This is a genomic window from Desulforhopalus sp. (assembly GCA_030247675.1).
Lineage (GTDB): Bacteria > Desulfobacterota > Desulfobulbia > Desulfobulbales > Desulfocapsaceae > Desulforhopalus_A.
The window spans coordinates 288,358-402,505 of the sequence record JAOTRX010000005.1; the positions used below are offsets into that span (position 1 = coordinate 288,358).

Here is a 114,148-nt window from a genome sequence, read left to right on the forward strand (position 1 = left end):
ATCCTGTCCTCAAAAACATCGGACAACATCTGCAGTCTTCTTGTCCGGCCGATGTCCCAAAAATCATCGGTTGGCCAGGCCACCACAATGAGAGACTTGTCTATCGAAGTGTTGACATCAACCAAAAGCTTCTTCCCAACCGGAAAGCGAACCTCTGCCGTATCGGGAATGCGTGGGCCTTGCAGGGAAACCCCGCCAAAATACTTACTGAGGCAGCGTACGACTTCAGCGGAGTCAAAATCTCCAACGACGGAAAGCTCCAAATCCCTTGGCTGAGTAAAGCTTTTGGCCCACTCTGCCAAATCCGCATACTGTATGCTGGCGACAGCATTCCACGGAGGAAGACCAAAGTGCTGATTACCGGCGGCCAAAAAAGGCTGCACATCAAGAGCCATAGCTCCATCGATTTCCTGACTGAGTTTTTGATACATCTGTTCCACTTTTTTCCGGACGTTGCCGAACTGATTCTCCCGAAAGCCATGATCATACAGAAGGGTATGAAGCATCTGCACCAAGAGTTCAAAATCTTTAAACAAAGAATTGCCAGACCAAGAAAAGGCAGTCTCCCCGATGTGAAATTTCAAACTTACTGAACTGCCTGCTATTATCGTGTCAAGCGCTGATTGAGAGAGGCGTCCCGAACCAGAAACATTTATGATATCCTCAGCAAGCATTGCCATTCCCGATGAGGGTTCACTTTGTTCACCATTTCCATAGCTAGCCAAGATCTGAACACTGTTTTTCTGAAAATCAGTCTTTTTGAGATTGATGATCAAACCATTGGCTAGAACAAGTTTTTGTACGCCTATTTCTTTGAAATGGCTAGTTTTGGGTTCTTGTTCCGGGAAAGCCGCAAGAGGGAGATAGGGAAAGGTGTCGTTGTTTCTCGCCACCGGGCCGACGATTTGTTCCTGAACTGATTTCCTGTATTGATCCGCAACTACCTTCGCCCCATCTTCTGGAAGTTCTACATCGCCAGTCACCGATACCAGCCTGCTATCGTGATTCCATACCTTGCGGAATTGCCTATTGACCTGGTCGACAGTGATCTGTTCGACGATTGGACCGTACAAAGCTTTTTCCTGTTGAGGAGACTGATATACCCGATTGCTCCCCAAATGCCGGAGTAGCTTTTGGGCCAGCATCCGCGAGTCTTCCGTTTTGGCGGTGAGGACATTGGAATCCAACTCAGCAAGTATCTCCTTTCTGCTCCGCAGCACTTCCTGCTCGGTAAAACCATACTCAATTGCCTGCCGAAGTGTTTTATCAAGTAAACCAAGACTTTCCTGCCATTTCCCGGCATCCGTTTGTGCCGATATTGCTCCGTAACCGATCCTATCAATGATATCGTCGGCATTAAAGGTGGCACGAGAAAAGGGTGGTTTCTTTTCTTCCTGTACCTGCTGCAACCGATAGCCCATAATCATCGTCCCCATCAATTGAATAAGCTCCTCCTTCTCCAACTCCAGCGAGTCATTCCTCGGCTGCAGGTCCCAGAATGACTCGATAGACACATTGGTTTTACCGAGCTCAGGTTCGTGGTGATAGAAACCCTCAATACCCTTATGTGCTAAGCTCCCGAATTCAGGATAACCAGGCCTTTTTCCAGCGGAGCTTAGTTGCGAAAAATGTATCTCAATAAGCTTCTCGGCGACCTTAGGTTGCATATCCCCGACGACGATAAGTATCATGTTTTCAGGATGATACCATGTGTCATAAAAGGATTTCAGAATAGCACGATTGGCACCCTGCAGACTGCTTTCCGTGCCAATCACCATCCGTTTGGCAATTTTTGTCCCGCGAAATGCGTATTCCATGCTGGCAACCTGCGTTCTATACGCAGCAGAATCGCGGGCGCGCTTCTCGGCGAGGATTACTCCTCGTTCCTGGTCGATTTGGTCCTCCTCAAGCTTGGCCCGCCGGGCATAATCGGCCATTACCGAAAAACCGGTATTGAGTTCCTTTTCCGAGCCGTTTGGCAGCAGGATGTTATAGACAGTTTGATCAAAGGTTGTATGGGCATTGGCATCGCTCCCAAAATTCATCCCAATGGATTGAAAATATTCAACGAGACTTCCTGCCGGAAAATTTTCCGTCCCTTTAAACATCATGTGTTCGAGAAAATGTGCGAGTCCACGTTGATCATCGTTTTCGTGCAGTGAACCAGCTTGAATATAAAGGTCAATAGCTACGCGATTTTTCGGTTCTTGATTTTTTAATAAAATGTATCGAAAACCGTTGGCCAGTGTCCCGTAATGTAATTCCGGATCAGGGGCAAGATCACTAACCGTCCATGGCCAGTTGGAAAGTGAGTCTGAGGTACCGCCGTAAAGGCTTGAGGCAAAACTTGTAAGTACCAGAAAAACGCTCGAAATGAGCCATAACCGCATGAAAAACTTCTTTACCAAAAATCTCTTCATTTGTTCTATTTCCCTAGTATTTTCTGAATATTTTGCACTGTACGCCAGAAAGACTTCATCAAAAAACAAACCGCCAAATACCGATAGGCCACCAATCCCGCCCCTAGCCTGGGGTAATTATAATGCTCAATCGTCACCGCGTAACTCCAGGCAACATACATTCATTGCTTATGGGAAATAAATCTTATATCCTAGTAGATTTGTCAGTCGATTATTTCCTGTTCCCTTCCCGAAAAACACCTTTTTTTCATAACAGGAGTGGTGTAGAAGTAGGGCCTCTTCTTACCATTTCGCGATATTCTTGCCATTTATTCTAACTCTTTATGAAATTAAAACATAAACTCGAATACATACTCCTCCGGTCAGTTGTCTTTTTTATCAACCTTCTCCCCGTTCCGATAATCCTGTTCCTGTGCACAACTATCGGATATCTCGCCTGGGTGATCTTCCCCTTCCGTATCAAGGTTGCCTATAAAAACCTTTCCACGGTATTTCCGGAACTGGACCATGACGGCAAGCTGCGACTGTTGCGAAAAGTATATCTACAATTTACCAGAACCTTTGGTCTGGTCTTCATTCTACACCGCAAGAGTCTTACCAAACTGGTGACTCATGCTCGAATATCCGGGAGAGACCAGATTGATGCCGCACTACGGCAAGGCAAAGGCGTAATTCTGACCACCATTCATGCCAGCTGGTTTGAGGCCTACTTTGCCTGGTTCAATATCGCCGGGTTGCCGACTAGTCTAATCTACCAAAAACAGAGCAACCCTCTTTCCGATGAATATTTTGTACGCCAGCGATGCCGCTATGGAACAAGCCTGGTCCATCTCAGCAGCTATGACGGGATGAAGGCCTATGAGAAGGCCCTGACCGATAATAGATTGCTCATCGTCAGTCTTGATCAAAGCTATACCAGTCGCGGAACCAGGGTGGAATTCTTCAACCGGCCATTGGCATGCGCCAAAGGGGCCGGTATCCTCCGTCTGCGTAGCGGCGCTCCGGTCTTCACCAGTGTCTATTACATGAAAGACGGCGAGCTGCATATCGATTTCGCTGAAGTTCAGCTGCCATATTATGACGCCATCAACGAGGAAAACATCCAAGACATCTCGTCTCGTTGCCTCAAACTTTATGAACCATTTATCAGGCAGTATCCGGAACAGTGGTTTAGCCTCTTCCATCGCCTCTGGACTAAAAAGGATTATCCACCGGTAAAGCGTTCGTTCAGGCAAATATTCTTTTAGCGAATAGCAGGTTAAAAAATTGGTAATAAAAACCAGTATGGAACCGCCCAATAATTACCCGGCTTCGTTAAAGCCACCCAAATATTCCTTTAATATTCGAGGCCTCTAGTGTATTACTAGAGACGTTCTCCACAAAACAAGAAACCACCCCGGCAGTCGAAAGCTTCTTCAGTTTCCAACTGCCTTTTTCATTTTTAACGGCGTCCCATCCACTCATGACAAACAAAGAAATTATCAAGCGATTATATCTGGTTATAAAACCATATCGATACAAACTCCTCACGGCAATGCTGGCGATGATTTTCGTGGCCGGTTTTACCGGGTTGCAAGCCTACCTGGTAAAAGACCTGCTCGACAAGATCTTCATGGAAAAAGACATCTTCTTCCTGAAGCTTTTGCCACTGGTCGTCGTCCTCATTTTCTTTTTGAAAGGCGTGGCCTATTACATCTACACCATGCTTCTGGAGCGGGTCGGCCAATCGGTGATTCGTGACTTTCGCCTGCAGATCTTCAACCACATTCACAAGCAGTCGCTGTCCTTCTTTAACAAGATGCCGACCGGAACACTGATGTCCCGCATTGTTTCCGACGTCACCCTGCTGCAACAGGCTGTATCCAATGCCCTGGTCGGCTCGGTGCGTGACTTTTTTCAGGTTATTATCCTTCTTGGCGTGGTCTTTTTCATGAACTGGCGTCTAGCGATGATTTCCTTCGTCGTCTTGCCGGTCGCAGCGTATCCGATCATTAGATTCGGAAGACTGTTCAGGAGATTGAGCACCTCAACCCAAGAGGAAGTGGCCAATGTTTCAAATATCCTTCATGAAACCATCACCGGCAATCGCATTGTCAAGGCCTTTTCCAAGGAAGAATACGAGGGCAATCGATTCCTGCAACAGGTGAGTAAACTCTTTTTTCTCACCATGAAAGACGCAAAGTATCGCTGCATGCAGCATCCGCTCATGGAGTTTATCGGCGGGGCGGCGATTGCCGTTATCATCTGGTTTGGAGGAAACGAAGTAATTAATGGTGGCGCCACTCCTGGCACCTTCTTTGCCTTTCTTACGGCCTTGATTGCTGCCTACGAGCCGGTGAAGGGAGTTACCCGGATCAACTCTGCTATTCAGCAGGGACTTGCTGCTGCAACCCGGGTCTTTGCTATTCTCGACATTGAACCTGAAATTCAAGATAAAAAAGATGCCTTTCCCCTTCCACCTTTTACCTCTTTGATCGAATTCAAGAACCTTACCTACCGCTATGATGAAGAATCGCCGGTGCTTACCGATATCAACCTCTCCGTTCCGGCGGGTGAGGCCTTGGCAATAGTCGGTCCCAGCGGTGGCGGGAAAACCACCTTCACCAATCTCATTCCTCGTTTTCTTGATTTAAAGGAAGGGAGCATAATTATAGACGGCAACGATATCCGCGATGTCACGGTTGCCTCGCTTCGAGGTCAAATTGCCATGGTGACGCAGCAGACAATTCTTTTCAACGATACTGTGCGAAACAACATTGCCTACGGGGACCTGCAGGCATCAGAACAGGAGATCCGGCAGGCAGCTCAAGCCGCTTATGCCCTGGATTTCATTGAGGCCCTGCCCCTGGGATTCGATACCATCATCGGCGAGGGAGGAGCCAGGCTTTCCGGCGGTGAACGTCAGCGTGTATCCATAGCCAGGGCCATTTTGAAAAATGCGCCAATTCTTATCCTTGACGAAGCGACATCGGCTCTTGACACCGAATCGGAGCGAGAAGTCCAAAAAGCCTTAGAAAACCTCATGAAGGATCGAACAACTTTTGTTATAGCTCACCGTCTCTCGACTATTAAAAACGCCTCACGAATAATCGTTATAAAAGATGGGCGGATCGTTGAGCAGGGCACCCACGATACACTTATCGCCCTGAAAGGTGAGTACGAACTGCTTTACAATATGCAATACAAATAAATGCCAGTGGCAAAGGAATAATCTCGACGTACTTCCAGTCGATAACTCAGCAACCCAAGTACAGATGACGGCATAATGAGAAAACTCGGCCAGTTTCGCAATATGACCAAGACAGCGGGGGTTTTCTGCATCGTTCTCTGCTGCTTTTTCATCCCCTTCTCTACTTCTTTGATGGGGGCAACCGCGTCGCTTGCCGTGGTATTTTGGCTATTATCCGGCGATGTTCTTACCCTTCCCCGGCTATTGCAACAGAACGTGTCGGCATTCTTGGCAATTGCCCTGTTTTTGCTGCTTGCAATCGGTGTTTCGTACTCTGCCGCTCCCCTAAGTGACGCCCTGGCATTTCTGAAGAAATATCGAGAGTTGGTGTATTTTGCCATGGTTGTTTCCCTGTTCCTGGCAAATGATGGTGCAGCAAAACTGGCGGAAGACAGCTTTGTCGCAGGATGTATCGTTCTTTTATTTGTCTCCTACGGAATCTTTTTTTCGATTATCCCTTCTGAGCGCTTTGGCCATTCGATCGTCTATCATATTACCCACAGCTTTTTCATGGCCATTCTGGCCTTCTGGTGCCTGCAAAGGGCCTTCGACTCCAAACAGTACATTTATTTCTGGCTAGGGATTTTCGTAGCGACGTCAATCAACCTTTTTTATATCGCACCCGGCCGTACCGGCATGCTGGTGTATCTTGCATTGGTAGTTCTCTCGGTATTTCAACGTCTTTCCTTGAGGAAATCAGTACTGGCAATATTTTTGGTCTTTTTGGCGATCGGCATCGCTTTTTCCACATCAAGTAATTTTTCCAACCGCGTAACCGAGGCCATTAAAGAGGTCAAGGAATACCATGCCTCGTGGTCGCGGACATCTCTTGGAATGCGCTTGGACTGGGTTCGTAATGGCTTAGAGCTCATCGAGCAAAAGCCTGCCTTTGGGCACGGCACGGGATCGTTCCGGATAGTTCAAGACAAGATGTTGAAGAAAAAACGCGACCATTCCCTGCCAACCGACAACCCGCATAACGAATACATTCTTATTGCCGTTCAGACAGGTATTGTTGGCCTGTTTTTGTTCGTGACCCTTCTTGCTTCACAGTTTATTTCAACTTTCAAGCTCCAACCACAGAGAAGGTATTTATTGCAGGGGGTGATCGTCGCTGTGGCAGTAGGCTGTTTGATGAATTCGTTTCTTTTCGACTCCCATCCCGGCCATTTTTATGCAATAATATCTGCCATTCTTGCTGTTCCGGCGGTAAAACCCACCTCCTTGCAATTTAGACGGTAGCTGAGTCTTCTTCGCCCACAGGCAGAGTCACCCGCACTTCGGTGTACTCACTTTCGACACTGGCGATCTTGATCGTACCACCATGTTCCTCAACTATCTTGGCCGACAAAGCAAGGCCCAAACCGGTGCCGGTACTCTTGGTCGTGAAATAGGGGTCGAATACCCGCTGCAGATTATCCGGGACTATTCCTATGCCATTGTCGCGAATAATGACGACTATCATTCCACTTTCTAATTGGGCTTTGACCGTCAGACTTCCGCCATCAGGCATCGCCTGTATGGCATTGAGCAGGAGATTCAACAGCACCTGTTTGAGTTTGTCCGGATCGACACAGGCTTCCGGTAAATCTTCGGCAATTCCGACTGTAATCGATATATTATAGGACTCGGCATCGACCTGCACCAGGGAAACGGTTTTTTCGATAATATCGCCTATTCGCGTCTGTTCCTTTTTAAGCTGGCCCGGCCTGGCATAATCGAGTAATTCTCCGATGCTGCGATTCAATCTCTCCACCTCTTTCACGAGAATCTCGGCATTTTCTCCACTACAACCGGTGGCTGATACTTGCGATTGCAACAGCATCGCCAGGCCTTTGATCGAACTTAAGGGGTTTCTCAGCTCATGGGCAACTCCAGCCGCCATCTTCCCCAGGGCCGCCAAACGTTCACTTCGCTGCAATTCCTTTTCAAGGAGCTTTACTCCGGTGAGATCCCTGATAAGCAAGACCTCCCCTGCCAAACCACCATCAGCATCCCGAACAACAATCGATGCCAGACTTAAGGTCATCGGCTTTTTCGGATCACTGTCTAATAAAATTTCTTTTTGTCTTTCTCCCTGTTCGCCGCTAACATCACCGGCAAACATCCTTGCCAAACCGGCAGGAAGGCAAATCTCCGGATTTTTACCCTTAATCCGACCGACATCCAGGCCAAGGATTTCGCCTGCCGCGCCGTTGCAGACCCGGATCACCCCCTGGCTGTCCGTGGCAATAAGACCGACCGGCAGAGAAGATACCAAAATGTCGGTAAATGCCCGCATTTCCCCGAGACTCTGTTGCGATCCTCTCAGTCCTCTGAGGGTGATAAAGGAAAGTGTCCCACCCAAACCAACAAGCAAGGTCACTATGGAGAGGATGATTATCTGCAACAACTGTCGCCTGAGAGACGAATTGAATTGCTCAAAATCGAGTTCAACCACATACAGCAGCTCTTTGTCAGCCATCCGCTGCATCTCTTCCTGCATGGCGGTAAAATGGGGGTTGTTGGCAAATCTTCGCATCATCTGCCCACGCCCCGGCCCTCGCTCAAAAAGATCGGCAAAGCGTCCCGGTACATTCGGTGGAATATGCCAGGCAACGATCTGAAATCGCTGGTTCGTTGTCCCCTGCCGGATATCTTCAAAAAAACGTGACACAAACGGCGTCGGCCCACCGTGCTTCAACGACTTGGCCAACTCCAAGGTTTCTTGATCTACTGCGCCATCGCCGGCATTCACTCCGGCACCGGAGAATACCTTCCCCTCCCGATCAATGAGCAATACCGTTTCTACGCCGGGTTGTTCAACCGCCTGTTCCATTGCCGCCTTTATCTGATCCTGCCAGCGAATTGGGGTGTCCGCCGATCGCAGGCTGTCCCTGATCGACTCCCGGGCGGCGCTATTGATAAAACGCATCAGAGTAAGCCCTTTCTGTACCAGAGCCTCACCCATCAACTCCTTTTCCCGCCGGTAATTACTCACCGTGAAGAGGATTAATAACAGCAGCAGCAAGCTGCAGGCAATCGCCAGCATCCAAGGCGAAAAGCTCAGCAGCAGGTTTCTGCTTTTGCTACTTGCGGCCCGAGATATCAGCATTTGCAATTTTTTCCAAAATTACCTTGGAGATCATATAGGTGGGAACAATCCCTTCATCGCCCATTGGTCCCGACGCCAGCGTCTGGCCGCTCAGCAGGGGATTATCCGAGGCATAGTAGGCATATCGTGTTTTCATTGTCGACGGAATATGGCCCTGGATAATAGCCCCGCTTATCGCCCGCTGATAATGACCTCCCTCCATTTCCAGGCCAACAGCGCGCCAGGCGGAAGAATGAAAACGTTCGAGCACATCGCGGTTTTGCAGCGACGTTCCGAGAACGGTTACCATCGGCCCGACATGCACGGCTACGGTACTATCAAAATCGGCGGCGGTGAGATCATTTTCAACCATATAGTTGTCGGCGGTCCCCTCCATGACATGGGCCGTGGCAAGCATGATGTCGCCTTTCTTACCCGGCAGCACCCCGGCCTTGCCCATGATCGAGATGGACTTGATGTTAAGCGATTTAACCACCCCGCCAAAGCTCTCAGGATTCAGTAATTCATCCATGATATCAAATGCCTGTGTCCCAAATGCATAATCAATGACGAGAAGAACCGGCTCGTTTTCTTTGAGAAAATAGTAATCAATTTTAAGAGCGGGATGGATATGATGCTGATCGAGTTGCGAAAGGTCCATAATATTTATATCGATTGTTGAACCGGACTCATCGCCCTTAAAGGTAAAACCATGGAGAGCCGCGTACTCCTCGACCTCGGTTTCCCTGTCCCGAACAGCCCGTATCATTGCATAGACATCATCCGGTACAACCTCACCTGCCATAATAAGTGCCCCGGGACCATAGAGAAGATTGCGCATGGAATGCATATTGGCGCTCACCACGTGGATCGGCCGGTCTTGAAGGTTCAGGGAGGCAAGCGTGCGTTTCAACGAGCCAGCCCAAAGAGCCGCGTGCGTCTGGTGATCGATCATCTCATGCAGGGATGGGGTAAAGTAGACGACCAGCTCATTTTTCTTAGCGCTTTGCTCTTCCATGACCCTTTTGCCTATGCCATAGATTATTGCAAAAAGACCGCTATTGGCATCGTGTTCTCTACGGGCTTGCTCCAGGTATTCGTATGTCTCCCGGGTTTCTTTGTAGGTCCTGCCGAGTATGATCGAAAGATTCCATATCGCCTGTTCCAGTTCCTCGCCAATCAGAGAATCCTCAATGGCGACGATGCGCTCAAGTTCTGTCCACTCGGCACTCACTCCCACGGCTCTATTGCATACCTGCCGGTAAATCTTCCACGCCTCAATATTAAGGAAGGTAATATGGGTCAGGATATCATATATCTCGCTTTTTCCAGTTGTTATGACAAAACAATATTCTTTTTCCGAGACCGCGTAGGAAACCCTCCTTCTTTTCAAAGGAATGATCTTGGCAAAGGATGTATCTTGGAAGTCCTCTTGGGCGGTCAAGGTTATTCTTGTACACTTTTCGATACCTTTGGGCATTCGATCAAAGACATATTCCAAACCCTGCAATTCGACGACACGGGTATCGGTCATCGATCCATATATTTCCGGACTGAGCTGTTTTAGAGCCTCCGCGAGTTTTTCACCAATTCTCCCGGACGGGTTGTACGATCCCTGCAGTGTTAAGGAGTCGGCAAGGATCTTAAAGGTTCGTATAGCGATTCGGGCTTTTTGGGATTTGGAAAGCTCCTGCATATCTTCTCCTGTAACTATTCTGCATTGTATTATATTTATTAACGAGAGCGCAGTTCAAGGCAAGAAAGACGAAAGCTCTACAGCCGCATGTGTCCAATGGCCAGGCAGCAATATCGTCTACAGGAAATGATAGCCAACAGCGGGAAAAAACGCGAATAATTTCCTGTGCTACGCTGGTTATTGGGTGACAGTTGCCAGGAAAACAGCAGAGATAGCCAGAAGAAAGACCTGAGGCAACCTCTTTCAGGGCTCTATGAAGCGGAGCAGGGCATCATACAATTCTAAACGTCCCTGGCCGGTTTTTGCGGAAAACAAAATGCGATCCTGCGCCTTGACACCATGCCCGGCGTCAAGCAGCTTGGCATTTTTTTCTCGTACACTGCCGGAAATCTTATCGATCTTGGTATACACCGGCAAACATGGAATGGATTTTTCACGCAACCATTGAACAAGTTGGGTGTCCTGCTCCTTCGGCTCATGACGAATATCCATGATGACAACGACACACTTTAATGACTCCCGGACTTCCAGGTAGGAGGTGATCAGCGACTGCCAGCTGTTTTGCATTATTTTCGGAACTTTAGCAAAACCATAGCCCGGCAAATCCACCAAAAGAAACCTATCTTCAACGCGAAAGTAGTTCAGCCCTTGCGTCTTGCCTGGTCTGGCACTGACCTTCACCAATTTTTTCCTGCCGATGAGGGTATTGATCAGACTCGATTTGCCAACATTCGACCTGCCGGCAAAGGCAATCTCCGGAAGTTCCGGAGGGGGCAGCTGGTTAAGGCGATGGGCACTCAGGAGAAACTCAACATTCAGAAACTGCATTTAGTATCTCCCTTAAGTACATTTATACGACCAAAACGGTGACATAGGCTCATCACCGTTTTTATGACCATTTCCCGATTTCGTTCCTATATTACCTTATTCAGGGAATACTCAATAATACCTTCAGCGCCCAGTTTCTTGAGTTTCGGGATCAGATCTCGCACAATATCTTCGGAAACCACCGTCTCCACGGAGAACCAATCCTGGTTATAGAGACTGGCAACCGTTGGGGCATTGATACTGGGAAGAATGGCCACTATCTCACCGATCTTTGCACTGGAAACATTCATCTTAAGACCAACGATTCGATCGGCTCGCAGGGCCCCTTGCAAAAGTAAGGCAATATTTTCGATCTTTTCACGTTTCCAGGGGTCGTTCCAGGCATCTTTATTGGCAATGAACTGGGTGTTTGACTGCATCAGTTCATGGATAATCCGTAAACCGTGGGCACGGATAGTGCTTTCCGTCTCGGTAACCTCAACGATGGCGTCGGCCAATCCCGATACCACCTTTGCCTCGGTCGCCCCCCAGGAAAACTCGATATCGACATCAATATTCCTTTCTTGAAAGAAGCGTTTGGTGACATTCACCAGCTCAGTAGATATCTTTTTGCCCTGCAAATCTTCAATCGTCTTGATATCGGAATCTCCGGCAACGGCAATTACCCAGCGGGTTGGTCGCCGGCTGACCTTGGAGTAAACCAGATCGCACACCAAGACCGTATCGGAATTATTCTCCATTGTCCAATCTTTGCCGGTAATTCCGGCGTCGAGCATGCCCCCTTCTACATAACGGGACATCTCCTGGGGTCGGCAAATCGAGCAATCCAGTTCCGGATCATCGATCTTCGGAAAGTAATTTCTGGCAGCCGGTTTAATCAGCCACCCGGCCTTTTCAAACAATTCAATAGTCGCCACTTCGAGACTACCTTTGGGTAGGCCAAGTTTCAGTGAGTTCATTACCAATTTTCTCCGTGTTCGTGATATCAGTTTAACGGCAACGCCAGCCTTTGCCGGGACGAGGCCCTCATCGTCCTCTCCGACAACAGATTTGCCCCTAAGCAGCTTAACGCTTTAAATTCTCGATTATTTTCCGTAAACAGCAGCAGGATCAAAGATTCTCCCCCCTACCTCAACCAAGGTGTCACCGTTGACCCGCCGATAAAAACACGATCTGTGGCCGGTGTGGCAGGCTGCATGACCTAACTGTTCCACCTGAAAAATCACCGTGTCATTATCGCAATCGACAAGAATATCATGGATAATCTGGACATGGCCGGAGGTCTCACCCTTCAACCAGAGCTTGTTGCGCGAACGGCTCCAGTAGTGTGCCTTGCCGGTTTTCAGGGTCATTTCCCATGAAGCGGAATTGATATACGCCACCATAAGCACTTCAAGGGTTTTATAATCCTGTACTATAGCCGGAAGCAATCCCTCGGCCGATTTATTAAAATCAAGTGTTATCATTGTATTGAGTCTTAAACAATTAAACCTTTCGTTGCCTCTTCCACCATTCCAAGCAAATTCGATGAGCTGCTGGAAAATCCCATTTCAACTTTCACCCTTATCCAATTTTTTTTAACGGTTTATCGCCAGGAAAGGAGGACTAAACTAGACAGCTCTGATTGCTTTGTCAAGTCGCTACCGCTGTTTTCTTGCTTTTCTCGTTCTGTACTTGCATTAAACAGATCATTTCCTATAGTATGTGTCGCATTTTTAGAGACCAATGGATGCTTGTATTTCACCCAAACACTCTTCTTACGACGCTCCAGGAGTAACAATATGCCCCAACCTAAGTCCAACGACACCGTAGTACTGGCCTTTACCGGAACCCTTGACAATGGAGAGGTCTTCATTACTTCTGAAAAGGATAAACCCTCTCGGGTAACACTTGGTAATTCCGACCTTCCACCCACTTTGGAAGCGGGAATTATGGAAATGCAGATAGGCGAGACCCGCAAGATCCGTATCCCACCCGAGGAAGGTTATGGCCAAAGACTCAAAGAGCTCTTACAGACCGTTGACAATCAAAAGATTGTTGATACCCTAAATCCCAAGCCGGGAATGATAATCTTCCTCAAAGTCAACAAAGACGGAACGGAACAAAAGGTGCCGGCAACGGTTATTGAGGTCAAAGGCTCACAGATAACTGTTGATTATAATCATCCACTTGCCGGACACCACTTGACCTACGTGGTCACCCTTCTCGAAATTGCCGAAAACCAACCAACCAACGCCTAGAGGCGTACTGATAACCACCCGTTCTACCTTACTGCTCATCTAAATTCAGGTCACGGGTGGCTTATTCCTTCCTGATCACCTCAGCAATCATTTAAAATTGACTGCCTTTTGTAGAATATGAATTGAATAAATGCCGAAAAATGGGGCGGTAAATCCTCGGAGATATTTACTCACCGCCCCAAAATAATTGACAATTTGTCGGCATCAATACCGGTATTTGTTTACTCACCTCCATTTCCAGTCACTTCTCCACACCTAAGTGAAGACTTGTCTGTATACCGCCAATTTTTTTTTAAATACTCCTGTACATACCTTTTCCCGTATGTATAACCTTAGATAGTTACAATCGGCTATTCAATCAAATGCGGGGAGTATTGTATGGACATCGAAGACGACGAGATTTTGCAGGGATTTATCGAGGAATCACTCGAACATTTAGCTGACATCGAAAATGATTTATTAGCGATTGAAGAGGGCGGGGCAAATATCGACGAAGACCTTGTTAACAAAGTCTTCCGGGCAGCTCACTCGATCAAGGGTGGGGCTGGGTTCATGGGCCTTACGACCATCCAGGAACTCTCACACGCTGCAGAAAATGTTTTGGGCATGATCAGGAGTAAAAAACTGATTCCGACGCCGGAGATCATCAACGTGCTGCTGATTGCTTCGGATCAACTGCAAAGCATGATCGAAGACGTGCATAACAGCAACGACGTTGATATCTCTTCGCACCTTTTGCCCCTTAACGCTATCGCCGACGGTTCTTTCTCCCAGGCGACCCAAGCGCCACCTGCAAAGACTGGAAAAATAAAGGCCAAAGCAGCGGCTGAGAAGGTTGAACCACCTCCGGAAGCTGATGTTGAGGCGCCAACCGAGAAAACAAAACCGCCTGCAGCAGCAAAACCAAAACCGGAATCGAAACCAGAAGCCAAAACTAAACCAAAACCTGAACCCGTGCCGGAGTCAGAGCCTGAGCTGGAACTTGAGCCGGAGCCTGAAATGGATTCTGAGATTGCTTCCTTTTCTGAAGATGATACATACGTAGAAGACGATGCCGCTTCATTTGGTGACACCCCTTCAACAGGCCAAGTTGCAAACCCAAATGCCTCTCCTGGCGACAGAAGTAAAGCATCGGGACCGCCGGCAAAGACCGAGACGACGCTCAGAGTCCATGTAAGCCTCCTTGATTCCCTGATGAATCTCGCGGGAGAGCTGGTACTCAGCCGCAATCAATTGTTGCAGACCATTGGCTCTGACGATCTGCGTAATGCTGAGGCCGTAGGCCAGCGCATTGACCTGATCACCTCCGAATTACAGGAGGCGATCATGTTGACCCGCATGCAGCCTATCGGTAATGTTTTTAGTAAATTCCCGCGGGTTGTCAGAGATCTCTCGAAAAAACTGAACAAGACCATTGATCTGGAAATTGTCGGCAAGGATGTTGAGCTCGACAAAACAATTATTGAGGCAATTAACGATCCGCTGACCCATCTTGTCCGCAACTCGGTCGACCACGGCATTGAAAAACCCGCAGACCGGAAAATGCTCGGCAAATCCGAGGTTGGTCTGGTTATTCTTAAGGCGTATCACGAAGCCGGCCAGGTGGTCATAGAGATAAGCGACGACGGTAAAGGTCTCGACGGAGAGGCCTTGGCGGCAAGCGCCGTCAGCAAGGGTTTGTTGACAGTCGAACAGGCGCAGGCCATGTCCGACAAGGAAAAGATCAATCTTATCTTCCTGCCGGGATTCTCGACAGCAAAGGAGGTTACCGATGTATCCGGCCGGGGCGTCGGCATGGATGTCGTCAAAACCAATCTCGATCAACTTGGTGGAAATGTTGACATTATCTCCGAAAAGGGTGTCGGCACAACTATCTCCATCAAACTGCCATTGACCCTGGCAATCATTCCCTGCCAAATCATTGAGACCGGTGGCGAACGATACGCCATACCCCAAGTGAATCTCGAGGAGCTGCTCCGTATCCCTGCCAATCAGGTGCAAAACCGCGTCGAACGCGTCGGTGACGCCGAGGTCGTTCGTTTACGCGGTACCCTGCTGCCGCTCATTCGTTTAGCTGATGTCATTGGGATTGAACGCACCTATTACGACAGAATCACCGACGAAGTCCTACCCGACAGGCGCGAGGCGACCGCCGATAGGCGTGGTAAGGAATCACCCCTCTTCAGAAGCGCCAACGATCAGGACAGAAAGTCTTCACAAAAAGGTGAGATAGCAAACCGGTCAGTGCTCGACCGCCGCAACTCTGTGTCCAGCGCTTTGAATATTGTCGTAGTATCAACTGGTTCCATGAAATACGGGCTAATCGTTGACCGGCTTCAAGATTCGGAAGAGATTGTTATCAAGCCGCTTGGCCGGCATCTGCAGCAATGCAAAGGGTACGCCGGAGCGACCATCATGGGGGATGGCCGTATCGCCCTTATTCTTGACGTCAGTAACCTTGCCAGGATGGCCCGTCTCACCTCGATCGATGGTTCCGACCGAGCGGCCGAGGTTGCCAAGGCAGCTGAAGACGCGATGCGGGCGAAAAAAGACCGACAATCTCTTCTTATTTTCAAGAGTTCCGAGACGGAGCATTTCGCCGTACCTCTCAATCAGGTTGAACGCATCGAAAAGATCAAGCGTTCCGATGTTGAAGATCTCGGTGGTAAAAGGGTAATGAAATATCGTGGGGGCAGTCTGAGCCTAATTTGCGTCGATGACCTTGCCATGGTTAATCCCTTGGCCGACAGCGAAAATCTCTTGGTAATCGTCTTTAATATTGCCAAGCGAGCCGTCGGCTTACTGGCCATTGGACCAATAGATGCCATTGAAATCAACGCCGATATCGACGACACAACCCTAAGCCAGCCCGGAATAATGGGATCGATCATCATCGATCAGCATACCACCATGCTGGTCAATGTCTTTGAAATGGCCCAAACCCTTTTCCCGCAATGGTTTGAAGAACGGGAAAAAGCGATGATAGAGATAGCCCAGGAAGACACTACCCCACCAACCATTCTCATTGCTGAGGATTCGAAATTCTTTCGCAATCAGGTGAAGGGATATATGACCGAGGTCGGTTACAACGTCATTGAGGCCGAGGACGGTGTTGAGGCCTGGGATAAACTTCACGAGCATGGTGACGAAATCGCCATGTTGATAACCGATATTGAAATGCCGAATATGAACGGCTTTGATCTTACGCAAAAAATCCGTCATGACGACAAATATTCGAAATTGCCGATAATTGCCCTGACCACCCTGGCCTCGGCTGAGGACATGGCAAAAGGCCAGGCCGTTGGCGTCAATGAATACCACATCAAACTCGATAAGGAACGACTGATGGTTTCGGTGCACGACTATATGAAGAGACGTTTTTAATAGTGTAGAGCGCCACTTCATTTAAGAGTGACTTTCGTAAAAGGACTGTCTCCTCTGTGGGATTCTAAAAAGGAATTAAAGTTACGCAACCGATCGACTCGCAACAACAACATGGTAGAAATATGTCAGAAAATAAAATAACAGACAACCGTAGAATCGTGGAACTTGCCACCTTTTATGTCGGTGATGCATTGTGCGGCATGGATATTCTGAAGGTGCAGGAAATCAATAAGCTTATGCAAATGACCAAGGTGCCCCAGGCCCCCGATTACGTAGTCGGCATACTGAACCTCAGGGGGCAGATCGTCACTATTATCGATCTTGGGTTAAAACTTGGTCTCGGCTCCACCGATCTCTCCCAGGATCCAAGAAATATCATTGTCAACTCCGCGGGCGCCCATGTGGGGCTGCTGGTGAGGAAGATCAGTGATGTGGTCTCAGCCGACATGGAAAGAAGAGAGGCAGCTCCTGCGAACATGCGAGGCATCCAAGGCGAGTTTTTCACTGGAGTTTACAAAACAGATAACAACCTCATTGGCATTTTGAATGTCGATAAAGTGTTAAGCCTCGAGGATTAATAGGTCGCATGCTTGGTACAAAAAATCTTCGTGTCCTTGTTGTTGATGATACTATAGTTTACCGCAAGGCTGTATCTGATATAATTAGTGAAATTCCGGGTGTCGAACTTGCCGGGGTAGCCCATAACGGAAAGATCGCCCTATCAAAGATTCAAACCCTGAAACCGGATATCCTGACTCTCGATATTGAGATGCCGGAGATGAACGGGATTGAGGTGCTGGCAGCATTACAAAAGAGCTATCCCGGCATTGGTGCAATCATGCTCTCGACCTTGACGGCCGAGGGCAGCGATATGACCATGCGAGCGCTGGAGCTGGGCGCCTTCGATTTTATTCTCAAGCCGCAGAGTAAGAACCAGATTGAGGGCAAGAAAGAAATCAAGGCGGCCCTCGAACCCATCCTCAAGGCCTTTGCCAAATCAAGATGTGCGGCATCGCTGATCAGCAACAAAGGGAAGATTCCCGCTAGCCCAGCATTGACGCGCGGGACCGTTACCAGCCAGCCTGCTGGGGGAATGAAGGTTTTTAAACCCCTTACGGCTAAACCTGCTCCAAGCAGCATTCGACGAGGGAAATCAGAGATTGTCGCCATAGGTATTTCCACAGGTGGACCGAACGCCCTCAGTCAGATGCTTCCCAAGCTCCCCGGAGACCTCGGGGTGCCGGTGCTTATTGTACAGCACATGCCTCCGGTATTTACCAAATCCTTGGCTGCAAGCCTCGATAAGAAATGTGCATTAACCGTCAAGGAAGCCACAAATGGTGAAAACATTCTTCCCAATGTTGTGTATATTGCCCCAGGCGGCAAACAGATGAAGCTTGTTGCCGGCACCGATGGCATGAATCGCCGAATAAAAATCACCGATGACCCCCCGGAAAACTCGTGCAGACCATCTGTTGACTATCTCTTTCGGTCAGTTGCCGATTATTATGTCGGTCGCGCCACCGCAGTAATCATGACCGGGATGGGTTCGGACGGAACTCAGGGCCTCGGGGTATTAAAAAGCAAATCGGCTTTTATTATCGGCCAGGATGAAGCCTCCTGCATCGTTTATGGCATGCCCAAGGCCCCGGCTGATCTTGGCTATCTTGATGTTGTTTCCCCTCTTAGCAAAATTGCTGATGAAATTGTCCGGAGTGTGAAATAGCCATGATCCATTCGTTTTTCTTAATCGATTTCTGAGTTGCGATGATAAAGATCAACCCCGCAGAACTGAAGCTCGTCGCCCAATATATTCAGGAGATTTCCGGGATATTTTTGGACCAGAGCAAATCGTATCTGTTTGAAACTCGATTAAGCTCCGTTGCCGAAGCGAATGGCTGCAAATCATACCAGGAACTGCAGGCTAAGGCGAAGAAAGACCCAACAAAGGCTATTGAGAAGGCAATAATCGATGCCATCACCACCAACGAGACCCTGTTTTTTCGTGATAAAGGCCCATTTGAATTGATGCAGCATAAAATTCTCCCGGAAATTATCGATAAACGATCGTCAAAATCATCGTTAAAAACGCAGGTGCGAATTTGGAGTGCAGCGGCATCAACGGGACAGGAGTTGTACTCCATCGCCATAGTTATCAAAGAGCTGATCAAAGACGCCCCGGGATATGCCTTCACCCTTCTCGGCACGGACATTTCCGATGCAGCAATCGCCCAGGCGAGTTATGGCAAATATAACCGGTTCGAAATTGAACGCGGATTGGATAAAAGATACCTGCAAAAGTTTTTTACTCTTTTCGGCGACTCCTGGAAGATTAAAGACGAAATCAGAGCGATGGTAAACTTTAGAAAACTCAACCTGATGCATTCTTTCACCGCTCTCGGAAAATTTGACATCATTTTTTGCCGAAACGTCGCAATCTACTTCACCCTCGAAGATCGCAAGAAACTTTTCAATAAGCTCGCCGACAGTCTTGCCGATGATGGATACCTTGTAATAGGGTCTACGGAGTCTCTTTCAGGTGTCTGCCCCAGGTTTATACCAAAGCGGCACTTGCGATCAATTTTTTACCAAAAGCAATAAAGAGGCCTTCCCATGAAAAATCTCTCCATTCTGGTTGTCGATGATGATCCCGTTATCAGACGCTTACTCCAGCAACGGTTAAAGAAAGAACGGTACGTGGTGCAAGTGGCCAAAGACGGCTATGAAGCTGAAAAACTCCTCCGCAAGCAGTCCTTTGATGTGGTTCTCACCGACCTTATGATGCCCGGCGGCATCGGTGGCATAGAAGTTCTTGAGATAGCAAAAGAAACGAACAGTCAAACCGAGGTACTGCTAATCACCGCACACTCCTCAATAGACACCGCAGTTGCTGCGATGAAGAAAGGTGCCGCAGATTATCTGGAAAAGCCGATAAACTTTGACGAGTTGTTTCTGCGCCTGGACAAGATTGCCAATATGCAAACCATCCTGCGCGGCGCCCAAGACCTGCAGATCGCTATTAACACGACGGAAAGTGCCGCCTCGCAAACGATTCAAAATTTGGAAATGCAGGCAGCAAAAATGCGCCAAGCCCTTGACGAGATTGAGAACGTCCTGCGCAACGACCACCTTGCCGAAGACAGTAGAATCGCCAAAGCACTCGATATTCTTTCAAATGCCTAAACTGCTCCGGCACACTTTAGCGGCAATACGTCCTGCAGCTGGTAAAAGAGTTATTTGCCCGCGGCCTCAATCGCCTCCGCAAGACCCACAGCAGAGGATCTCTTCGCATCATCAAACATTGTCCCAGCCACTTTTGCACCGGTAAAATCAGCACCGGTCAAATCGGCTTTATATAAATCGGCATTCTTAAGATTTGCTTCACGCAGATCTGCTTTCACAAGCTGAGCGCCTTTCAGATTCGCTTCTTTCAGATTGGCTTTCCCGAGATTACAGCCGCTCAGGTTGGATTTTTCCAGATCTGCTCCAGCAAGATCCTTTCCGGAGAGATCAAGACCGGAGAGATCGCAAGCAAAACACCTATTCTTATCGAGCAGTTTCGCCAAATTGTCGTCCTTAATTTTATCCGGGGAAACCTCTTTGCTCGTCTCGCGGGCCCCACCTTTCACTGCAGATTTGTCGCTGGCGGCCTTGGTTTCAGACACCTTAGTTGATTTGGGCGGGTTGACAGCTGCCCCTTGCGACTTATCCTTCACCGCTTTGTCATCGACAGTTTTCGCCGCTACAGGTTTGACATCCGCTTTTCTACTGCTATTGTCATCAGATTTCTTTGGGGACGCCGCGACCGTCGGTTCCGCAGCAGCATTTTTTTTTGCTTCCGATTTGCCTGGCAGTTCCTGGGGAGCAGGTACAGTTGCTGCAGTTTTGTCGGCTTTGTCGGGGGGAACATCCACAACCGCCTTCTGGAAAAATGCCGCTTTCTTGGCCTCTGGAGCTTGGGCAAGAGCCCCGGAGCCCTGCTGCACAGTCCCTTTTGGTGCAGCATCGGGTTTTGTAACTGCTATGTTAGTTTCTTTAATTTCCTGAACTGCTGCGATTTTTGAGCTTGCTTTCTCGCTCCCGCTATCCTGAACAATTTTTGCCTCCCTTTTCACCGGGCTTTGTTTTGGTTTTTCAGGATCGGCAATATAAATCTTCTTATCCGCTCCGCCGTCAATTCCTTTTTCACCAGATTTGGCAGAGATAAACTTGCCGTCAAATTTTGCCCCCTGATGATAGGCATTATCGAGAGACGTTCCCCGGAGGTCAGCTCCGCGCAAATCGGCATCACTCAAATCTGTGCCGCCAAGGGTGGCTCCGCGGAGGTTGGCATTTTGTAAATTTGCGCCAGCGAGATTGGTCAAAGAGAGCTTCGCGGTTGAGAGATCCGATCCCTCTAGGTCGACACCGGACAGGTCAAGCCGATTCATAGTCAGTCCTGAAAGATCACACCCCTTGCAGCTTCTGGTTTTAATAAGTTTTTCTAAATTTTCCTTGGCCCCTGAAGTTTCAGCAGCAACCGCTGTTCCGCCTGTCGACAAAACAAGCGGTAAGGTACATGCCATAATCAAAGTATATACTTGCCAATATCTTTTCATAGAGAATCTCTTTCCCATGTAGTTTCATTAAGATTTGCTGCCAAACCCGCTAAGCCACGCACACAATGGGCTTATAGAACTGCGGACTTTACAATATTTCATGATAAACCGCCAATGTTTGCAGCCATACCAGAAAATCTGTTTACACAATTATTGATTGGTTCCAACCATATTTAAGCTCAATAGCGCCTATCTGCCCTTTTCCATATCCACGGTGCCACCGGCGAGGTATCCTGCCATAGCCCCCATCTGTCATACCGAGCCCTTTCTTCCATCTCCATCCACTTCCGACAGAAGTCTTTATGGCAGTAGCGAGGTGACACCCATGCAAATCCGGCTTTGACAAGATCTCTATTCAGAACCTGTTTACCCTTTTCAACCACGGCGACCGTCCTCTTATAGGAATCAATATATTCGGGGAAAACTGTCACTCTATCGCCATTAACCCAATTCTTGACAAACTGTTTCGCAGCATCGGCAAAGGGTTGATTGTGTTCTGGGGCATCAAGCCCATACAATCGAACTTCGATGGTTATACCTTTTGCTGCAATAAGTAAGGAATCGCCGTCAATGACTTTTTTTACCGTCCCCAAAAAGGATTCTCCTGTGTCAGCAAAAGAAGGGCAACACAAGAATACTGCTGTTATTACAGTAATTATTCTAAAAAACATTGGGCCATTCCTAAAAAATGGTAAAATTGCGGACAAATCAGATCAAAAAGAATAGTCAGTTTCCACATCAGGCAAAAGTTTGCGTGATCTATCTATCACTGAACGCCCTACCAATCAGAAAACACTATTGTTTTATGTCCTTTTATTATGATATGCTTGGTTTCTAAGAACTTTGGAATGTTGTTTCGGCAGTTTTTGAACACTATAGAAGATTTTTGCGAGATGATAAAATACCGGATATCAACAAACGCCCCGGCTGCCGGTTGGCATTAACTCTCTACCCATCATTCTACTGCTATGCCCCTAAAAGCTATGCGGAAAAGTGAAGAGGAAACCAGGAGCTTCCTTGAAAACCTGCCTATCTTCACGAGTTTTAATGTTGATGAGCTATCAGTTCTAGCCAGGCACATGAGCTATATTCAATTGCAGCGAGGTGAGCATCTTTTTGTTGAAGGCGACCAGGGATCATTCATGGGATTTGTTGTCAACGGCATCCTCGAAGTTCAAAAACGCAGTGAAACTGGGGAGAACATCACCCTAGCACGATTAACCAAAGGAAGCTCCATTGGCGAAATGGCACTCATCGACAAATCACCCAGGTCAGCAACGGTTATAGCCAAGCAGGCTGCGACAATGGTGACTCTTACCGACCGCGGTTTTGACCTTCTTGCCGATAAATATCCAGCTCTTGGCATCAAAGTAATACGGAAAATCGCCAGACTTTTAAGCCTTAACATGAGAAGAACCTCCAGCAAACTCGCGGACCTCATGCAATCGTCTCTATAAATGGACGATTATTTCCTTACCAATTATTTTCATCATAAGGGTCCAGAGAATGATCTGCGAAAGGCACATCTCCCCATTGTGGGGTGTCAGATAACTCTCTACCCGATAGCTGCTGGCTGAAGACATCACATGGCTGTAATACCAAAAATACTCATCGCCGACAGAGATATCGATGGACTGACGGCCTGTTTGGAAAAACTCCAATTCTCATCCCCCTGCACCCTTTCACACGTCTTCTCAGAAGACGATCTACAGGCGTCTCTTGCTGATTCTCCAATTGAAATATTGATTCTAGACCTCAGCTTCCCTGTACATTCAGACGGAATTTCTCTTGTCACCACGCTGCGTACCCAATTTCCCAAAATGGCAATTTTGCCTATAATTCCAGCAGGTCAACCTCATCTGATTAAGCAATTGCTGGCGCTGGACCTGTTTTTTTATATCCACAAACCTATTGATCCGGTTGAGACACGTATAGCCCTGAAACGTGTCTATGAAACCCTGACCTTTTCGGAAGAACAAAAAATCGTTATTGACGCCTCAAATAGCAGCAATTTTCATGGAATGATCGGGGCAACCGATATCATGCAACAACTTTTTGATATGATAACCCGAGTTGCTGATGATGATGTGTCTACCGTCCTGATCCGCGGCGAATCAGGTACTGGGAAGGAAATGGTTGCCAAGGCAATTCATGCCGAAAGCAGGCGCCGGAACAAAAATTTTGTGCCTGTTAATTGCGCGGCCATCCCCGACGATCTCCTGGAAAGCGAACTCTTCGGCTACACCAAAGGCGCCTTTACTGGGGCGGCAGCGAACAAGATCGGCAGGATCCAATACGCAGACCAAGGGACACTCTTTCTCGATGAGATTGGCGATATGAAGGCTTCCCTTCAAGCAAAATTGCTGCGCGTCATCCAGGAAAAAGAGTTCGAACCGGTCGGCGCATTGAAATCAATCCCGGTAAACACCAGAATCCTCGCTGCAACCCATTGTGACCTGGAGAAGTTGGTCAATGAAGGAAAGTTCCGAGAAGATTTATATTATCGTATCAGCGTCATCCCCCTCAACATTCCGGCACTGAAGGAGAGAGCCGCCGACATTCCTCTTATTATTGATGCCTTTGTGGAAAAATATGCCCGGCAACGCGGTCGCGAGCCATTTCACTTTTCGCCGGAGGCGATGGCGGCAATAACCTATTATGAATGGCGAGGCAATGTCAGAGAGTTAGAGAACCTCATCCAACACATGAGCATACTCTATTCCGGGAAAATTGTTCAGCGCCGCGATCTCCCGGAAAAATTTCACAAAGTGATTATTCCCGCCGAAAAGAAAGTCGAAGCAAAGAAACCCGTATCGTTAAAAAAACAGGAGCAACCTGATGATATACCCGCTCCCGCCCATTCTCTTTCTCTGCAAAACGGCCCGATAGATTTTAATGAATTGATCAACGATTTCGAGACGCAGTTGATCATCCAGGCGATGAAACTCACGGAAGGAAACAAGAAAGAGGCCGCCCGTCTCCTTAGTTTAAAGCGAACGACACTCCTGGAAAAAATCAAGAAGAAAGATATCGAAGGCTTGTGGGAAAAAAGCTGAATTGAGCAGCTTGCCTGCTCATGCGGAACTTATGTGCTTTGCAGCGAAGACAATAGGATTCACTCTGAACTGTCCGGTGGCATCAGGCTGCTTTCTGTAAAAGATTATTTGCCACATTTTCTGCGATATCGTCCTTGGAGGCTGGAGTCAGCAAGATATCCCGAACACCGTATTTGACTGCCTTGATGACCTTGGTCCTCGTCCAGCCCGGCCCTGCAGCGATCAACGGCAACGAACAGGAAGAGCTGATTTTTATCGCAGCGCCAAAGGCCTGTTCATTAACGTCCTTCATGACCAGATATATCGCCTTAAGCTCGCCCGGTATGTAATTATGCACATTGTCCTTAAATGACAAGGTTTTCACGACGAAGTCCATTCCCCCGAGAATTGCCGAAATCTTCGCCGATTCCACATCGTCATCACCAATCAACAGTATGTCCGGGATAGCGCTTCTGTTCTCAGTTCGGCTGAATTCCTGAGCTGCGGGCGTTTGTGCATCCTCTTCAATTTGCGCCTCTTCCACTTCCAACAAACCAGTCAACCCAAGCAGGCTTAAGGGAAATAGAATCTGCACCTTGCCAAGAACATTCTCTCCGAGCGAAAGCTCTGAACTGCTCAGATAAAAATAACCATTGGGAAAAGGGTCGTCCGAATCAATCTCCACCTTCATCGGGGACACTTGTTGAAGGTCGGTTTTTACAAAGCGAATATTTTTCGTGTACTGCTCTTCGAAAACCGAGGTGTACACACCAGCGATGATATTAGCGATCTCACCATATGCATCCTTTGTATCCTCACCGAATACTTCACTGCTAACAACTGATTCAAGTTCCTGGGCGGGAAGCATGATCAGCACCCCCCCGACGCGAATAGCATCACGGAGATTAATTGTTAGATAGCTCTTCCCCTCCAGCTCACCAACCACGTCCATGTGGGCGATCACCTGTTTCCCGGATACCTCTTCAAGGAAGAAATTCTCCTTGGCAACCACCTTGTTTTCTTGATTATTGAGGTGGACGTCCGTGCCAAGAAGAGCGCTCACCTCATCAACCATCTTATCTCGACAAGCGGCAAGAAGCTTATCAACCAATTTTTTATGCTTTTCAGCATTGGTTTTCGCCAGGGAAATGACACCCTCAGGCTTTCTTGGTGGTAGGTTGTCTTTGCTGTTTGAACTCTCTTTCGATCCCGTATTTTGGATGGCATTATCGGGCTGGACAGAGGTAACCGGGGCCTCGGCAGCGACGGGAGGCACCTCATCCTCGACAATTATTTCCAGTTGAAGGAGATGAGCCGGGAAAAGCATATGTACCTCGCCCAGCTGTTTGCCGGAGACGAGGAGCTGCATGCTCTGGCAATAATACTCTTGATTCGGGATCGGCTCTTCCGAGTCGACGGCCACCTTATTTGGCGAGACCTGGTCGAAAGCCTTTCTGATAAAACGAAGTTTTTTCGGGTACTGCTCTTCAAATACCGCGGTGTATACACCCGACACTATATTTGCGACTTCACCAAAGGCATCCCGAGCATCATCATTGAACTCTTCCTCATTAACAACGGTAATAAGTTCTGACGGAGGAAGCATAATAAGCACTCCGCCAAGATGAATCGCATCTTTAAGCCCTACAGTAAAATAGCTGGCTCCCTGTAGATCGCCAACCATCTCCATGTTTGTCACTACTTGTTTGCCAACGACTTTCTCAGAGAAGAATTCTTCCTTGCTTATGAGTTTGGTATCCAACTCATCGAGCGTAACGTCAACGCCGAGAAGTGTACTTACCTCTCCTGAGAGTCTCTTCTCGCATTCCGCAAGAATACGATCGACTTTTTTCTTGTGTTGCTCTCTATCGAACTTCGGTTTTGGCGGTGATTTTATTTCCGGAGCAGCACTGCTTTGTCCAGCCGAAGTGTCAATTGGCTTTCCAACACTTGGGCTAACCGGTGCTGCGGCCTCCGCTTTCTCTTTTTCAACCGGCGGTGCCTTAGGCTGAGGCGGAGCTGTCACCTCAACTTCAAGACCAAAGGGTTTTGCCGGAAAAAGAATAACCAGGTCTCCCATCTGCCGTCCTTCGAGGAGCATGGAACTCGACATCAGGTACAGGGTCTCATCGGCCACAGGGCTGTCTGATTCAATAATCACTTTCGCCGGTGCAAGAGTCTGTTGCTCCTTACGGATAAGGCGACAGGCCTTAGGGTACATTTCCTCTAAAACCTTGGTGATCGAACCGGCTATGATGTTGGCGATTTCACCGTAGGAATCTTCGACTTCCTCTCTATATTCTTCCCTCCCAATAACTTCTTGTAATTCAGAATCCGGCAGCATGATGAGCGTGCCACCCAGACGAATCGCATCTTTGATGCCAATAAGCAAACACCCTTTGCCATTAATTTCGCCGGATATTTCAATATGGGCGCAAATCTGCTTGCCCATTAGACGGGAAAAGGCCTCCGCCTTTGTCACAAGCTCCTTGTTACCGCTAACGATTGAGAAATCGGCACCCAACAGGGTTCCGACCTCGTCCTGAATCCTTGCCTCGGCAGCATCGAGGATCTTATCAAACCGTTTTTGTTGTTCCATACGGGAAACTGAATGGGGAGAATTTGAAATAATTACCGGATGCTATTCCGAAAGTATTTCTCTGTATCGGCAGGCATTCCTGCTAACTTAACAGGTAAATGATTATTTTTTACCTTAAAGGCATAAGTTTCGTCTGAGCAGGTAAGCTGCTCAACTCAGCTTTAGCTATTGAGTTCAGAAAGAACTACATCTTCTCTCTTAATAGGGGAAAATTCGAAAGACAATCACGAAGCGAGAGCCTTAAAGCACCTTGCAGTGACTTAGTTGGGCATATACATCAGTTCTATCCAAAATATCTCACCTGCCATCTTCAGTGGAACAATTATTCTCTCAGCCCTGGCGGCCCCGCAGACATTGACATTAATTGATTCACCAACTATTGACGTAGGGATGGCCAGCTCAATATTCAAGGATACTTTACTGTACGCAACCTTAAGATTACCGGCGACCATGTTAGCGATCTCCCCTATGGCATCTTTGACATCGTCATCCAACTCCGTTACTTCCATACCTAGAAAACCGCTAGTTATGCTTTTGGCTACCACGTCCGGAAAATGAATCGCCAACACCCCGCGAATATCCCCTCCTAGGCCGATCATTGAGGTAATATTGGATTGAAAGACTTGCCTTTGGTTGAATAAAAAGCTTTCATTCTCCAGATCGACCATCAGCATGGTCGAAAATACATCCTGAGCGCTGTTCACTATTTCTTGACCAACATCAAACTGATCTGCCATCGCGCATTCCCCGGCATCGAAGGAAAAAGGCAGCCCACGAACAATTGAGCTGCCTTCTTCCTATTTATTTAATATAGTTACACTATTTTTCCAGCTGGAGTTCTATTGTGAACTGACCTGTTTCACACGTTAACGGAATGACGATAGTCTCCGCATCCTTATTGGTTTGATAGTCATAATGCTTACCGGAAATGGTGGTTGGAAGCGACAGATTGATATCCCTGCCATTCTCGGAGAGTATTGACTTAACATTACCACCTAGCATGTTCGCCAATTCTCCGACTGCATCTTCGACATCGGAATTAATCTCCTCAACATCCATTCCAAGAAAACTGCTGGTAATAGCAATCGCTACCTTATGTGGAATGTGGATGGCCAATACCCCTTTATGGGTCCCCGCCAAGCCGATCACCCCGGATATACTGTCAATTAAAGGATGAAGCTTGGTATTAGTCTCCATATCCGCTGAAATTTCCATCATCAGCATGGAGGAAAAAATCTCTTTAGCAGCTTCAATGATTCTGTCGCGCAATGTACCTACCTCCTCACAATTATCCTAAGATCCCCAGCTCGCAAGAAGAGATATCCTGAAGGTATGACCTGGTTATTAAGTATCTTTGTTATCAAGCTGAAGGGACAATTCTCCGTAGTCAAACCACACCTGTTTACAAAAGTGGCCCAAGAACTTCATTTACCTTGTCCGGCGTAAAAGGTTTCTTGATAGATCCAAGGGCGCCAAGTGCCTTTGCTTCACCGATGATATCATCACCAGTTTCGGTAGAAATCATCAGAACCGGGATATCCTTCATTCCTGGACGGTTGGCCTTTTCCTTAAGAAAAGAAATCCCATCCATGTTGGGCATGTTAATATCGCTGAGGACGATGTCGACTTTTTTGCTTTCCAGGACCTCTAAAGCTTCCAAGCCATCTGCTGCTTCATATATATTATCAAATTCGATCCCCGCCTGGCGGAGGGATCGGCCGATGATTTTTCTCATTGTGCTTGAATCGTCTACCAGCAGTACGTTCTTTCCCATTATTTTCTCCTGTAATAATTGCCAGCGTTCTCTTTCAGCTACACCAGAAATACCGTGAAGCAACGCCTTTCTTTTTATGCGACAACCACCTCATTGCAGATTTTCCTTAGTCTTTCCAAACTAGTGATTGGCTAATCATATCAAGAAGCAAACGAAAAAATCAAACTAACTCATGAAAAAAGAAGGCAGAAACAAAAAAATTCACAAACCTCCGGTAGCCTTAACCAGCACCAGCACAGAGTCATTATTTTGTCACAACTGCCCACACATGACCTTCACTTTACCTCTATTCAGCGTAAAAACTACTCTGCTAAACCGCCAACCACCCACAGACAATCAACTGGTATATATATTGCAATAACACCTTCATGAAACGCCTATTCCTCTCGATACTGCTGGTCGCCAGTGCTTTTCAGCTTGAGGTGCATGCATCCCAGCTCACCAAGATAATACGTTCAGATTCCAAGGATTTGGTTCAACTCTACTTTTCTTTCGACAAACTCCCCGAATTCAAGGCAACCAGTGATAATCGGCGGGTCGATTTGGTTTTTGCCAATACAATACTGTCCCCAGCACCTACTCTTTTCCCTCCAGACGAAGAAATAGTCAAAATTTTGCCACGCCCCGATAAAAATGATTTGATTGTCTCTCTCTTTTTCAGGTACAAACCGCAACACTTCAGTTTGAAAAAAAGCGCTGATGATAAAATCGTTCTCGTTATCCTTCTTGGTAATGAGTACAGCAAAACATATAAGGAACTGTCCGAAAGGCTGAAGGGAATCAGCGAAGTTGAAAAGATTTCCACCGATTTCTCCAATCCGGTGATTCAATCACCATACAAAAAGGACTGGATGTCATTCTTCTCCAACTACGAATCGCCGGTAACAATTGACGTCCCACTAAAATTTACCCCGCCACCCTTTCCTATTATTCGGTTTCTACCCCCGGGAAAAAAAGCAAATCTTAAAGTCCTTCCCGACGATGCTATGCAATTATTTGAAAAAGGTTCGTCGGGACGTCTGGACGAAAAAATTCTCGAACTCCTCCAGCAAACACAAGATAATGAAACCAAAAAACTTTTGGCCCTTTCTTTGGGCGAAACACTGCTCCATAAGGGTGATTTCGATGGAGCATATCGACAACTGTATGTTCTCAAGGAGCAATACAAAGAAGAATTGCTAGGTACCTACGCCAACTTTCTACTCATACACCTGCGGGCAAAATATCAGGATGCCAATATTGCCGAATATGAATATCAAAATCTTGAGACGACGCTTGGCAAAAACAGCCCACTGGCGCCCTACCTGTATCTCGGCCAGATCGAAGCGGCCTTAGCTTCGAAGAAGCTTAACCATCTGAATACACTTCTGCAGCGCGACGATATCGCCTTGCCGGATATTATCCAGGAGCTCGTACAGATACGCCGAGCAGATTACTGGAATGCAACAAAACAACCGATTAAGGCGTTTGCGTCTTACCAACTGCTCAACACCTCGAAAATCCTCCCCACTCTGCCATATTCCTTGAGCGGTTACTGCGGCTCTTTCTACGAACAAAAAATGTATCAAGATGCAGTGCAGTGCTACGACCAGCTCAGTTCGGTAGTTCCCGACAAATCACTTGTCGGGATTATTTCTTACAGAAAGAATATGGCAAAAATGAAGCTTGAAGAAAGATTCAACCTCATTAATGAATTTTCACTGATTGAAAGTTCCTATTCCGGGACCGAGGCTGGGTTTCGCGCAGGGATGAAAAAAGCTGACCTGCAGTATCTCCAAAACAAAGGTTTTGCCAAACAAGCTCTAGAGAAATACAAAACGATATCTGAAGATTCTCCTCTACGCATCATCCGCGAAGAGGCCTTTTTCAAGATGGCACTCGTCCATTCACAACTTGGCGATAGCGCGCAAAGCATCGAACTGCTCCAGCAGTTTCTCCGCGAATTCTTGGCAGGTGATGTCAGAATTTCGGCGCAAGCCTTGCTCATTGAGCTTCTCCCCGGAGAGATTAAGAGGCATGTCGATCGCAAGGAGTACATAAAAGCGCTCGTCTTGGCTAAAAAGAACAAGGACCTTTTTCAAAAAAGCTGGATAAACAGTAAGTTCCTGATTGACATCGCCGAGGCGTATCACAATGTAGGTCTTTTTGATGAGGCACAAAAACTCTACCTTTACCTGATCGAGATCATGCCTCTTGATCAACGAGAATGGTTATATCTCCCGATGATTAAAGCAACTTTCAATCAAGGCAGTTACAGCTTGGTGGAAGACTATTCGTCACAATACTTTTTTAACTACCCCAAAGGTGAGCATTACCGTGAAATTTTATTATTCCGCTTGCAATCCCTGATCGCTGATGAGCGGTTAGAAGAAGCCCTTCGTCTCCTACCTTCCCCACTACCGGATGACAAAGAACTCTATGATATTGCGGCTATTCTCTACTTTCGAACTGATGATTTCGAGAAAAGCCTAGATATCTTGAAAAAACTTGCCGCAAACCAAACACCACTTCCTCAAAAACAACAATTTATGCTCGCCGAGAGCCTTTTTCAGCAGGGCGCATTAGAGGATGCCGAGGCGGCATATCTACATGTTACCGAAGAAAATACCTTTTATGAACAGTCACTTTTCCGCCTTGCCAGCCTGGAACGAAAAAAAGGAAATGAACAAAAGGCCCTAAGCCTCTTCAAGAAAATTGCCGAAACAGGGAAAAACGCTCATTGGAAAAAATATGCGGAACGGGAATTGCAGTTTGATACTCTGTCGAGAAGGCAGAAAAACAACCGGTAGCAATCACCGCTGCGTGACTACTAATACTTGAAGGAGAAGCAATGGATCCATTAAAGCCATTTGATTCAAATATGCAGCTTCTCAGTAAGGTGCTCGATCTACGCGCTCAAAAAGCTCAGGTAATATCCTCGAATATCGCTAATGCTGAAACTCCTGGATACTCTGCGCAGCGCTTTAATTTCGAAGAAGATCTGGCAATGGCCCTGCGTGGGGGCGGCGTAAAGCTCACCACCTCGCACAGCGCCCATATTCCGCTCGGCCCCTCCAATTTCCACTCGGTCACCGGTAAGATCGTAACCATAGAGGATAAAACCGGAATCGGCGATAAAAACAGTGTCAGTGTCAATCAGGAAATGACGGATTTGTCTGAGAACGAACTGCTCTATGAAACTGCCGCTCAGTTACTGAAAAAGAAAATCACTCAACTGAATATGGTACTTACCGGACAATAAAGCTGAGTTGAGCAGCTTGTCTGCTCAAACGAAAACCTGTCCTTGCGGTATAAAAACAGCATTGCTTGCAAGCTTTAATAAAGAGGAGTCTTTATGGATATTCTCAACACTTTTAAAATCAGCAGTTCCGCCATGCGGGCTCAAAGCCAAAGACTTGACACAATCAGTTCGAATCTGGCTAATGTTGAGACCACTTCAACTCCTGAGGGAGGCCCATACAAAAAGAAATCCGTATATTTCCAAAGCACCCCTCTCAATTTTCAAGAGCAACTAGATGGCCACCTTCGCAACTCCGTACAGGGTGTTAAGGTCACTAAAATAATCGAAGACAAGTCCGAACCAAGAAAGGTTTACAATCCTTCTCATCCCGATGCGAATACCGAGGGATATGTGGCGATGCCCAACGTCAACGTCATGGAAGAGATGGTCGATATGATGTCTGCAACCAGATCATACCAAGCCAATGCCACTGCCATCAAAAGCGCCAAAAGAATGGCCCTTAAAGCCCTGGAAATAGGGAGATAGAAGCGATGAATACGATACATACCACCACTGGAATAGCGCCACACTTAACAAAACCGGGAAATGACAGCGCCGTTGGCCAAGCAGCAGATGGTTTTGGTGACATATTAAAAAATCTCATCAACAAAGTCGACGAGACCCAGGCGGCCGGAGACCTGGCAACCAAGAGCCTGCAAAGCGGTGATGCCAAGCATCTGCACGAGGTAATGATTGCCGTGGAAGAGGCTGATATCTCTTTGCGGATGCTGGTACAAATGCGCAATAAGGCGCTAACAGCCTATGAAGAAATTATGCGCATGCAGATATAATTGTGCTTAATTTTACACAATCAACACCTACGATAACTCCCCTCTTGAGGGAAGATGACCCTAAAAGGATACAATAATGGCAGTAGAAACAAAAAGTATCCAGGTTCCGGAAACAGCAGGCGTGCCTTCGCCGGAAATTGTCAAACCTGAGCGAAAAAACCTTACCACTCTCATTCAGGAGTGGCCGCTGTCCAGGAAAATTGCCACCGGTGCAGTCCTGCTTATCGCTCTTGCCCTCTCTGTTGTCCTCATTCTTCAGGCAAGAACAGCAGACCAGCAACTTCTCTATGCCAATCTCTCAATGAATGATGCCGGTACGGTAGTCAATTGGCTGAAAAACCAAAAAATCGAATACAGCCTGAGAAATGATGGCAAGGACATCTGGGTTTCCGCAAATCAACTCTACCAGACCCGTCTTGAGTTAGCGGCAAATGGCCTGCCCAGCGGTGGCGGCATCGGTTTCGAGGTCTTTGACAAGCAGAGCTTTGCCCTGTCCGATTACGTACAAAAGGTAAACTATACCAGGGCCCTGCAGGGTGAATTGGCGAGAACGATTTCCTCTCTTGCCCCTGTTGAATCGACCCGTGTCCATCTTGCCCTGCCGGAAAAACGCCTGCTCAAAAGTCAGCAAAAAAATGCCACCGCATCGGTAATCGTGACACTCCGGCAAGGGAAAACCCTTGACAAACAGCAGGTTCAGGGAATTATCCATCTGGTTGCCGGCTCGGTAAGTGACCTGGAGCCTGATAATGTCAAGGTAATCGATGCCAATGGAGTCGTCCTTGAGGGACAAAAACAGAAAACCGAGGACAATCTGGTTTCCCTCGACACCCTAGCCTTCCAGCGCGAGGTAGAGCACAACCTGGAGATGCGTGCCCAGGACCTCTTGGACAAAACTATGGGCAGAGATAAGGCAATGGTTCGAGTATCTGCAGCCCTCGATTTCTCCAAAGTGGAAAAGACCCAGGAGCTTTTTGACGCCGACGACCCGGTAATCAGAAGCGAGCAAGTCAACCAAGAATCCACCGGCGTTGACAATAGCGGAGGCGTTCCTGGCGTCCAATCAAATCTGCAGGGCAATGAGTTTCAACAAAGCGCTTCAGCGCCACCTTCTACTAAAAATTCCCGGACCACCAATTTTGAGATAAGCAAAACCATTAGCAAGACTGTCGTTCCCGTTGGAACCATCAAAAAACTCTCCGTTTCCGTGCTCGTAGCCGACAAGGTTCAGCAAAATGAAGGCGGTGGCAGTACCACGACAACCCCAAGAAGCCCTGAGGAAATGAAATCCATTGAAAATATGGTTGGATCGGCAATCGGTCTGGTAGCTGACCGTGGCGACATGATTAATGTTTTATCCATGCCCTTTATTGATCCTGTAAAACCTCAACATGAAGGAGAACAGGTTTCGGCTAATCTATTGTATCAGTATCTTCCCCTTGCTAAATATCTCTTGATAGCATTGGGGATGCTGATCCTCTATTTTCTCCTGATACGACCTGTTGTTAAAACCATGAAAGGTGAAGTAAAACAGCATTATAAAACAGTTGAACAACTTGAACTGGAACAACAGCAAAAGACTGAAGAAGAACCTCTTGAACCACCTCTCCCGGTGGATGAAGCAATTACCGCGTTGCGCCGGGAAGTAAACCACAACCAGGTTCCAACTGCCTTTATTCTTAAAAATTGGATCCAGGAAGGTTGATAGGCTATGGGCATCGAAACGCTTACCGGGCTTAATCGGGTTGCAGTCTTCCTTATTTGTCTTGGTGCCGAAGCAACCTCCAAGATTTTTGAGGAATTGTCCGACGATGAAATCCGCCAGGTGACCAGGACTATGGCCTCTATAGAGCACATTCCGGTCGATGTGAAAGAGAAAGTTTTTGCTGCCTTCCGTGACTCTCAGAAGCGTTACGCCGGACTCTTTGTCAAAGGTGAAGACTTCGCCAAGAAAGCCATTGCCGCAACCCCCGGCGAACAGCGAGCAAATTTCCTTCTTGATCAGTTTGTTTCCGGCACTGAGACAAAATCTCTTGAGACCATTGCCCTGATGGCACCACGCATGGTCGCAGGCCTTCTTGAACACGAACATCCGCAAACAATCGCCTTGGTACTCTCTACCCAGCACATCGAACACGCGGCGGAAATACTGACCAACTTGCCGGAAACGATGCGGGCCGACGTTGTCTACCGCATTTCCAAAATTGAAAAGGTCTCACCTGAGGTAATCACCAGGATAGAGGACGCCCTGCACCGGGAGATAGGTCTGGTCTCCGGAAAAACTCACAAGAAGGTCGGTGGCTTAGAGGCTGTGGTTGGTATTCTCAACCATATGAAAAACAATCTGGAAACCGAGATCCTCGATGAGATGGAACAAAGCGATCCGGAGATGGCAGAGGAAATCAGGAAGAAGATGTTTACCTTCGAACATCTCATTGCCCTTGATGGCCGGTCACTGCAGATGATTCTGCGTGAGGTCAATAACGACGCCCTGACTCTTGCCCTTAAAACCGCCTCAGAACAGATGCGGGAGAAGATTTACGCCAACATGTCCTCCCGTGCCGCCGACATGATTAAAGACGACCTTGAGGCCATGGGACCGGTCCGGCTTTCCGAGGTCGAACTCATGCAGCAGTCAATAGTCAAAATCGCCATGAAGCTTGAAGAAGAAGGCAAACTGGTCCTAGGAGGCGGAGGCGGCGATGAGCTTGTCTAGGTATTTTAAAAATGCTCCTGATTTTCAAGCTGAAAAAATTGTTAAACAGGGTGAGAGTATTACCCCTTCCGGTTGGTCCCCAGACCCACGAAAAAGTGCCAGGCCCTTCCAGTACCAAGAGACCCAGACTCGACCTCTCGCCCAACCCGAAAAACAGTTCAAATTGAATGATATTCCGGAGCCCCCAGCCGAGAAAGTTGCCCCGGAGATCGACACATCGCTTCCTCCCGCCGCTGAACCACAAATCGATCTTAGTCAATATATCCCCCTGACCGTAGCTGAGGGAAAAATTACCGAGGCATATCGGAATGGCGCAAAAGCAGTGTGGGATAAAGCTGAGCAGGATTACGGTGCCGCAACACGATCCCTGCTCAACACCTGCCAGCAACTGGATACACTGCGTGCCACGATAATGAAGAATAGCAGCCAGGAATTGCTTGATCTTTCCATGGCCATAGCCGAAAAAATTTTACGCATTTCGTTGCGCGAACAGGACCAATCCCTGATTGCTACCATCGAAGAAGCCTTAAGGCGAGCAGTGAAGTCGGATGAGTTCACCATCCATGTTCACCCGGATGATTATGATACGATTGTTGCTAAATCGCCCGAGCTCGTCGCCGGTTTGAGCGGACTGAACAACATCGTGGTCAGAAAAGACAACTCGATAGAACGAGGTGGGGCGCGAATTGAATCTGACAATTGCACCATCGATGCAACGATCTCCAGCCAACTGGAACAGATCCGAGAGGAAGTAAAAAGGCACAGTTAGCTCCAACAAAGCACTGCAATAATCATGGAACTGAACGCCCAACACATCAGAGATCTCAACCTCATAAAGGTTTGGGGTAAGGTGACAAGAATCGTTGGCCTGGTCATCGAAGGCTATTGCCCCCATGCGAGCATCGGCTCCCTTTGTGAAATCACCCAGATGGACGAAAGGGGGGGGATTTATGCAGAGATAGTCGGCTTTAAAGATAATAAAGCGCTCCTCATGCCCCTTGGCGAAATTCGTGGCCTTGGCCCAGGCAGTCTTATTCGTATTGTCCGGGACAGCGCCACTATAGGCGTCGGCAATAGCCTTCTCGGCCGGGTTGTCGATGCCATGGAGGTTCCTCAGGACGGCCTCCCCAAACCTGTCGTTACCGAAGAAAAGGCCCTCTACTCTCTTCCTCCCAGTGCCATGGAAAGACAGAATATCACCGATTCTCTCGACCTTGGCATTCGTGCCATCAACGGCCTTATTACCTGCGGGATGGGTCAAAGAATGGGCATTATGGCCGGCTCCGGTATTGGTAAGAGTGTCCTCCTCGGTATGATGTCGAAATTTGCCAAGGCCGATGTCAACGTAATAGCCCTAATTGGCGAGCGTGGCAGGGAGGTCCGTGAATTCATCGAGCGAGACCTGGGAAAGGAAGGCCTGGCCAGGTCGGTTATCGTTGTCGTCACTTCCGACCAATCACCGCTGCTTCGAATGCGCGGCGCCTTTGTGGCCACGGCAATTGCCGAATACTTCTGCAATCAGGGCAAAAATGTCTTGCTGATGATGGATTCGGTGACCCGTTTTGCTATGGCCATGCGCGAAATAGGCTTAGCCATTGGTGAACCGCCAACAACCAAGGGCTACACGCCTTCGGTCTTCGCCACCCTGCCAAAACTCCTTGAAAGGGCTGGAAGATTCCGCGATAAAGGCTCAATAACAGGCCTTTATACCGTCCTTGTTGATGGTGATGACATGACCGAACCAGTCGCCGACTCGGTACGATCCATCCTCGATGGCCACATCGTCTTGTCCCGCGCCATTGCCGCAAGAAACCATTTCCCGGCCATTGATATCCTCAATTCCGCCAGCCGGGTTATGCGCGATATAGTCTCGCCCCGACATCAGGAACTTGCCGGCAGGGCCCGTGAGGTCCTTGCCCGCTACGCCGAAGCTGAGGACCTTATTAATATCGGTGCCTACGTTAAAGGCTCAAATGCAAAAATTGATTACGCCGTCAGCAAGATCGATGCGATAAACACCTTCCTACGGCAAAACTTCACCGAAACCGACACGTTACAACACTCGGTTGAGCAACTGGGTATGGTCCTCAGCGAACGCAAAGACGAAGAACCGGCTAAGAAAAATCGCCGGCAATCCGATAAAGCTTAGAGTGTCATAAAAAACAGCATCCCGTCCGAGTTACCACGCAAGCCGTTAAGGGATATACCAGTCGATGAAGCCATTCTCCCTGAATAATGTCCTTGCCTATCGAAAACGCCTGGAAGACATTGCCCAAAATCGGTTTTTCGAGGCGAGAAAGGTGCACCAGCTAATTGAGCAAAAGCTTGCCGAGGAAAACTGCATTCTTACAGAGCTCGCTGGCCGGAGCGAACATCTGCAGTCCGAAGGAGTAAATATTACCGAGTTGATCCGCTACGAGGAAAGAATCCTCCAGGTCAAGGCAAATATTCAGGCTATTGCCAAAAATCTTGCAGAAAAGGCCGAGATCCTCAAGCGGGAGCACCAAAATCTCATCAACCGGGCCAGGGAAAGACAAATCATGGAGCGATTGAAAGAGCGCCAGGACAAGGCCTGGGCGGCGCATCTCGACAAGAAGGAAACCGCCATGCTCGACGAGATTGCAATACTCCGTCACGAATCCGAGCAAAATTAATCCCATCCAATGAATCGGCAAAAACCTATGAAAACCGTTACCAGCATCCTTTTGTTATTTGTTTCTCTCATTCTCCCCTTGCCAGCTGGCGGCGCCGAGAATCCAGAAAATTCTGAGAAAGACAATTACAGCTCGGTCGAAGAGCGCCGGATCGACAACACTATTTCTCAAGAACGGGCCAATATCCGGAAAGAACGCGAAGATATGGACTTGCACAAAAAGGAGCTAAAGACCCTTGAGGAGGGTGTCGATAAGAAACTTGCCGACATAGATGGTAAGCTGGCAGAAATGAAAGAACTGCAAAAGAAAATAGAAGCCCTGCTTACTGCAAAATCTGCTGAAGAAAAGAAACGCATTGAGAATCTGGCCGGCATTTACGAAAAAATGACACCAGCAAAGGCAGCACTTGCCGTATCCGGTTTGGACCAGAAGTTAGCCGCTGACCTCCTTGCCGGCATGAAGCCGAAGGCAGCCGCCAAGATCATGGATCAGGTCGCCAAACAAAAGGCCTCCGAGCTGAGTACAACCTTTTCAACCTTGCAAATTGAGTGACACTATGCCCGATATAGCTATTATCCAAACGCCAAGCCCGCAGGTTCCTCAATCCGCCTCTTCACCTGCCGGCCGAGAAACTGACAGTTTTTCACCCCATCTCGACAAGGCCATATCAAACCGGCAAGATCAACCAAGGAATCAGGACAAGTCATCCCAGTCGGCAAACAGGCCTGATCCACCAAAAGACAATAGAAACAATGAAATAAACAACTCGACCGCACTCAATCCTTCTTCTGAAGAACCAGTTTTAGAAAACTCCGGCACCGACGTAAAAGAGGAGACTGGCTTCAATCAGGAGCTTGACCTAGCCGCTCTGGGAGATTCCCTCAACACCCTTGCCAACCCGGCCGCAAGCCAACAGGGCTCTGGCAATTCACCACTTTTTCTTTTTATCGTTAATGCCCTGCAGGCAGACAATCGATCAAAAAATGACCAGCAGATAGGCTCCACCCCGGTTTCCCTGATCAAATCGCCAACTACAGAGGGTGATACTCAAACAGCCACTCTCCTGACCTCTCTGACCGAGCAGTTGGGCGAGGCCGACGCCGAACCCTTGCCGCTGCCTCAGGCTCCGAAATCCCAGGGTGTCAAGCCGGAACGAGATGCGATTCTCACACAATTACAGAAGATTATCGAAAGCAATGACGAATATGGCAAATTATCGATCACCATCAATGGCAGCACCTTGAAGGTTATGCCCGGAGCAGGTGGCTATCAATTGCCCGTATCAACAGTCAATGCCCCCGATGAAGCCCAAACCTTGACGGCTGCTGCAACCACTAGCTTTTCTGAGGTTGAGCCTGAAAGCAATTCAATCATTTTACCGAACAACACCGAAGTGCCAGCCGCCGATAAGGCCAATCAGAATCTCAACTCGGTTCGGCACACTATCCGGCAACAATATTATGAAGGAAAAATGATTCTCCAAGAAGGACAAGAGAAGGAAGCAGCTCCAGAAGACAACCGGCAAAGTAATACGCCCATGGCCAATACCGCTGTAACTGGGGAAAGCGGTATTGCGCCCGCGGTTTCAACGGATCAATCCAGCACCTTCGCCCAGCCTTTGGCCTCTATACAGGAAGGACAAAAACTCCCTGCCGCCGAGACGACAAGGCCGGTGACTTTGCCATCTGGAACCCTTGTTCATCAAGAAGAAGTTATCCGCCAGATCGCCGAACGGTTTCAAATTTCGAGACGGGATCTTGATACCCGCGTCAACATACAGTTGCATCCGGCAGAGCTCGGTGAATTAAAAATCGATCTCACTGTAAAAGATGGCACAATTAGCGCAAATGTTATCGCAAACAGCCACTATACCCAGGAAATTATCGAAAGGAATATGGCCAGGCTAAGAACTGTTCTGGAAAACCAGGGGTTTATTATTGATGATATCACGGTTACGGCAAAGTCCGAATCCGCCGATGATTTCAATCTCTTCGACCAGCAGCTCTTCAGCCGCAATGACTACACCCCGCCTGCCGCAAAAAATACTGGAAATGCCGAAGCCCTCTTTAGTCTTGATGTCGCCGGTATGTATCAACAGCCGGCAGAGATAAGCGGCGTCAATGTAAAAATCTAACCGGCCCTCAATACAGGAAACCTGGCGAAGACATCGCAAAAAACAAACGTCTCAAGAGGATATCCAATGAGCAATTATATAGAATCCATAAACCAAGCAGCAACCGCCTCCGCAGGGGCAACTACTGCTAAAAACAAAGACGACGCGGTAATGGGCAAGCAGGATTTTCTTACCTTGCTTGTCGCACAGCTGCAAAATCAGGATCCATTAAATCCCGACGACCCGACGGAATTCACGGCTCAATTGGCCCAGTTCAGCTCTCTTGAACAGCTTTTCACTCTCAACGAGAGCATGAACAACATGGTGACCTCAAATGCCAATTCCGACCGTCTCTCGACCCTCAGCACTATTGGTAAGGATGTTTCCTATACGGCAAGCAGCTTTGATTTTACCGGGGATCCCATCGAACTTGGCTACAAACTTGATGGCCCGGCATCGGCTGTAACCTTGTCCCTGCAACTCAACGGTGTCACGGTCGCATCTCTTAAGGGTACCGAACTGACTGCGGGCAATCACTATTTAACCTGGGACGGTTTAACAAAAAGCGGTGTGAAGGCACCGGTCGGCAACTACAAGATCGTCCTTGAGGCAAAGGCAGCGGCCGATGGGACGGTTGAAGCAACTCCGCTTATTAAATCGGAAGTGACAGGGGTTGATCTCGGTGGGGAGTCTGGTGGCACTCTTATAACCAAAGCCGGTGAGGTCTCCTTCAATGGCATCATCGGCGTCTATGACCCGAATAAGACTACAACTACATCGGCAACAGCCGCCACAACTGCCTCAGAAACTGCTGAAGAAGTCAACAAAACCCTAAACACTGTGGCAGAAATTACCGATACAGCAAAAGACATATTGTGATTGCAAAAGAATCTTTTCAGCCAAGCATCAAAGTTACCGGACAACCTGACTCTTACCTGAAGAAAGGAGAAAAATATGGGAATTTCAAGTGCACTATACAGCGGAGTCAGCGGTCTCAACACCAACTCCCAGGCGATGAGTGTTATCGGCAACAATCTAGCTAACACCAATACCGTCGGTTTCAAAGGATCGCGAACGGTTTTTGCCGACCTCCTGTCTTCCTCGATCAATGGCTCGGGCGGTGTCTCTCAGGTAGGCCGAGGTGTCGGTATGTCGAAAGTCGATCAGGTCTTCAGTCAGGGGACCTTTGAGTCGACCGAGTCCAACCTGGATGTCGCCATTGAGGGCGAGGGCTTCTTTATTCTTAAGGAACCAGGCGACGAATCTGCCTACTACTCACGCGCCGGTGCCTTTCGCTTCGACGAGGATGGTTTTCTGATCAACCCGGAAGGTTTCAGAGTCCAAGGCAAACAATTCGATGTCAACGGCGAGTTGCTTCCTGGCGATGCCTCGGATATCCAGGTTGCCAGTACTGGACTTATCGAAGGAAATGCCACTTCCAGCCTCGTCCTGACAACGAACCTCGATTCCTCAGAACCAATAATTACCGCTGCTTTTGATTACACAGACGATAATACCTTCACCTATTCATCCTCAGCCCAGGTCTTTGACTCACTTGGCAACCCGCATTTATTGACAACCTATTTCATCAAAACCGCCAGCAATACCTGGGGAGTACGGTGGAGTGCCGAAACCGATGCAGTGCCACCGGTAGTTTTGCAGGGAGCACTTCCCAATCTGACCTTTACCTCCGACGGTGTCCTGACTAACTCCGTTCTCGTTCCACCCACCGATACTGTGGCAACCATTCCCGCAGCCAGCTTGGCTTGGAACAACGGCACGACCAATACCGCTATCGACATTACCTTTGAAACCACTCAGTTCAATAGCGAATCCGTCGTTATCTCCCAAAACCAGAACGGCTTTGGAGCCGGTAACCTGACCGGAGTCGAAATAGATCCGGATGGCATAGTCATCGCCTCATACTCCAACGGTCAACAAACCAAAATTGCCCAACTGGTTTTAGGAAAGTTCGTCAACCCCAATGGGCTTAGATTGGTCGGCAGCAACCTTTACAGCGAGACTACCTCTTCCGGTCCCGCCAGAACCGGCCTGCCGGGACCGGAGCTGGGCAAGGTGTTCACCAACTCTCTCGAACAGTCAAACGTTGATATGGGTGCGGAATTTGTACGAATGATCACCGCTCAGCGTGGTTTCCAGGCCAACTCCAAGATCATTACAACCGTTGACGAGTTACTTGGTGAGTTGATAAACCTTAAACGCTAAAGGTCATATTTTTGACATAGGGATTATCAACAGGACCCACCCATAACCTGTGCCACCCTCCTCTGATGCTCGACATATAGGGGACACTGCTTCGCTGCAAGTGTCCCCTATCTGCATTTCCTGACGTTGTTTAGGAATTCAGGTTCCCTTCCCGGTATTTTGTAATCTCTGTCTCTGCCAACTCCAAACGCCATGGAATAGTTCTTGCTTGCTTGAGTTTTGAAAAGATACAGCCTATTATAAACTGAACAAACCAATACGTTACAACCCTAGCACTGTTAAAGCTGAGTTAAGCAGTCTGCCTGTTTAAACGAAACCTGCCCTTGCGGTAAAGCTTTAGGTTCTGAAAGGGTGCTGATCATCTCCTTCTGAGTTGGAGTAGCTAGATGGCGGAAAAAAAGGAAGCTGCACCTGTCGAAAGCGGCAGCAAAAAGAAGCTCTTAATAATGATCGGCGCCGGGGTTCTGGTTCTTTTGATCGGAATCGGCGTGGCAACCTTCTTCCTATTGAAAAAAGCCCCTGAGCCAAAAGAGGTAAAAGATCCGGCAAAACAGGTGCAAGTACCTGACCTCAACCAGGCAACGGACATAGGCCCTCAGGTGAATATTGATGAATTCATTGTCAATATCATCAGCGGCGATACCGCCCATTACGTCAAGATCGCCTTGACGGTTGAATTGACCAATGAAGAGGTAAAAGGCGAGGTAGAAAAGAGGATGCCGCAGATGCGCGACGCGATTCTTCTGCTGATTGGCAATAAGACCTTCGAGGAGCTGCAAGACCTTCAAGGTAAAAAGCAGTTGAAGGCGGAAATCACCAGCAAGATCAATTCATTTTTAAAAGCCGGCAAGGTAAAAGCAGTATATTTCACCAACTTCGTCGTGCAATAGGTTTGCGGAAAACGCATGGAACAGATTCTCAGTAAAACCGAAATCTCAGACCTTCTCAGGGCTATCCACGATGGCAGGGTGTCTCTTGATCTTGAGGAAAAACATGAGCCTCAATTTCTCGAATGCACCCCAGCGAATCTCTTCCAGCTCACCAAACCCGACAGCGAACTCTTTCGAATCCCCAATTTTGATATCATCCTTGACGCTTTCTGCAGGTCATACTCAACCTCAATCAGCAATCAGCTGCAACGCTCCTTTACCATTACCAGAACCTCTCTGCAGAGCTTTGAGTTCCAAAAGTTCATGGCAGACAAAACCAATCCTGGCGCCATTGGCATCCTCGACCTCAATCCACTGAAGTATGGCGCGATGATCATTCTCGACCCGGTATTATCCTTTTCAGTGCTGGAGATAATGCTCGGTGCTTCCGCCGATCTGCAGTCGCTGCACCTCGATCGCAAACTGACCGCGCTCGAGTTGACCATTTTGAAAGCCATCCTCTCCGATGCCTGCATTGATCTCAACAAGGCGTTCTCGCAACTGCTGGAGATGGATTCCGCCCTGATCAAGCTTGAAAATAACGCCCGTTTAGTGTCAATCGTCGAGCCTGAGGCCGAGGTTATTGTCGGCACCTTCATGGTAAAAGTCGGTGACCATTCTGGAGAGATTCATCTTATTTTCCCCTTTGCCACCCTTGAGCCTCTTCGAGATTCTTTGCGGGAACTCCTCAATATACCGACCATTACCAAGAGTTCATGGCAACAGGTACTGGAGGATGAGGTGCAGGAAGTGCCGGCGACGGTCACCGCTCTGTCCGGCAACCTCACCCTCAGCATCAACCAGTTATTACGCCTCCAGGCGGGGGATATCCTGGACATACCATATGATCCCAATGCTCCGCTGAAGGTTCTTGTCGAAGATAAGATCAAATTTCTAGCTATTCCCGGAACGCATAATGGCAAGAAAGCCATCAGTCTCACCGGCCTTTACCAATGATAAAGGAACAATGACATGGTTACACCAGGCAATACTCGTCCGGCCCCGGAAGAAATCAAAGAACTCCTGCAAAGCGATGCCACCGGTGGCTCAAGATCGGCACCGGCCGTCGACCCAAAAGGTAATCGAGGACTGGATTTCCTCTACGATATTCCTCTGCAGATATCTGTTGAGGTCGGCAGAAGCAAGATCCTCCTCAAGGACCTTCTGAAAATGAGTGAGGGGTATGTTATTGAACTCGACAAACTCGCTGGTGAACCCCTTGATCTCTACGTCAATTCTCGACTCATAGCGCGTGGTGAAGCGGTCATGGTCGGGGATAAATTCGGTATTCGTCTTACCGATGTCGTGAGCACCTCCGACCGTATAGAAAATCTCGGTTAAGTGGAACTCGCCATGACCCTTGCCGGAAAATCCCGCACCTTTCCTGTACTGTCGATCCTTTTCTTCTTTTGCCAGACACCGGAAATAGCGCATCCCGCTTCGACAGCTCCGGTAATTGAAATGGAAAGCTATTTGAGGATGATCTGGGGTCTTCTGGTCGTCTTAGGCATTATTCTGGCCCTGTATGGCCTCCTGCGCAAACGCTTTTCCCTCCTTGCCGGCAATCCTGGAAAAAGTATCCAAATTCTTGAGATCAAACCCCTTATGGGGAAAAAATCGCTGTGCCTGGTCACAGTAAAGGGTAATGAATACCTGATTGGAATCAGCAATGACCGGATTGATCACATCGCCACCCTTCCCGGTACAACCGGTCCATCGTTTGAGGCAACGCTCAGGGCCACGGAGGCGGAGCAACGGCTATGAAACGGCCGGCCTCGTTCTGCATGGCGTGCATCGTCGTTCTCACGGCGGTCGTTGGTATCGTCCTCCTGGCTGAAAATTGCCGGGCCGTCGGCCTGCCGACCGTGACCTTTGGCGTCGAAGACGCCCAAAACCCCAAGCAAGTCTCCTCTGCCCTGCAGGTTCTCCTCCTATTGACCGTTCTTTCGATGGCTCCGGCAATCCTGTTGATGACCACCTGTTTTACCAGAATCGTCATCGTTTTGGGTTTTGTCCGCCAGGCGATGGGCACGCAAAACATGCCTCCCACCCAGGTAATTCTTGGCTTGTCCCTCTTCCTTTCGTTTTTTGTCATGTCTCCGACTCTCAATAAAATCAATGAGGAAGCCCTGCAACCATACATGAAGGAAGAACTCAGCCAGGCGGACGCACTGGAAAAGGGATTGGCCCCCCTGCGCGAATTTATGTTCAGCCAAGTCCGAGAGGAAGAATTAACCCTGCTCACCGAGATCACCATGAAGAATGAGCCGGTTCAGCATGAGGATATTCCGACCATGACCCTTATTCCGGCTTTCATGTTGTCCGAGCTCAAACGTGCCTTCCAAATGGGTTTTATGATTTATATTCCTTTTCTGGTCATCGATATGATCGTCTCGTCAGTCCTGATGTCGATGGGTATGATGATGCTTCCGCCGATCATTATCTCCATGCCGTTTAAGCTCCTCCTCTTTGTCCTTGTCGACGGCTGGAGCCTTGTGGTCGGGTCGTTGATCAAGAGCTTTGGCTAGTTGCACAACCACCCTTTTTTGCAACCGGAGACCTTCCATGACTCCCGAAATTGCCATCGATATCTGTCGCAAGGCGATTCAGACCATCCTCCTTGGTTCAGCGCCTATGCTGATCATCGGCATGATCATTGGCTTGCTGGTTTCCATTTTCCAGGCAGCTACCCAAATCAACGAGCAAACCCTTACCTTTGTCCCTAAAATTATCGCCGTCTTTGTAACCATGCTGATTTTTGGACCATGGCTCATCAAACTTCTCACTGTTTTCACGGCGGGTCTGTTTGAAACCATGGTCACCCTTTGACAGCCACCGTGGAATTTCCCCTCCTTCCAATTGATCAGCTGCAAACCTTTCTCATAGTCACCAGCAGAATTGCCGGCTTTGTTTCGGCCATTCCGGTCTTTGTATCCGCCCAGACTCCGGGACGGGTTAAAACCTCCCTGGTCATGGTCATCTCCCTTATGCTGTACCCGGTCATGGCCGGAGCCGTGCCCCGGATGGATTTCAGCCCTGTTCCTTTCTTCTTGCTTATCCTTTCCGAGGTTCTCCTCGGCCTGCTTCTCGGCCTTGTCGCCAGATTGATATTTACCGCCGTCGAATTTGGAGCGACGGTGATCGGTTACCAGATGGGTTTCGCCGCCGCCGAAATTTTTGATCCCCAAAGCGAACGGCAGGTGGCGCTCGTATCGCAATTCCAGAATGTCTTTGCCATCATGATTTTTCTGGCAATAAACGGCCATCACATCTTTCTGCGTGCCGTGGTCTTATCCTACGACCTGCTCCCGCCAGGTCAGTTCGATGTATCCGGCGAGGCCGTCCCCTTCCTCATGCAGCTGGCTTCCCACATGTTCATCATCGGCGTACAATTCAGCGCCCCGGTACTTGCGGTGCTCCTTCTGTCCGGCCTGATTCTCGGCATCCTTGCCAGGGTATTTCCCCAGCTCAACGTCTTTCTCCTCTCCTTCCCCATCAACATCGGCGCCGGTCTCGTTGTCATCGCTTTGACACTCGATCTGGCTGCAAATCTTATCAGACGGGAATTTGACACTCTTCCCGAACGGATTTTCACCTTATTGAATTATCTCAGCTTGTAACACGCATTTTCCCTTTTGAAATTTCGGATCAGTATTTGCAGTTATTTGTTCTCAAAAGTGAATTGTGTCCCCCTGCAAACAAGATCATCAAACAAGGACCTTCGATAAATAATGGCAGAAGACAGCCCCAGTGGCGGCGAACGGACGGAAGAACCCTCATCGAAACGGCGAGAGGATTTCCGGAAGAAGGGCCAGGTTGCTCAAAGCAAAGAGGTGCAAACTGCGGCCCTGCTGTCGATTACCTTGCTATTTTGGCTGATGTATCTGCCGATTTTCTGGAAATCTTTTATAGAACTTATCTTCTCCATCTGGCAGGCAAGCGGTGAATACCAACTCACCGCCACCTCTACTATTTCCCTTGCGACCTTTCTTTTGCAGAAAATTGGTCTTCTCCTCGCCCCCCTGTTTCTTGTGGTGGTCCTTGTTTCATTTCTTTCCAGTTTCGCGCAATTCGGCTGGCTTCTCACCAGCAATCCGCTTATTCCGGATTTTTCAAAGCTCGATCCCATAGGGGGCATGGCCCGGTTCTTTTCAAAGAGATCAATGATCGAACTCCTCAAATCATTATTGAAGGTGTGCCTCATTGGTTGGGTTGCCTATTCAACTATTCTTGACCATTTCAATGAGGCCCTCATTCTCATCGACACCGACATAGGAACCACTTTACGCTATCTCGCCAAAATTTCAGCTCTTGTCATGGGCAAGATCTGCGCCATCCTCATCCTCCTGGCATTTCTCGATTTTATGTTCATCAAATGGGAGATGGAGGAGAAAATGAAGATGACCAAACAAGAACTCAAGGAAGAGTTTAAGCAGAGTGAGGGTGACCCACACATTAAGTCGCAAATACGCGCCATCCAACAGGAAATGGCACGTAAACGCATGATGGCCGAGGTTCCCAAAGCCGATGTCGTTGTCACTAACCCTACCCATCTGGCGGTGGCTATTCGCTATAATGCCAAGGAGATGGATGCCCCGGTAGTGGTGGCGAAGGGAGCCGACTTACTGGCCATGAAAATCCGCGAGATCGCCACAGACAGCAAGGTCCCTATATTTGAAAACCCACCCGTGGCTCGATTATTGCATAAATTGGATCTGGGAGAGCATATCCCCGAGCATCTCTTTAAAGTCATTGCTGAGATTCTCGCCCATGTGTATTCACTGAAAGGCAAAGGACCCTGATGGAACTGGCTACCATTCAAAATTCCATTACCAATTTTGACTACAAGCAAATGCTTGGGCGCAGCGATATTATCGCTGCCCTTGGCCTTGTCGCCATCCTCATGATGATGATCATTCCCCTGCCGGCGATCATCCTCGACCTGTTCCTGACACTGAGTATTACCATTGCCCTGCTCATTCTCATCCTCAGTCTGTATACCGTCAAAGCCACAGAATTCTCGATCTTTCCGTCGATTCTGCTGGTTACCACCCTGTTCAGATTATCTCTGAACGTGGCGTCAACCCGTCTCATTCTCATGCATGGTGACGAGGGGCCGGGAGCCGCCGGAACAGTAATCCAGGCCTTCGGTCAATTCGTTGTCGGCGGCAACTATGTTGTTGGTGTGGTCATCTTTGTCATTCTGGTTCTCATCAACTTCATGGTTATCACCAAGGGCGCCGGCCGTGTTGCCGAGGTTGCCGCCCGTTTCACCCTCGACGCCATGCCCGGCAAACAGATGGCCATCGACGCCGATCTCAACGCCGGATTGATTAACGAGGATGAGGCACGCCGGCGCCGGGAAGAAATCGCCAAGGAAGCCAATTTCCACGGCGCCATGGACGGTGCCTCGAAGTTTGTTAAGGGCGATGCCATTGCCGGTATCATCATTACCATGATCAATATCGGCGCCGGCTTTATCATCGGAGTTGTACAAAAGGATATGGCGATGGCCGACGCCGCCGCCAATTACACCATTTTGACGGTAGGCGATGGCCTGGTGGGGCAGATCCCGGCCCTGATCATCTCAACTGCCGCTGGTCTTCTGGTGACCAGGGCCACCGGTGAAAAGGATTTCGGCACCGACCTCAAGAAACAGTTTTCCACCAGTCCGGTAGCCCTCTGGGTGGTGTCGGCGATCCTTCTAGCCTTTGCCATCATTCCCGGCATGCCCTTTGTGCCCTTTCTCCTCCTTGCCATATCCATGGCGGCACTTGCCTTCCAACTCGATAAGAGACTAAAGGTCGAAGAGGAGAAGGTTGTTGAAAAACCTGCCCAGGCACCGGTGCGCCGCGAGGAAAATTACGAAGAGATGCTTCATGTCGATCTGCTGCAGCTTGAGGTCGGCTATGGCCTTATCCCCTTTGTTGACTCAGCCCAGGATGGTGAACTTCTCAACCGCATTCAATCCATCCGCAAGCAGTTTGCCATGAATAACGGTTTCATCGTGCCGCCGGTACATATCAGAGACAATCTGCAGTTAAATCCCAATCAGTACACCTTCTCCCTCAAGGGTGTACGAGTCGCCACGGCCGAAATGCTGCCCGGCCATTTCATGGCCATGGACCCCGGCATGGTCACCGAGACCATCAAGGGCATTGCCACCACCGAACCGGCCTTTGGTCTGCCGGCCATCTGGATTTCCTCGGAGAAGAAGGACCGGGCGCAAATTGCTGGCTATACTGTCGTTGATTGCACAACGGTTATGGCCACCCATATCAGCGAAATCATCAAGCAGCATGCCCATGAACTGATTGGCAGACAGGAGGTTCAGGGTCTTCTCGACAACCTGGCCAAGGCCTATCCGAAGCTCGTTGAAGATCTCATTCCAACCGTCCTGTCACTTGGGACAATCATGCGCGTCCTGCAAAATCTGCTGAAAGAAGGCGTGTCGATCCGCGACCTACGGACAATTCTCGAAACCATGGCCGACTGGGCAGCGGCGACGCAAGATACCGATGTCCTGACTGAATATGTCCGTCACGCCCTGGCGAGGACGATCAGCAGTGATCTGGCGGTAAACGGCGTCATTCCGGTTATCACCTTGTCGCGGCCGGCTGAAGATGCCATTCGCAATTCGGTGCAACATAAAGAGACCGGCGGCTATCTCGCCATTGACCCGATTATCGCTCAGCGCATTCTCGACTCCATCGGCAAGGCCATCACCATGTTTGAAGGCGGCAGCCGACCGGTATTATTATCAGCTCCGCAGATTCGGCCCTATGTGCGAAGCCTGACTGAGCGCTACTACCCGGCGCTGACGATCATCTCTCACAACGAAGTCACTCCAAACCTCAAAGTCAGATCTCTTGGCACGGTGACACTCGATGCAAGTTAGAGTCTTTGAAGCAGTAGACATGGCATCTGCGCTGAAAATGGTCAAACAGGAGCTGGGCCCCGAGGCCCTGATACTCTCGACAAGGACCATCCGCAACGGCAAGCTTGGCCTAATGGGCAAACCCATGCTTGAGATCACCGCAGCCATCGACTCTGATTTCCCCAAAGAAACAGCCGGAGCAAAAGCCCACCAAACCTCCAGGCAACGAGAATCGACGAATGGCCAAAAGATACATACCAACCGCTTCCGCCATGTAGTCGATGACCCGGTTTCTGAATTTCTCCATCAGAAAGCCGCTGCCCCGGCGCCATTCGTCGCTCCTGACCGTAAGCAAGAAAGCACTTATGCCCCCCCGGAGGATACCCGGCAATCAGATCTGCAAAACGAAGTCAATGAGCTGAAGGACTTGGTAAAAAACCTGGCCGGCAAGATCTCGCAAATTGCCGATAAAGAAGAATCGGCGACCACCGGCCGGCAATTAAAGGTTAGAGAGAGCGACTTCGCCAATCGCTTCAACGCAACTACCGTGCATGGCGACCATGTCCTTTCTCTGCTTGTCGAACGAGGAATAAACGTCGAAACATCAAGGACTATTGCGGGATTTCTCAGGGAAAGCCTTACCGAACAGGAACTGAGCAGCCCGGAACGGGTCCAGGCGGCAATCAAGGGCACCATCGAAGATCTTATTCAGGTCAGCCCTCCGCCCTTCTCCACCAGGAACGTTCAACAGCGTATTGCCCTGGTTGGCCCGACCGGAGTCGGCAAGACCACAACCCTTGCCAAGATCGCCGCATCGTATCTGAGCAGATACTCCAATTCCATCGCTCTTATCACCATCGACACCTACCGTATCGCTGCGGTTGAGCAACTGAAGGTCTACGGAGAGATTATGCATCTGCCGGTCGATGTGGTCATAACCGCGGAACAATTGGAGAAAGCCATTGCCAGGCATAGCGACAAGGAACTCATCCTCATCGATACCGCCGGCCGCAGCCCTCGCGATAGCTACTGCATCGATGAGCTGGCCTCCTTTCTCAAGCCTGAGCTGAACATTGACAAGCATCTGGTACTGTCAGCCACCACCCGGGAGTATGAGCTTCTTGATGCTATTGCTCGTTTCCAAGGCCTCGGTGTCACCCATACAATTTTTACCAAGATTGATGAGTGCGCCAATCTTGGAATATTGCTTAATGTTCAGATACAAAATGCCAATCCCCTGTCGTTTTTCGCCAACGGCCAACGGGTTCCGGAAGACCTGCTTGTGGCGAGTCCACAGATTGCCGCAGAACTGATCATGTCTCCAAAGGAAGGATCAATGCATGACTAATATCTCCCGCCCGGCGGCCGATCAGGCCAAGACCCTCCGGGATCTCAACACCACTCGCCCCGGCCAGGTACAGCAAAAAGACGATCAGCCCACCAGCGTCTACGCAATCACCAGCGGCAAGGGTGGCGTCGGCAAAACCGCCTTGGTCGCCAACCTGGCCTACGTCCTCGCCTCGATGGGCAAGCGGGTGCTTATCCTCGATGCCGATCTCGGTCTGGCTAATATCGATGTTGTCTTCGGTATCTCGCCAACCTTTAATCTCAACCATTTCTTTACCGGCGAACAGGATCTGCAAACGATCATGGTCGAGGGACCGATGGGAATCAAGATCCTTCCTGCCGGCTCGGGTATCCAAAATTTTACCAACCTCAATTCGCAACAGAAGATGCGCCTTCTCGACGGTCTCGATGCCATGCAGAACCACTTTGATTTTGTTCTGATCGATACCGAGGCGGGTATTTCTGAAAATGTTACTTATTTTAATACTGCGGCCCAGGAGATACTGGTCATCACCACACCCGATCCGACGGCAATTACAGATGCCTACGCCTTGATGAAACTGCTGTCGACGCAGTATCATGAGAAGAACTTTAATTTGGTGGTCAACCAGATAGAGACTGAAGAGGACGCCCTTGATGTCTACCGGAAATTGACCATGGTTGCCAATAGATATCTTGATATTTCAATAGATTATTTGGGTTCAATCCCGGCCGACAGGCAGATGGTCGAGTCAATTCGCAAACAAAAGGTTATCAGCGAACTCTATCCGGGATCAAAAATCACCCAGGCATTTCGCCAGCTGGCCGGTCGCATCTGTTCCGAGCCAACCCAGGCCTCGCCAAAGGGTAATCTCCAGTTCTTCTGGAAAAAGTTGCTGCATATGGGGGGATAGGAGAGGCCCATGCTCTACAATCATACTCCTCAAATCGAAAACCGCACCCAGCTCATCCACGATCACCTATATCTGGTTGATATAATTTCCCGGAGGATGGTGACCCAGGTTCCTTCCTTTATGAACCGGGATGACATCAAAAGTGCCGGAATGCTTGGACTTCTTGATGCAGCAAACAAGTTCGACGCCAGCAAGAATATCCTTTTCAAGACCTTTGCGGAATACCGGATCCGTGGCGCAATCCTCGATGAAATGCGCAAACTCGACTGGTTTTCCAGATCACTTCGCGACAAGCAGAACAAGATCGGCAAAACCGTCAGCGACCTGGAACTGAAGCTGGGCCGTGATCCGGAAGACCACGAAATTGCCAAAGCCATGGATCTTTCCCTGGAAGAGTACCGCTCGGTTCTCGTCGAGGTCAGCCATCTTGGTTGCGTCAGTCTCCATGAAACCCTTGATCATTCTGAAGAAGGCCAATCCTTTCTCGATAACCTCACCGACGAACGGCCTGGCTCCTTGCCCGGGGCAAGGATTGAGGACCAGCAACTGACCACCGCTATTGCCCAGGTTCTTGGTCAGCTCTCAGAAAAGGAACGATTGGTAATTTCTCTTTATTACTACGAAGAGCTTACCCAAAAAGAAATTGCCGAGGCCATGGAGCTTTCCGAAGGCCGGGTAAGCCAATTGCACAGCCAGGCCCTGATCAAGTTGAAATCCAAATTGGATACTCGGCTATAGTTCCATTTCCAAATCAAGATCCCCGCATCTTTCCCCAACCCAGGAGGCATCACTGTGGAATTGAACTTTTTTTTCTATCTTTTCGTGGTCGCCATGGTGTTGTTTTTGGGCGCAGTACTCAAGGCCTTTGCCCTGAAAAAAGAAAATACCCTTCTGGCCGAACAACTCACCGAAACGTCAATTTCCCTCGAACGAACCCGGCAAAACTTCCTGCGTCTCCAGGAAAGCCATGAGAAAATCGGTAACTTCCAGAACAGCATGGGCGAGGCTGAGCTGACGACAAAACTGCAAAAACCGCGTCTTGCCCATATCCATACCCCGGAGATGTCTCGCAACACCCCGGAACGATATAGCTATATCCACTCACTTGCCGAAAAAGGCCTGTCCGTTGAAGAAATTGCCCAGGTACTGACAATCTCTACCCATGAGGCCAATCAGGTAATGACTTTGGCAAAAATTGCCCAAGGAAATTAAAAGGATAAAGTTGCCTCCGAAGGGTTAAGTTTTGCCCGCCGGAAACCGATAAGAAGTGCAACAACAAGAGATTCATCCCCCCTTTTAGGGTGTCAGGAGAAGAATATGGTATCCGGAAAATACAGCGCCCTATCCGGGGCGATAGCAAGAGAACAGGCGATCAGCAATATCAGCAACAATCTTGCGAACATCAGTACCAGCGGCTATCGCCGGTCGCAGGTCAGTTTTGAAGCCATACTCCGCGGCGAAAAGCAGACACAAGAAGCACGAGGGATCAATTACAGCCGGGTCCGCCAAAATTTCAGCGATTTTTCCAGCGGCCCGATTCGACAAACCGATGACCCCCTCAACTTTGCCATACACGGCGATGGTTTTTTCAAGGTTCAGGGCGCAAACGGCCCGCTATATACCAGACGCGGTGATTTCATGATTAATGCCCAAGGCCTGCTCATGACCAGTAACGGCCTGCCAGTGCTTGATGAGGCCAATGGCCAAATCACCATCCCTGATACCGATACCAGCCGGATAGCCGTTGGGGATGACGGCACGATCTTTACCCTCGGCCCACAGGGGGCACGTTCGGAGGTCGGCAAAGTTGCAATCGCCGAGATTGCCGACAAAAAACAACTGAAACGTGAATCCGATACCGCCTTTTCCCTGGCCCAGGGCGGCACTGAACAACCAAGCACGACCGCCCGGTTGATCCAGGGTAGCCTTGAACAGTCAAACATCAACATGTCCTCGGAATTGACCCAGATGATTGATAGTTACCGTGCCTTTGAGACCTACCATAAGGTACTGAAAAGTTACTCGGCAATCAGCGAGACGCAAGATGACCTCGGCACCCTCGGCTAAGCCTGAGACGACAGACATTTAACCTGCAAAAGGAACTCCAATGATCCGTTCACTTTGGACCGGCACGACCGGCATGCACAGTCAGCAACTCAATATCGACGTTATCTCCAACAACCTCGCCAACGTCAGCACTAACGGCTTTAAAAAGAGCAGAGCCGATTTCCAGGACCTTCTTTACCAGACGATGAAGGTACCCGGCAGCCAAAGTTCCGCCGATACTGAATCGCCAACCGGCATTCTGGTAGGTCTTGGCGTCAGGCCTGCAGCCGTGTCGAAGGTATTCTCCCAGGGAGATCTTATCCAGACCTTAAACGAGCTCGACGTGGCCATCGAAGGTGAAGGTTTTATCCAGGTTAGCATGCCGAACGGCAACACCGGTTATACCCGCTGCGGCGCCCTGAAGCGCGACAGCAACGGCCGGCTGACCACCTCCGATGGCTATCCGATTCTCCCAGCGATAACACTTCCCGATGGTTCTCGGCAGATTACCATCAGTGACAGCGGCATCGTCAGCGCCATAATCGGCGCCGATACGGTCTCAACAGAAATCGGTACCATCGAGCTGGCAAGTTTTACCAATAACAGCGGCCTATCCGCCATCGGCAAGAACCTTTTTGCCGAAACCGCCGCCTCCGGAACCCCGCAAACCGGGGTTCCCGGCAGCGACGGCTACGGCACATTGCTGCAAACCTACCTGGAGGGTTCCAACGTTAATATCGTCGAGGAACTGGCCAGTATGATCACCACCCAGAGGGCTTATGAAATCAACTCAAAGACCATTCAAACCTCTGATGAGATGATGCAAACAACCAACAACCTGATCTAATGATGATCCGATTTCTGCTCATAATGGTGCTCTTTTTCTCTTCGGCACGTGTTGCTCCGGCGCTTGAGATCACCTTCAACAAAAGGGCCCAAGTCACCGATTCGGTTATCCGACTAGGTGATGTGGCGACCTTTGACGAGCAGACTTCTCTGACGGAGGCCTTAGCCACCCAGCCGATCGGCCAGGCGCCACCACCAGGAGAATCCCTCTTTCTTCGCGCCCAAAATATCAAACAGGGTTTTGCCTCAAATCATTCTCTGCCAGGCGACACCTCCTGGGGGGGATCGGGAACTATCAGTGTCAGCCGAGAAGGTGTCATTATTTCGCCCGATCGGATTAAGGAAATTATTGCCGAGTTTATTGAGGCCAATAAGAAAAACCTGCCAAAGGCTGAAATCCAGTTTATCGCCCAATCCCTGCCCCTGCCCTTTACCATCCCCAAGGGCAACCTTGACTATGAGGTCATACCGTCCAACCCTGCGATTTTAGGCAGTTCCAGTATGGCGATTATCTTTAAGGTCGACGACAAGGTAGTGAGAAACATGTCAGTCCGGGGCAAAATCGAGGCTCTCGCCGAAGTCGTTACCGCCTCGGAACCACTGAAAAAGGGCCTCATCCTCCGTCCGCAACACCTGAAAATGGCCACCATGAACATAGGTGAAAATGCCAATACTGCACTTTCCCCGGATGAAGTTGTCGGCATGCAGCTCGTAAGACCATTAGCTGCCGGCAGCCCGATAGCCACCTCCATGATTGAGGCCCTGCCGATTATTAAACGCGGCCAAAAGGTCAGGATTATTGTGACATCCGGGGCGCTGCACCTTACGGCAACCGGCTTTGCCCACAATGACGGCAAACTTGACGAGATGATTAAGGTGCAAAATCTCAACTCCAATAAAACCATTTATGGCCGCGTTGCAGCGCCAGGCACGGTGGAGGTCATTTTGTGATATGAAAAATCTTCTTTTATCCCTGGCAGCGCTCTTGTTTCTTAGCTCCTGCGCCCTACCGGAAAAACCTCCGATGGCGATTCGTGAACCGCTTGAGGAGATCGAGCCGCCGGTAGTCGAAAGCAACGAGCCCGGATCATTGTGGCGGGAGAGCAACCATTCGATGTTTGCCGACCGCAAAGGCCGGGATGTCGGCGATATCGTCACGGTAATCATCTCCGAAAAGGCCAGCGCCTCCAAGGAAGCAACCACCTCGACAAAACGCACCAGCAATATGTCGGCCTCTATTCCCAATTTCTTCGGTTTGGAGAATGACAAGATTTGGGCCAAAAGCCACAACCCTATTGATATCCAGAATCTGGTGAATGCCGATTTTGCCAACGGTTTTGACGGCAACGGCACCACCACCCGCAAAGAGGATCTGAGTGCCTTTCTCACCACCCAGGTGGTCGGTCGCTACCCCAACGGCCAACTGAAGATCCGCGGCGGCAAGGAGGTTATGGTCAACAACGAGGTGCAGATCATCTATCTGACCGGCATTGTCAGACCGGTGGACATCACCTCCGACAATACCGTCAACTCCACGAAGATTCTCAATGCCCGGATCAGCTATACCGGCAAAGGCGCAATCAGCGACAAACAGGAACCCGGCTGGGCAATGCGCATGCTTGATTATGTCTGGCCGTTCTGATGGATCGGTTGCAGGAATAACGATTAGAAATCAAATGATATCTCGGTGTACGGCATGAAAACTCTCCTTGCCCTGATCATGACATTTTTCCTCTGTGCCCCTCCCCTTGCTGACGCAGCCAGGGTGAAGGATCTGGCGCAGCTGCACGGCGTTCGCAACAACCAGCTCCTAGGCTACGGCCTGATCACCGGCCTGAACGGCACCGGCGATGACATGAAGAAGTCGGTCTTCACCCTCCAGGCCGTATACAATATGATGACCAGACACGGCATCACCATCAACCCCGACAGCATGAACGACATCAAGGTCAAAAACGTTGCCGCGGTCATGGTTACCGCCACCCTGCCGCCCTTTGCCAAATCCGGGTCGACTATCGATATCCAGGTCTCGTCAATGGGTGACTCAAAAAGCCTTGCCGGCGGCACCCTGCTCATGACCCCGCTGGTCGGGCCGGACGGCAACGTCTACGCTGTCGCCCAGGGCTCACTGTCGACCGGCTCCTTTGCCTTTGGCGGCAAGGCGGCGCAGGTGCAAAAAAACCATCCAACCGTCGGCAGCATCTCCGGCGGGGCAATCATCGAGCGTTCTTTGACCAGTGATCTCGGTGCCGGCGGCCGGCTGGAATATCAGCTGCGCAATGCCGACTTTACCACTACCGCCAACATGGCAGAAACAATCAATAAAAGTTTTGGCCCGGGCACCGCCTTCGCCGATCCTTCCGGCACTGTAAAAGTGGCGATTCCTGAGCAATTCAAAGAAGATGTCGTGACTTTTGTAGCGGCGGTCGAGGTACTTGAGGTCGAGACCGATGCCCCGGCACGGGTGGTAGTCAATGAGCGGACCGGAACCATCGTCATGGGCCGGGACGTTCGATTGTCGACTGTTGCCGTATCCCATGGCAACCTGAGCCTTATTATCCGTGATGACGCCACTGTTTCCCAGCCCAATCCCTTAGCTGAAGGACAAACCGTCATCACCCCGAAAACCAAGGCAACGGTTGTTGAAGAAGATGGACAGCTTGTGCTTCTCGACATGAAAAAGGGTGTGTCGATCGGCGAAATTGCCAATGCCCTCAACGCCATCGGCGCGACCCCCAGGGACCTCATTGCCATCTTCCAGGCGATCAAGGCCTCCGGCTCCCTGCACGGCGAGCTGATTATCCTTTAATCTTACTACAGGAAAACCATGGATTTTCAAATCGATCCCCGCATCACAGCTAGCCGTTCAAGCCAACCGGTCACAGACCGCAAGGCAAAGGATCTGGCTTCCTTAAAAAAATCGAGCCAGGAGTTCGAGGCTATGCTCCTTATGGAGATGCAAAAGGCTATGCGCAAATCGGTAATGGATGGCGGGCTCTTTGAAAAGGACACCGCGTCGGAAATTTTCCGGGATATGCTCGACAGCGAAACGGCGAAGGCCGCCAGCCAGAGCAAAAGTCTTGGCATCGCTGAGGCAATGTACAAACAAATGGCCGCCGTTATCGAAAAGAAAAAACAGCCTTGACCAGATAACGCCATCGACCTCCCACCGCCTTTCCAACCCATCGGTGGATTCCTTTTTACCTCCCCTTCCCAGGGAAAAGCCACCTTCACGAAATTCATCCTTAAAAAGCAAGAATGAATTTCTAAGGTACTAACCCCTTCTTTACTGGGATAAGTACCTTCACGAAATTCATCCTTAAAAAGCAAGAATGAATTTCTAAGGTACTAAACTTTTCCAGGGCGAGCGCCGATAATAAAAACAAAGAAAGACCGTATCCCGACAGGATACAGACTTAAACACAGTGCACGGAAGCACGGCTCACTTCGCAGGGAGGCAATAAAATGATAGATACCAGCAACATAAGCGCATACCAGCCGGCGATCAACACCCCCAGTCGTCAAGCAGGAAATATAGCCACATACCAGCAGAGCGGTCAGCTCAGGCAACAGGAGAGCTTTAATCTGACGACGGATACGGTCACTCTCTCCTATAGTACGGAATCAGTGTTGACATATGACAGCTCGATGACCCTGCAAGGCAATCAGGCCGACGGGTTCGATCTGTTGCGCGGCCTGGTAATCAATATCTTGAAGGATCAGGGAATCGACGCCAAATTCGTTGCCGACGATGCCGAAATCGATCTCAACACCCTAACTTCGGAAGAAGCCCAAGAGTTGGTTGCGGATGACGGGTATTTTGGAGTAGAAAAAACCTCACAACGTATTTTTGATCTGGCGGTCGGCATAGCCGGCGGTGATCCCGCAAGGCTCGACGCCATTCGGGCGGGGGTGGAGCAAGGATTCCAGGAAGCGTATGATGCCTTTGGCGGCTGGCTTCCCGATATATCGTATGACACCTACGATGCAGTTATGAAAAAACTGGATGACTGGGCAGGAGTTGAATCCAGTCAACAAGCGTAAACACAGGTGACGTCATGAGCGTAGAATTTTTTGGAGTCGGCGGTCCGGGACAAATCGGCAGTCTGAAAAAGTCGCAGAATATTAAAGGCGACAAGAAGATTGAAGGTGGGGGAGAAGACAAAGTACAGTTTTCCTCAGTACTTCAGGATGTTCATCGGGCACAGTCGGCAACGGCCAGTGGCGATGTGGAGCGGGCTGCACGAGTGAAAGAGTTGCAAGCTCAGATCAAGGATGGCTCATACCAGCCGGATCTGCAAAAAGTCTCCGCCTCATTGTTACAATTCTTAGTTGAGAATAGATAACATGGAAACCAAGACCACACACGACTATCTCGTCCGCCTCCGCGACGTCATTCTTCAGGAAAGAGAGTGCGCCAAGGCTCTTGACATGCAGGGGATGATTGAGGCCATGCAAGCGAAGGAAGATATCGTCAAGGTGCTGGCCCACGTCAAGGTTATCGACGAGCAGGACAAACCAATCGCCGCCCAGATCCGCTCAGAAAATCGCCGCAACGCCTTTCTCTTTAAATCGACTCTCGGATGGATCAGACAAACAATGGAGTTTTTTGGCCAGAAAACCGTGACCTCAACCTATTCTGCCCACGGCTACTCGGTTGCGTCCCAGGTCAATGGCCGCCTCCTCTCAGGGAGGATCTGAAATGGCAGGTCTACTTAATGCACTCAACGCCGGCAAAACCTCTCTTGAAGTCAATCAGAAATCGATAGAGATTACCGGCAACAATATCTCCAATGTCAATACCGAAGGGTACTCACGGCAAAAGGCCGAGTTTCAGACCTATCCGGCGATGAACTTCGGAAATTTCTTTATCGGCCAGGGAGTGAAAATTTCCAACGTCAGCCGCGATCATGATGTATTCATCGACAAGCAGATCGAACGAAAGGCAAACGACTTTGGATACCAAGACGCATTAACCAGGCCTCTTTCAGAACTTGAACGCGTTTTCAACGTCACTGAAGACAATATCTCCACCGATATCGATGTTTTTTTTGATTCTCTGCAGGAATTGTCAGCCGACCCGAGCGACCTCGTGCAAAGAAACAATGTCATTCTCCAAGGGGAAGTGCTGTCAACCAGTTTCAATAACGCCATTAATGACCTCAACGCCATCACCGGGAATATCAATGATACGCTCCTTTCCAAACTTGATGAGGTAAATTCCCAAATACGGGAAATTGCCGACCTTAATGAACGCATTTTCACTATTGAGATTTCCGGTCAATCAGCAAATAGCCCGAGAGACCAGCGGGATGCGGTTGCCAAGGAATTAGCGAAAACCCTTGGTGCACAAACCACCGAGGATGCGAATGGCATGTTAGCAGTGACCCTTCCCGGCGGCTTACCGCTGGTGCAAGGCATTCTGCCGATGTCCATCTCCGGCGAGGTGATAGGATCGGATCTTACCCTTCAACTCCACGCAGGCGGGGTTACCAGGGATCTCAATGCCCGGAACCTAGGAGGAGCTTTTCAAGGACTAATGAGCGTCCGCGACACCTTAATCCCGGAACTGGCCGGAGAACTGGATAAGCTTGCCTATGAACTGAGCGTACAGGTAAACCTGCAGCATCAGGCCGGCGGAGCACTCGATTCAAGTACCGGGAATCTGTTATTTAACATGCCGCCCAATTACGTCGCATCTCCTCCCGGCCCGGCACCGACCGCGGCAGAATACGCCGGCGCTGCACGACACATCGCTGTCGTTATAACCGATCCGGCAAAGATCGCCGCAGGAGCTGCCCCCGATCCGGGCCCACCACCAGGCATAGTGGCCCCTGGCGACAACAGGAATGCCCTCATTCTTTCCAACATCGGTGATAATTACTTGATCAATGGCGTCGACAGTTTCACTTCACTTTACGGCAAAATTACCGCAAAAGTTGGTGTTGAAAGCAATCAAAATCAATTATCCCTGAAGGGCGCCGAAGACGCCATGAATCAACTGGAGAATTTCCGAGATGGCTTAGTCGGCGTATCCCTTGAGGAAGAGATGATCAGTCTCATTCAATACCAGAGAGGCTTTGAATCATCCGCCAAGTTTCTCTCTACAGTCGATGAGATGATGTCGACGATTATAGAGTTACGAAGATAGTCTTGTTTAAGGATGGTGTATTATGAAAGTTACCGAAAATTCGACCTACCGGTTGATGCAGACCAACCTCGACCGAATCACCAATGACCTTGCGGAACTCCGTAATCAAGGCGCAACCGGCCTCATCCTTAATAAGCCTTCGGATGATCCCGGTGCTATTCGGCCGGTGCTCACCACCAGATCACAATTAATGCAAAACGACCGGTATCTCGAAACCATGGGACAGGCCGGCGATAAGATGGCGGCTGCCGACGGTCAACTTGCCCAGGTTGAAAACGTCATGGTCCGGGCTAAAGAAATTACCATCAATGCCATCAATGGTGCGCTGAGCACAACCGATCTCGCAACCCTTGCCGATGAAATTGCCCAATTGCGCCAGCAATTGCTTGATTCGGCAAATGCAGTAGTCGATGGCAAATACATTTTTGCAGGGTACATGGAAGACACCAAACCATTTTCTGAAAACCCTGCATATGATCCGGCTCTATACGATATAAACGATGTTACTACCTGGCCCTATCTCTATCATGGAGATAACAATCCAACTCGGCTGGAAATAACCCCTGGCGAATTCCTGACAACAAATCTCACCGGCAACGAGCTGTTTATGGGCATTACCAACGCCATTGCCTCAAACGGATCTACCAATCCCTATCAAGGCGAGTCGATGACCTCTGGGCCGATAAGTGTTGGCACACCGGGCGACGATATCACCATTACCACCGCTGCCACACCGCCGGTGGTCACTACTATTCCCGGCACGGCCCTTACCGACACCGACAATAATTACGCCGCAAAGGTGGCCGGTCTTTTCAGCCAGGCCGGGACCGGCCTGATTGGTACGACTAACGCCGCAAGCGTCAATCTCGGGTCCCTGGCATTGAATGATTTCGTCGATACCGAAGATACCTACAGCCTTGATATTACCGCAGGAGGCGCCGCCGTCTCAGTAACCCTGGATGGCCCTTCCGGCAACTATGACTTTACCCTGGCGGGCATGGCTTCGGCCCTTGCCAATACTGCTGGTGTAACCAATCTCACCCAGACAAGCGGCACCCTGTCGAACGGCGTTTCCTACGATATTTCAAGCGGCGCCCTGGTGCTTACCGGTCCGGCCAACGGCTCGGAGATCGAACTCAACGAAACAATCACCGACGGCGTTGTCACCGCGACCCTGCCGACCGGCGGAATTTCCGGTGGCGACCAAACCGCCTACGGCACAATTAATGTTGCCCCCAACTCGTCAACCGGCGTGACCCTGTCCGGAACGGGACTCGCTGATGTTGGGCTGACCGCCGATACCCTGAATGGCGCTTCCGGCAGGATTGACCTCTTTACCATTCTGACACGCACAGAAGAGGCAATCCGGGCCGGCAATTTCAGTGATATCAACGGCCCTGGTGGATCTTTGGCGGTCCAGCTTGAAAACCTGGAGATAGGTGCAAATCAAAACCGGACCCTGCGCAGTTCTCTGGGTGCCAGAGCTACCCGTGTGGAGTCGGCACTCCTGCAGCGCGAAGATGCCCAAATAGACCTCAAACAAATCCTTTCACGCTACCAGGATGCGGATATCATCAAGGTGTATAACGATATTATCCAAAAAGAAAACGCCTTTGAGGCCGCCCTCAATGTTACCGGAAGAGTCTCTAGGATTTCGATTCTTGATTATTTTTAAACATCGATTACTATCGCTTGGTGAAAGGCAGTGCACAGCACTGTTCATCAGCATGAGGAATGGAGAGAGAATACCTCCTGAAATTTCCTTTTTTTCGTGATTGAATGGACTCGGGCGAGGCGTTAAATACCGTCGTCTGTATTCCGGCAAACAACTCGCAACTTCCAGGCGGAACAAGCCGTCATTACGGTGTCAAATATGCTGGTTCTTACCAGGAAACTCGGTGAAGGTATTGTTATCGGCGACGATGTGACAGTCACCATTGTTGAAATGAAGGGGGGCAATGTTCGAATAGGTATTGAAGCCCCGCAAGACATGAAAATCTATCGTCAGGAAGTTTTTGACCGGATTGCCCTGGAAAACAAAGACGCCAGCCAATGGGACATGCATGATCTCGACAGGATCAGCGATAACCTCATCGTACGAAAAGTGAAAAAATGAAAAAGATTGTTACTCGCTTTGGGGAAGTGGAATACGATCCGGAAAATCTCCTCCATTTTCCGGCTGGATTGATCGGTTTGCCGAATCTCCGCCACTTTATCGTCATGCCCAACAAGAAAGAAGGCCCACTTTTTTGGATCCAGAGCGTTGATGACCCGGACATAGCCTTTGTGCTGACCGATCCGACAAACTTTTTTCTCGACTATCTTGTTGAACCGGATCCTTCCGAGCGTCAGAGCTTACATATGGAGGAAGGTGATGAATATTTTGCGCTCAGTGTCGTAACCGTTCCACCAGACCAAAAGATCACCCTGAATCTCGCCGCCCCGATACTCTTTGCGCCCAAATCCAATAGAGCTATTCAGGTGATTTTACAGGGTTCCACGTATTCTTCCCGGACTCCCCTTCCCAAATAATACATGGGCGAGAGAAAGCCCTTCGTTGAGAGTCTTCCGATCAGAATACGTAACAGCTAGGCTTAGCTGTTAATTTTGGACTTGTATTGAAGAATTACTGCGTGGAGAGAATCACAGGCGAGAACTGACTTGTCGAGGGCTCTCTGGAACTCACCGATATAAAAGGTGTCTAGCACCCCCCGCCCGACAAAATCCATAATTGCGAAGAACTGTTCTTTATCTTCGCTCAGCTTCTCCTGCATGGTGCTGAGCTGTTGACAACGCAACCGCACATCACTTGGGGTCAGAGTAGGAATTTCCTTCACCAGGTTCGTTGCAGTGAGAGTCAACATACTGAGTTGCTCTATAGTATCGTTAAAATACCATTCAACGGAATGCATCTGCTGCTCCTTCCCTGGAGACTTATCGGAGGTTATTCCCGGAAAATTCTTCAGGATGTGCTATCAACTATCCTGCCGGCACTGGCTTGCTGTGATTTGTACCCGTAATGGGCAGTCTTGCCAAGGCGCAGGGCACCCAGTTCATGGGCAAGAAGGGATTTTATCCCCATCGCCTTCTTCTGAACATTGCTGTTCAAACGAAGAATCTCCGCAATAACTTTTTCTCGTTCAACCATGAGTGGCTGAATGATAGTAGACTCCGCTGATTCCTTGTCAAAATGTGCGAGAAATGTTTTATCGGCATCAACGGCTTGAATCTGGAGCGTACCGAGTATCTCTGTCATGCTTTGCAGCCGGGTATCGGAGGCAATCCCAATTTCCCGGTCCATTTCCACAAGAAAACCAAGAATATTTTGGTAGTTACGAATAGAGGTAGCAAGCGCCGAGGCAAGTGCCTGAGTATCAGCGGGCATCACTGTTGCCTCAGCGGGATATCGACAAAGGTGCATAGTTTGCCGGAACTCCAGACCGGTAATGTTCTGCTGCCTGCTCAATCATTTTTTCCGCCGGCACAACCTGTTGTTTATTGAGCTCCACAGCCTCTCCCCAGGTTGCGCGCAAATCCACAAGCAATTTCTCAACCGCCTGTAACTTCTCAACATCTTTCTGAAGATTGGCAAGAGTGAGTTCGCGAATCATGAAACTGTAGAGTGCATCCAAATTCTCGGCGATTTCCCCACCAATGTCGTGATTAAGAGAATTTGCGAATTCGGTGATAATCGCCATGGATTTTTTGATACCAAGGTGCACGGCTTTCATGTCATCTTTTTCAATGCCTTGAATAGCCTGCCGAGTAAAACGTATCGCGCCATCGTAGAGCATCAGGAGGATCTGCTCAGGAGATGCAGTTAATATATGATTATTCTGATATTGATTAATAGAGTATGGATTCATAGCTATTTTCCTGTACTGAGATTTGACAGCATATCCATCTGCTGGGTCAGATACGAGCTCTGGGAATTAAGGCTGCTCACCAGCAGCTCCATGGCATTGAACTGTGCCCGGATACGAGCCTCAATTTTCTCCATCATCGGTTCCTTCTGAGCTATCTGCAAATCAAGATTTTCTACTACACTGTCGTATCGATCTCGTTTCGTGGCATACATACCCTCAGTTGAGGAGGTTATCTCCAGCAGTTGGGTATTGAATTTTTTCATAACTCCGTCAATCGCTTCCTCACCAGCCAACAGCTTCACGACATCGTCGAACTTTGATTGCAGAGCTGTCTCTAACTTAGCGCTATTTTGCAGGAGTGTCCCGTCTGCCTGGGTGGAAAGCCCTATTTCACTGAGAATTTGCAGAGTACCACTCCCAGCAACTGCCTCGCTGAGGGTTGACTGAAGTTTGCGTTTAACATCATTGACCGTCGCATCCCCTCGCAGATAATCGGCCAGGGAGTCTTCTTTGGTATCTGTGTCACTTGTTGTATCAGTCGTATCATCAGCAGTTTCGGTCTTTACTTCATAACCGGAGGCTATCCACTCCATAACGGCATTGTAACTTGATACAAAAGTCGAAATTTTTTCCTTGAGTGCCTCAGTATCCGCAACGACATTCAGGTTGGTAGTCGCGTATACCGGGGGATCGTCACCTGTGGCCGGGGTTATAATCTCACTTACTTTGTTAAGATTGAGTGTCACTCCGGAGATCACCCCAGTGAGGGTATTGCTGTTGCTGACCACCTCGATACCATCAATATAGGCTATAGCCTTCTGAGCAGGACGAACTGTTTCATCCAGATCGATGGCGGCGTTTTGAGCATTGCGTAAATCATAGGTAAGATTAAAGCTTGTAGCAGCATCCTTGCCGGTAAGGACCAGATGGTAATTTCCACCGTCCTTGCCATCATTGATAATTGAGGCGGTGACCCCGGTCTTATCTGTAAGCGAGTTGATCGAGGCAGCCAACCCCTGGAGAGAGTTATTGCTGCTGTCTACCACCACCGCCAAATCACCTATTGCAAAGTATCCAGTGCCGAGTACTGCGGCAGAGTCGGAATCGAAACCAGAAGTGACGGTTTTTTGAACCTGGGCGAGTTGCGTCACGGCGACATTATAGCTGCCAATACCAGCACCGTTGGAAGTCCCGCTGATTGCTTCCTCGGAACTTAACTGAACCTTGGTAGTCCTCACTCTGCTGGTGACACTTAAATCACGCGCCGCATCGCGAAGACTGCCAAGCTTGCTGTTCAGTTGTGCGTAGGCTTTAAGGCGGATGGATTCACTTTCTTTTTTCGCCTCAAGCCGGTCAATCGGCTTTCGCTCAATCGCCATCAAACTCTTGACGAGATCTTCTGTGGGCAGACCTGTGGCAAGGCCACCAAAACTTATCTCTGCCATATCCTACTCCTCGGCTGATTGTGGTGACTAACGTATTGTAATTCGAAACTTAAATTGATTCAGCGAACGGTGTCGACGATCTGCCCGCGCAATTCAGCCAAACTGGCTCTCACCCCAAGAATTTCTTCGGCGGGAACCTGGCGGATAACCTCGTCCGTTTGTGAATCGACAATTTTTACAACCAGCTCATCAAACTCCTGGCTTTTTTCAAAGCGCACGGAGTACAAACCATCCTCGGTGATGGACTTTATCTGGTTGAGCAATTCTTCCGGCTGGATATTCTTCTTGGTGGATGAACCACCAGATTCCAGCTCTGGTTGACCTTTTTTTAACTGTTTGCGACCGGCATCAACATATTCAGCCGCTTTTGGCAGCTGCTGCGTCGGAGTGCCCGTGGTGTTAATGGCTTCAACTTGCATAGCGTTCTCCTTGAAGGGAATTCCCCCTCATCATTCACTTTAACTATCAGCCGGGGGCTGAAACTTCCAGCCCCCGGGTTGAATTAGGGGATTATCCCAAGAGAGACAGGGCAAGCTGCGGTGCCTGGTTGGCTTGTGCCAGGATGGAGACACCAGCCTGTTGCAGAATATTCATTTTTGTCATCGCTGAGGTTTCCATTGCTATGTCAGCATCGAGAATCCGCGAGCGAGCAGCAGAAAGGTTTTCGGCAACGTTGTTCAGGTTACCAATGGTGGATTCAAAACGATTCTGAATCGCGCCGAGGCCACCTCGGATGATGTCAACATCCTCAAGAGCAGCATCAATACTGGCAATAGCTGAAACCGCATCCGCGCGAGTAGCAACCGAGATCTGGTCAACAGTTACTGTTGCGATCGAGGCAACCTCATCCACACCACCAGACAAGGCAATCGTTCCAGCGGCACTTGCAGCAGTCGTTCCGCCAAAATCAACTAAGGCCTGCGCTTCTACAGCACTTGCCGAAGTCATGGCTTCAACGAGGGCAGCCAACTCTGCACCCGTGTCGGCAGCAGCAGACGTCAGAGCCGCAGTAATGGTGATCGTGCTACCGGACACAGCAACAGTGGTTCCATCATCAACACCGCCAGACAGAGCGAGGGTTTCGGCAGCACTTGCGGCACCCGACCCAGCAAAAGTCACCAATGCTTGTGCCTGCAAAGCACTAGCGGTTGTCAAGGCAGAAACAACAGCGGCCAGTTCCGCAGAAGTATCGGTGGCAGCCGCAGTCAGATCAGCGGTGATAGTAATGGTGGTACTTCCGGCCGTGTCGGTAGCTACTGCAACAGTCGTAGCAGCGCTCGCACCTCCAGCAACGACCTCAACAGTAATGTTATTCCCTGCGGCTCCGACATCAACTGCCGTCACAGACAGTGACCCACCAGTAGTATTCGCTGCCTGAACACCAGCAAGACTGGCATCGTCAACAACAACTACTGAAATGTCATTGCCGGCCACACCGGCGGTCTGAGCTGTTGCCGTCAACGAACCGGCAACGTTGCTTGCGGACGCAGCGGTTACTGATACCACAGCAGCCTGAGTCTCACCCAAAGCGGCAGACCGGGCACTATTGATTGAAAAAGAAATAGTCTGGCTTGTACCGGCGTTGGCACCAACCTGGAAGGTTGCATTGGTCATCGTACCGTCAATAACTGCTTTGCCGTTGAACTCGGTAGTTTGAGCAATACGGTCCAGCTCGTTCTTGAGTTGTGAAACCTCATCGTTGAGAGATGTACGATCGCTGTCGGTGTTTGTGTCGTTGGCAGATTGAACGGCCAGCTCACGGATACGCTGCAGGATGTTGGTGCTTTCCTGGAGTGCACCTTCAGCAGTTTGCGCCAGAGAAATACCATCGTTGGCATTTCGTGCAGCCTGATTCAAACCACGAATCTGGGCAGTCATACGGTCGGAAATAGCAAGACCAGCGGCATCGTCCTTGGCGCTGTTGATTCGCAGACCAGACGACAAACGCTGCATTGATTTATTGAGGCTAGCTTGAGAAGTTCCCAGGTTACGTTGGGCGTTGAGAGATGCTACGTTGGTATTAATTGTTAAGGCCATGATAAATCCTCCATGAATTTTTAAAGTGGGCGTCCTTGCCCTGTTTAAACATTTTTAAAGCGTGTTTTTGGGTATGGTATTTTTTCTGTCGCTCCTCCTCCTCTTGCAGTTGTTATTAAGATTACCGTTCGTTGATGCAATATCTGCCTTTTTGTACTTTTGCTTTCAATTCACTCATCGGCAGAGCAAATGAAAACCTTTAATAAAAAATTCGTTATTTTTTCTCTGGGAAGGAAGTATTTTAATATTTTTTTAGTAAATCAGAGAGTTATCCGGATTGAAAAAAATACTATCTCTATTCAGCTTGACTCCACATCCCCGTTGTCTGACACGCCCCCTGCCAAAATAAAACTGAGCTGTACAACTAGCCTGCGCAAAGGAAAGGTATGCCCCAGCAGACTAAAAACAGCTCTCTTGATATTTCTGTTAAAATTTGAGAGAACTTGCACACAGGAAAAGGACTTCGACTGCAATCAAGACGACCTCGCCCTGTCTTTGTTTTTGCTCGACATACGACACCGTCTGCACAAACAGCATGGAAGAGAATAGATATCAACATAATTTAACAGAGAAATATTATGTCAACGCCACTTGAAGGACAAGAAATAGCAAAGGAATCTGCTGCCAATACCAGCAACCCTCAAATCAGCTTAAGTATTCTCCCCGATTCCTTTAGAAACGACATGTTTGAAGACAATATGGCGTATTTTCGAGAATCCCAAGCTGCCATTTTTAACTCTATGGTCCATCACACAAGCAAGGAATACAGGCTTTGCAGCAACCCGGATGGCAGCCCGAATATCATCGAAATGAAGAGCAAAATGCCGCTTTACCGGGCATATACTATGGAAAACATTCTTAAATTTATCCAAACAAGTATCAACAGCATGCCATGCAACGCCTTGATCATTGACACCTTTATCGGTGGGCTCGATGAAATTTGGAAAAAAAACAATCCAATTCAGTATGGAATGGTCTCAAAGCTGTACAATGAGGGAATATTTAAAGATTTGGCACTTTCCGCAAAAGACCTTTCACCTTTAAAAGGCTTCAACAATGATTACATGCCCTTTATTCGTCTTTACGGAATCGGCCTGGGCTATCACATCACCGAGCTGATTAAATCCAAGAATATCAGCTTCATGACCATCTACGAACCGCATCCGGACTTATTTTATACCTCGCTTTTTACCGTTCCATGGAGGCTAATTTTTAAATATTTCGACACCAAGGGCAAAGGACTCAATCTTGTTTTAGGAGGAACGCCGGAAAATGCAGTGCGGAGCAACACAGTTTTTATCAACCAGAGACTTGGACCACTCACCACCCTTTTCTATCGCCTCAACCACCTTTCTTCCAGCCAATCCAAAGAACTCATAAGAATTGAGCCTCAAGCAGATGCCATCGAAAGGTCTCAATCTGATGCAGGATGGTACGAAGATCAACGGCTTGGATTCTACCTGAGCGCTAGAAATATTAGAAAAGAAAACAAGTTTTACTCCGGCAAAAAGACGAAGCTCTTTTTCCGGGCATTTATTGTCGGGGCCGGCCCCTCTCTAAACGAAACGTTACAGTATATCAAGACACACCAGCAAGATGCAGTGATAGTTTCCTGTGGTTCAGCAATTACCCCGCTTCTCAGGGCAGGTATTGTTCCGGATTACGAGGTCGTGCAAGAGCGTGTCTGGCAGTTTGAGAAACACGAGGAAAAACATGATCTTGATTTGGTGAAAAAGATAACCCTGCTAAAACTTAATGTCGTTAGCCCAAGGATTGACAGGTTCTATAAAGACACCTTAGTGTTTCAGAAATACCGGGACCCGGGTTCGTCGCTGCTGGAGGGGAATTACCCTGTCACTACAGCAGTTAATCCAACTGTTACCAATGCGGGCATTTCCATGTGTGCGGCCCTCGGTGCCGATGAGGTCTATCTGTTCGGCGTAGATTACGGTGCGCCCAAAGATAGTGAGAAGATGCACGCAGACAATACAATATATGATGATACAAATATCGACGACAGTGTGGAGTCAAAAACACATTTTGATTTACCGGGCAATCTGGGTGCCCAGATTAAAACCGATACTGTCTTGTCGTGGTCACATCACACAACGGAAATGAAAATTGCGGAGTTCCCAAAGATACAATGGATCAACGTCGGCGAGGGAGCTTTTATAAAAGGGGCTGCGCCACTGGCACCGGAAAACCTTCCGGTAAAATTTAAGAAAAAAATAGATAAGAAGAACCTGCTTAATGAAATTTCCGCATGCTTTAACAACAAGTATTCTTCCAGCACCGTTCTCAACCGCTTAAAAACAACGCAAATGCAGCAAATTGATGAATACTTTCGGGCATTATCGGGCTTCACCATTGCTACCCCTCAAACCAGGGATGAAATCACTAATGTCCTGACGCTCTTATATAAAGCCGTGAATACTGGAAAAGAAAAAACAGGATATCTCCCGTCATCGCTTCTCCCCTATGGCTTTATTCAATTCATCAATAATGTTTATATCCAGTGCTCCTTAGCAAAGACCGATAAATCAGCGGTGGAATTTTTTAGAAAGGCGATGATAATCCTTGAAGATTATATCGCAAATATTGCGGCTGATTTGAAGAAAATCATGCAATATCTTGAGCTTGACGAAGAAATTGATTTGATCGAAACCTGGTATTACAGCGCAAAGGTATAGGTTTTTGAATTTCCGTGAGAGCCGACCAGTTGCTCCCGAGCTTTTCCGGTCTTTTAAAGGGGATACAGTTTCCTATGAGTTATTGAACACACAAGGGCTTATTACATATCAATTACACCCAGCTTAACCGGTGTATTAATTTTTACGCCGGTATTCAATCTCTTCCCGATAATGGCGTCCAAATATCTCGGCTCAAGCCCAAGACCGGGTCGTACGCTCCGCACCGCATCGGCCGTGATCACCTCTCCAGCCTGCAAATCCTTAACAAAATAAAGCGATCTCCTATATTTGACGTTCCCTTGCTCGCTTGATTTGCAACCATAATCCACTTTCCCGAGGGCCTGCCACGCCGTCTTCGTGTCTCGGCACAAAGCCGCCAGTTCATCGGGCTCTATGGAAAAACTGTCGTCCGGGCCTCCACCTTTACGATCAAGCGTAAAGTGTTTTTCGATGATTGACGCACCTAAAGCCGCAGCTGCAATGGCCGTGGCGTTACCGAGAGTGTGATCGGAAAGTCCGGTCACCACGCCAAAACTCTTCGCCATGTCCGGGATGGTGAGCAAATTATAGTCTTCGGCCGGTGCGGGATAGCCACTGACGCAATGCAGTAGTGCAAGGTCCTGACAGCCACCGTTACGTGCAACATCAATGGCATCTTGAATCTCCGCAGGACTTGCCATACCCGTTGAGATGATCATGGGCTTGCCGGTGCTCGCTACATATCTGATCAGCGGCAAATCAACCACCTCAAAGGATGCGATTTTGTATGCGGGTGCATTCAGATTTTCCAATAAATCAACGGCAGTATTATCAAAGGGCGTGCTGAAAACAGTGATCCCAAGCTTGCGTGCATGCTCGAACAATGGTGCATGCCATTCCCAGGGTGTATGGGCTTCTTCATATAACTGATACAGTGTCTTGCCATCCCACAAACCACCATGAATTTGGAACTCCTCAGCATCGCAGTTCAGGGTAATGGTGTCGGGACGATATGTCTGTAACTTGACCGAATCGGCCCCCGACTTTTTAGCCGCCTCAATAATCCTGAAGGCGTTTTCAATATTGCCGTTATGGTTGGCTGACATCTCCGCAATAATATAAGGTTGGCACCCTGTACCGATTTCGCGATTGTCAATTTTCATAGTCAACTTCTTCACCTTTTTGAATATCGTTGCTAACCGCTCTAGCCGAACGCCGGCCTGAGCGCATCACTTCACCAGCAGCGGGGCCAAGATTAAAAATGAGATCCAAAGCACTTGCGAATGGTATGAAAGGAGCAAATCGCTGGCTGTACACTGGATGCTCATATACATGAATCAAAACCTCAATGCCACGCCTCTCAAATGAATGTTTATCCTCAACAAGGTAGCTTTCAGCACCAGCAGGTGACAGATAACAATCCGCACCGACACATTCACAAAGGGCAGCAACATGCTCACCTCGCTCACCACCAACCCCTAATTTGCTGGCTCTAACCATCTCTGTCGTAACACCAAGCCTCTCAGCCATCCAGGAAATGAGGGCGCAGTTAAGTTCTACCAAGCGATTCGTGCGGGCAGCAGTTTGCAAAATAGTCACGACCTCATCAAAGGTATTTTGAAAATATGCAGCCTTCGCGTAGTTGGTTCGGAGAGATTTAGCCATCTTAACAGTAAACGATTGGTCAACCAACTCACATTCCGCTATTGCCTGACCGAGCCGACCAGAGGTCTTCACTGGCACTGTGAGGAATTCCAGCCCATTTTGGGTGCGGATGCGGTTGCGTTGCTGCCAGGATTGCTTTGAGAATCCAACATCATCGAGAACAATAAACAAATCAACCTGATCCGCTAAGTCAAACCAACCCACCCATGGGAGAAAGGTTGGCTGCGCAATGGCAAGTTTCTTGTGACTCATGCAGTACCTCGATCAATTATTACTCTTTGATATAATTCATCATTCCATCACTGCCATGCCAAAGCCGCTCCGACCGTAGCCGTTGCCGCAATAAAGCATAATCTTCTGTCCCTTATGATGGAATACGTACGGATAACAAACCATTTCAGAATCCCAGCCTTCGGACGAAACTTGAATTGTTAAGTTGTCGTCCTTCCTTATGAAATGATACCCATCGGCTGACTCGGCGTACCCCATGCGATAGCCGCCACTATTCATGGCATAACAGTGCCACATTTTATAGATACCATCCTCTTTGATAACTGACGCCCTGGAAACCCGGCTCTCATCCCTGGATTTGTAGTCAACACTAACGATGCCCCTGCGTACCCAGGTTATACCATCGGTGGACTCAGCATATTTTATATTGTACCGGGGCAACTCTGGTGTCTGCCATTCGTCGGCTGAATCGTACCACATTCTCCACACATTGTTTTCTATGAGAATGCATGAAATTACCAATATCTGGTAAGGCTCTGCATCGGTTCTATCAATAATCGGAGCTCTCGAATAGCGGTGGAAGGAACCTCCGTCATCGCTGCTGATTGCCAAGCCGGACACCTCGGCTGCCCGCACGAGCGAGCCTTTATTCCAACCGAAATAGTAGAGGTACTTCTGTCCGAGATGGTTAACAATCCACGTTGGCGAAACGCCGTTATCGTCGAATGCCCCGAGACTCCCGAGCTCCAACACCGGTTTAGGCGATATCTTCAATATCTTTTGAGGGTCGTTGATATCGATTTCAACATATCCCGTAAGGGACCGGTTGAATTTGTCGCGGCCTGAAAAATATATCCTATACAGATCACCACTTATGTGGTCGGCGACGGGAAGCATCGCATGTGTCATGACCCATTCATACTGTCCTTCCGGCTTGAAGATGAGGCCCTTTTTAACCCATTTCATTTCTCAACCCTTTTTGAATTCATAATGACGCTTTTTAACTCATCAATTCCATTACCGATTTCCATACGGATGATATGCTTGTCATCTGGATAGGTAAAATCCCCTTTTGCAAGCATCGAACCAAGACTTGAAAGTTGGCTACGTTCGAGCATTCGCATGAAGCCTCGATATGTATCCCTTTGTAATTCGTCATGTGGTACGACGATGACGGGTGTGCCAACCCGCAAGGCCTCGAAAGCTGACAAACCGGGAGAGGCCAGCACAAGATCGGCGCGGTGCATCAATTCCGCCACATTGGAAATATTTCTGTATACGGTGACATTTTCGTGCATCGCAGCATGAGATCGAAGAACTTTCTGCAAATCATCATCGTGCCCGTAATGGCCGCCAAGAATGATATCAACAAGCATTGGCTGCTGCAGGTCAAGCAGTTGCAGTAATGCCTCAGAGGTCAGGTTTGCCGGGTCACTGCCGCCAAATATTAAGAGAATCCTTTTCGGTCCACAATTCTTTACCTTTGGCCGCTTTTGATATTCATAGAACTCGGGTCTTAAAATCCAATATTTGGGGCCGTAAAACGTGATCGTTCCGGTTTGACTATCGACAAAACGGACATTCTCAAAACGGCTGCCGATATCTGCGGTTACGGCAATATCCGCATATCTGTTGGCGCCGGTAAGGTTAGTAAAGATCACCAACAGGGACTTTAAGGTCTTTTTAATATCCCGAGCGAGATCCTCTGCAACGTCGATTTTATCAAAGATAATGATTTGCGGGCTTGTTAACCGGAGGTAGTTGAGGATTTCAGTATCATTTCCAAGTTGTGTTGCAGCAAACCCATTTTCACGAATCCTGGAGACAACCCCTTGGTCGCTTTTGGTTAAGAAATAGATATCTGCTTCGGAATGAAGTTCCCGGGCAAATGTGATTGATTGCTGTACATGACCTAAACCCAGACGAACACTCCCGTCTGTTATGAAGCAGACTTTTTTCATTTATTCAATCAGGGGTTGTGGTTATGCTATTCACCAGCAAGAAAAAAGCAGCACACCTCTTCTGATCCCTCCACAGGCCGACATCGATTAAGCCTTCTGCCTCTCTCCGATCCTCCTTGCCGGACTCCCGACGTAAATCCCCCAGGGCGCGCAATCCTTATTTACAAAGCTGCCCGCACCAATCACGCAACCCTCACCGATGGTTACCGGCATAATCGTCGAGCGGGCACCTATATAAACGTCGTTGCCAATCTCCAATCTTCCTCCTAAAACCTTGCTTTCGCCTTTTGCCATTCCGTCGACCATTTTGAGGCCTGGAGCATGGGAATACGTTGCTGACAAAAAGACCGTACCAGGACCGGTCGACACGCGGTCGCCAATGATCGTTAAACCGCCACCCCAGATAATAGTATGTGGTTGTACATCGGTATACTCACCGATTGTCACTCCTTCACCGGCAAAAATAAATGCAAAATCACGGATCTTGCAATGATTGCCCAAATCAACAACATGAGGAAAGGCGATCTTGGCCATAGGGTAGATTTTCACGCCCTCGCCGCAGGATCTGAGTTTATCCTTCACGTTCTCCCCCATCAACTCAATGCCTTCAATGTTGTACGTTTCCATTTATCTCCCTCAGGTTAATTGAAACATCGTCTTACGTTTATCCAGCAAGTACTTGTATCTCTCGCTTTCCATCTCCGCCTTGTAATCAATCAACATTTCCTTAAAGGAAAATTTCGGGCTCCATTCCAAATCCCGTTTTGCCTTGCTAATGTCATAGAGAAAGGAATCCATCCCGTTTGACTTTTCGGGACGCTCAATGATCACCGGCTGGGTTTTTGCCCCCCAGAACAGCTCGGCTATTGTTTCAGCCTGGGCTCGTAAAGTTAAATAATTTCCAGAAGCTATATTGAACAGACCAGATGCGGTATGAATGGCAATCGCCTGCAAAAATGCGGAGACCACATCTTTAACATAGACAATGTCGCGCCCAACATCGGGATCCCCCCAAATTTCCAGAGGCTGGCAGGCCATAGCTTTCTCAATGAATATCTGAAACCCTGTCTTGATAGGCTTCCCGTCTTTAAATATCTCGGTATGAGGGCCATATCCGTAAACCGGCGGAAGCCTGAAAATTACCCCGGTTAAACCGTACTGTGCCTGGTAGTGCATCACACAATCTTGTGCGGCACTCTCAGATATACTAAACATTGCGTATTCACCCTGGTATCTGATCCCCCGCCCTTCTTCTTCACGAATCGCTTTGCTCGCTGCCCACAAACCCTGGGTGTTTCTGTGTGAGCTTGCATATATGATTTTACCGACCTTATTTTCCTTGCAAAAATCGAGTATGTTCAAGGTCCCGATAACATTTACGGTGATGTAGTCACGCGGGTCGTATTGCTCCTGGCCAACATTGGCCGGCTGACAAGCGGCCAGGTGAATCACCGCATCATAGCTTGTCTTGGGTAATGCCTCAAAATCGCCTTTATGGGTGATATCGACGTTGATATATTGAACCCCAATGTTTTTATAGTGGGTTCGTCCAACATCACTGATGTCCGTTGCCGTGACCTTACAACCTTGGCTCAACAGTTCATCGATAAGATAGGTAGCAATAAAACCCGATGCTCCGAAAACGAGTACGTGCCTGGCCTTCATTCTTACGTCCCCAAATGTTTTTAAGGATTTCGAACAGATCCTTTATTACCCATATCAACCAAAACACCATCAGCCAAAAGGATAGCCGCAAACATTTCAGCACGCACCCAATCATCCTGCGTGTCAATATCCTGCACTCGCCACCGAGGAATCATAATCGGCTTGGTATATCGATCAAAAAAGCGCCTTTCTTGCGTCCACGCCAAAGCTCTTCCCCAGTAAAATTGACCGGCGTCATGAAGTGCAACGGGTAAGTCTTGTGAACGAGTGGCAGCATGTTCGGGGAAAAACATGCGAACTCCTCCCTCGTCGGTCATCTCGAATGAGCGAAAAATAGGTGCGGCAAAATCGGTTGCAGTAAACACATAATCCCAGTCTCCGGACTGGAGTTCTGCCCATCCTTTATGCAGATCATCAACCCGCATAAAGGGTGCTGTAGCATAGATACAGCATACGGCAATTACGTCCCATCCTTGATCCAGAGCCCATTGAGTCGCATGGGCAACGACGGGTGCTGTTCCAGCAAAATCGTTCGCAAGTTCCTCGGGTCGCATGAAGGGGACTTCCGCACCCCATTGTCTTGCTATTCCAGCAATCTCAATATCATCGGTGGATACGATAATGTGCTGAAACAAACCGGATGCCTTGGCGGCCTCAATCGACCAGGCGATCATTGGCTTGCCGCAGAATTCCCTAATATTCTTGCGAGGAATGCGTTTACTTCCCCCTCTCGCTGGAATGATAGCGATATTCATATGCCCACCGCCTCGCACAAGATCGCCACCACATGGTCCTGTTGTGTTACCGTCAATCCGGGAAACAAAGGGATAGTCAACGCCTCGCCAAAATAACTTTCCGCCTGCGGACAATATCCGGCACGAAAGCCCATTTGCTCATAGTGCGGCTGGCGATAGACCGGAATGTAATGCAAATTTACTCGTATATTCCCATCGGTAAGTCTGTTGTATACTTGCCGTTGCGTCGTGCTGATTTCTTTTAGTCTCAAGCGGATAACGTAGAGATGATAGCCTGAGTAGCTGTCGGCATGTTGCCATGGAGTTGTTACCGGCAAAGCATCTAACAGGTGGTCATAGCGTTTGGCGATTTCGTGACGTTTAGCTACAAATTCATCAACTCGCTGCAGTTGGCTTTGCCCCAAGGCCGCTTGCATGTCCGTCATCCGGTAGTTAAACCCCAGATCAATCTGCTGGTAATTCCAGATTTCATTTGCCGGACGCGGCTGCATATCATCTTCGGAGCTGGTGATGCCATGACTACGCAACTGACGCATATTCTTGGCCAAGGTTGCGTTATTTGTCACCGCCATTCCTCCTTCGCCGGTGGTGATGATTTTTACCGGATGGAAACTAAAAATAGTGATGTCACTATAGCGGCAATTGCCTATAGGGTCCCCTTTATATTTGCCGCCGATAGCATGAGAGGCGTCCTCAATTACCTTGAAGCCATATTTTTGACTTAAGGCGTGTATACCGGCCAAATCGCAGGGTTGACCACATAAATGTACTGGAATCAAAACTTTGGGGAGTTTCCCGATCTTGTCAGCTTGAACAAGTTTTTTTGTAAGACTTGCGACGCTCATGTTGTAGGTTCGTGGGTCGATATCGACAAAATCGACTGTGGCTCCACAATACAAAGCACAGTTGGCACTGGCAACAAAAGTGATCGGAGTGGTCCAGACGCTATCGCCCTTGCCTACACCCAGAGCAAGGCACGCAATGTGTAATGCGCTGGTAGCGCTGTTGACGGCAACCGCAAATTGAGCATCGCAGAAATCCGCAACTGCTTTTTCAAAAGCCGGTACAGCAGGCCCCTGCGTTAAATAGTCAGAATACAGTACATCAACGACAGCCTGAATATCGTTTTCGGAAATATCCTGTCTACCATAAGGTATGAAATTCATCTTATTGCCTATATTTCATGACCAGGATCGACTTGCTCTTTAATAAGCCTGTACAACTGTTCAACGGTCAAAAATTCTTCATTACTGCCACTATTGTAGGCAAATCCTTCATTGACAAGCTTCGCCCCCATCTTTTCACAATACTCGTCAATTGTATATTGCGCCCCTAAGGGTAGAATCGCATAATATTTCCCAAGATCAACAGTATTGAAACTATCACTTGCGGTAATCATTTCTTCATGAATTTTTTCACCCGGTCTAACACCTATAACTGGGTGGCTGCACTCAGGCCCAATGGCTTGGACCAAGTCAGTGATCCTGTACGATGGAATTTTAGGGACAAGAATTTCTCCACCCAAAGAATTTTCAATCGTCCACAAAACCATTTCTACACCGTCTGCCAAACTGATATTAAACCTTGTCATTTTGGGATCCGTTATTGGCAACACTCCACTTGAACGTCTTTCTAAAAAGAATGGGATAACCGAACCCCGGCTACCCAGGACATTTCCATAACGAACGACACTGAAACGAATCTCCCTCTTTCCTTTTATGTTATTTGCCGCAACGAAGAGCTTGTCTGAACACAATTTTGTCGCACCGTAGAGATTTATCGGAGCGGCTGCCTTGTCTGTTGATAATGCCACAACGCACTTCACATCTGTATCTAAGCATGCCTCAATGAGATTTTGTGCACCAAGTATGTTTGTTTTTATGCACTCAAAAGGATTGTACTCAGCAGTGGGGACCTGTTTGAGTGCCGCTGCATGAACTACAATGTCGATTCCCTCAAGAGCACGATACAACCTTGATTTATCACGAACATCGCCAATAAAAAAACGAAGACAGTCGCTTTTTGCTTGGGTATAAATTTGCTGCATTTCAAACTGTTTAAGCTCGTCCCGAGAAAAAATTACCAAGCGTTTTACTTTCGGATATCTTCTCAAGATGTTTTCGACAAAGGCTTTACCAAAAGAGCCAGTTCCACCGGTTATGAGAATAGACTTGTTTGAAAGCATTGCACTTAGCCCCTTTATTGTGGTTTTTATAAAAATTTTAGATCGCAATTAAATACAACCCAGAGCTAGACCAACTTTCGCAATAGGCCAATAATTATTGGAATCAACTTTAACAGCTTGAAGTGATACTAAAAATCATATGCTATTCACATCTGGCGTGTCAATTCTTCTGGAAACAATTTAGTCTTTAAAAGAACAAAACCCCGCAAATCACGATAAATATTATATCCTTCTATTTCCCCCTCCTTTCTTCAAATCATCCTCAGCTGCTTCCTGCATTTCCTTCTTTGTGATCAGAGCGTAAGGTTCACAATTCTCTTGTTACACAGTTGCTTAGGAATAATTTTGATGCTACTATAAAAACCTGATAAGATTTAAACATTGGCCCTTTCCAGCATTTTCTTCCCACAGAACAACACAAAACTGCCATATGATCGCCGACCTTGAAACCCTGCAAGCCATCCCCAACGGCAAACCGGTACGAATTTTCATCCCGCTCGTCAACCGGCAGGAAAGGTTGAGGGCTCAGTGTGTCTGCCAGGATATTCATCCACCGAAATTTTCCCTGGTTTTCAAGCCGGGCGTGTTACCACTGGAAGAAATTGACCACATACAACCGTGTATCGTGAGTATTGACATGGGGGGGCCAACTCTATCCATAGAAGCAATGATCCAAGAAGTTGTTAATCGGCAAACCCTGCAGATGATCCAGCGAAAAACCATAAGTCATGAACAGATGAGGGATTTTTTCCGGATTGATGCAGTCACCAGGGTTATCACCAGTTCTTTTCGTACACAGTTCACCAATCAAAACAGTGAGCCGTGGTCAATCCAGGGAGAGACAGTGGATATCAGCGGCAGTGGCATCCTGGCAATTTTCCCGACCCCGCCACCAGATGACACACACGTAAAGCTGCAGATAACCATTCCTTCTACCGAGCCAGAAACAGTCGCCGCTATCGCCCATCAAGTGCGCGTCCAGAAGCTGAAGGATGGCAGATTTGAAGTAGCCTATCACTTTGACGACATCGACATAGAAGACCGCGACAAGATTATTGGCTGTTGCCTCGTGCTGCAGAGAAAGTTGCTTCGTCTGAAGATCAATGTCGCGTAAAATCATCCCAATAATCCTTGCCGCATTGATGAGATACCACCATGCCTGAACAGGACATTCAAAGCATCATACAATCAATACCTGACGGTCAATCTGCCACCATTGTCTTAACCGACAAGACCGGCGAAAAGAAACATCTTCAGGGAGCATTTAAAGGAGCGAAGCCACCATTCTTCTTCTTCCTTTTTCCTCCGGAAGTATTGCCGGCCAACCTGGACACAGTAAGTAAATGCCCCTTTGCCAGCCGGGACCTCAGCGACAAGGATGTCGCCTTCGTTGCCGAGATAGTATCCCAGCCAAATGACCAGACACTGGAATTGATGGCAAGAAACACTGTGCAAGCGGCTGATCTTCGCCAATTTTTCCGGGTGACCCTGCGCACCCGGATCATTGTTCGCTTTTTCCCAGATGAAAACACTGAGGACCAGCGCAGCTGGGAAATGGCAGGTGAAACTGTCGATATTTCGCAATCTGGGGTCTTAGCTATTTTTCCAGACGAGTGCAGCAATTCCAGTTCACTCGACCTTGAAATATCCCTTGTTAACCCGGTTAAGAGAGTATTCTGCACCAGCCACGTCATCCGCTCGAAACGGTTAAAAAAAGATCGCTGGCTCATTTCCTTTCACTTTGACGAGATATCATCGACAGACCGAGATGCTATCGCTAAAAATTGTTTTGCCGAACAGCGGCGCCAGCTTCGGGATAAAGGCCAGACTTTTTAAATGGATACACCTAACCTTTTGGCATCCTTTGCCGATACAGCAGAATGGATACCATCAACCCCCTTTCATCCATATTGCCAGTCGGTTCTGCCACTTCTCAAGGCCGAGGGCGAAGTCACGGCCAGCAATTTCCAGCAACTGGGCAAATTCTCAAGGCTGTGGTTCTTGAAACAAACGGCAATGATCGCTTTGTCCTCGACATTGGCGGTAACCGCCTCTCGGCCAGTTCTCAAGCTGCGCTCTCTCCCGGCCAAATCCTCCAACTGCAGGTAACCAGAACCCAGCCACAGATTGAACTGAAAATCGTTAACGACACACTCAGCCGCTTTGTTGGTCGATCACTTACTCTTCTCAATAAAAATATTGATCTCACAGCACTTTTTGCAGCAATGGATAAGCATATCCCACCAATGCTGCAACAACTTACTCCTACAAGCCGCAATGTCCTTGAAGGCTTTTTCGCTCTGCAACAAACACCTTTTGGTGATAAAAACGATGGGGTGGTCCTCAAACAACTCACCGACAGGTTGGGATTAAACCTAGAACGCCTCTTGGCAGCCGGGGACAAGGTCGGTGCCATGCACACTCTCAAAGCCGCTCTCTTAGAAATCGCGCACCATTTCTCTGCCGCGGAACACCTCGCAGAGACCACTCAAAAAATCCTTACCACCCTGGAACTTTTTCAAATTGCGCAACTTCATACCAATAGTCCAAGCCAGCAAATTTTTCCTTTGCCTTTGCCCTTTGTCGAACAAGGGTATCTTGTCGTTGAGGAGCAGGGAAAAGATATCGAAGGAAAGCGACAAAAAGAGGAGGAAAGCCGGTTTTCACTCCACTTGACGATGGCCGACATCGGCAATCTGCGCATCGATTTTCTTCAAAATCCCGCTGGATTATATATCAGATTCCACGCAGACTCCCAGGAAACTGCCGATTTTATAGCGGCCCACAGCGATTCATTAGAAGCTGCCATAACCGGAATTCCAGTGATCAGCCTGGCCTTTTCAAGCGGAGCCTTAGATCCTATTAATGAACTCATCCGTCACCTGCTGCCGGATGGGAACTCAATGCTCGACACTAAGGTTTAAAAATGGCAGAGCAAAAAGTCATCAATAAGGCCGTCGCCATAATATATGATGAAAAGGAGGGTGCTGCACCCAGGGTCGCAGCCAGCGGCAAAGGTGTAGTTGCGGAAAAAATTATCGCCACGGCGAGGGAGGCCGGTGTACATATCAAGGAGGATGCCAACCTTGTTGAGATACTCGCTAAGATTCCAATTGGCAACGAGATACCGGTGGAACTTTACCAGACCGTAGCAGAGGTGCTTGCTTTCGTTTATCAGGTCAACAACAAATTTAAAGAAAAATTGGGTAAGCGTTAGCCCTAACCATCTTCTTCAATAAATCAAAAAAATAGGGGTGCAGCATGACTCATGCTGCACCCCTCACATCATTCCAACTAATTGGCGGAGCGGACGGGGCTCGAACCCGCGACCTCCGGCGTGACAGGCCGGCGTTCTAACCAACTGAACTACCACTCCAATTTCGTTTCATGGTGGGCGACACAGGGTTTGAACCTGTGACCCTCGGCTTGTAAGGCCGATGCTCTCCCAGCTGAGCTAGTCGCCCTCTCTGACAGCTTGAGCTTTGTCAATCTATCGCTCGGTGTCTTTTCTACAATCTATCACAAAAAAAGGAACCGTACTTCTATCGGTTCCTTTGATATGCTAATGGCGGAGCGGACGGGGCTCGAACCCGCGACCTCCGGCGTGACAGGCCGGCGTTCTAACCAACTGAACTACCACTCCAATTTCGTTTCATGGTGGGCGACACAGGGTTTGAACCTGTGACCCTCGGCTTGTAAGGCCGATGCTCTCCCAGCTGAGCTAGTCGCCCCCTCTCATCAAAACGGTGAAGGACTATTTACCAACTTCACCCTGCCCCGTCAAGGAAAAACATTAACACAGGTAAATATCTGACAACATTCTGTTTTCATTCACAACAGCAGAAGACTTTCCTATTCAAAAAGAGCCTTCCCAGGTGTTGCAACCAAGGCTTGACCAAGCACTTCATCCATGTGATTAACCAGGTCAATCTTAAGGGATTTCCTTATCTTAGCTGGCACATCATGAAGATCCCGTTCGTTATCCTTGGGCACCAAAACATGGGTTATATTACCACGCTTGGCAGCTAAAAGCTTCTCCGTCAATCCTCCGATCGGCAAGACCCGGCCACGCAAGGTTATTTCCCCGGTCATGGCCAAATGGTGTTTCACCGGAGTCTTGATAAGTGCTGAAACCAAAGAAGTGGCCATGGTAATCCCCGCAGAAGGACCATCTTTGGGAATCGCGCCTTCGGGAACATGCACATGAATATCAAGTTTTTGATAGAAATCTTCTTCTAAACCGAGAACTTTGGCTCTCGATCGTACATAGCTCAGGGCGGCCTGTGCCGACTCCTGCATAACATCGCCAAGCTTCCCGGTAATAATCAGCTTTCCAGAGCCGGTCATGAGGGTCGCCTCAATCTGTAATAGTTCGCCTCCCACTTCCGTCCAGGCAAGGCCAGTGGCAAGGCCGATCTCGTCAGTTTCCTCGGCAAGACCATAGCGATACTTTGGTGTCCCCAGATATTTGCCAACCGACTGGGCGCTGACCTGATACTTCTTGCCTTTCAGTTTCTTTTTCAAACGCTCCCTGGCTATCTTGCGACACAAAGAGGCAATAATCCTTTCCAGGCTCCGCACTCCCGCCTCACGGGTATACCGCCTGATGATCTCGAAAATCGCCCCATCGGTCAGCTGAATGTCACCCTTCCTGAAACCATTTTGTTCCAGTTGTTTGGGGATCAGGTACCCATCGGCTATTCGCAGCTTATCTTCCTCGGTATAGCCGCTGATCTGGATAATTTCCATACGATCCTGCAAAGGAACAGGAATACCATGGAGATTATTGGCAGTGGTTATGAAAAACACCTCGGAGAGATCATAGTCAATGTCGAGATAATGATCATTAAAGGCGACATTCTGTTCAGGATCGAGGACCTCCAACAAGGCTGAAGATGGATCGCCGCGAAAATCCATAGACATTTTGTCTACTTCGTCGAGACAAAACACAGGGTTGGCAACATCGACCTTCTGCATCGATTGAATAATCTTGCCGGGCATTGCGCCAATGTAGGTCCGTCGATGGCCTCTGATCTCGGCTTCATCACGCACCCCGCCAAGGGACAACCTGGCGAATTTCCGTCCCATCGCTCTGGCAATCGATTGACAAATCGAGGTCTTTCCAACTCCTGGCGGACCAACTAGACAGAGAATAGGCCCTTTGATCTTCTTAACTTGGCTTTGTACCGCGAGATATTCGAGAATACGCTCTTTCGGTTTGGCGAGACCGAAGTGGTCTTCGTCAAGTATTCTCTCGGCTTTATTAATATCAATCTTTGACTTGCTCTTTTTGTCCCAGGGCAGACTGACGATGCAATCAATATAGTTGCGAACCACTGTCGTTTCCGCCGACATGGGCGGCATGCTTCGCAGCTTCTTAAATTCTTTTAGAGCTTTTTCTTTAGCAAGTGCCGGCATTTCCTTGTTTTTAATGGTCAGCTCCAGCTCTCCCAGCTCATCGAGTCCGTCGGCATTTTGGCCAATCTCGGACTGGATTTCCCGGACCTTTTCACCGAGGTAATAGTCACGCTGAGTCTTACCCATGCGCATCTTTACCTTGGCGTTGATATTCTTTTCAATATCCGCAAGCTCAATTTCCCGGTTAAGGATCTCCAGGACCTTCTCCATGCGGGCGGTCAGCGGCTCGGCTTCCAATATTGATTGCTTTTCATCGCTTTTCAACGGCAGGTGGGCGCAGATAATATTGAGCAATTTAAAGGGATTTTCGATGGCTTTTACCGAATTGAGAATTTCTCTGCCAATCTTTTTATTGCTTGCGGCAAATTCATCGAAATATTTCCGCAACTCCCGCTCGTAGGCCTGCAGAGCCACACTCTGCTCCGCGACATCTCCGCGTTCTTCGACTTCAACTTGCAGAAAATTATCATTTGGCACATACGATATTATCTTCGCGCGTGATTTTCCTTCAACAAGGGCTTTAATAGTACCATCGGGAAGGCGTAACAATTGCATAACTGTGGCCAAGGTACCGAAGTCGTAGAGATCTTCGATGTCCGGATCATCGACAGTCGATTTCTTCTGGGTAACCAAAAGGATAGCTGTTTTCTTCTCCATTGCATCTTCCAGCGCATGAATGGATCTCTTCCTGCCGACTACCAAGGGAGCAACCATATGCGGGAAAATGACCAGATCTCGAAGTGGCATCAAGGGATAAAGCTTTGTCACAAAATCTCCTTTCGATAATTCGTCAGACATTTTTTATATTCTTTCATCAATTGGTTTTCGATCTTTCGTCCGCGGCATTATGATACAAAACAACCGGATAATCACCTTGAGTGATGACCTGTTCACTTATAACACATTCCTGCACGCCGGTCTTCGAGGGCAAATCATACATCACTTCAAGCATTGCCTCTTCCATTACCGACCTGAGCCCACGGGCACCAGACTTTCTTTTTAAGGCCTTGCGGGCAATAGCCACAAGTGCGCCCTCAGTAAACCGCAAGGTCACCCCATCAAACTCAAACAACTTTTGATACTGCTTGGTGAGGGCGTTCTTCGGTTCCTTCAGGATGCGGATGAGATCTTCCTCCACCAATTCCTCCATGGTGGCAATCACGGGTAACCGGCCGACCAACTCGGGAATCAGCCCGAATTTCAAAAGATCTTCCGGTTGAACGGCCTTTAACAGTTCACCGATTTTCTTTTTCTCATCTCCTGAAACCTTGGCCCCAAAACCTATCGACTTCGCACTCTGTCGGCGACTGACGACGCTATCCAGACCGACAAAGGCACCACCGCAGATAAACAGGATATTGGTGGTATCAATTTGGATCATCTCTTGCTGAGGGTGTTTCCTGCCACCCTTGGGTGGAACGGAGGCCTTGGTCCCCTCGATTATTTTCAGAAGTGCCTGCTGAACGCCCTCTCCGGACACATCACGGGTCAGCGATGGGCTATCTGACTTTCGGGCAATCTTATCAATCTCATCGATATAGATAATTCCCCTTTCCGCCCTCTCCAGGTTGTGATTGGCAGCCTGCAGCAGATTGACCAAAATATTCTCAACATCTTCACCCACATAACCAGCCTCGGTGAGGGTTGTTGCATCCGCCATGCAAAAGGGCACATTGAGAATTTTTGCGAGGGTCTGGGCAATTAATGTTTTGCCGGAGCCGGTCGGGCCGATGAGGACGATATTTGATTTCTGTAACTCAACCGAACCGTCATCATCGGGCGCATCGATCCTCTTGTAGTGGTTGTGCACTGCAACCGAAAGCACCTTCTTGGCAAATTCCTGTCCGATAACGTAGTCATCAAGAAATTGTTTGATCTCCATTGGCTTAAGGGACAAGGGATGGACCTCTTCCGGATCAAGCAATGGCAGATCTGATTCTTTCTTATCCTGCACGATTTCATTGCAGAGTCGTATACACTCATCACAGATGAAAACATCAGGCCCGGAAATAAGCTTTTCGACGTCCTCCTGTTTTTTACCACAAAAGGAACAACTGCAATCAGGTCCGTCACTCATAACATCATCCATACTATTTTTCCTCGACAAGCTCTTCTCTATTGCTAAGAACTTTATCTATTATTCCATACTGTTGAGCTTCTTCAGCACTCATAAAAAAGTCGCGCTCGGTATCGCTGCTGACTTTTTCCAGACTCGTCTTGGTGTGGTGGGCGAGAAGGCGGTTCAAATCTCTTTTCATCCTTAAAATCTCTTTGGCCTGGATATCAATATCGGTGGCCTGCCCCTGAAAGCCACCAGCCGGTTGATGAATCATGATTCTGGCATTGGGTAGTGAGTACCTTTTACCATCGGCTCCCGCAGCCAGCAAAAAGGCCCCCATCGACGCTGCCTGGCCCATGCAAAGAGTAGCAATATCGCATTTGACGTATTGCATGGTGTCGTAAATAGCCATGCCAGCGGTAACTGACCCACCAGGGGAATTGATATAAAAGGTTATATCTTTTTCTGGATCCTCTGCTTCGAGAAACAACAACTGGGCAACTATCACATTGGCCACATCGTCATTGACTCCTGAACCAAGGAATATAATGCGTTCTTTGAGCAGTCGCGAGTAGATATCATAGGCACGCTCACCACGCGGGCTCTGCTCAATTACCATCGGCACAAGATTCATCAACCACACTCCTTCATTTCGTTATTCAAGAAGACCAAAAAGAACGACTGTAAAAGGCGCAGAGCCTTTTACAGTCGCAATTTTCTTAATCCATCGACACAACCAGTGAGGCTCCCCACTGGGAATATGCCCAATATAAGATCTTTCTATTCGGATGCAAGATCTCTATCAGCTTTCTGTAGCAACGTCAGTACCAGCAACCGCCGCCGCGGCGGGACCGTCGATAAAAATCGTCTGCTCCTTCAGGAAAGCGAGAATTTTTTCATTCAGCAGCTCATCGATGAAGGGCAGGAGATAATCGCGATTCTGAAAGTATTCCTTCACGGTGGCAACAGGCATATTGTACATTCCAGCAATGCGCATGAACCCACGTTCCATATCTTCGTCGACGAGCTTAATGCCTTCTGTCTCGGCAATTTTCTTCAAGATGAAGTCACCCTGTACCCGTTTCTTCGCAAGTTCGGCTTTCTGCTCCATCAGAGTTTCCCGGCTAAGTCCAGCTGCCTCAAGGCTCAACCCATTCTTTTCAAGCTGCTCTTCGGTCTGCTTGATCATCTGATTAATCTCAAAGGTGACAAGGCGTTTTGGCAGTTCAAACTCATGAGTTTCAATCAGTTTTTGCATAATCCGATCGGTAGTTGTACCTTCAGCCCTGTCCTGACGCACCTTGGTAAGCCGCTCCCGGATGGAGGTCTTCAGCTCCTCGAGGGTGCTGAATTCTTCGCCGGCATCCTTGGCAAATTCGTCATCGATGGTTGCCAGGACTCGCTCCTTAATATCCTTAACTTTTATACGAAATTCGATCTTCTTGCCTTTTAAGATCGGATTTGGATGGCTCTCTGGAAAGTCAATTTCTTGCGAACCTTCTTCGTCCTTATTCTTGCCAATGAGCATTGTCTCAAACTCAGCCCCCATCTCTCCCGATCCGATATCAACTGAGAAATTCTCATTTTTCACCTGGGGCATGGCGGTGCCTTCATGGTATCCCTGAAAATCGATCATTACCACATCGCCATTCTGGGCAGGCCTATCGGTTACTGAACGGAGAGCTGCCATGGCCTTTTGTTTCTCTTCAAGGGCAAGCTGCACTTCCTCGTCCGTTACCAATACTTCGACCTTTTCAACCTCCAAACCCTTGTATTGTCCTAGGGTAAAATTGGGGCGAATGTCAACCTCCACGACAAAGGTGAATGATCCGTCATCATTGTATTTTACGCTTTTAATGTCAGGATGAACGATGGGATCTATGCCCTCTTTTTCAATGGCGGTAAAATAGTTATCCTGAACGAGTTTTTCGCTGGTCTCTCCTTCCACCTGGTTCTTGAATTGCTTCAGAATGATGTCTTTTGGCACCTTGCCACGACGAAAGCCTTTCAGTCTTACCTCATGTCGTACCTTATCATAGGCCTCTTTCAATTTTGCCTGAACAAGCTCAGCAGGCAGAGTGATGGTTACTTTTCTTGTCAAAGCGCCAATTTCTTCAACTTGTACATTCATTCTATTCCGTCCTTATAATGAGATTATACTCAACAGCCAACCCCTCGTTCTGTTGCCTGGAAATCCGCCAAAAAAAGACCGGCAGGTCATGTTTCTTGTCTTCAAAAAGGGGGCAGCGGATTGTTTAAATTGCAGGCGAGGCTTGCAACTCATTTTGAGTGTTGTTGTAAGCCATACAAGGGCGACACCGCCCCAACTAAGCAAAATACCCCGGAGTTTCCATCCGCTGGATTTCACTAATTTTAACCCGATATCACTTGATCAGTTACTCACGTATTGATTTTCTTCAAAAATATCCCCTAAAAACAGGATATTTTGTTGCAGAGATATAGACAGATTTTTGATGGTTGTCAACAGGAATGGCCGCGAATAATGCCTCTCGCTCCCTCATTTTTGCCAAGCAAGGCCAAAAACTCGCAACGCGATCGCGGAAAGCTCATGGCGACACTAATAAATTCTTGGTAGGATAGCAAATCTCTCTTACTTGGTCTGTTTTTTCACCTAGGCTCGACAATTCATGACGTTTGCTTGGTTGGTGGCTGAAGAATGGGAGAGGAAAGCCCCCTCCTCTTGCGGTCAGCCTTTTCCATACAAAGACTTAACTGCCAGCCGATCAATCGACCCATCGGCCTTGTGTGGTAATTCGTTGACAAACTCAACATACTGCGGCTTTTTGAAACTAGCGATACGGCCACCGACAAAGCTGATAAGCTCCTGAGCGGTAAGGCTCTTGCCGGCATGTAACAGACAGACCGCCTTTATGCCCTCTTTCCATTTTGGGTCCGGGACGCCGATGACGACTGTCTTGGCCACTGCCGGATGCTCAAGAATGATCTTCTCTACCTCGGCTGGATAAACGTTTTCACCACCTGGCTTTATGAGCTCCTTTTCCGCCTTTCTTCCGGCGTAAAAGAGGAAACCGTCGACATCGAAACGGCCCAAATCACCGGTGTGATGCCATCCCCGGCGAAAGGTCCGGGCATTGTCATCAGACAATCCCCAGTATCCCATGAAGACCATCGGACCCTTCACAGCAATCTCGCCGACCTCACCCAGGGCAACCGGATTGTCTTGATCGTCGACGAGCTGAACGTCCGCCATCATAACAACTTTACCCGCGGAACCCGGCCGGTCGTTGTATTTGCCCAAAGTGGTAAGACAGGAGGTTTCTGTCTGCCCGTACATCACATAATATGCGCCACCTGTTTCTTCCTGATATTGCGTTATCGTGGCTTGGGTGCCAAGACCGACAACGGCCCGCAAGGTCCGCAGTGATCGGCTATCCTCGGTAGCAGCTTTCAACAGTGAATCGAGAATAGGTGGAAAATCAAAAAGCAGGCTCACCCTGCTTTCTTCTACCAGCTTCGCCGCGGCCTTCGCCTCAAATTTACTGATATTAAGATTAACCGCTCCGGCATGAAAGGAACTGACAGCCATGAAAAGCCCGGCCACATGAAAAAGCGGCAACAAATTCAGATGGACATCGTCGGCCTTCATAGCAAAAGAGGAGTTAAAGTGCATGCTGGCCAGAAGCAGGTTGCCATGACTCAGCAAAGCCCCCCTTGGACGTCCCGCGACAGCCGCCGTATGAATGATAACAAAGCCATCCCCTGTCGCCACATCGTTTTGCACAAACTGTCCCTGACAATCAAGGAGAGAAGCAAAGGCCTTCTGTCCTCCTAGATCCGCCTTCAAATTATAATAGGCAGTGACCGTCGGCATTTCAGTTTGCCGAGCCTGCAGTTGCGACTGAAACTCGCTGTCGATAAAGGCAATTTTTGCCTGGCAGTCGTTGAGGTTATAAATCATTTCCTCTGCCGACAAACGCCAGTTGACCGGCAAAACGATGGCCCCCAAAGCCGCGGCCGCCCCATATACCAAAAAGAATTCCAGGCTGTTTTTGCCGACAACTCCAAGACGATCACCCTTGGCGATACCAATTTTCGACAAGCCCAGAGCCAGCGAGTCCACCTTTTTTTTATACTCTGCAAAGGTTAGCTGCCGGCCGTCCTCGATTTCCTTCCAGCAAATGCGATTAGCGAAGGCAACGGAATTGCGCATGATAAGATCATAAAACGAAAAGTCATACAGTCCCATAAGAAGCATCTCCCGAATCTTTCAAGGAAATCAAGAAGGTTGAATATCGGCTTTTGGTCATAGCTCCGCTTATTCCCGCCGTTTTTTTGCCCTATGTTGGCCGGTGTGCGGTTCCACTTACCTCGGCAACGGAGGCCAAGGGCCGGATGGTAATCGTTGTTAGAGGAACAAGCGGTTCACACTTACAACCGGACAGGGCGCCTTGAGGATTATGTACTGAGCCGTTGAACCGAGCAAGAGTTTCTGGGTGCGAGATTTTTTCTCGATGCCGACATAAATCTGATCAATACCATGTTGTTCGGCAAAGCTCACCACGTCCTCTCCGGGAGACCGCCCTCGCGCCAATTGGAAGGTCTCACACTCCACACCTTTCTCCTTGAGAAAGTTTTCGGCAAAATTCAGATCTCGGCTCGTCTTATCGATTTCTTCTGGCTTTTCACTGCTCCCACCGCTCATTGAGGTAATAATATACACCTTAGCCCGAAATACCTCCGCATGGCTTCTTGCTAAGACGAGTGCTGCCTTCGCCTCTTCAGAACCATTAAAGCCCAGCAAATACTTCATCACATCCGCTCCATGTTAAAGCTGAGTTGAGCAGCTTGTCTGCTCGTACGAAACTTATCCCCTTGCGGTATAATACCCGATTTTTCCCTACATCCAGCGTTTACGCCTTTTATAGGACTTTACTTCCTTAAACGATTTTCTGCCCCCACCCTGGGTGATTCCCATATAAAACTCTTTAACATCTGGATTTTCCTGTAATTCTTTCGAAGGTCCCTCCAGAACGATCTTCCCGGATTCCATAATATAGGCGTAATCGGAAATACCCAATGCAATCTTGGCATTCTGTTCGACAACCAGGATGGTGGTGTTCATCTCCCTATTGATCAATTGAATATTGGCAAAGATTTCTTTGACAAGCAGCGGCGCCAGACCAAGCGACGGTTCATCGAGCATGAGCATCCGCGGCGAGGCCATGAGGGCTCTGGCAATGGCAATCATCTGCTGCTCTCCGCCGGAACAATACCCCGCCATCCGGTTGGTGATATTGGCAAGCCGGGGAAAGTGGGAATACATAAGGGCATGGTCATCCCGAATCTTCTGTGAACCGTCACGCCTGGTAATCGATCCCACCCGGATATTTTCGTCTACCGACAGATGCTTGAAAACCCGCCGGCCCTCCGGAACCATGACGGCGCCAAGCCTCACCACCTCGGTACCCAGCATATTGGTCACATCGGTACCACAAAACTTGACGTATCCTTCACGAATAAAGCCATTCTCCGGCTTCAGCAGCCCGCTGATTGCCCGCAGGGTGGTAGTCTTGCCGGCTCCGTTGGTCCCGAGCAGGGCAACGATACTCCCTTCCGGAACCTTCAGGCTCACTCCACGTAACACCTGGATAATATTGTTATATACTACCTCAATATTATTAACTTCCAGCTGGTTGTTCGTCTTTTTAGTGTCCATAAAATGGCTTTATAAAAATCCTTCGATTACTCCAGATCATCGCGGAGACACGACCATTCCCCCTTCCGCCATTTTTCAAGGGCCAAAGGCCATGAACAGCGAAAGAGGGAGTTCCTTTACCAGGAGCAGAACAACGCAGGTTTCCGGTTATTTAATCTTTGTCGTAAAGGTTGGAACAAACGGAGTTCCGGTCGATTTAAATGCACCATCCTTAACCATATAGAGCTGCAGGGTATCAACCCCGGCATGATCGGTTTTCGAAAAGGTAACCGGACCTACGGTCGTCCCAGGGGAAAAGGCCTTGTCGCCGTTCATCGCCAGAAGCTCTTCATAGAGATTGGCCTTGTTAATCTCTTTACCTTTGGCCTTGGCCCGCTTGATGAGTTCTGTGGCAACCTGGGCAACCATCATGCCATTGGCATAGTTGTGAGAGTTTGCCGCCTTGTCGTCGCGGTTATATTTCTTTGCAAGATCAAGCTGGGCGGTTGCTCCGGCACTTGGCTCATTGGTGACGATATAGGAGGTGGTCCAGTAAAAACTCTCCGCAGCAGGCCCTGCCAGTGCCACGAGATCATTACCACCGGTATAATGGCATCCCAAGAAGGTGAGCTTTCCAGCTTCGCCAAAGGTTTTTGCTGTAAGGCCAAGGCTACTGGCATCTTTCAGCATCGTCGCTACCGGTGATTGCACGGTTTGGCTGATAACGTACTGAACTCCCTTGCTGAGAAGGCGCTGCAGCATTGCGGTATTGTCGAGATCTTTACCATGCTCCACCACCTCAACTATCTCCATCTTCAGTCCGGCGGTGACTGCTTTTTGCAGGTCTTCGACAGGTCCCCGGCCAAAAGCGGAAGGATGAATAAAGAGGGCTACTTTCGGGACTCCGCCTTGATGTGTTTTAACGATATATTCGGCAAGACCGATTGCCTGCGCCGAATAGGAAGCTATCGGCAGAAAGATATAATTTGAATCGGTGAGATTGCCTGCATGAAAGGATGCGGGAAGAACCGGCATTTTCTCTTCCTCAAAATCTTTTTTCAGCGCCAGGGTGCTGCCAGTTGAATAGTTGAGATAAAAAACTATTCCCTGAGAAATGAAATCCTCGAAGTTCCGTTTGGTGATGTCATTGTTGTATTGGTCATCACGTATGACGCAATCGATCTTGTCATCACCCAACATCTTCGTATCGTTGACAAAGTTAAAATAATCCTCTACCCCCTTGGCATAAGGATTACCGGCATCGGAGGTAGGGCCGGTAATAGCTAAGGACAAACCGAGCTTATACACCTTGCCGGCGGCCTGCGCCTGTAAAGAAAGGGTAAGGGTGAAAACAGCTGCCAACAGGAATGCCCACGTACTTTTTGTATTCTCTTTCATTTTTCCTCCTTAGCATGAATTTTGTGCTGAGTGGATCACCTCGTTTGCCGGCTACGGATGACAAAAGCCCAAACATCTACCAAGCGCCGCTCGTGAAATGCCTTTATCCGGCCTAATATCTGAAAGGCCACAGCTTCACGTAGGATCGTGCTATCCGCCACCAATTGGCGATACCCCGCGGCTCAAACATTAAAAATAAAACAATCACCAGACCAAAACTGAGTGGTTTCAAGGCAGTGGCCAGATTGGTTGCAATGGTCAAGTGGTTTCCCACCCACTCTGATAGCCGCTCCACCTGAAGGTCGAGGAGCTTGATAGCCACCGGTCCCCAAAAGGAGCCATGTAAGGTCCCCAGTCCGCCGACGATGGCCATGGCCAGGAAGCTGATCGAATGGTGCAGGGTAAACGACTCAATTCCAACACCTCGGTACAGATAGGCGTGGAGTGCCCCGGCAACCCCCGCTAAAAACCCGGCCAGGCCGAAGGCGTAGACCTTGGTAAACCCGGGATGCATTCCCATGGCATCGGCTGCCCGGTCGTTATCTCGTACCGCTACAAGACAGCGACCGTAACGGGTGCGCAACAGATTGCGCACGGCAAACCCGCAGAGAACAATGAAAACTAAAATTGCGTAGTACCAAAAGGTGTAGTGTTGACTGCGGGTGACCTGGCCGGTCACCCAAGTCACGCGACTCACCGCGATTGTCTGGCCCTGATTAAAGAAATTCATAAAGTTGATGGTCCACTGAAAGATCATCTGGAAAGACAGGGTGGCAATCGCCAGATAGAGATGTTTCAGACGAAGGGCGGGCAAACCGACAATCGCCCCAAAAATTGCCCCCATACAACCGGCAACAAGGATCATCAGCGGCCAGGCGTGGGTCAGCAGGATGTGATTCTCACCCATCACCCTGGCAAAAGAAGCGATGGTATAAGCCCCAACGCCGACAAATGCTGCATGCCCAATGGAGATAAGGCCGGCAAAACCGGTAACCAGATTAAGGCCCATAACGGCAATCACCGCCACCAGGATATTGTCTATGACCAGCATGTACTTATTGTCGACCGAGACAACCAGCGGCCAGGCGAAGAGGCAGAGCAGCAGCAGGGCCATTGCCGTCCGGTCAAGGCTGGTAAAAAAGATTCTTTGTTCTTCTTTATAGGAAGTAAAATAGTTTCCCGTGGCAAGCCAACGATTCGATGACATAATTACACCCGTTCTATTTCATGGATGCCAAAGAGGCCATGGGGTTTAAAAAGGAGAATGACCAAGAGAACAATATAGGGCATGACCTCTCCAGTGCCGTTGAGTCCCCAATTGCCATCGAGATAGCCGCTGGCAAATTGTTGAATCAAGCCCATGATGATCCCCGCCACCACCGCCCCGAGAATCGAATCGAGCCCACCGAGGATAACGACGGGAAAGACGATGATGCCGAAGGCGTGGAGGGTGTCAAAATTAATGCCGGTGATATTACCGATAATCGCCCCGGCGGCAGCGGCACTGAGTCCGGCCATCGCCCAGGCCAGGCCAAAGACACGGGGTACGGAAATGCCTATGGACATGGAGGCCAGCTGATCGTCGGAGACGGCACGCATCGAGATACCGAGAGTCGACTTCTTAAAAAACCAGGAAAACCCGCCAATCATGGCAAAGGTGGTGATGACTCCGACCATCTGGGTCCAGGAAACCGATATACCGGCAAAGGTTATCGGGGTTTCCGGTAAAAAGTGGGGAAAGGAGAAATTCTCCGTGCCAAAGGGCGTCAAATAGATCAGCCCGTCAAGAATCGACATCAGGCCAATGGTTACCATGATAACCGAGATGATCGGCTCGCCGATCAATCGCCGCAGAAAGACCCGTTCGACACTCATGGCAAGGAAAAAGGTAATGACCATGCTCGCCAAGAAGGCGATATAAATAGGAATACCGACCCAAACCGTCAAGGCGTAGGTGATAAAGGCCCCGGCGGCAATGATCTGGCCGTGAGCGATATTCAAAACCCGGCTCGACTTGTAAATCAGTACAAAACCGAGGGCTGAAAGGGCATAGATCGATCCAACAACGATACCACTGACCACCAATTGAAAAAAATAGCTCATCGGTTCTCGTCCATTGTGTAAAAGCGGATGGTTGTATCGACCGTTGTTGTTTGGCCGTCCTGATACTGAAAGTGCGCCTCTACCCTTTTCTCTCTGACCTTTTCGTCATACAGGGCCTCGTACAGGTCCTCGTACTTCTCCCGGACAAACTTGCGACGGATCTTACCGGTCTTGGTCAACTCGCCGTCATCCATATCAAGCAGTTTATAGAGAATGGCAAAACGCCTAATCTTGAAATGGGGCTTCTCGGCATTTTCATTGATGTTTGCCACCGCGCCCCTGATCAGGTCGGCAACCTCGGGCTGCGCCGAAAGATCCATATAGGTACTGAAGGAGATCCCTCGGTCCTCAGCCCATTTGCCGACGACGATCGGATCAACATTGATAAGTGCGGCAACGAATTCGCGTTTGTCGCCAAAAATCACCGCCTCCTTGATGTACGGGCTGAATTTCAGGCGGTTTTCAAGGAACATCGGGCTGAACATCTCGCCATTACTATTGTGCATTACATCGGAAATCCGGTCAATTACCACCAAGTGGCCGTTGGCGTCGAGATATCCGGCATCACCGGAATGCAGCCAACCTCCTTCGAGCAACTCTTCGGTTTTTTCGGGAAGCTTGTAATATCCGGGAGTTACCGAAGCAGAGCGAGAGAGGATCTCGCCGCTTTCCGAGATACGGCATTCGGTGCCCGGCAGAGGCTTGCCGACCGTATCCGGCCGGACATCTCCGTCCCGGTGCATATAGGCAATGCCGACGATTTCCGTCTGGCCGTAAATCTGTTTGAGGTTGACGCCTATGGCCTGGTAGAAGGTGAAGAGTTCCGGACCAAGGGCAGCGCCACCAGTGTAGGCCCGGCGAATGCGGAGGAGACCGATCTGGTTGACCAGCGGACGAAAGATGATTTGTTTGCCGAGCCAGGCGAGAAAACGCAGTCTTCCGGGCATTGATTGGCCGGACATCCGATAGCCTGCCGCCTCTTCACCAATCTTCATGAAGTAGCCGTAGAGCTTGCGATTCAGCCAATACGATTCGTCGATCTTCAACCAGATCTGTGAGCGGATGGTTTCATAGATGCGCGGTGCACCGAACATGAAATGCGGACCGATCTCCTTCAGATCCTCCATGCTGGTTTCAACAGACTCCGGGAAATTCACGGCAATGCCGGTGGCCATGGCTACCCCAAAGGAATTCATCTGTTCGCCTATCCAGGCAAAGGGCAAAAATGACAGGTACTCGTCGGTATCCGCCAAGGGGTCAACCTTGGTGATCTGCAGGCCCATGTTGATATAATTGCGATGGGTCAACATCGCCCCTTTCGGCAGGCCGGTGGTCCCGGAGGTCAGGCAAAGATGACAGACGTCGTCGGGTTTCCCTGTGTCAACCAGGGATTCAAAGAGATTCGGCTCCTCCTGGTGGAGGTCGTGGCCCAGTTTATAGAGCTCATCGATAAACAGAAACCAGGGGTCGGTCTGGTATTCGCGCATGCCCCGGGGATCTTCGTAGATGACCCGTTTGACCTGAGGGATGGTGTCGCGGATTTCCACGATCTTGTCCACCTGTTCCTGATCATTGCAAAAAACAATGGTGACGCCGAGATAGTTGAGAATCCCACCGATTTCCGGCGGCAGGCTGGTTTGATAGATGGCCGAAGAAACACCGCCCACGGCCTGGGCACCGATGGCCATATACAGGGTTTCGGGGATATTATCGCTGATGATGGCAATCTTGTCGTCCTTTTGGAAACCGATCTTGCGCAGCCCCAGGCCGACCTTGCGAACCCGGTCGTAATATTGATTCCAGGTATAGTTATTCCAACACCCGAACTCCTTTTCCCGCAGGGCAACTTTATCGCCGGTCGCACCAACCCGCCACCTGAGAAGCTGAGGAATAGTGAACTGCATGAGATGATCTCTATTTTCCATAGGACAATCACTCCTCTCCTATATAGGCATCGATCACCTTTTGATTGGCGGCAATTTCCTGCGGGCTCCCGGAACCGATTACCGACCCAAAATCGAGGACATAAATCTGATCGGAGATATCCATCACCACGCCAAGATCGTGTTCGACAAGCACGACGGTTATCCCCCATTCTTTTTTTAAATCGAGGATAAAGCGGACAATATCTTCCTTCTCCTCAATGTTCATTCCGGCCATGGGTTCGTCGAGCAGGAGCAATTGCGGTTCAAGGGTTAGTGCCCGAGCAACCTCAACACGTTTTTGAACTCCGTAGCTGAGGTTGCCGACCGTCTTTTTGCGGTATGGTTCCAGCTCCATGAAATCGATTACCTTCTCCACATAGGCGCGGTTTTCCGCCTCCACCCGCGATGCCTTGCCAAAGTAGACGATGGCGTGGAGAATCGAGTATTTGAGATTCTGATGGCGGGCCAGAAGAAGGTTGTCGAGAACTGAAAGACCTCGAAACAACTCGAGATTTTGAAATGCTCGGGCTATTCCCATGGTGGAGATCTGGTGGGGCGACGCAAAGGTCAAGTCTCGCTGACCGTAGCGGATCGATCCTTGGGTGGGATGGTAAAATCCCGACACGCAGTTCAAAAGGCTGGTCTTTCCGGCACCATTAGGTCCAATAACCGAGGTTATACACCCGGGTTCAATGGACATATTGACATCTGTCAAGGCATTCAAGCCGCCGAAGGTAAGAGTAACATCTGAAACAGTAAGATGGGTCATAGAGTTCTCAGTATCAAATGATGAAACTGACTAATCGGCAGGACTCCCAACCAACAGCAACAGCCAAAACTCACTTGCTGTATCTCTAGGATACTAAAAACAAAGAGAAATTCAAGTTTATAAAATAGCGGTATAATAGCGGGCAAACACCACTATTATTCCATTGTCAAGAGATGGGAACGCAGGTTGATCTTTTGGTTTTTCAAGCCAAGTTTATCCCTGATATTAAAACGATGAAAAAGGATGGTGTTTTTCGATACAACAAGAATCTCAGCAATCTCCTTGTTGGTTTTGCCTTCTTTAATAAGACTGGCCACCCTGATCTCGACAGGGGTGAGATGGATCAACCCGGAAGCCATCTTACTAACAAAGGGTGAAATGATATTGTTGAGATTGGTTTCGAGGATTCTTGCCAAGGTCCTCTGCTGGGTGTCAAGGTGGCCATTCATAACCCGCTGCAGATAGGGTTTGACCAACTCTTCAACATTACGGAGCACCGCCTCTCCCAATTCCTTCTTGTCAACTTCCCTTTGGTGCAGCAAAACCCGCAGGGCGGTATTCACCTCTTCCAGGTGATGCGACTGGGCCTCCAATTCCTTCTCTCGTATTTTTAAAGCCTTTTCAGCCCGCTTCCGCTCCTCTATTTCCTGCTCCAGCTGAGTATTCGTTCGGGCCAACTCTGCAGTACGCTCAGCGACCAACTCCTCAAGAAGACCTTGATATCTATGCAATTCTTCCTCGGCTTTTTTCCGAGCACCGATATCACGCAAGGTAACGATAACCCCAAGCGGCTGGCCATCGCTGCCGGTATAAAGGGTTGAGCTGAGCTGCACATCAAGGACCTTGCCCTCGCGAGTCAGCCTCTTTGTCTCAAACAGACTGATTTTCTGGCCACTCTGCATTCGGCTGATTGCCTCTTTCGTTTCCGGCCAGCTTTCCTCGGGGACGAAATCGATTTGCTTACCCAGCAACTCCTCCCTGGACAGGTGAAACGTCTGCTCAAATGCCGGGTTAACGTAGGTCGCCATGCCCTGCATGTCATAGACGACGATCGGATCGGGAGAGGACTCTAGAAGCATTCGATAGCGTTCCTCACTGCCCCGCAACACCTCCTCGGTTCGTTTCCGTTCGGCCAGTTCATGGCTAACATCGGCATATAACCGTGATTTTTCCAGGGCGATCAAAGCCAGAGCGGCAAAACGTTCGAGAGTGGTAATATCCTCGCCACTGAATTGCCTGTCGACTTCCACATGGGCAAGACCAATAACCCCCACCATTTGATGGTCGTTTTTCAAAGGGATCCCGACAATCGAACGCAGTCCGTCGAGCACCTTGTCGGCAATCCGGCCGGGCCATGACTTGTAATCTTCCACCACCATCGGAGTTTCCGTCCGCCATACCCAGCCGCCCATGCCCTGACCAATGGTCACTCGCCGCCCCAGCTGGCTCTTGAAAAATCCCATACCAACAACCATTTGCATATATTCTTGGCCTGCCTCCAGCAGATAAATATAACCGTGGGTCGTGCCGCTGAGCGAAGCGGCCCGCTCAAGGATATTTTCCAGGAGTTCTTCCTTGCCAAGTTTATCGATGAGCCCAAGAGAGGTTTCATGCAAGGCCTCCAACGAGGCGTTTTGCCGGTGGAATGCAGCCTCAGCCCGTTTCAGTCGCTGGGATTCTCTTTGCAATTCTTCGACCAGCATCTCCAACTCTGCGTATGTAGGACGTGTATCCATAATTATGCGGTACCTGTTTTCTCTGTAAAAATTCTTCGCTACCGATGCATCTTCCCCGCCACCCAGTGCACCATCATTTGTTTATAATTGCAAGGTTGTCGCTATTGGCTAATTTCTTTCTGCTACTCCCTGGCGCGCCTAGACCGGCAAATTTCCCTGTTGACATTATATTAACATTATGGATAAGTAAATATTAACATATTGTATATATTTTGCGACTCTTGTTCGCTATAACCAGACGTACCAAACAATCACGACCCATGAACCTTGGAACCTTAATAAGAAAATGTCGTAAAGATCGCAAGTTAACGCTTAAAGCGGTTGCCGAGAAAGCCGGAATTTCCGAAGGTTTCTTAAGCCAGGTAGAAAATGCCGTCAATTCGCCTTCCGTTGACACCCTTATGCGGATCTGCAACGCCATAGGGGTTGACGCTGGCGGCCTCCTTTCCCAGGCCAGTAAGCAAGAGAAAAGCATTCTCATTAAAAAATCGGAATGGGACGACATAGATTTTTCCCACACCGGCTTTGTAACCCGGCGCTTTTTCCCACCGGAAACACGCAGCGTCATCGATTCAGCCATCCTGGTAATCGAACCGGGCAAATCAATTCCGGTACGGAAGAATATTAAAAACGGCCAGGAGGTCCTTTGTGTCCTCAAAGGAATGGTCGAATTGACCCTTGGTGGAGACACACTTTCCTTGGTTGATGGAGATTCCGTGCACTTTTTATCAAACCCCGACAACCAGAAGATCACCAACAAAAGTGACGCAAGCAGTTTTGTTTTATGGGTAGGAACGCTGTAAATGCAATTTCCTTTTAGTATCCGGCCATGGCAGTTTCGCTCAACGGCTTAACAAAAAAACCAGTAGGCAAACCATAACCAGGAAGGAGACAATGGCATGATAACGTTCAGCAAACAGCAATTGAAAATACCGAAACTGCTACGACCGGTATACCTGGTAACCGCCGGGCAATCGAAGTTTGACCGAGCCTTCCCGGATAAGCGCACCGAGGAACTGTGTATTGATGCCTTCACTATGGCGGCAAGGCTTCTCGATATCTCCCCTGCCGAACTCAAGAGATATATTCATACCTGCTACTACGGGCATTTTGCTGATCATTTCGGCGATCAACTCCTCGGCGAGTCGGTTATCCATGATCGGCTCGGCCTCGATCCACTCGGCAATGTCGGCGTAAAAACGGGTGGTGCTACCGGTGGTTCGACATTGTGGGAAGGGACAAAGGCCGTGGCCTCCGGCTACTCCGATTGTGTTCTGGTCATGGGCTGGGAGCGTATGGACGAGGTCCCAACCGATGAGGGGAACTTCCTCATCTCCTGTGCCGCCGATAAAGATTGGGAATCGCCTCTTGGCCACATTTATACCGGCTATTACGCGGTCATGGCCCAACGGTACTGGCAGATTTTCGGAAAATCAGAAGAGTCATTCCGAAGAACTCTCGCCGAAATCTCTGTAAAACACCATGGCTACGCGCGGTTTAATCCGTTCGCGCAATCGCCGATGAAGATCACCGTCGACGATGTCCTGAAATCGCCGGTAGTCGCCTACCCCCTGCGCGCCCTTGATTGTTGCCTGATGAGCGTCGGCGCCGCCTGTACCATTCTCTGCGATGAAGACACCGCCATCAAATTGACGAAAAACACCAAAAACAAGCCCCTGCGGATCTGGGTAGCCGCCGGCTCCCATTCCCTGCGACCCGCCGACCGACAGCACATGGCGATTCCGTTGCTGCCCAACGAAAGCCCCGACCAATACAAGGATCTGGGCGAGCGATTCCCCGGGGGAGAGCGCTATCCGGGTTTCACCGGTTTTCTTGCCGCCAGGATGGCCGCCTATTACGGCTATGGCATGACCGGAATCACCAATCCGACCGAAGATCTTGATGTCGTAGAACTGCACGACGCCTTCACTATAAGCGATGTCCAGACCTATGAAGATATCGGTATCCGTCCGTATGGCTACGGCCGGGATTATGTCGAGTCAGGCGACTGTTACCATACCAATCCCCATACCGGCAAACCCGGCAAACTGCCCTCCAACCTCTCCGGTGGCCTGATCGGCTGCATGCACTCCGTCGGTGCGACCGGCATAATGCAGACCCTCGAGATTGCCTCGCATATTTGGAACCGCTGGGAAGAGATCCATGGCGACGAAAAGACCTGGAAACAGTTCAACCGGAAAAAGCCCGCCGACTGGACCAATCTGCAGGTACTTGGCGCCAAGAGGGGTATGGCCATAAGCCATGCCGGAGTGGGTTCACATGTCACCTCAACCATCCTCATGGACCCTGACCATCTCATCAAGAAAGACGCCTAGCCCCGGTTTACGGCATAAAAGGAGATATAACATGAGTACCTTCGGACAGGTTTATGTCAAAAATAATCAGTACAAGCTTAAAGGTTCATTCCATCATCTCACCGCCAACACGCCTATTCGTAACGCCGACGATGGTTGGAAACTACTCGGCGTCACCAACCCGCGAGATATGACCTTTATTCACTCCTATGGCGGCGAGGCAATTTTTTTTGAATCGCTGAGCCAGGGCAAACTGATGGCCAGCCGGTGCGACAGCAAGGGCTGTGATTCGCAGGGCACCATCTACCAGCCATTCCGCATCCATTGCCCGGACTGCCTTGGCAAAAATACCGTCCTCGATATGACCGAAAAAGCCAAGAAAACTGCGCGAATTCATACATTTATGGTCTGCGAGCGATCGGGGGCCTTCAACTCCCTCGATAAACCGATCAAATTCATCAACATTGAATTTGATGGCGTGGCGACCATCTTAATGAGTTATTTGAGCCTCGGCGAGCCGTCCTTTGGTATGCGGGTGCTACCCATATTTAAAACCAGCGGGCCAACTTTCACTATTCTCGACCTTTCTTGGGTTCCGGAAGGGACAAAAGCTGAACAACTCCCGGAGGGGTTCAGTTTTTAGTGGACATGCGGCTTGATCGGGCGGTAAAAGATCCTCTTTGGCACAAATTGGCGGGGTTCTCAGCATATATACCATCCATTTCTGATCTCCTCGCCATGAAATTTTGTCTGAGATATCTCTCGGGCAACAGTTATTATTTCCTGCTAAGGAGGATCAAGTGAATAAGCCAAGCATTGCAATCGGCACAACAACCATCGGTAGTGTTGTAGATAATTTGGCGGAAAATTTTGGGGACAACATCGGCCTCGAGTACCATTCCCTGGATATCAGGAAAAACTGGAGGCAACTGCGGGAGAAGTATGACGAGGTCGCCAAAGGATTGATGGCCCTTGGTATCGCCAAGGGAGACAAGGTGGCAATCTGGGCCAACAACGTCCCTGAGTGGGTATACACACAATATGGCAGTGCGCGGATGGGTGCGGTCTTGGTAACTGTCAACACCAACTATCGCAGCAGCGAGCTTGAATACCTTTTAAAGCAATCCGATGCAACTACGATAATCCTCATCGGTGGCATTAGAGAGCCGGACGATTATCTCAAGGTATTAACCAAGGTTTGCCCGGCCATCAGTGACAGCCAACCGGGGCAACTCAATTGCGATAAGCTGCCATTTTTGAAAAACGTTATCTATCTCGGCAAAGAAAAGGTAGCCGGAATGTATAACTGGGATGATGTCATGGAAATGGGCAAGAAGATATCTGACGCAGAGCTCAAGACCCGCCTCGATTCGCTTTCCCCCGACGACGTCATCAATATGCAGTACACCTCCGGAACGACCGGTTTCCCCAAGGGTGTAATGCTTTCCCACACAAACCTGATTGGCAATGCCATGAGCATGGCTGAGTGCATGAAGCTCTCCACCGCTGATGCGATGTGTATCCCCGTGCCCTTCTTCCACTGCTTCGGTTGTGTTATCGGCACTCTGGTCTGCACGGTTTCCGGCTCGACCATGGCACCTGTGGTAGCCTTCTCGCCGGTGGGTGTCTTAAAAACCGTTGAGGCCTCCAAGTGCACCGCCCTTCTCGGCGTACCAACCATGTTCATCGCCGAGTTTGAGGAGATGGATAAAAATCACTACGACACCTCAAGTCTCAGGACAGGCGTCATGGCGGGATCCACCTGCCCGGTGGAGGTTATGAAGCGGGTTATCAAAGACATGGGGGCAAACGAGATGACCATTGTCTATGGTCAAACCGAGTCCTCCCCCGGAATAACCCAGACCCGTGACCAGGATTCGCTGGAATTAAAGACAACGACCGTCGGCAAGGCCCTGCCCAACGTCGAGGTGAAAATCGTCAATCCGGAGACGGGTCGCGAGGTCCCTATCGGCCAGCAGGGCGAACTGTGCACCAGGGGCTACCATGTCATGAAAGGCTACTATAAGATGGCCGAGGCAACCAAGAAGGCAATCGATGCCGACAACTGGCTCCACACCGGCGACCTGGCGATCATGGACGAAAACGGCTATTGCAAGATCACCGGCAGAATCAAAGACATGATCATCCGCGGTGGCGAGAATATCTACCCCCGCGAAGTAGAGGAATTCCTCTACACTAATCCGAAGGTAAAAGATGTGCAGGTAGTCGGTGTTTCAAACGAAAAATATGGGGAAGAAGTAGCTGCCTTCATTCAGCTCAAACCTTCTCAAAAGGCCACCGGGGAGGAGATTATCTCCTTCTGCAAAGACCAGATATCATACTATAAGATCCCGAAACACATCTTTTTCGTGAACGAATATCCGACAACTGCCAGCGGCAAGATTCAAAAATACAAACTGCGGGAGATTGCCGAAACGCAATTGTAAATCTCCCTGCAACCACATCAACTGTACCTGATGGCAAACAGATAGTCGTTGCCACCCCAGGAGGACATGGGAATGGCAACGACTTCAGAATAACGCTGGACAAAGAAAGGAAACGGCGAACAACGAAATAGCACAACAAGATCCTCAGAATGGAAACATAAATTTCTCATACACAGAGAAGAGGAAGACCATGCTCAAACCATTATGGGTACCATCGGAGCGACGAATCAAGGATTCCAATATGTACCGGTTCATGGATACCGTGAACCGCAGACATGGAACACAATTCACCGATTATGATGGGCTATATCAGTGGTCGGTCGCCAACATTGCCGCATTTTGGGCAGAGCTCTGGGATTTTGCTGAGATACAAGCTGAAAAAAAATACGATCAGGTAGTCGATGATCCGTACAAAATGCCCGGCGCCCAATGGTTTACCGGTAGCCGTTTGAACTTTGCCGAAAACCTGCTGCGCTATCGCGATGACCATATAGCCCTGATATTTAAAGGTGAGGATGTGGTTCGCAGAACCCTCACCTACAGTGAACTTTTCGCGGCAACCGCCAAGCTTGCTGCATCGCTCCGTAAGGCCGGGGTCGTCCCTGGGGACCGGGTTGTCGGCTTTATACCGAATATGCCCGAAGCAATTGTTGCCATGCTCGCCGCAACCAGTCTTGGGGCAACTTGGTCGTCCTGCTCCCCCGATTTTGGTATCAAAGGAGTGCTTGACAGATTCGGCCAAACCAAACCAAAGGTTCTCTTCACCGCCGACGGCTATTATTTCAAAGGGAAGCCTCTCGACTGTCTGGCCAAGGTTTGCGGCATCGCCAAAGAAATCCCCTCGCTAGAAACCATTGTCGTAATTCCTTACATCAACAATAATCCGGAACTGCAATCCCTTCCCAAGGCCACTCTCTATCCCGATTTCACGGACAATAATGCAAATGAGATCGCATTTACGCAATTGCCCTTCGACCATCCGCTCTACATCATGTACTCATCCGGCACGACCGGCCTGCCGAAATGCATGGTGCAAAGCGCCGGAGGGGTTTTACTGCACCAATTAAAGGAACTTCTTCTCCATACCGACCTGAAGCGACAAGACACTATCTTCTACTTCACCACCTGCGGCTGGATGATGTGGAATTGGCTGGTGACCTCCCTAGCCGTCGGGGCAACCCTGGTATTGTATGACGGCAATCCCTTTCACCCGGCAGCAGACGCCCTGTGGCGAATGGCCGAAGCAGAAAAAATCACCGTCTTTGGCACCAGCGCAGGATATATCGCCGCACTGAAAAATGCCGGTGTCAAGCCTGGAAAAACTTTCGAGCTGCCGCACCTGCGAACCCTCCTCTCCACCGGTTCCCCGCTTTCCAAAGAGGATTTTCATTTCATCTATCAGGAAATAAAGGCAGACCTGCAACTTGCCTCGATCTCCGGAGGCTCCGACCTCAATGGCTGTTTTGCCCTTGGCAATCCGCTGGGGCCTGTATACGAGGGCGAACTCCAGTGTCGCGGACTCGGCATGAAAGTCTTTGCCTACAACGAAGACGGTGAGCCCGTTGTCGGCCGGCAGGGTGAGCTGGTGTGCACGGCGGCCTTCCCCTCCATGCCCATCTATTTTTGGGATGATTCGAACGGGAAAAAATATCATTCCGCCTATTTCGACAGGTTTCCCGGCATCTGGACGCACGGTGACTTTATCGAGGTCACCGAACGGGGCGGCCTTATCATGTACGGCAGGTCCGACGCCACCCTCAACCCCGGTGGAGTCCGGATCGGTACGGCGGAGATCTACCGCGTCATTGAACAGATCGATAGGATTGCCGACAGTGTCGTAGTCGGCCAGGAATGGCAAGGGGATATCAGAGTCATTCTCTTTGTAAAAATGAAGGAGGGCTGCGACCTTACCGATTCCCTACGCGACGAGATCAAAAAGGCTATCAGACTTAATGCCTCACCTCGCCATGTCCCGGCAAAAATTCTGCAGATTCCCGATATTCCGTATACCCTTAATATGAAGAAGGTCGAGCTTGCCGTCCAAAAAATAATCCATGGACGCGAGGTTAAAAATAAAGATGCTCTGAAAAATCCCGAGGCTCTCGACTATTTTGCTGGAATCGTAGAGCTATCTTCCTAAACAGTGTAGTTGTGTCGGTAATTGGGAATGAGATGTACGCCGTACCATGATCGTTGAACAGTTTGCCGGTTCACCACTTCACATCCTCTCAACAGGGAGAAAACCATGAAATTATTTTCTCTTTTGAATTTTGGCCTGGGTGAAACTGCCGATCTTTTACGCAATTCGGTTCGAGATTTCGTCGACGCGGAGATTGCTCCGCTTGCGGCGGAGATCGACCGCAACGATTTCTTTCCCCCTGAGCTGTGGCGAAAGATGGGGGAAATGGGCCTTCTTGGAATTACCGTTCCGGAAAGTTACGGCGGTGCCGAAATGGGCTACCTCGAACATGTCATCGCCATGGAGGAGATCAGCCGCGGCTCGGCCTCAGTTGGTCTGGCTTACGGGGCCCATTCCAATCTCTGCGTCAATCAACTGAAACTGAACGGCACCGAGGAGCAAAAACAACGCTATCTGCCAAAGCTCATTTCCGGCGAACACATCGGGGCCCTGGCCATGAGTGAGGCAGGATCTGGTTCTGACGTCGTCAGCATGCGTCTTTCCGCAGTCAGACAAGGCGACAGCTATATTCTCAACGGCACGAAGATGTGGATCACCAATGGTCCGAATGCCGATGTCCTGGTCGTCTACGCCAAAACCGCACCGGAGAAAAAACATCAGGGGATAACGGCTTTCATCGTGGAAAAGACCATGCCCGGCTTCTCAACCAGCCCAAAGCTGGACAAGCTCGGTATGCGGGGCTCTCCTACCTGTGAACTGGTTTTTGATAACTGCGCTGTTCCGGCGGAGAATATTCTCGGCAGATTAGACAGAGGCGTTGAGGTGTTGATGAGCGGCCTGAACTATGAACGGCTGGTGCTTACCGGCGGTCCTTTGGGAATTATGTGTGCCTGTATGGAGGTGGTGCTTCCTTACATCCATATGCGGCGCCAGTTCGGCCGGGCGATCGGTGAATTCGAACTGATGCAAGGCAAGATCGCCGATATGTACGCGACCTGGAACGCCTGCAAGGCTTATACCTATACAGTAGCCAAGGCGGCTGACAGCGGCGGCAATATTCGTAAGGATTCTGCCGCGGTGATTCTCTACGCGGCCGAGAGAGCGACCTGGATGGCCCTTGAGGCAATTCAGTGTTTGGGTGGTAATGGCTACATCAATGACTACCCCACCGGCCGGCTTCTTCGTGATGCGAAACTCTACGAGATCGGCGCAGGCACCAGCGAAATCCGCCGCATGCTGATAGGCCGGGAACTCTTTAAAGACACTGAGGCTTAAACGCTCGGTGCGATGAGAATTGCCAGTGCCTCGGCAATCCCCCTAGCAATAAAAAAAGGGGTTAGCTATTTCTAGCTAACCCCTTGAATTTTTACTGGTGCGAAGAGAGAGACTCGAACTCTCACAGGTTTCCCCGCCAGATCCTAAGTCTGGTGCGTCTACCAATTCCGCCATCCTCGCAAAATAAAAACATCCAAACCGTCGAGAAGAGATAATTCACCGAAGCTATGTCGTCAAGCCCGGATCCATCCAACTCGAAAGTCTCCCTATAAAAAGTTGCTATAAATACCATTTTGAATAAATCGTTACCAGATCTTTTTCCACCACCACCTCGATTTTCCCAGGTTAAATAAGGATGATCCATTTTCGGATAGGGGGCATGCTTGCGAAAACCCACGGGAGTGACTATTATTGAGCGGTTAATTACACCGTACTCGCACTATAACTCTTCAAAATTAACATGTTATGAGGACATTATGAAATTCTCCGGATTGTATGTGTGCTGCATGGCAGCTCTTCTCATCGGCTCAGGGGCCAACGCCCTCACCATGCCGGAGAGTGGACAGGATAAAAGGGTTGAATGGAAAATCCAGCAAACGTGGCCTATTGCAGGGAAATCCCTGGCGATGGTGAACTCGCTGGACGGGAAATTCGCTTTTATTCTCAACGATAAGCAACAGGTGCAAGTTTTCAATAATCAGGGGCAGCTCCAAGGAAGTATCCCTGTAGAAGAAGGTGTCTCGGCAATTGATATCTCCCCCCAGGGAGAGGTGTTGTACCTTATAAATAATGCCACTCAATCGTTCACTTCAGTTGCCGTGTCCTTTGTTGTTGATGTTGATAGCACCGGTTCTCCATTTAAAGGCCCGGCTGAAGCACCTGTCAATATAGTTTTGTTCACTGATTTCGAATGTCCGTATTGCCGTCAGATTATCCCACTTCTCGACGAAGTACTTGAAAAAAATCCGAAAAATGTCAAACTGACCTTTAAAAACATGCCATTGAAATTCCACAAACTTGCTGAACCCAGCGCCAAGGCAGCGCTCGCCGCTCATGAGCAGGGGAAGTTCTGGCCTTTTCACGACAAGTTATTTGCCGAAAAAAAGTTAGCAGAAGATACTATCAAAAAGACCGCTACTGCTCTCAATCTTGATATTGCGCGGTTTGAAAAAGACATGGAATCACCCAAAATTCAGAACAAGCTCCAGAAAGATATCCTCGATGCCCAGAATGCCGGAGTAACCGGGACACCAACTCTCTTTATCAATGGCCGCGCCCCCCGGCAACGAAGCCTTGAAGGGATCCAGGCTATTATTGACGATGAATTGCAAAAATTGACTAAAAAGCCGTGATTGCATGAACGCCGATATTATAGAAAGGGAGCTTACCTTTATAGATAATGCCAAGGCCTGCTCCCTCTATGGCGCTCTCAACAAAAATCTGCTCGCCATAGAAAAGTGCTCGGGGGTGACGATTCATGCGCGTGGAACCAATCTGCGCATTGTCGGCATGCCCCACGAGGTAGAACTGGTAGAGGGCCTTCTCAGCCAACTCTACGAACTGGTTAACCGAGGATATCCTGTTTTTAGCTCCGATTTTGCCTTTGGCCTGAAAATCCTTGAATCCACCCCCAACGCGCGACTCGATAGAATCTTTCTCGACAAGGTCTATGTAACGACCCAAAATCGCGTGATATCACCAAAGACAAGGAACCAAAAATCCTATATCGATGCCATTCGTGACAACGATATTGTCTTTGGAATAGGACCGGCCGGCACCGGTAAGACCTATCTTGCCGTGGCCATGGCCGTGTCCGCCCTCACCACCGGCCAGGTCAAATCCATCATCCTCACCCGTCCAGCGGTGGAGGCCGGTGAAAAACTCGGCTTTTTACCGGGAGATGTGGCCCAGAAAGTAAACCCGTATCTTCGCCCCCTGCACGATGCCCTCAATGATATGCTTGGTCCCGAGAAGGCCGGAACCCTCATCGAACAGGAAGTTATCGAGATAGCTCCCCTTGCCTTTATGCGCGGCCGGACACTCAGCAACGCCTTTATTATCCTCGACGAAGCACAGAATACCACCCGCGAGCAGATGAAGATGTTTCTGACCAGGATCGGCTTTGACTCCCGGGCGGTAATAACCGGCGATACCACCCAAGTCGACCTGCCGATGAAGAATCAGTCCGGTCTCCTCCAAGCCAGGAAGATCCTCGGCAACATTGACGGCATTAGGTTCTGCTCATTTTCCAAAGAAGATGTGGTCCGTCACCCATTAGTCCAACAGATTATCAACGCTTACGAAAAGCAATAAGGCCTATTGCATGCCGACCCAACTAACCAGCCACTACCGCTCCCCTGATCACCCTGGTTTGGAGCGGTTGCTCATCAAACTGGCCAATCGTCTCCTTAAAGAATGCGGTGTCGCTGATCACACCCTCAGCATCCTTTTGGTAGGTGACGAGGAGATGACCCAGCTGAACAGTCAGTACCGTAACAAGAACCAGCCAACCAACGTCCTCTCCTTCCCAATTGCCGACGGAGCTGACGCATCACTTGCCACCTTACCGATAAAGGAGCTCGGTGATATCGTCATCTCTATCGATACCGCCATCCGGGAATCGATCCAATATGGCCAATCATTGCAACAGCGCACAACATGGCTGCTTGTACATGGCCTGCTCCACCTGCTTGGCTATGATCACGAACGCTCAGCAGTTGAAGAGACAAAAATGCTGGCCAAAGAAAATGAGCTGCTCAACAGGATAGACACCTTCAGGAGAACTAGAATGACCAAACTTGCCATCAATGTTGATCATGTTGCTACCGTCCGGCAGGCTCGAAGAATCGCGGAACCAGATCCGGTTGCTGCAGCATCTATCTGTGAAATAGCTGGGGCCTCGGGGATTGTCGTCCATCTGCGCGAGGACCGACGGCATATTCAAGATCGAGACGTTGTTTTACTCCGCCAAACCATCAAAACTAAATTGAACCTGGAGATGGGCGCGAACAAAGATATCATCGCCATAGCTCTTGATATCAAACCCGATTTCATCACCTTGGTCCCTGAAAAGCGTGAGGAATTAACCACGGAAGGTGGTCTCGACATCGTTCGGCAGCAAGCAAAAATTGCCAAAGTTGTTGAGAAAATGACCTCAGCGGCAATTCCGGTGTCAATTTTTGTCGATCCCGACCCAAAACAACTGGCGGCAGCCAAGAAGATCGGTGCGACCTTTGTTGAGCTGCATACAGGTCGATACTGTGATGCCATAAATGAGGCGGCGCGCGACCATGAATTTGACCTTCTCGTGGCGGCAGCGGAAGAGGCCTCCCAGATGGGACTCCGGGTCTGCGCCGGGCATGGCCTCGGCTACCATAACACAGCGGCCATTGCTTCTATCGGTGCAATCGAAGAACTCTCCATCGGCCATGCGATTATTGCTCGTTCCATCTTTACCGGCTTGGATCAGGCAGTCAGAGATATGCTCGCCATAATCCGTCAGGCCGATATGCTGTTGTAACAAGTATTATCCAACCAGCCAACTGCCTCCAGATTCCTGCCCAGTTTCTACTGATCTGGATTGACAATGGAGATTATGGTATGTTAAAAGCACTCTACTTCTAAAGGCCTGGATGGTGGAACCGGTAGACACCCGAGACTTAAAATCTCGTGCTCCTTGTGGGCGTGCGAGTTCGACTCTCGCTCTAGGCACCATTTTTTAAAGGGGATTCAGAGATTTTTCTGAATCCCCTTTTTTATTGCTAAATATGTTTATTGCTTTTGATGATAAAGCAATTATCCCAGCCAATACGACAGTTGATATATCATGGAAAGATATAAAGGCGTGAAATTCAATTACAAACAAGTTGCCAAATCGTTCACGACTGCGCAGGAGCCTCTGCTTCAACTTAATCGATGGGCATATCTCTTTTCGCAGCTAGGTCTCACCCCTGTTCACTCTGAAGGAGCTTATGGCAACCACTCCTACCGGACCGGATCCTCATCATTTATCATAACAAAATCCGGTATGGTACCGACAGAAGATGTTGATGAAGACAGTTTTGCGCATATCATCGCTTTCGAAAATTCCGCAAACTGCTTTCTTTTTGAAGGCCCATCGATTCCTTCTTCAGAAACCTTGCTACACGGCCTCATCTACACGTCCAGTCCCTACATCACAGCCATTCTCCACGGCCATTGCAGCTTGTTTCTGAAATATGCTACGGCTCTAGACTTACCCATTACCAGAACCTTCCATCCATACGGCACACGGGAACTGGCTGAATCGGCTCTCGATATTATAAATACATCAACCCGGTTTTTCATTCTTAGAGACCATGGCTTTGTTGCTTTGGGTGAAAGTATGGAGGAAGCAGGAAATTTAACGCTTGATATACTCACCAAGCTCCTTCAACTCATACAAAAAAGGTAGCTTTGATTGAGAACTGACACTTTTGTTTATTATCATTCAGAAGTAAAAAACGGCAAATCAGCTGCATAGGATTGAGCATCCAATAAATCATTTCCCTTGATCATTTTTCTTCTTGACGGTCCGGGACGAATCAAGTAGTTTGCCGCGGACTTGAGCGAGGGATGATTCTGGTGTTTAGGAATAAGGCATTAGGATCATGGTTAAAAATCGTTTAGGAATGGAAGTTGAGA

104 protein-coding genes, 6 tRNA genes and 2 pseudogenes (1 of these 112 cut by a window edge) are annotated in these 114,148 nt (G+C 49.1%); 66 read left to right on the forward strand and 46 right to left on the reverse strand.

The features are described from left to right. Nucleotides 1–2,420, reverse strand: the 5' portion of a protein-coding gene (locus OEL83_12780) for an insulinase family protein (protein ID MDK9707916.1). 469 nt of this gene lie to the left of the window's left edge; only the first 2,420 of its 2,889 coding nucleotides appear in the window; its start codon is at nt 2,418–2,420; its stop codon lies off the left edge, out of view. A 323-nt stretch (nt 2,421–2,743) separates the two neighbouring features. Here OEL83_12780 and OEL83_12785 point away from each other — a divergent pair, with 323 nt between their 5' ends. From OEL83_12785 to OEL83_12795, 3 genes are all read left to right on the forward strand, one after another. Further along, a complete protein-coding gene (locus tag OEL83_12785) occupies nt 2,744–3,667 on the forward strand; it encodes a lysophospholipid acyltransferase family protein (protein ID MDK9707917.1) in 924 nt (307 codons plus the stop codon). 215 nt (nt 3,668–3,882) lie between these two features. After that, the gene (gene msbA, locus OEL83_12790) at nt 3,883–5,610 is read left to right on the forward strand and encodes a lipid A export permease/ATP-binding protein MsbA (protein ID MDK9707918.1); all 1,728 of its coding nucleotides are present in this window, start codon (nt 3,883–3,885) and stop codon (nt 5,608–5,610) included. Nucleotides 5,611–5,685: 75 nt separating this feature from the next. Continuing rightward, nucleotides 5,686–6,891, forward strand: a complete 1,206-nt coding sequence (locus OEL83_12795) for an O-antigen ligase family protein (protein MDK9707919.1) — start codon at nt 5,686–5,688, stop codon at nt 6,889–6,891. On the opposite strand, the gene OEL83_12800 is transcribed toward OEL83_12795, so the two are convergent. The 5 genes from OEL83_12800 to hisI form a co-directional block, all read right to left on the reverse strand. Next, nucleotides 6,881–8,743, reverse strand: a complete 1,863-nt coding sequence (locus OEL83_12800) for an ATP-binding protein (protein ID MDK9707920.1) — start codon at nt 8,741–8,743, stop codon at nt 6,881–6,883. The two genes, OEL83_12795 and OEL83_12800, sit on opposite strands and share 11 nt — an antisense overlap. Beyond that, a complete protein-coding gene (locus OEL83_12805; GenBank protein ID MDK9707921.1) occupies nt 8,718–10,418 on the reverse strand; it encodes a hypothetical protein in 1,701 nt (566 codons plus the stop codon). The genes OEL83_12800 and OEL83_12805 overlap by 26 nt, the downstream gene beginning before the upstream one ends. A gap of 243 nt (nt 10,419–10,661) precedes the next feature. Beyond that, a complete protein-coding gene (gene yihA, locus OEL83_12810; GenBank protein MDK9707922.1) occupies nt 10,662–11,246 on the reverse strand; it encodes a ribosome biogenesis GTP-binding protein YihA/YsxC in 585 nt (194 codons plus the stop codon). An 86-nt stretch (nt 11,247–11,332) separates the two neighbouring features. Continuing rightward, nucleotides 11,333–12,205 carry an ATP phosphoribosyltransferase gene (hisG, locus tag OEL83_12815; protein ID MDK9707923.1) on the reverse strand — a complete coding sequence of 291 codons (873 nt, stop codon included), beginning with the start codon at nt 12,203–12,205 and terminating at the stop codon, nt 11,333–11,335. Nucleotides 12,206–12,331: 126 nt separating this feature from the next. Continuing rightward, nucleotides 12,332–12,712 carry a phosphoribosyl-AMP cyclohydrolase gene (gene hisI / locus OEL83_12820; GenBank protein ID MDK9707924.1) on the reverse strand — a complete coding sequence of 127 codons (381 nt, stop codon included), beginning with the start codon at nt 12,710–12,712 and terminating at the stop codon, nt 12,332–12,334. 315 nt (nt 12,713–13,027) lie between these two features. Here hisI and OEL83_12825 point away from each other — a divergent pair, with 315 nt between their 5' ends. The 6 genes from OEL83_12825 to OEL83_12850 all read left to right on the forward strand — a co-directional run bounded on the left by OEL83_12825 (nt 13,028) and on the right by OEL83_12850 (nt 20,053). Further along, nucleotides 13,028–13,486: an FKBP-type peptidyl-prolyl cis-trans isomerase gene (locus OEL83_12825; GenBank protein ID MDK9707925.1), complete on the forward strand. Its 459-nt coding sequence runs from the start codon at nt 13,028–13,030 to the stop codon at nt 13,484–13,486. Nucleotides 13,487–13,864: 378 nt separating this feature from the next. Then, nucleotides 13,865–16,870 (forward strand): chemotaxis protein CheW, encoded by a 3,006-nt coding sequence (locus OEL83_12830; protein ID MDK9707926.1) that lies wholly within the window; start codon nt 13,865–13,867, stop codon nt 16,868–16,870. Nucleotides 16,871–16,992: 122 nt separating this feature from the next. Continuing rightward, nucleotides 16,993–17,448 carry a chemotaxis protein CheW gene (locus OEL83_12835; protein ID MDK9707927.1) on the forward strand — a complete coding sequence of 152 codons (456 nt, stop codon included), beginning with the start codon at nt 16,993–16,995 and terminating at the stop codon, nt 17,446–17,448. An 8-nt stretch (nt 17,449–17,456) separates the two neighbouring features. Next, on the forward strand, nt 17,457–18,596 hold the full coding sequence (locus tag OEL83_12840; GenBank protein ID MDK9707928.1) for a chemotaxis response regulator protein-glutamate methylesterase: 1,140 nt from the start codon (nt 17,457–17,459) through the stop codon (nt 18,594–18,596). 41 nt (nt 18,597–18,637) lie between these two features. Beyond that, complete coding sequence (locus OEL83_12845; protein ID MDK9707929.1) at nt 18,638–19,471, forward strand: protein-glutamate O-methyltransferase CheR; 834 nt, start codon at nt 18,638–18,640, stop codon at nt 19,469–19,471. 12 nt (nt 19,472–19,483) lie between these two features. Further along, nucleotides 19,484–20,053 carry a response regulator gene (locus OEL83_12850; protein MDK9707930.1) on the forward strand — a complete coding sequence of 190 codons (570 nt, stop codon included), beginning with the start codon at nt 19,484–19,486 and terminating at the stop codon, nt 20,051–20,053. Between the two features lie 50 nt (nt 20,054–20,103). Here the strand turns inward: OEL83_12850 and OEL83_12855 are convergent, their stop codons facing one another. Both OEL83_12855 and OEL83_12860 read right to left on the reverse strand, forming a co-directional pair. Next, a complete protein-coding gene (locus tag OEL83_12855) occupies nt 20,104–21,486 on the reverse strand; it encodes a pentapeptide repeat-containing protein (GenBank protein MDK9707931.1) in 1,383 nt (460 codons plus the stop codon). A gap of 161 nt (nt 21,487–21,647) precedes the next feature. Next, complete coding sequence (locus tag OEL83_12860) at nt 21,648–22,139, reverse strand: thermonuclease family protein (GenBank protein MDK9707932.1); 492 nt, start codon at nt 22,137–22,139, stop codon at nt 21,648–21,650. 312 nt (nt 22,140–22,451) lie between these two features. Here OEL83_12860 and OEL83_12865 point away from each other — a divergent pair, with 312 nt between their 5' ends. Continuing rightward, a complete protein-coding gene (locus OEL83_12865; GenBank protein ID MDK9707933.1) occupies nt 22,452–22,925 on the forward strand; it encodes a cyclic nucleotide-binding domain-containing protein in 474 nt (157 codons plus the stop codon). A 129-nt stretch (nt 22,926–23,054) separates the two neighbouring features. Next, nucleotides 23,055–24,524 carry a sigma-54 dependent transcriptional regulator gene (locus OEL83_12870; GenBank protein ID MDK9707934.1) on the forward strand — a complete coding sequence of 490 codons (1,470 nt, stop codon included), beginning with the start codon at nt 23,055–23,057 and terminating at the stop codon, nt 24,522–24,524. A gap of 82 nt (nt 24,525–24,606) precedes the next feature. Here the strand turns inward: OEL83_12870 and OEL83_12875 are convergent, their stop codons facing one another. From OEL83_12875 to OEL83_12890, 4 genes are all read right to left on the reverse strand, one after another. Continuing rightward, nucleotides 24,607–27,102 (reverse strand): hypothetical protein, encoded by a 2,496-nt coding sequence (locus OEL83_12875; GenBank protein MDK9707935.1) that lies wholly within the window; start codon nt 27,100–27,102, stop codon nt 24,607–24,609. Nucleotides 27,103–27,362: 260 nt separating this feature from the next. Further along, entirely contained in the window at nt 27,363–27,839 is a 477-nt protein-coding gene (locus tag OEL83_12880; protein MDK9707936.1) for a chemotaxis protein CheX, read from the reverse strand. 82 nt (nt 27,840–27,921) lie between these two features. After that, nucleotides 27,922–28,371 (reverse strand): chemotaxis protein CheX, encoded by a 450-nt coding sequence (locus OEL83_12885; GenBank protein MDK9707937.1) that lies wholly within the window; start codon nt 28,369–28,371, stop codon nt 27,922–27,924. Nucleotides 28,372–28,504: 133 nt separating this feature from the next. Then, nucleotides 28,505–28,939, reverse strand: a complete 435-nt coding sequence (locus tag OEL83_12890; GenBank protein ID MDK9707938.1) for a response regulator — start codon at nt 28,937–28,939, stop codon at nt 28,505–28,507. A gap of 479 nt (nt 28,940–29,418) precedes the next feature. Between OEL83_12890 and OEL83_12895 the strand changes: the two genes are divergently transcribed. The 39 genes from OEL83_12895 (at nt 29,419) to OEL83_13085 (ending at nt 64,277) form a co-directional block, all read left to right on the forward strand. Next, on the forward strand, nt 29,419–31,665 hold the full coding sequence (locus OEL83_12895; GenBank protein ID MDK9707939.1) for a tetratricopeptide repeat protein: 2,247 nt from the start codon (nt 29,419–29,421) through the stop codon (nt 31,663–31,665). Between the two features lie 41 nt (nt 31,666–31,706). Beyond that, complete coding sequence (flgB, locus tag OEL83_12900; protein MDK9707940.1) at nt 31,707–32,117, forward strand: flagellar basal body rod protein FlgB; 411 nt, start codon at nt 31,707–31,709, stop codon at nt 32,115–32,117. Between the two features lie 93 nt (nt 32,118–32,210). Beyond that, nucleotides 32,211–32,642, forward strand: a complete 432-nt coding sequence (gene flgC / locus OEL83_12905) for a flagellar basal body rod protein FlgC (GenBank protein MDK9707941.1) — start codon at nt 32,211–32,213, stop codon at nt 32,640–32,642. A 5-nt stretch (nt 32,643–32,647) separates the two neighbouring features. Then, nucleotides 32,648–32,947 (forward strand): flagellar hook-basal body complex protein FliE, encoded by a 300-nt coding sequence (gene fliE, locus OEL83_12910; GenBank protein ID MDK9707942.1) that lies wholly within the window; start codon nt 32,648–32,650, stop codon nt 32,945–32,947. 76 nt (nt 32,948–33,023) lie between these two features. After that, nucleotides 33,024–34,652: a flagellar basal-body MS-ring/collar protein FliF gene (fliF, locus tag OEL83_12915; GenBank protein ID MDK9707943.1), complete on the forward strand. Its 1,629-nt coding sequence runs from the start codon at nt 33,024–33,026 to the stop codon at nt 34,650–34,652. 6 nt (nt 34,653–34,658) lie between these two features. After that, nucleotides 34,659–35,663, forward strand: a complete 1,005-nt coding sequence (gene fliG / locus OEL83_12920) for a flagellar motor switch protein FliG (protein MDK9707944.1) — start codon at nt 34,659–34,661, stop codon at nt 35,661–35,663. Next, a complete protein-coding gene (locus OEL83_12925; GenBank protein ID MDK9707945.1) occupies nt 35,650–36,432 on the forward strand; it encodes a flagellar assembly protein FliH in 783 nt (260 codons plus the stop codon). Before fliG ends, OEL83_12925 begins: the two co-directional genes overlap by 14 nt. A gap of 24 nt (nt 36,433–36,456) precedes the next feature. Continuing rightward, a complete protein-coding gene (locus tag OEL83_12930) occupies nt 36,457–37,812 on the forward strand; it encodes a FliI/YscN family ATPase (GenBank protein ID MDK9707946.1) in 1,356 nt (451 codons plus the stop codon). A 64-nt stretch (nt 37,813–37,876) separates the two neighbouring features. Beyond that, nucleotides 37,877–38,317, forward strand: coding sequence for a flagellar export protein FliJ (fliJ, locus tag OEL83_12935; protein ID MDK9707947.1), 441 nt, complete (start codon nt 37,877–37,879; stop codon nt 38,315–38,317). Nucleotides 38,318–38,344: 27 nt separating this feature from the next. Next, nucleotides 38,345–38,869, forward strand: coding sequence for a hypothetical protein (locus OEL83_12940; GenBank protein MDK9707948.1), 525 nt, complete (start codon nt 38,345–38,347; stop codon nt 38,867–38,869). Nucleotides 38,870–39,401: 532 nt separating this feature from the next. Further along, complete coding sequence (locus OEL83_12945; GenBank protein ID MDK9707949.1) at nt 39,402–40,451, forward strand: flagellar hook-length control protein FliK; 1,050 nt, start codon at nt 39,402–39,404, stop codon at nt 40,449–40,451. A 66-nt stretch (nt 40,452–40,517) separates the two neighbouring features. After that, nucleotides 40,518–41,309: a flagellar hook assembly protein FlgD gene (locus OEL83_12950; protein ID MDK9707950.1), complete on the forward strand. Its 792-nt coding sequence runs from the start codon at nt 40,518–40,520 to the stop codon at nt 41,307–41,309. 75 nt (nt 41,310–41,384) lie between these two features. Next, nucleotides 41,385–42,656, forward strand: coding sequence for a flagellar hook protein FlgE (locus tag OEL83_12955; GenBank protein MDK9707951.1), 1,272 nt, complete (start codon nt 41,385–41,387; stop codon nt 42,654–42,656). A gap of 386 nt (nt 42,657–43,042) precedes the next feature. Continuing rightward, nucleotides 43,043–43,546 (forward strand): flagellar basal body-associated FliL family protein, encoded by a 504-nt coding sequence (locus OEL83_12960; protein ID MDK9707952.1) that lies wholly within the window; start codon nt 43,043–43,045, stop codon nt 43,544–43,546. A 15-nt stretch (nt 43,547–43,561) separates the two neighbouring features. Continuing rightward, nucleotides 43,562–44,542, forward strand: a complete 981-nt coding sequence (locus tag OEL83_12965; protein MDK9707953.1) for a FliM/FliN family flagellar motor switch protein — start codon at nt 43,562–43,564, stop codon at nt 44,540–44,542. 15 nt (nt 44,543–44,557) lie between these two features. Beyond that, entirely contained in the window at nt 44,558–44,926 is a 369-nt protein-coding gene (gene fliN / locus OEL83_12970) for a flagellar motor switch protein FliN (protein ID MDK9707954.1), read from the forward strand. 12 nt (nt 44,927–44,938) lie between these two features. Next, the gene (locus OEL83_12975; GenBank protein ID MDK9707955.1) at nt 44,939–45,349 is read left to right on the forward strand and encodes a flagellar biosynthetic protein FliO; all 411 of its coding nucleotides are present in this window, start codon (nt 44,939–44,941) and stop codon (nt 45,347–45,349) included. After that, nucleotides 45,346–46,113, forward strand: coding sequence for a flagellar type III secretion system pore protein FliP (gene fliP / locus OEL83_12980; GenBank protein ID MDK9707956.1), 768 nt, complete (start codon nt 45,346–45,348; stop codon nt 46,111–46,113). The genes OEL83_12975 and fliP overlap by 4 nt, the downstream gene beginning before the upstream one ends. Before the next feature lie 37 nt (nt 46,114–46,150). After that, nucleotides 46,151–46,414 (forward strand): flagellar biosynthesis protein FliQ, encoded by a 264-nt coding sequence (gene fliQ, locus OEL83_12985; GenBank protein MDK9707957.1) that lies wholly within the window; start codon nt 46,151–46,153, stop codon nt 46,412–46,414. Nucleotides 46,415–46,422: 8 nt separating this feature from the next. Next, nucleotides 46,423–47,205, forward strand: a complete 783-nt coding sequence (gene fliR / locus OEL83_12990) for a flagellar biosynthetic protein FliR (GenBank protein MDK9707958.1) — start codon at nt 46,423–46,425, stop codon at nt 47,203–47,205. A gap of 111 nt (nt 47,206–47,316) precedes the next feature. Beyond that, nucleotides 47,317–48,387, forward strand: coding sequence for a flagellar biosynthesis protein FlhB (gene flhB, locus OEL83_12995; GenBank protein ID MDK9707959.1), 1,071 nt, complete (start codon nt 47,317–47,319; stop codon nt 48,385–48,387). Further along, complete coding sequence (gene flhA, locus OEL83_13000) at nt 48,387–50,483, forward strand: flagellar biosynthesis protein FlhA (GenBank protein MDK9707960.1); 2,097 nt, start codon at nt 48,387–48,389, stop codon at nt 50,481–50,483. The genes flhB and flhA overlap by 1 nt, the downstream gene beginning before the upstream one ends. 19 nt (nt 50,484–50,502) lie before the next feature. Next, entirely contained in the window at nt 50,503–51,810 is a 1,308-nt protein-coding gene (gene flhF / locus OEL83_13005) for a flagellar biosynthesis protein FlhF (protein MDK9707961.1), read from the forward strand. Next, entirely contained in the window at nt 51,803–52,702 is a 900-nt protein-coding gene (locus OEL83_13010) for a MinD/ParA family protein (GenBank protein ID MDK9707962.1), read from the forward strand. The genes flhF and OEL83_13010 overlap by 8 nt, the downstream gene beginning before the upstream one ends. Before the next feature lie 9 nt (nt 52,703–52,711). Continuing rightward, nucleotides 52,712–53,440 carry a FliA/WhiG family RNA polymerase sigma factor gene (locus tag OEL83_13015; protein ID MDK9707963.1) on the forward strand — a complete coding sequence of 243 codons (729 nt, stop codon included), beginning with the start codon at nt 52,712–52,714 and terminating at the stop codon, nt 53,438–53,440. 54 nt (nt 53,441–53,494) lie between these two features. After that, nucleotides 53,495–53,914 (forward strand): hypothetical protein, encoded by a 420-nt coding sequence (locus OEL83_13020; GenBank protein ID MDK9707964.1) that lies wholly within the window; start codon nt 53,495–53,497, stop codon nt 53,912–53,914. 105 nt (nt 53,915–54,019) lie between these two features. After that, entirely contained in the window at nt 54,020–54,769 is a 750-nt protein-coding gene (gene flgF / locus OEL83_13025) for a flagellar basal-body rod protein FlgF (protein ID MDK9707965.1), read from the forward strand. Nucleotides 54,770–54,809: 40 nt separating this feature from the next. Further along, the gene (gene flgG, locus OEL83_13030) at nt 54,810–55,595 is read left to right on the forward strand and encodes a flagellar basal-body rod protein FlgG (GenBank protein MDK9707966.1); all 786 of its coding nucleotides are present in this window, start codon (nt 54,810–54,812) and stop codon (nt 55,593–55,595) included. Further along, entirely contained in the window at nt 55,595–56,545 is a 951-nt protein-coding gene (gene flgA, locus OEL83_13035) for a flagellar basal body P-ring formation chaperone FlgA (GenBank protein MDK9707967.1), read from the forward strand. Before flgG ends, flgA begins: the two co-directional genes overlap by 1 nt. Nucleotide 56,546: 1 nt before the next feature. Next, nucleotides 56,547–57,236: a flagellar basal body L-ring protein FlgH gene (locus tag OEL83_13040; protein MDK9707968.1), complete on the forward strand. Its 690-nt coding sequence runs from the start codon at nt 56,547–56,549 to the stop codon at nt 57,234–57,236. A gap of 54 nt (nt 57,237–57,290) precedes the next feature. After that, complete coding sequence (locus OEL83_13045; GenBank protein MDK9707969.1) at nt 57,291–58,403, forward strand: flagellar basal body P-ring protein FlgI; 1,113 nt, start codon at nt 57,291–57,293, stop codon at nt 58,401–58,403. 18 nt (nt 58,404–58,421) lie between these two features. Next, nucleotides 58,422–58,739, forward strand: coding sequence for a rod-binding protein (locus OEL83_13050; protein MDK9707970.1), 318 nt, complete (start codon nt 58,422–58,424; stop codon nt 58,737–58,739). 320 nt (nt 58,740–59,059) lie between these two features. Continuing rightward, a complete protein-coding gene (locus tag OEL83_13055) occupies nt 59,060–59,638 on the forward strand; it encodes a hypothetical protein (GenBank protein ID MDK9707971.1) in 579 nt (192 codons plus the stop codon). 14 nt (nt 59,639–59,652) lie between these two features. Beyond that, on the forward strand, nt 59,653–59,940 hold the full coding sequence (gene flgM, locus OEL83_13060) for a flagellar biosynthesis anti-sigma factor FlgM (GenBank protein MDK9707972.1): 288 nt from the start codon (nt 59,653–59,655) through the stop codon (nt 59,938–59,940). 1 nt (nt 59,941) lies between these two features. After that, nucleotides 59,942–60,295: a flagellar protein FlgN gene (locus OEL83_13065; GenBank protein MDK9707973.1), complete on the forward strand. Its 354-nt coding sequence runs from the start codon at nt 59,942–59,944 to the stop codon at nt 60,293–60,295. Nucleotide 60,296: 1 nt separating this feature from the next. Then, nucleotides 60,297–61,745, forward strand: coding sequence for a flagellar hook-associated protein FlgK (flgK, locus tag OEL83_13070; protein MDK9707974.1), 1,449 nt, complete (start codon nt 60,297–60,299; stop codon nt 61,743–61,745). Between the two features lie 22 nt (nt 61,746–61,767). Further along, nucleotides 61,768–63,420 carry a flagellar hook-associated protein FlgL gene (gene flgL / locus OEL83_13075; GenBank protein ID MDK9707975.1) on the forward strand — a complete coding sequence of 551 codons (1,653 nt, stop codon included), beginning with the start codon at nt 61,768–61,770 and terminating at the stop codon, nt 63,418–63,420. Nucleotides 63,421–63,618: 198 nt separating this feature from the next. After that, nucleotides 63,619–63,861, forward strand: a complete 243-nt coding sequence (gene csrA, locus OEL83_13080; protein MDK9707976.1) for a carbon storage regulator CsrA — start codon at nt 63,619–63,621, stop codon at nt 63,859–63,861. Then, nucleotides 63,858–64,277 (forward strand): flagellar assembly protein FliW, encoded by a 420-nt coding sequence (locus OEL83_13085; GenBank protein MDK9707977.1) that lies wholly within the window; start codon nt 63,858–63,860, stop codon nt 64,275–64,277. Before csrA ends, OEL83_13085 begins: the two co-directional genes overlap by 4 nt. A 62-nt stretch (nt 64,278–64,339) precedes the next feature. Here OEL83_13085 and OEL83_13090 read toward each other — a convergent pair whose 3' ends face one another. The 7 genes and pseudogenes from OEL83_13090 to OEL83_13120 form a co-directional block, all read right to left on the reverse strand. After that, complete coding sequence (locus OEL83_13090; GenBank protein ID MDK9707978.1) at nt 64,340–64,657, reverse strand: hypothetical protein; 318 nt, start codon at nt 64,655–64,657, stop codon at nt 64,340–64,342. A 50-nt stretch (nt 64,658–64,707) separates the two neighbouring features. Further along, a complete protein-coding gene (locus OEL83_13095) occupies nt 64,708–65,130 on the reverse strand; it encodes a hypothetical protein (GenBank protein MDK9707979.1) in 423 nt (140 codons plus the stop codon). A gap of 10 nt (nt 65,131–65,140) precedes the next feature. Beyond that, nucleotides 65,141–65,611 carry a flagellar export chaperone FliS gene (gene fliS / locus OEL83_13100; GenBank protein ID MDK9707980.1) on the reverse strand — a complete coding sequence of 157 codons (471 nt, stop codon included), beginning with the start codon at nt 65,609–65,611 and terminating at the stop codon, nt 65,141–65,143. A gap of 2 nt (nt 65,612–65,613) precedes the next feature. Continuing rightward, nucleotides 65,614–67,056: a flagellar filament capping protein FliD gene (gene fliD / locus OEL83_13105; GenBank protein ID MDK9707981.1), complete on the reverse strand. Its 1,443-nt coding sequence runs from the start codon at nt 67,054–67,056 to the stop codon at nt 65,614–65,616. A gap of 59 nt (nt 67,057–67,115) precedes the next feature. Next, nucleotides 67,116–67,475 carry a flagellar protein FlaG gene (locus OEL83_13110; protein ID MDK9707982.1) on the reverse strand — a complete coding sequence of 120 codons (360 nt, stop codon included), beginning with the start codon at nt 67,473–67,475 and terminating at the stop codon, nt 67,116–67,118. A 91-nt stretch (nt 67,476–67,566) separates the two neighbouring features. Continuing rightward, nucleotides 67,567–67,833, reverse strand: a pseudogene (locus OEL83_13115) (flagellin). A gap of 843 nt (nt 67,834–68,676) precedes the next feature. Further along, nucleotides 68,677–69,093, reverse strand: a pseudogene (locus tag OEL83_13120) (flagellin). A gap of 578 nt (nt 69,094–69,671) precedes the next feature. On the opposite strand from OEL83_13120, the gene OEL83_13125 reads away from it, so the two are divergent. Further along, nucleotides 69,672–71,783, forward strand: coding sequence for a DUF115 domain-containing protein (locus OEL83_13125; protein MDK9707983.1), 2,112 nt, complete (start codon nt 69,672–69,674; stop codon nt 71,781–71,783). Between the two features lie 101 nt (nt 71,784–71,884). Here the strand turns inward: OEL83_13125 and pseI are convergent, their stop codons facing one another. The 9 genes from pseI to pseB all read right to left on the reverse strand — a co-directional run bounded on the left by pseI (nt 71,885) and on the right by pseB (nt 80,224). Further along, nucleotides 71,885–72,925, reverse strand: a complete 1,041-nt coding sequence (pseI, locus tag OEL83_13130; GenBank protein MDK9707984.1) for a pseudaminic acid synthase — start codon at nt 72,923–72,925, stop codon at nt 71,885–71,887. Then, nucleotides 72,915–73,679 (reverse strand): WbqC family protein, encoded by a 765-nt coding sequence (locus tag OEL83_13135; GenBank protein MDK9707985.1) that lies wholly within the window; start codon nt 73,677–73,679, stop codon nt 72,915–72,917. The genes pseI and OEL83_13135 overlap by 11 nt, the downstream gene beginning before the upstream one ends. A 39-nt stretch (nt 73,680–73,718) precedes the next feature. Further along, nucleotides 73,719–74,624, reverse strand: coding sequence for a hypothetical protein (locus tag OEL83_13140; protein ID MDK9707986.1), 906 nt, complete (start codon nt 74,622–74,624; stop codon nt 73,719–73,721). Further along, nucleotides 74,621–75,619 carry a hypothetical protein gene (locus tag OEL83_13145; GenBank protein MDK9707987.1) on the reverse strand — a complete coding sequence of 333 codons (999 nt, stop codon included), beginning with the start codon at nt 75,617–75,619 and terminating at the stop codon, nt 74,621–74,623. Before OEL83_13145 ends, OEL83_13140 begins: the two co-directional genes overlap by 4 nt. A gap of 87 nt (nt 75,620–75,706) precedes the next feature. Further along, nucleotides 75,707–76,246, reverse strand: coding sequence for an acyltransferase (locus tag OEL83_13150; GenBank protein MDK9707988.1), 540 nt, complete (start codon nt 76,244–76,246; stop codon nt 75,707–75,709). A gap of 9 nt (nt 76,247–76,255) precedes the next feature. Continuing rightward, nucleotides 76,256–77,284 carry an NAD(P)-dependent oxidoreductase gene (locus OEL83_13155; GenBank protein MDK9707989.1) on the reverse strand — a complete coding sequence of 343 codons (1,029 nt, stop codon included), beginning with the start codon at nt 77,282–77,284 and terminating at the stop codon, nt 76,256–76,258. A 20-nt stretch (nt 77,285–77,304) separates the two neighbouring features. After that, a complete protein-coding gene (gene pseF / locus OEL83_13160) occupies nt 77,305–78,039 on the reverse strand; it encodes a pseudaminic acid cytidylyltransferase (GenBank protein ID MDK9707990.1) in 735 nt (244 codons plus the stop codon). After that, a complete protein-coding gene (pseC, locus tag OEL83_13165) occupies nt 78,036–79,205 on the reverse strand; it encodes a UDP-4-amino-4,6-dideoxy-N-acetyl-beta-L-altrosamine transaminase (protein MDK9707991.1) in 1,170 nt (389 codons plus the stop codon). Before pseC ends, pseF begins: the two co-directional genes overlap by 4 nt. An 8-nt stretch (nt 79,206–79,213) precedes the next feature. Further along, entirely contained in the window at nt 79,214–80,224 is a 1,011-nt protein-coding gene (pseB, locus tag OEL83_13170; protein ID MDK9707992.1) for a UDP-N-acetylglucosamine 4,6-dehydratase (inverting), read from the reverse strand. A 430-nt stretch (nt 80,225–80,654) separates the two neighbouring features. Between pseB and OEL83_13175 the strand changes: the two genes are divergently transcribed. The 4 genes from OEL83_13175 to OEL83_13190 are packed head-to-tail and all read left to right on the forward strand — an operon-like array spanning nt 80,655 to nt 83,441. Then, nucleotides 80,655–81,338, forward strand: a complete 684-nt coding sequence (locus OEL83_13175; GenBank protein ID MDK9707993.1) for a PilZ domain-containing protein — start codon at nt 80,655–80,657, stop codon at nt 81,336–81,338. A gap of 41 nt (nt 81,339–81,379) precedes the next feature. Continuing rightward, nucleotides 81,380–82,060, forward strand: coding sequence for a PilZ domain-containing protein (locus OEL83_13180; GenBank protein ID MDK9707994.1), 681 nt, complete (start codon nt 81,380–81,382; stop codon nt 82,058–82,060). A gap of 44 nt (nt 82,061–82,104) precedes the next feature. Then, complete coding sequence (locus OEL83_13185; GenBank protein ID MDK9707995.1) at nt 82,105–83,148, forward strand: hypothetical protein; 1,044 nt, start codon at nt 82,105–82,107, stop codon at nt 83,146–83,148. Nucleotides 83,149–83,150: 2 nt separating this feature from the next. Further along, a complete protein-coding gene (locus tag OEL83_13190; protein MDK9707996.1) occupies nt 83,151–83,441 on the forward strand; it encodes an EscU/YscU/HrcU family type III secretion system export apparatus switch protein in 291 nt (96 codons plus the stop codon). Nucleotides 83,442–83,523: 82 nt separating this feature from the next. On the opposite strand, the gene OEL83_13195 is transcribed toward OEL83_13190, so the two are convergent. The 17 genes from OEL83_13195 to OEL83_13275 form a co-directional block, all read right to left on the reverse strand. After that, nucleotides 83,524–83,600 (reverse strand) — tRNA-Asp (locus OEL83_13195). A 12-nt stretch (nt 83,601–83,612) separates the two neighbouring features. Further along, nucleotides 83,613–83,688: transfer RNA gene (locus OEL83_13200), tRNA-Val, on the reverse strand. A gap of 102 nt (nt 83,689–83,790) precedes the next feature. Continuing rightward, nucleotides 83,791–83,867: transfer RNA gene (locus OEL83_13205), tRNA-Asp, on the reverse strand. A gap of 12 nt (nt 83,868–83,879) precedes the next feature. Beyond that, nucleotides 83,880–83,955: transfer RNA gene (locus OEL83_13210), tRNA-Val, on the reverse strand. Nucleotides 83,956–84,076: 121 nt separating this feature from the next. Further along, nucleotides 84,077–86,440, reverse strand: a complete 2,364-nt coding sequence (gene lon, locus OEL83_13215; protein ID MDK9707997.1) for an endopeptidase La — start codon at nt 86,438–86,440, stop codon at nt 84,077–84,079. 16 nt (nt 86,441–86,456) lie between these two features. Further along, nucleotides 86,457–87,731 carry an ATP-dependent Clp protease ATP-binding subunit ClpX gene (gene clpX, locus OEL83_13220; GenBank protein MDK9707998.1) on the reverse strand — a complete coding sequence of 425 codons (1,275 nt, stop codon included), beginning with the start codon at nt 87,729–87,731 and terminating at the stop codon, nt 86,457–86,459. A gap of 1 nt (nt 87,732) precedes the next feature. Then, complete coding sequence (gene clpP / locus OEL83_13225) at nt 87,733–88,335, reverse strand: ATP-dependent Clp endopeptidase proteolytic subunit ClpP (GenBank protein ID MDK9707999.1); 603 nt, start codon at nt 88,333–88,335, stop codon at nt 87,733–87,735. A 168-nt stretch (nt 88,336–88,503) separates the two neighbouring features. Further along, on the reverse strand, nt 88,504–89,832 hold the full coding sequence (gene tig, locus OEL83_13230) for a trigger factor (protein MDK9708000.1): 1,329 nt from the start codon (nt 89,830–89,832) through the stop codon (nt 88,504–88,506). Nucleotides 89,833–90,408: 576 nt separating this feature from the next. Further along, nucleotides 90,409–91,929, reverse strand: coding sequence for an AMP-binding protein (locus tag OEL83_13235; GenBank protein ID MDK9708001.1), 1,521 nt, complete (start codon nt 91,927–91,929; stop codon nt 90,409–90,411). A 159-nt stretch (nt 91,930–92,088) separates the two neighbouring features. Further along, complete coding sequence (locus tag OEL83_13240) at nt 92,089–92,493, reverse strand: universal stress protein (GenBank protein ID MDK9708002.1); 405 nt, start codon at nt 92,491–92,493, stop codon at nt 92,089–92,091. A gap of 87 nt (nt 92,494–92,580) precedes the next feature. Next, nucleotides 92,581–93,399, reverse strand: coding sequence for an ABC transporter ATP-binding protein (locus OEL83_13245; GenBank protein MDK9708003.1), 819 nt, complete (start codon nt 93,397–93,399; stop codon nt 92,581–92,583). 147 nt (nt 93,400–93,546) lie between these two features. Next, nucleotides 93,547–94,776, reverse strand: coding sequence for an ABC transporter substrate-binding protein (locus OEL83_13250; GenBank protein ID MDK9708004.1), 1,230 nt, complete (start codon nt 94,774–94,776; stop codon nt 93,547–93,549). A 112-nt stretch (nt 94,777–94,888) separates the two neighbouring features. After that, complete coding sequence (locus OEL83_13255) at nt 94,889–95,983, reverse strand: branched-chain amino acid ABC transporter permease (GenBank protein ID MDK9708005.1); 1,095 nt, start codon at nt 95,981–95,983, stop codon at nt 94,889–94,891. A gap of 2 nt (nt 95,984–95,985) precedes the next feature. Next, complete coding sequence (locus tag OEL83_13260) at nt 95,986–96,879, reverse strand: branched-chain amino acid ABC transporter permease (protein ID MDK9708006.1); 894 nt, start codon at nt 96,877–96,879, stop codon at nt 95,986–95,988. Further along, nucleotides 96,876–98,804: an AMP-binding protein gene (locus OEL83_13265; GenBank protein MDK9708007.1), complete on the reverse strand. Its 1,929-nt coding sequence runs from the start codon at nt 98,802–98,804 to the stop codon at nt 96,876–96,878. The genes OEL83_13260 and OEL83_13265 overlap by 4 nt, the downstream gene beginning before the upstream one ends. Before the next feature lie 7 nt (nt 98,805–98,811). Then, nucleotides 98,812–99,573: an ABC transporter ATP-binding protein gene (locus OEL83_13270; protein MDK9708008.1), complete on the reverse strand. Its 762-nt coding sequence runs from the start codon at nt 99,571–99,573 to the stop codon at nt 98,812–98,814. A 155-nt stretch (nt 99,574–99,728) separates the two neighbouring features. Further along, nucleotides 99,729–101,309, reverse strand: coding sequence for a PAS domain S-box protein (locus tag OEL83_13275; GenBank protein MDK9708009.1), 1,581 nt, complete (start codon nt 101,307–101,309; stop codon nt 99,729–99,731). 260 nt (nt 101,310–101,569) lie between these two features. Here OEL83_13275 and OEL83_13280 point away from each other — a divergent pair, with 260 nt between their 5' ends. From OEL83_13280 to OEL83_13305, 6 genes are all read left to right on the forward strand, one after another. Next, nucleotides 101,570–102,112: a helix-turn-helix domain-containing protein gene (locus tag OEL83_13280; GenBank protein ID MDK9708010.1), complete on the forward strand. Its 543-nt coding sequence runs from the start codon at nt 101,570–101,572 to the stop codon at nt 102,110–102,112. A 96-nt stretch (nt 102,113–102,208) separates the two neighbouring features. Further along, nucleotides 102,209–103,645, forward strand: coding sequence for a thiolase domain-containing protein (locus tag OEL83_13285; protein ID MDK9708011.1), 1,437 nt, complete (start codon nt 102,209–102,211; stop codon nt 103,643–103,645). Between the two features lie 31 nt (nt 103,646–103,676). Then, nucleotides 103,677–104,267, forward strand: a complete 591-nt coding sequence (locus tag OEL83_13290) for a hypothetical protein (protein MDK9708012.1) — start codon at nt 103,677–103,679, stop codon at nt 104,265–104,267. Between the two features lie 157 nt (nt 104,268–104,424). After that, nucleotides 104,425–106,071, forward strand: a complete 1,647-nt coding sequence (locus OEL83_13295; GenBank protein ID MDK9708013.1) for an AMP-binding protein — start codon at nt 104,425–104,427, stop codon at nt 106,069–106,071. Between the two features lie 190 nt (nt 106,072–106,261). Beyond that, nucleotides 106,262–108,211 carry an acetoacetate--CoA ligase gene (locus OEL83_13300; GenBank protein MDK9708014.1) on the forward strand — a complete coding sequence of 650 codons (1,950 nt, stop codon included), beginning with the start codon at nt 106,262–106,264 and terminating at the stop codon, nt 108,209–108,211. A 105-nt stretch (nt 108,212–108,316) separates the two neighbouring features. Continuing rightward, the gene (locus OEL83_13305) at nt 108,317–109,486 is read left to right on the forward strand and encodes an isovaleryl-CoA dehydrogenase (protein MDK9708015.1); all 1,170 of its coding nucleotides are present in this window, start codon (nt 108,317–108,319) and stop codon (nt 109,484–109,486) included. Nucleotides 109,487–109,581: 95 nt separating this feature from the next. Here the strand turns inward: OEL83_13305 and OEL83_13310 are convergent. Next, nucleotides 109,582–109,666 (reverse strand) — tRNA-Leu (locus OEL83_13310). 221 nt (nt 109,667–109,887) lie between these two features. Between OEL83_13310 and OEL83_13315 the strand changes: the two genes are divergently transcribed. The 5 genes from OEL83_13315 to OEL83_13335 all read left to right on the forward strand — a co-directional run bounded on the left by OEL83_13315 (nt 109,888) and on the right by OEL83_13335 (nt 113,918). Further along, the gene (locus OEL83_13315; protein ID MDK9708016.1) at nt 109,888–110,838 is read left to right on the forward strand and encodes a thioredoxin domain-containing protein; all 951 of its coding nucleotides are present in this window, start codon (nt 109,888–109,890) and stop codon (nt 110,836–110,838) included. A 4-nt stretch (nt 110,839–110,842) separates the two neighbouring features. Continuing rightward, entirely contained in the window at nt 110,843–111,799 is a 957-nt protein-coding gene (locus tag OEL83_13320) for a PhoH family protein (protein ID MDK9708017.1), read from the forward strand. A 10-nt stretch (nt 111,800–111,809) separates the two neighbouring features. Further along, a complete protein-coding gene (locus OEL83_13325; protein ID MDK9708018.1) occupies nt 111,810–113,006 on the forward strand; it encodes a pyridoxine 5'-phosphate synthase in 1,197 nt (398 codons plus the stop codon). A 106-nt stretch (nt 113,007–113,112) separates the two neighbouring features. Continuing rightward, nucleotides 113,113–113,200: transfer RNA gene (locus OEL83_13330), tRNA-Leu, on the forward strand. 112 nt (nt 113,201–113,312) lie between these two features. Continuing rightward, nucleotides 113,313–113,918 carry a class II aldolase/adducin family protein gene (locus OEL83_13335; protein MDK9708019.1) on the forward strand — a complete coding sequence of 202 codons (606 nt, stop codon included), beginning with the start codon at nt 113,313–113,315 and terminating at the stop codon, nt 113,916–113,918. Nucleotides 113,919–114,148: the final 230 nt, after the last annotated feature.

Bases quoted from the DNA above. Each gene is read 5' to 3' on its own strand.
- flgB (MDK9707940.1), top strand. From the start codon at position 31,707: ATGGATCCATTAAAGCCATTTGATTCAAATATGCAGCTTCTCAGTAAG.
- OEL83_12960 (MDK9707952.1), top strand. From the start codon at position 43,043: ATGGCGGAAAAAAAGGAAGCTGCACCTGTCGAAAGCGGCAGCAAAAAG.
- OEL83_12840 (MDK9707928.1), top strand. From the start codon at position 17,457: ATGCTTGGTACAAAAAATCTTCGTGTCCTTGTTGTTGATGATACTATA.
- lon (MDK9707997.1), bottom strand. From the start codon at position 86,440: ATGTCTGACGAATTATCGAAAGGAGATTTTGTGACAAAGCTTTATCCC.
- hisG (MDK9707923.1), bottom strand. From the start codon at position 12,205: ATGAACTCACTGAAACTTGGCCTACCCAAAGGTAGTCTCGAAGTGGCG.
- OEL83_13255 (MDK9708005.1), bottom strand. From the start codon at position 95,983: ATGTCATCGAATCGTTGGCTTGCCACGGGAAACTATTTTACTTCCTAT.
- fliP (MDK9707956.1), top strand. From the start codon at position 45,346: ATGAAACGGCCGGCCTCGTTCTGCATGGCGTGCATCGTCGTTCTCACG.
- OEL83_12955 (MDK9707951.1), top strand. From the start codon at position 41,385: ATGGGAATTTCAAGTGCACTATACAGCGGAGTCAGCGGTCTCAACACC.
- OEL83_13285 (MDK9708011.1), top strand. From the start codon at position 102,209: ATGATAACGTTCAGCAAACAGCAATTGAAAATACCGAAACTGCTACGA.
- fliN (MDK9707954.1), top strand. From the start codon at position 44,558: ATGGTTACACCAGGCAATACTCGTCCGGCCCCGGAAGAAATCAAAGAA.
- OEL83_12870 (MDK9707934.1), top strand. From the start codon at position 23,055: ATGGCTGTAATACCAAAAATACTCATCGCCGACAGAGATATCGATGGA.
- OEL83_13250 (MDK9708004.1), bottom strand. From the start codon at position 94,776: ATGAAAGAGAATACAAAAAGTACGTGGGCATTCCTGTTGGCAGCTGTT.
- flgK (MDK9707974.1), top strand. From the start codon at position 60,297: ATGGCAGGTCTACTTAATGCACTCAACGCCGGCAAAACCTCTCTTGAA.
- yihA (MDK9707922.1), bottom strand. From the start codon at position 11,246: ATGCAGTTTCTGAATGTTGAGTTTCTCCTGAGTGCCCATCGCCTTAAC.
- OEL83_13090 (MDK9707978.1), bottom strand. From the start codon at position 64,657: ATGCATTCCGTTGAATGGTATTTTAACGATACTATAGAGCAACTCAGT.
- flgC (MDK9707941.1), top strand. From the start codon at position 32,211: ATGGATATTCTCAACACTTTTAAAATCAGCAGTTCCGCCATGCGGGCT.
- OEL83_12845 (MDK9707929.1), top strand. From the start codon at position 18,638: ATGATAAAGATCAACCCCGCAGAACTGAAGCTCGTCGCCCAATATATT.
- OEL83_13235 (MDK9708001.1), bottom strand. From the start codon at position 91,929: ATGGGACTGTATGACTTTTCGTTTTATGATCTTATCATGCGCAATTCC.
- OEL83_13245 (MDK9708003.1), bottom strand. From the start codon at position 93,399: ATGGACACTAAAAAGACGAACAACCAGCTGGAAGTTAATAATATTGAG.
- pseF (MDK9707990.1), bottom strand. From the start codon at position 78,039: ATGAATATCGCTATCATTCCAGCGAGAGGGGGAAGTAAACGCATTCCT.
- OEL83_13265 (MDK9708007.1), bottom strand. From the start codon at position 98,804: ATGGAAAATAGAGATCATCTCATGCAGTTCACTATTCCTCAGCTTCTC.
- fliS (MDK9707980.1), bottom strand. From the start codon at position 65,611: ATGAATCCATACTCTATTAATCAATATCAGAATAATCATATATTAACT.
- OEL83_13055 (MDK9707971.1), top strand. From the start codon at position 59,060: ATGATAGATACCAGCAACATAAGCGCATACCAGCCGGCGATCAACACC.
- OEL83_12855 (MDK9707931.1), bottom strand. From the start codon at position 21,486: ATGGGAAAGAGATTCTCTATGAAAAGATATTGGCAAGTATATACTTTG.
- fliG (MDK9707944.1), top strand. From the start codon at position 34,659: ATGGGCATCGAAACGCTTACCGGGCTTAATCGGGTTGCAGTCTTCCTT.
- OEL83_13040 (MDK9707968.1), top strand. From the start codon at position 56,547: ATGAAAAATCTTCTTTTATCCCTGGCAGCGCTCTTGTTTCTTAGCTCC.
- OEL83_13290 (MDK9708012.1), top strand. From the start codon at position 103,677: ATGAGTACCTTCGGACAGGTTTATGTCAAAAATAATCAGTACAAGCTT.
- OEL83_13190 (MDK9707996.1), top strand. From the start codon at position 83,151: ATGGCAGAGCAAAAAGTCATCAATAAGGCCGTCGCCATAATATATGAT.
- OEL83_13010 (MDK9707962.1), top strand. From the start codon at position 51,803: ATGACTAATATCTCCCGCCCGGCGGCCGATCAGGCCAAGACCCTCCGG.
- OEL83_13110 (MDK9707982.1), bottom strand. From the start codon at position 67,475: ATGCAAGTTGAAGCCATTAACACCACGGGCACTCCGACGCAGCAGCTG.
- OEL83_12835 (MDK9707927.1), top strand. From the start codon at position 16,993: ATGTCAGAAAATAAAATAACAGACAACCGTAGAATCGTGGAACTTGCC.
- OEL83_13095 (MDK9707979.1), bottom strand. From the start codon at position 65,130: ATGCCCGCTGATACTCAGGCACTTGCCTCGGCGCTTGCTACCTCTATT.
- OEL83_13175 (MDK9707993.1), top strand. From the start codon at position 80,655: ATGATCGCCGACCTTGAAACCCTGCAAGCCATCCCCAACGGCAAACCG.
- fliE (MDK9707942.1), top strand. From the start codon at position 32,648: ATGAATACGATACATACCACCACTGGAATAGCGCCACACTTAACAAAA.
- OEL83_13155 (MDK9707989.1), bottom strand. From the start codon at position 77,284: ATGAAGGCCAGGCACGTACTCGTTTTCGGAGCATCGGGTTTTATTGCT.
- OEL83_13050 (MDK9707970.1), top strand. From the start codon at position 58,422: ATGGATTTTCAAATCGATCCCCGCATCACAGCTAGCCGTTCAAGCCAA.
- fliD (MDK9707981.1), bottom strand. From the start codon at position 67,056: ATGGCAGAGATAAGTTTTGGTGGCCTTGCCACAGGTCTGCCCACAGAA.
- pseC (MDK9707991.1), bottom strand. From the start codon at position 79,205: ATGAATTTCATACCTTATGGTAGACAGGATATTTCCGAAAACGATATT.
- pseI (MDK9707984.1), bottom strand. From the start codon at position 72,925: ATGAAAATTGACAATCGCGAAATCGGTACAGGGTGCCAACCTTATATT.
- OEL83_12785 (MDK9707917.1), top strand. From the start codon at position 2,744: ATGAAATTAAAACATAAACTCGAATACATACTCCTCCGGTCAGTTGTC.
- OEL83_12965 (MDK9707953.1), top strand. From the start codon at position 43,562: ATGGAACAGATTCTCAGTAAAACCGAAATCTCAGACCTTCTCAGGGCT.
- flhA (MDK9707960.1), top strand. From the start codon at position 48,387: ATGGAACTGGCTACCATTCAAAATTCCATTACCAATTTTGACTACAAG.
- hisI (MDK9707924.1), bottom strand. From the start codon at position 12,712: ATGATAACACTTGATTTTAATAAATCGGCCGAGGGATTGCTTCCGGCT.
- OEL83_12795 (MDK9707919.1), top strand. From the start codon at position 5,686: ATGAGAAAACTCGGCCAGTTTCGCAATATGACCAAGACAGCGGGGGTT.
- OEL83_12825 (MDK9707925.1), top strand. From the start codon at position 13,028: ATGCCCCAACCTAAGTCCAACGACACCGTAGTACTGGCCTTTACCGGA.
- OEL83_13335 (MDK9708019.1), top strand. From the start codon at position 113,313: ATGGAAAGATATAAAGGCGTGAAATTCAATTACAAACAAGTTGCCAAA.
- OEL83_13065 (MDK9707973.1), top strand. From the start codon at position 59,942: ATGGAAACCAAGACCACACACGACTATCTCGTCCGCCTCCGCGACGTC.
- clpX (MDK9707998.1), bottom strand. From the start codon at position 87,731: ATGGATGATGTTATGAGTGACGGACCTGATTGCAGTTGTTCCTTTTGT.
- csrA (MDK9707976.1), top strand. From the start codon at position 63,619: ATGCTGGTTCTTACCAGGAAACTCGGTGAAGGTATTGTTATCGGCGAC.
- OEL83_12865 (MDK9707933.1), top strand. From the start codon at position 22,452: ATGCGGAAAAGTGAAGAGGAAACCAGGAGCTTCCTTGAAAACCTGCCT.
- OEL83_13275 (MDK9708009.1), bottom strand. From the start codon at position 101,309: ATGGATACACGTCCTACATACGCAGAGTTGGAGATGCTGGTCGAAGAA.
- OEL83_13125 (MDK9707983.1), top strand. From the start codon at position 69,672: ATGTCAACGCCACTTGAAGGACAAGAAATAGCAAAGGAATCTGCTGCC.
- pseB (MDK9707992.1), bottom strand. From the start codon at position 80,224: ATGCTTTCAAACAAGTCTATTCTCATAACCGGTGGAACTGGCTCTTTT.
- OEL83_13140 (MDK9707986.1), bottom strand. From the start codon at position 74,624: ATGAAATGGGTTAAAAAGGGCCTCATCTTCAAGCCGGAAGGACAGTAT.
- flhF (MDK9707961.1), top strand. From the start codon at position 50,503: ATGGCATCTGCGCTGAAAATGGTCAAACAGGAGCTGGGCCCCGAGGCC.
- OEL83_13085 (MDK9707977.1), top strand. From the start codon at position 63,858: ATGAAAAAGATTGTTACTCGCTTTGGGGAAGTGGAATACGATCCGGAA.
- flgA (MDK9707967.1), top strand. From the start codon at position 55,595: ATGATGATCCGATTTCTGCTCATAATGGTGCTCTTTTTCTCTTCGGCA.
- OEL83_13320 (MDK9708017.1), top strand. From the start codon at position 110,843: ATGAACGCCGATATTATAGAAAGGGAGCTTACCTTTATAGATAATGCC.
- OEL83_12975 (MDK9707955.1), top strand. From the start codon at position 44,939: ATGACCCTTGCCGGAAAATCCCGCACCTTTCCTGTACTGTCGATCCTT.
- OEL83_13300 (MDK9708014.1), top strand. From the start codon at position 106,262: ATGCTCAAACCATTATGGGTACCATCGGAGCGACGAATCAAGGATTCC.
- OEL83_13180 (MDK9707994.1), top strand. From the start codon at position 81,380: ATGCCTGAACAGGACATTCAAAGCATCATACAATCAATACCTGACGGT.
- tig (MDK9708000.1), bottom strand. From the start codon at position 89,832: ATGAATGTACAAGTTGAAGAAATTGGCGCTTTGACAAGAAAAGTAACC.
- OEL83_12875 (MDK9707935.1), bottom strand. From the start codon at position 27,102: ATGGAACAACAAAAACGGTTTGATAAGATCCTCGATGCTGCCGAGGCA.
- clpP (MDK9707999.1), bottom strand. From the start codon at position 88,335: ATGAATCTTGTGCCGATGGTAATTGAGCAGAGCCCGCGTGGTGAGCGT.
- OEL83_12925 (MDK9707945.1), top strand. From the start codon at position 35,650: ATGAGCTTGTCTAGGTATTTTAAAAATGCTCCTGATTTTCAAGCTGAA.
- OEL83_13185 (MDK9707995.1), top strand. From the start codon at position 82,105: ATGGATACCATCAACCCCCTTTCATCCATATTGCCAGTCGGTTCTGCC.
- fliQ (MDK9707957.1), top strand. From the start codon at position 46,151: ATGACTCCCGAAATTGCCATCGATATCTGTCGCAAGGCGATTCAGACC.
- OEL83_12880 (MDK9707936.1), bottom strand. From the start codon at position 27,839: ATGGCAGATCAGTTTGATGTTGGTCAAGAAATAGTGAACAGCGCTCAG.
- OEL83_12860 (MDK9707932.1), bottom strand. From the start codon at position 22,139: ATGTTTTTTAGAATAATTACTGTAATAACAGCAGTATTCTTGTGTTGC.
- flgM (MDK9707972.1), top strand. From the start codon at position 59,653: ATGAGCGTAGAATTTTTTGGAGTCGGCGGTCCGGGACAAATCGGCAGT.
- fliF (MDK9707943.1), top strand. From the start codon at position 33,024: ATGGCAGTAGAAACAAAAAGTATCCAGGTTCCGGAAACAGCAGGCGTG.
- OEL83_12850 (MDK9707930.1), top strand. From the start codon at position 19,484: ATGAAAAATCTCTCCATTCTGGTTGTCGATGATGATCCCGTTATCAGA.
- msbA (MDK9707918.1), top strand. From the start codon at position 3,883: ATGACAAACAAAGAAATTATCAAGCGATTATATCTGGTTATAAAACCA.
- flgL (MDK9707975.1), top strand. From the start codon at position 61,768: ATGAAAGTTACCGAAAATTCGACCTACCGGTTGATGCAGACCAACCTC.
- OEL83_12800 (MDK9707920.1), bottom strand. From the start codon at position 8,743: ATGCTGATATCTCGGGCCGCAAGTAGCAAAAGCAGAAACCTGCTGCTG.
- OEL83_13045 (MDK9707969.1), top strand. From the start codon at position 57,291: ATGAAAACTCTCCTTGCCCTGATCATGACATTTTTCCTCTGTGCCCCT.
- flgF (MDK9707965.1), top strand. From the start codon at position 54,020: ATGGTATCCGGAAAATACAGCGCCCTATCCGGGGCGATAGCAAGAGAA.
- fliJ (MDK9707947.1), top strand. From the start codon at position 37,877: ATGAAGCCATTCTCCCTGAATAATGTCCTTGCCTATCGAAAACGCCTG.
- OEL83_12940 (MDK9707948.1), top strand. From the start codon at position 38,345: ATGAAAACCGTTACCAGCATCCTTTTGTTATTTGTTTCTCTCATTCTC.
- OEL83_13135 (MDK9707985.1), bottom strand. From the start codon at position 73,679: ATGAGTCACAAGAAACTTGCCATTGCGCAGCCAACCTTTCTCCCATGG.
- OEL83_12950 (MDK9707950.1), top strand. From the start codon at position 40,518: ATGAGCAATTATATAGAATCCATAAACCAAGCAGCAACCGCCTCCGCA.
- flhB (MDK9707959.1), top strand. From the start codon at position 47,317: ATGGCAGAAGACAGCCCCAGTGGCGGCGAACGGACGGAAGAACCCTCA.
- OEL83_12830 (MDK9707926.1), top strand. From the start codon at position 13,865: ATGGACATCGAAGACGACGAGATTTTGCAGGGATTTATCGAGGAATCA.
- OEL83_12805 (MDK9707921.1), bottom strand. From the start codon at position 10,418: ATGCAGGAGCTTTCCAAATCCCAAAAAGCCCGAATCGCTATACGAACC.
- OEL83_13325 (MDK9708018.1), top strand. From the start codon at position 111,810: ATGCCGACCCAACTAACCAGCCACTACCGCTCCCCTGATCACCCTGGT.
- OEL83_12930 (MDK9707946.1), top strand. From the start codon at position 36,457: ATGGAACTGAACGCCCAACACATCAGAGATCTCAACCTCATAAAGGTT.
- OEL83_13150 (MDK9707988.1), bottom strand. From the start codon at position 76,246: ATGGAAACGTACAACATTGAAGGCATTGAGTTGATGGGGGAGAACGTG.
- OEL83_13260 (MDK9708006.1), bottom strand. From the start codon at position 96,879: ATGAGCTATTTTTTTCAATTGGTGGTCAGTGGTATCGTTGTTGGATCG.
- OEL83_13015 (MDK9707963.1), top strand. From the start codon at position 52,712: ATGCTCTACAATCATACTCCTCAAATCGAAAACCGCACCCAGCTCATC.
- OEL83_13280 (MDK9708010.1), top strand. From the start codon at position 101,570: ATGAACCTTGGAACCTTAATAAGAAAATGTCGTAAAGATCGCAAGTTA.
- OEL83_13145 (MDK9707987.1), bottom strand. From the start codon at position 75,619: ATGAAAAAAGTCTGCTTCATAACAGACGGGAGTGTTCGTCTGGGTTTA.
- OEL83_13305 (MDK9708015.1), top strand. From the start codon at position 108,317: ATGAAATTATTTTCTCTTTTGAATTTTGGCCTGGGTGAAACTGCCGAT.
- flgG (MDK9707966.1), top strand. From the start codon at position 54,810: ATGATCCGTTCACTTTGGACCGGCACGACCGGCATGCACAGTCAGCAA.
- OEL83_13240 (MDK9708002.1), bottom strand. From the start codon at position 92,493: ATGAAGTATTTGCTGGGCTTTAATGGTTCTGAAGAGGCGAAGGCAGCA.
- OEL83_13270 (MDK9708008.1), bottom strand. From the start codon at position 99,573: ATGACCCATCTTACTGTTTCAGATGTTACTCTTACCTTCGGCGGCTTG.